This window comes from Neorhizobium tomejilense, assembly GCF_964254135.1.
Classification (GTDB): domain Bacteria; phylum Pseudomonadota; class Alphaproteobacteria; order Rhizobiales; family Rhizobiaceae; genus Neorhizobium; species Neorhizobium tomejilense.
Genome location: NZ_CAXUSO020000002.1, coordinates 1,531,014 through 1,645,652 on the forward strand (window position 1 = coordinate 1,531,014; position 114,639 = coordinate 1,645,652).

General features: G+C 59.2%; 105 protein-coding genes and 5 pseudogenes (2 of these 110 running past the window's edge). 45 read left to right on the forward strand and 65 right to left on the reverse strand.

All coding sequences use genetic code 11. The features are described 5' to 3' along the window. The 3 genes from ACSQ3G_RS30000 to ACSQ3G_RS30010 all read left to right on the forward strand — a co-directional run. Positions 1-865 carry the 3' portion of an MBL fold metallo-hydrolase gene (locus tag ACSQ3G_RS30000; protein WP_436112905.1) on the forward strand. The gene continues 26 nt to the left of window position 1, outside the view, so only the last 865 of its 891 coding nucleotides appear in the window; its start codon lies beyond the left edge, outside the window; it ends in the stop codon at positions 863-865. 37 nt (positions 866-902) lie between these two features. Further along, on the forward strand, positions 903-1,514 hold the full coding sequence (locus tag ACSQ3G_RS30005; RefSeq protein WP_436112906.1) for an NAD(P)-dependent oxidoreductase: 612 nt from the start codon (positions 903-905) through the stop codon (positions 1,512-1,514). Positions 1,515-1,786: 272 nt separating this feature from the next. Further along, a complete protein-coding gene (locus ACSQ3G_RS30010) occupies positions 1,787-2,113 on the forward strand; it encodes a MoaF-related domain-containing protein (protein WP_436112907.1) in 327 nt (108 codons plus the stop codon). A gap of 535 nt (positions 2,114-2,648) precedes the next feature. On the opposite strand, the gene ACSQ3G_RS30015 is transcribed toward ACSQ3G_RS30010, so the two are convergent. Continuing rightward, positions 2,649-3,569, reverse strand: a complete 921-nt coding sequence (locus ACSQ3G_RS30015) for a LysR family transcriptional regulator (protein ID WP_436112908.1) — start codon at positions 3,567-3,569, stop codon at positions 2,649-2,651. A 140-nt stretch (positions 3,570-3,709) separates the two neighbouring features. On the opposite strand from ACSQ3G_RS30015, the gene ACSQ3G_RS30020 reads away from it, so the two are divergent. The 7 genes from ACSQ3G_RS30020 (at position 3,710) to ACSQ3G_RS30050 (ending at position 11,415) form a co-directional block, all read left to right on the forward strand. Then, the gene (locus tag ACSQ3G_RS30020) at positions 3,710-4,906 is read left to right on the forward strand and encodes a cytochrome P450 (RefSeq protein WP_436112909.1); all 1,197 of its coding nucleotides are present in this window, start codon (positions 3,710-3,712) and stop codon (positions 4,904-4,906) included. 21 nt (positions 4,907-4,927) lie between these two features. Then, positions 4,928-5,248 (forward strand): 2Fe-2S iron-sulfur cluster-binding protein, encoded by a 321-nt coding sequence (locus ACSQ3G_RS30025; protein WP_436112910.1) that lies wholly within the window; start codon positions 4,928-4,930, stop codon positions 5,246-5,248. A 163-nt stretch (positions 5,249-5,411) separates the two neighbouring features. Beyond that, on the forward strand, positions 5,412-6,581 hold the full coding sequence (locus ACSQ3G_RS30030; protein ID WP_436112911.1) for an ABC transporter substrate-binding protein: 1,170 nt from the start codon (positions 5,412-5,414) through the stop codon (positions 6,579-6,581). A gap of 78 nt (positions 6,582-6,659) precedes the next feature. Beyond that, positions 6,660-7,700, forward strand: coding sequence for a branched-chain amino acid ABC transporter permease (locus ACSQ3G_RS30035; RefSeq protein ID WP_436112912.1), 1,041 nt, complete (start codon positions 6,660-6,662; stop codon positions 7,698-7,700). After that, on the forward strand, positions 7,697-9,448 hold the full coding sequence (locus ACSQ3G_RS30040; protein WP_436112913.1) for a branched-chain amino acid ABC transporter ATP-binding protein/permease: 1,752 nt from the start codon (positions 7,697-7,699) through the stop codon (positions 9,446-9,448). Before ACSQ3G_RS30035 ends, ACSQ3G_RS30040 begins: the two co-directional genes overlap by 4 nt. After that, positions 9,445-10,176 (forward strand): ABC transporter ATP-binding protein, encoded by a 732-nt coding sequence (locus ACSQ3G_RS30045; protein WP_436112914.1) that lies wholly within the window; start codon positions 9,445-9,447, stop codon positions 10,174-10,176. The genes ACSQ3G_RS30040 and ACSQ3G_RS30045 overlap by 4 nt, the downstream gene beginning before the upstream one ends. Positions 10,177-10,200: 24 nt before the next feature. Beyond that, complete coding sequence (locus tag ACSQ3G_RS30050; protein WP_436112915.1) at positions 10,201-11,415, forward strand: NAD(P)/FAD-dependent oxidoreductase; 1,215 nt, start codon at positions 10,201-10,203, stop codon at positions 11,413-11,415. A gap of 552 nt (positions 11,416-11,967) precedes the next feature. On the opposite strand, the gene ACSQ3G_RS30055 is transcribed toward ACSQ3G_RS30050, so the two are convergent. From ACSQ3G_RS30055 to ACSQ3G_RS30125, 15 genes are all read right to left on the reverse strand, one after another. After that, positions 11,968-12,831 carry an HpcH/HpaI aldolase/citrate lyase family protein gene (locus ACSQ3G_RS30055; RefSeq protein ID WP_436112916.1) on the reverse strand — a complete coding sequence of 288 codons (864 nt, stop codon included), beginning with the start codon at positions 12,829-12,831 and terminating at the stop codon, positions 11,968-11,970. Further along, the gene (locus ACSQ3G_RS30060) at positions 12,828-13,694 is read right to left on the reverse strand and encodes an HTD2 family dehydratase (RefSeq protein WP_436112917.1); all 867 of its coding nucleotides are present in this window, start codon (positions 13,692-13,694) and stop codon (positions 12,828-12,830) included. The genes ACSQ3G_RS30055 and ACSQ3G_RS30060 overlap by 4 nt, the downstream gene beginning before the upstream one ends. Positions 13,695-13,711: 17 nt before the next feature. Beyond that, complete coding sequence (locus tag ACSQ3G_RS30065; RefSeq protein ID WP_436112918.1) at positions 13,712-14,905, reverse strand: CaiB/BaiF CoA transferase family protein; 1,194 nt, start codon at positions 14,903-14,905, stop codon at positions 13,712-13,714. Further along, the gene (locus ACSQ3G_RS30070; protein WP_436112919.1) at positions 14,902-16,086 is read right to left on the reverse strand and encodes a CoA transferase; all 1,185 of its coding nucleotides are present in this window, start codon (positions 16,084-16,086) and stop codon (positions 14,902-14,904) included. The genes ACSQ3G_RS30065 and ACSQ3G_RS30070 overlap by 4 nt, the downstream gene beginning before the upstream one ends. A 16-nt stretch (positions 16,087-16,102) precedes the next feature. Further along, complete coding sequence (locus tag ACSQ3G_RS30075; protein ID WP_436112920.1) at positions 16,103-17,320, reverse strand: FAS1-like dehydratase domain-containing protein; 1,218 nt, start codon at positions 17,318-17,320, stop codon at positions 16,103-16,105. 196 nt (positions 17,321-17,516) lie between these two features. Next, on the reverse strand, positions 17,517-18,095 hold the full coding sequence (locus ACSQ3G_RS30080; RefSeq protein ID WP_436112921.1) for a cysteine hydrolase family protein: 579 nt from the start codon (positions 18,093-18,095) through the stop codon (positions 17,517-17,519). Between the two features lie 81 nt (positions 18,096-18,176). Further along, positions 18,177-18,827 (reverse strand): GntR family transcriptional regulator, encoded by a 651-nt coding sequence (locus ACSQ3G_RS30085; RefSeq protein ID WP_436112922.1) that lies wholly within the window; start codon positions 18,825-18,827, stop codon positions 18,177-18,179. A gap of 54 nt (positions 18,828-18,881) precedes the next feature. Beyond that, on the reverse strand, positions 18,882-19,703 hold the full coding sequence (locus tag ACSQ3G_RS30090) for an N-acyl homoserine lactonase family protein (RefSeq protein ID WP_436112923.1): 822 nt from the start codon (positions 19,701-19,703) through the stop codon (positions 18,882-18,884). Positions 19,704-19,707: 4 nt separating this feature from the next. Next, a complete protein-coding gene (locus tag ACSQ3G_RS30095; protein WP_436112924.1) occupies positions 19,708-20,505 on the reverse strand; it encodes an ABC transporter ATP-binding protein in 798 nt (265 codons plus the stop codon). Continuing rightward, positions 20,498-21,277: an ABC transporter ATP-binding protein gene (locus ACSQ3G_RS30100; protein WP_436112925.1), complete on the reverse strand. Its 780-nt coding sequence runs from the start codon at positions 21,275-21,277 to the stop codon at positions 20,498-20,500. Before ACSQ3G_RS30100 ends, ACSQ3G_RS30095 begins: the two co-directional genes overlap by 8 nt. Next, on the reverse strand, positions 21,274-22,260 hold the full coding sequence (locus ACSQ3G_RS30105) for a branched-chain amino acid ABC transporter permease (RefSeq protein ID WP_436112926.1): 987 nt from the start codon (positions 22,258-22,260) through the stop codon (positions 21,274-21,276). Before ACSQ3G_RS30105 ends, ACSQ3G_RS30100 begins: the two co-directional genes overlap by 4 nt. Next, entirely contained in the window at positions 22,253-23,152 is a 900-nt protein-coding gene (locus ACSQ3G_RS30110) for a branched-chain amino acid ABC transporter permease (protein ID WP_436112927.1), read from the reverse strand. Before ACSQ3G_RS30110 ends, ACSQ3G_RS30105 begins: the two co-directional genes overlap by 8 nt. Beyond that, positions 23,149-24,045, reverse strand: a complete 897-nt coding sequence (locus tag ACSQ3G_RS30115) for an NAD(P)-dependent oxidoreductase (protein ID WP_436112928.1) — start codon at positions 24,043-24,045, stop codon at positions 23,149-23,151. The genes ACSQ3G_RS30110 and ACSQ3G_RS30115 overlap by 4 nt, the downstream gene beginning before the upstream one ends. A gap of 4 nt (positions 24,046-24,049) precedes the next feature. Then, entirely contained in the window at positions 24,050-24,796 is a 747-nt protein-coding gene (locus ACSQ3G_RS30120) for an SDR family NAD(P)-dependent oxidoreductase (protein ID WP_436112929.1), read from the reverse strand. A gap of 69 nt (positions 24,797-24,865) precedes the next feature. After that, complete coding sequence (locus ACSQ3G_RS30125) at positions 24,866-26,080, reverse strand: ABC transporter substrate-binding protein (protein WP_436112930.1); 1,215 nt, start codon at positions 26,078-26,080, stop codon at positions 24,866-24,868. Positions 26,081-26,360: 280 nt separating this feature from the next. Between ACSQ3G_RS30125 and ACSQ3G_RS30130 the strand changes: the two genes are divergently transcribed. The 4 genes from ACSQ3G_RS30130 (at position 26,361) to ACSQ3G_RS30145 (ending at position 30,443) form a co-directional block, all read left to right on the forward strand. Then, positions 26,361-27,593: a CaiB/BaiF CoA transferase family protein gene (locus tag ACSQ3G_RS30130; protein ID WP_436112931.1), complete on the forward strand. Its 1,233-nt coding sequence runs from the start codon at positions 26,361-26,363 to the stop codon at positions 27,591-27,593. A gap of 155 nt (positions 27,594-27,748) precedes the next feature. Beyond that, positions 27,749-28,564 (forward strand): ABC transporter ATP-binding protein, encoded by an 816-nt coding sequence (locus ACSQ3G_RS30135; protein ID WP_436112932.1) that lies wholly within the window; start codon positions 27,749-27,751, stop codon positions 28,562-28,564. A gap of 2 nt (positions 28,565-28,566) precedes the next feature. Further along, on the forward strand, positions 28,567-29,358 hold the full coding sequence (locus ACSQ3G_RS30140) for an ABC transporter permease (RefSeq protein ID WP_436113236.1): 792 nt from the start codon (positions 28,567-28,569) through the stop codon (positions 29,356-29,358). Positions 29,359-29,513: 155 nt separating this feature from the next. Continuing rightward, positions 29,514-30,443, forward strand: coding sequence for an ABC transporter substrate-binding protein (locus ACSQ3G_RS30145; protein ID WP_436112933.1), 930 nt, complete (start codon positions 29,514-29,516; stop codon positions 30,441-30,443). A gap of 89 nt (positions 30,444-30,532) precedes the next feature. Here the strand turns inward: ACSQ3G_RS30145 and ACSQ3G_RS30150 are convergent, their stop codons facing one another. From ACSQ3G_RS30150 to ACSQ3G_RS30175, 6 genes are all read right to left on the reverse strand, one after another. Then, positions 30,533-30,937 carry a MarR family winged helix-turn-helix transcriptional regulator gene (locus tag ACSQ3G_RS30150; protein ID WP_436112934.1) on the reverse strand — a complete coding sequence of 135 codons (405 nt, stop codon included), beginning with the start codon at positions 30,935-30,937 and terminating at the stop codon, positions 30,533-30,535. 322 nt (positions 30,938-31,259) lie between these two features. After that, entirely contained in the window at positions 31,260-32,096 is an 837-nt protein-coding gene (kynA, locus tag ACSQ3G_RS30155; RefSeq protein ID WP_436112935.1) for a tryptophan 2,3-dioxygenase, read from the reverse strand. Next, positions 32,093-33,295: a kynureninase gene (kynU, locus tag ACSQ3G_RS30160; RefSeq protein ID WP_436112936.1), complete on the reverse strand. Its 1,203-nt coding sequence runs from the start codon at positions 33,293-33,295 to the stop codon at positions 32,093-32,095. The genes kynA and kynU overlap by 4 nt, the downstream gene beginning before the upstream one ends. 45 nt (positions 33,296-33,340) lie before the next feature. Continuing rightward, positions 33,341-34,489: an ABC transporter substrate-binding protein gene (locus ACSQ3G_RS30165; protein ID WP_436112937.1), complete on the reverse strand. Its 1,149-nt coding sequence runs from the start codon at positions 34,487-34,489 to the stop codon at positions 33,341-33,343. A gap of 31 nt (positions 34,490-34,520) precedes the next feature. Beyond that, positions 34,521-35,195 carry an amino acid ABC transporter permease gene (locus ACSQ3G_RS30170; RefSeq protein ID WP_436112938.1) on the reverse strand — a complete coding sequence of 225 codons (675 nt, stop codon included), beginning with the start codon at positions 35,193-35,195 and terminating at the stop codon, positions 34,521-34,523. A 174-nt stretch (positions 35,196-35,369) separates the two neighbouring features. Next, positions 35,370-36,158, reverse strand: a complete 789-nt coding sequence (locus ACSQ3G_RS30175) for an ABC transporter substrate-binding protein (protein ID WP_436112939.1) — start codon at positions 36,156-36,158, stop codon at positions 35,370-35,372. A 128-nt stretch (positions 36,159-36,286) separates the two neighbouring features. On the opposite strand from ACSQ3G_RS30175, the gene ACSQ3G_RS30180 reads away from it, so the two are divergent. The 6 genes from ACSQ3G_RS30180 (at position 36,287) to ACSQ3G_RS30205 (ending at position 41,717) form a co-directional block, all read left to right on the forward strand. Then, positions 36,287-37,069, forward strand: coding sequence for a GntR family transcriptional regulator (locus ACSQ3G_RS30180; protein ID WP_436112940.1), 783 nt, complete (start codon positions 36,287-36,289; stop codon positions 37,067-37,069). 25 nt (positions 37,070-37,094) lie between these two features. After that, complete coding sequence (locus tag ACSQ3G_RS30185; protein WP_436112941.1) at positions 37,095-37,472, forward strand: Rid family detoxifying hydrolase; 378 nt, start codon at positions 37,095-37,097, stop codon at positions 37,470-37,472. Positions 37,473-37,608: 136 nt separating this feature from the next. Further along, a complete protein-coding gene (locus ACSQ3G_RS30190; protein WP_436112942.1) occupies positions 37,609-38,358 on the forward strand; it encodes an amino acid ABC transporter ATP-binding protein in 750 nt (249 codons plus the stop codon). Positions 38,359-38,838: 480 nt separating this feature from the next. Beyond that, on the forward strand, positions 38,839-39,141 hold the full coding sequence (locus tag ACSQ3G_RS30195) for a MurR/RpiR family transcriptional regulator (protein ID WP_436112943.1): 303 nt from the start codon (positions 38,839-38,841) through the stop codon (positions 39,139-39,141). Beyond that, positions 39,096-39,542, forward strand: a complete 447-nt coding sequence (locus tag ACSQ3G_RS30200) for a MurR/RpiR family transcriptional regulator (protein ID WP_436112944.1) — start codon at positions 39,096-39,098, stop codon at positions 39,540-39,542. The genes ACSQ3G_RS30195 and ACSQ3G_RS30200 overlap by 46 nt, the downstream gene beginning before the upstream one ends. Before the next feature lie 603 nt (positions 39,543-40,145). Then, complete coding sequence (locus ACSQ3G_RS30205; protein WP_436112945.1) at positions 40,146-41,717, forward strand: BCCT family transporter; 1,572 nt, start codon at positions 40,146-40,148, stop codon at positions 41,715-41,717. Between the two features lie 779 nt (positions 41,718-42,496). Here the strand turns inward: ACSQ3G_RS30205 and ACSQ3G_RS30210 are convergent. Together ACSQ3G_RS30210 and ACSQ3G_RS30215 are read right to left on the reverse strand one after the other, a co-directional pair. Then, positions 42,497-44,125 carry a thiamine pyrophosphate-dependent enzyme gene (locus ACSQ3G_RS30210; RefSeq protein WP_436112946.1) on the reverse strand — a complete coding sequence of 543 codons (1,629 nt, stop codon included), beginning with the start codon at positions 44,123-44,125 and terminating at the stop codon, positions 42,497-42,499. A 31-nt stretch (positions 44,126-44,156) separates the two neighbouring features. Beyond that, on the reverse strand, positions 44,157-45,344 hold the full coding sequence (locus tag ACSQ3G_RS30215; RefSeq protein ID WP_436112947.1) for an amino acid aminotransferase: 1,188 nt from the start codon (positions 45,342-45,344) through the stop codon (positions 44,157-44,159). A 133-nt stretch (positions 45,345-45,477) separates the two neighbouring features. On the opposite strand from ACSQ3G_RS30215, the gene ACSQ3G_RS30220 reads away from it, so the two are divergent. Continuing rightward, on the forward strand, positions 45,478-45,966 hold the full coding sequence (locus ACSQ3G_RS30220) for an Lrp/AsnC family transcriptional regulator (protein WP_436112948.1): 489 nt from the start codon (positions 45,478-45,480) through the stop codon (positions 45,964-45,966). Between the two features lie 153 nt (positions 45,967-46,119). Here ACSQ3G_RS30220 and ACSQ3G_RS30225 read toward each other — a convergent pair whose 3' ends face one another. Genes ACSQ3G_RS30225 through ACSQ3G_RS30240 form a run of 4 tightly spaced genes read right to left on the reverse strand, consistent with a single transcriptional unit; the run spans position 46,120 to position 49,182 of the window. Next, a complete protein-coding gene (locus ACSQ3G_RS30225; protein WP_436112949.1) occupies positions 46,120-46,893 on the reverse strand; it encodes an MBL fold metallo-hydrolase in 774 nt (257 codons plus the stop codon). After that, positions 46,853-47,620: an amino acid ABC transporter ATP-binding protein gene (locus ACSQ3G_RS30230; protein WP_436112950.1), complete on the reverse strand. Its 768-nt coding sequence runs from the start codon at positions 47,618-47,620 to the stop codon at positions 46,853-46,855. Before ACSQ3G_RS30230 ends, ACSQ3G_RS30225 begins: the two co-directional genes overlap by 41 nt. A 41-nt stretch (positions 47,621-47,661) precedes the next feature. Then, a complete protein-coding gene (locus ACSQ3G_RS30235) occupies positions 47,662-48,339 on the reverse strand; it encodes an amino acid ABC transporter permease (RefSeq protein ID WP_436112951.1) in 678 nt (225 codons plus the stop codon). Positions 48,340-48,354: 15 nt separating this feature from the next. Beyond that, a complete protein-coding gene (locus ACSQ3G_RS30240) occupies positions 48,355-49,182 on the reverse strand; it encodes a transporter substrate-binding domain-containing protein (protein WP_436112952.1) in 828 nt (275 codons plus the stop codon). Between the two features lie 160 nt (positions 49,183-49,342). On the opposite strand from ACSQ3G_RS30240, the gene ACSQ3G_RS30245 reads away from it, so the two are divergent. After that, positions 49,343-50,266 (forward strand): LysR substrate-binding domain-containing protein, encoded by a 924-nt coding sequence (locus ACSQ3G_RS30245; RefSeq protein ID WP_436112953.1) that lies wholly within the window; start codon positions 49,343-49,345, stop codon positions 50,264-50,266. A 348-nt stretch (positions 50,267-50,614) separates the two neighbouring features. Here the strand turns inward: ACSQ3G_RS30245 and ACSQ3G_RS30250 are convergent, their stop codons facing one another. From ACSQ3G_RS30250 to ACSQ3G_RS30290, 9 genes are all read right to left on the reverse strand, one after another. Next, positions 50,615-51,400: a crotonase/enoyl-CoA hydratase family protein gene (locus ACSQ3G_RS30250; protein ID WP_436112954.1), complete on the reverse strand. Its 786-nt coding sequence runs from the start codon at positions 51,398-51,400 to the stop codon at positions 50,615-50,617. After that, complete coding sequence (locus ACSQ3G_RS30255; RefSeq protein WP_436112955.1) at positions 51,397-52,272, reverse strand: hydroxymethylglutaryl-CoA lyase; 876 nt, start codon at positions 52,270-52,272, stop codon at positions 51,397-51,399. Before ACSQ3G_RS30255 ends, ACSQ3G_RS30250 begins: the two co-directional genes overlap by 4 nt. Further along, the gene (locus tag ACSQ3G_RS30260) at positions 52,269-54,257 is read right to left on the reverse strand and encodes an acetyl/propionyl/methylcrotonyl-CoA carboxylase subunit alpha (RefSeq protein ID WP_436112956.1); all 1,989 of its coding nucleotides are present in this window, start codon (positions 54,255-54,257) and stop codon (positions 52,269-52,271) included. The genes ACSQ3G_RS30255 and ACSQ3G_RS30260 overlap by 4 nt, the downstream gene beginning before the upstream one ends. A 2-nt stretch (positions 54,258-54,259) precedes the next feature. Continuing rightward, the gene (locus ACSQ3G_RS30265) at positions 54,260-55,867 is read right to left on the reverse strand and encodes a carboxyl transferase domain-containing protein (RefSeq protein WP_436112957.1); all 1,608 of its coding nucleotides are present in this window, start codon (positions 55,865-55,867) and stop codon (positions 54,260-54,262) included. Positions 55,868-55,958: 91 nt separating this feature from the next. Continuing rightward, positions 55,959-57,248, reverse strand: a complete 1,290-nt coding sequence (locus ACSQ3G_RS30270; RefSeq protein WP_436112958.1) for a TRAP transporter large permease — start codon at positions 57,246-57,248, stop codon at positions 55,959-55,961. 78 nt (positions 57,249-57,326) lie between these two features. Next, on the reverse strand, positions 57,327-58,307 hold the full coding sequence (locus ACSQ3G_RS30275) for a TRAP transporter substrate-binding protein (protein ID WP_436112959.1): 981 nt from the start codon (positions 58,305-58,307) through the stop codon (positions 57,327-57,329). 54 nt (positions 58,308-58,361) lie between these two features. Further along, positions 58,362-58,856, reverse strand: coding sequence for a TRAP transporter small permease (locus ACSQ3G_RS30280; RefSeq protein WP_436112960.1), 495 nt, complete (start codon positions 58,854-58,856; stop codon positions 58,362-58,364). 32 nt (positions 58,857-58,888) lie between these two features. Then, the gene (locus ACSQ3G_RS30285; protein WP_436112961.1) at positions 58,889-60,025 is read right to left on the reverse strand and encodes an FAS1-like dehydratase domain-containing protein; all 1,137 of its coding nucleotides are present in this window, start codon (positions 60,023-60,025) and stop codon (positions 58,889-58,891) included. Positions 60,026-60,060: 35 nt separating this feature from the next. After that, on the reverse strand, positions 60,061-61,617 hold the full coding sequence (locus ACSQ3G_RS30290) for an acetate--CoA ligase (RefSeq protein WP_436112962.1): 1,557 nt from the start codon (positions 61,615-61,617) through the stop codon (positions 60,061-60,063). A 146-nt stretch (positions 61,618-61,763) separates the two neighbouring features. Here ACSQ3G_RS30290 and ACSQ3G_RS30295 point away from each other — a divergent pair, with 146 nt between their 5' ends. From ACSQ3G_RS30295 to ACSQ3G_RS30305, 3 genes are read left to right on the forward strand one after another with little or no spacing between them, the layout of a single operon-like run. Next, positions 61,764-62,549, forward strand: a complete 786-nt coding sequence (locus tag ACSQ3G_RS30295; RefSeq protein ID WP_436112963.1) for an IclR family transcriptional regulator — start codon at positions 61,764-61,766, stop codon at positions 62,547-62,549. 2 nt (positions 62,550-62,551) lie between these two features. After that, positions 62,552-62,968 (forward strand): PaaI family thioesterase, encoded by a 417-nt coding sequence (locus ACSQ3G_RS30300; RefSeq protein ID WP_436112964.1) that lies wholly within the window; start codon positions 62,552-62,554, stop codon positions 62,966-62,968. Position 62,969: 1 nt separating this feature from the next. Next, positions 62,970-64,178 carry a CaiB/BaiF CoA transferase family protein gene (locus ACSQ3G_RS30305; protein ID WP_436112965.1) on the forward strand — a complete coding sequence of 403 codons (1,209 nt, stop codon included), beginning with the start codon at positions 62,970-62,972 and terminating at the stop codon, positions 64,176-64,178. 74 nt (positions 64,179-64,252) lie between these two features. On the opposite strand, the gene ACSQ3G_RS30310 is transcribed toward ACSQ3G_RS30305, so the two are convergent. The 11 genes from ACSQ3G_RS30310 to ACSQ3G_RS30360 form a co-directional block, all read right to left on the reverse strand. Beyond that, a protein-coding gene (locus ACSQ3G_RS30310) for an IS630 family transposase (protein ID WP_105405491.1) occupies positions 64,253-65,201 on the reverse strand; the annotation gives its coding sequence in 2 pieces (ribosomal slippage) (positions 64,253-64,864 and positions 64,866-65,201; 948 coding nt in all). A 602-nt stretch (positions 65,202-65,803) separates the two neighbouring features. Continuing rightward, positions 65,804-66,097, reverse strand: a complete 294-nt coding sequence (locus tag ACSQ3G_RS30315; RefSeq protein ID WP_436112966.1) for a hypothetical protein — start codon at positions 66,095-66,097, stop codon at positions 65,804-65,806. A gap of 69 nt (positions 66,098-66,166) precedes the next feature. Then, on the reverse strand, positions 66,167-66,964 hold the full coding sequence (locus ACSQ3G_RS30320; protein WP_436113237.1) for an ABC transporter ATP-binding protein: 798 nt from the start codon (positions 66,962-66,964) through the stop codon (positions 66,167-66,169). 37 nt (positions 66,965-67,001) lie between these two features. After that, positions 67,002-67,997 carry an ABC transporter substrate-binding protein gene (locus ACSQ3G_RS30325; RefSeq protein ID WP_436112967.1) on the reverse strand — a complete coding sequence of 332 codons (996 nt, stop codon included), beginning with the start codon at positions 67,995-67,997 and terminating at the stop codon, positions 67,002-67,004. A gap of 28 nt (positions 67,998-68,025) precedes the next feature. Continuing rightward, on the reverse strand, positions 68,026-68,805 hold the full coding sequence (locus tag ACSQ3G_RS30330; protein WP_436113238.1) for an ABC transporter permease: 780 nt from the start codon (positions 68,803-68,805) through the stop codon (positions 68,026-68,028). 307 nt (positions 68,806-69,112) lie between these two features. After that, positions 69,113-70,237 (reverse strand): DUF4147 domain-containing protein, encoded by a 1,125-nt coding sequence (locus tag ACSQ3G_RS30335; RefSeq protein ID WP_436112968.1) that lies wholly within the window; start codon positions 70,235-70,237, stop codon positions 69,113-69,115. A gap of 16 nt (positions 70,238-70,253) precedes the next feature. Beyond that, complete coding sequence (locus ACSQ3G_RS30340; protein ID WP_436112969.1) at positions 70,254-71,687, reverse strand: NAD(P)(+) transhydrogenase (Re/Si-specific) subunit beta; 1,434 nt, start codon at positions 71,685-71,687, stop codon at positions 70,254-70,256. Positions 71,688-71,706: 19 nt separating this feature from the next. Further along, the gene (locus ACSQ3G_RS30345) at positions 71,707-73,278 is read right to left on the reverse strand and encodes a Re/Si-specific NAD(P)(+) transhydrogenase subunit alpha (protein WP_436112970.1); all 1,572 of its coding nucleotides are present in this window, start codon (positions 73,276-73,278) and stop codon (positions 71,707-71,709) included. Positions 73,279-73,295: 17 nt separating this feature from the next. Next, a complete protein-coding gene (locus ACSQ3G_RS30350) occupies positions 73,296-74,114 on the reverse strand; it encodes a sugar phosphate isomerase/epimerase family protein (RefSeq protein WP_436112971.1) in 819 nt (272 codons plus the stop codon). Between the two features lies 1 nt (position 74,115). After that, the gene (locus ACSQ3G_RS30355) at positions 74,116-75,273 is read right to left on the reverse strand and encodes a dihydrodipicolinate synthase family protein (protein ID WP_436112972.1); all 1,158 of its coding nucleotides are present in this window, start codon (positions 75,271-75,273) and stop codon (positions 74,116-74,118) included. Positions 75,274-75,275: 2 nt separating this feature from the next. Next, positions 75,276-76,430, reverse strand: a complete 1,155-nt coding sequence (locus ACSQ3G_RS30360) for a Gfo/Idh/MocA family protein (protein ID WP_436112973.1) — start codon at positions 76,428-76,430, stop codon at positions 75,276-75,278. 244 nt (positions 76,431-76,674) lie between these two features. Here ACSQ3G_RS30360 and ACSQ3G_RS30365 point away from each other — a divergent pair, with 244 nt between their 5' ends. The 3 genes from ACSQ3G_RS30365 to ACSQ3G_RS30375 all read left to right on the forward strand — a co-directional run bounded on the left by ACSQ3G_RS30365 (position 76,675) and on the right by ACSQ3G_RS30375 (position 79,082). Beyond that, positions 76,675-77,730, forward strand: a complete 1,056-nt coding sequence (locus ACSQ3G_RS30365; RefSeq protein ID WP_436112974.1) for an amidohydrolase family protein — start codon at positions 76,675-76,677, stop codon at positions 77,728-77,730. Between the two features lie 193 nt (positions 77,731-77,923). Continuing rightward, positions 77,924-78,604 carry a TetR family transcriptional regulator gene (locus ACSQ3G_RS30370; protein WP_436112975.1) on the forward strand — a complete coding sequence of 227 codons (681 nt, stop codon included), beginning with the start codon at positions 77,924-77,926 and terminating at the stop codon, positions 78,602-78,604. A 337-nt stretch (positions 78,605-78,941) separates the two neighbouring features. Then, positions 78,942-79,082 (forward strand): hypothetical protein, encoded by a 141-nt coding sequence (locus ACSQ3G_RS30375; protein WP_436112976.1) that lies wholly within the window; start codon positions 78,942-78,944, stop codon positions 79,080-79,082. A gap of 39 nt (positions 79,083-79,121) precedes the next feature. Here the strand turns inward: ACSQ3G_RS30375 and gntR are convergent, their stop codons facing one another. Further along, entirely contained in the window at positions 79,122-80,153 is a 1,032-nt protein-coding gene (gntR, locus tag ACSQ3G_RS30380) for an HTH-type transcriptional regulator GntR (protein WP_436112977.1), read from the reverse strand. 201 nt (positions 80,154-80,354) lie between these two features. Here gntR and ACSQ3G_RS30385 point away from each other — a divergent pair, with 201 nt between their 5' ends. From ACSQ3G_RS30385 to ACSQ3G_RS30395, 3 genes are read left to right on the forward strand one after another with little or no spacing between them, the layout of a single operon-like run. Continuing rightward, positions 80,355-80,888 (forward strand): TRAP transporter small permease, encoded by a 534-nt coding sequence (locus ACSQ3G_RS30385; RefSeq protein WP_046666103.1) that lies wholly within the window; start codon positions 80,355-80,357, stop codon positions 80,886-80,888. Then, on the forward strand, positions 80,888-82,165 hold the full coding sequence (locus tag ACSQ3G_RS30390; protein WP_105420242.1) for a TRAP transporter large permease: 1,278 nt from the start codon (positions 80,888-80,890) through the stop codon (positions 82,163-82,165). The genes ACSQ3G_RS30385 and ACSQ3G_RS30390 overlap by 1 nt, the downstream gene beginning before the upstream one ends. Before the next feature lie 30 nt (positions 82,166-82,195). Then, complete coding sequence (locus tag ACSQ3G_RS30395) at positions 82,196-83,203, forward strand: TRAP transporter substrate-binding protein (RefSeq protein ID WP_105403271.1); 1,008 nt, start codon at positions 82,196-82,198, stop codon at positions 83,201-83,203. Between the two features lie 484 nt (positions 83,204-83,687). Here ACSQ3G_RS30395 and ACSQ3G_RS30400 read toward each other — a convergent pair. Then, a protein-coding gene (locus ACSQ3G_RS30400) for an IS3 family transposase (RefSeq protein ID WP_436112978.1) occupies positions 83,688-84,787 on the reverse strand; the annotation gives its coding sequence in 2 pieces (ribosomal slippage) (positions 83,688-84,535 and positions 84,535-84,787; 1,101 coding nt in all). A 511-nt stretch (positions 84,788-85,298) separates the two neighbouring features. On the opposite strand from ACSQ3G_RS30400, the gene ACSQ3G_RS30405 reads away from it, so the two are divergent. Both ACSQ3G_RS30405 and ACSQ3G_RS30410 read left to right on the forward strand, forming a co-directional pair. Next, positions 85,299-85,565 carry a TolB family protein gene (locus ACSQ3G_RS30405; RefSeq protein WP_436112979.1) on the forward strand — a complete coding sequence of 89 codons (267 nt, stop codon included), beginning with the start codon at positions 85,299-85,301 and terminating at the stop codon, positions 85,563-85,565. A 72-nt stretch (positions 85,566-85,637) separates the two neighbouring features. After that, positions 85,638-86,249 (forward strand): hypothetical protein, encoded by a 612-nt coding sequence (locus ACSQ3G_RS30410; RefSeq protein ID WP_436112980.1) that lies wholly within the window; start codon positions 85,638-85,640, stop codon positions 86,247-86,249. Positions 86,250-86,380: 131 nt separating this feature from the next. Here the strand turns inward: ACSQ3G_RS30410 and ACSQ3G_RS30415 are convergent. Continuing rightward, a pseudogene (locus ACSQ3G_RS30415) lies at positions 86,381-87,316 on the reverse strand (gamma-glutamyltransferase family protein); the annotation flags it as partial. Between ACSQ3G_RS30415 and ACSQ3G_RS30420 the strand changes: the two are divergent. The 4 genes and pseudogenes from ACSQ3G_RS30420 to ACSQ3G_RS30435 form a co-directional block, all read left to right on the forward strand. Beyond that, a pseudogene (locus tag ACSQ3G_RS30420) lies at positions 87,316-87,864 on the forward strand (GntR family transcriptional regulator); the annotation flags it as partial. The pseudogenes ACSQ3G_RS30415 and ACSQ3G_RS30420 sit on opposite strands and share 1 nt — an antisense overlap. A gap of 20 nt (positions 87,865-87,884) precedes the next feature. Then, positions 87,885-88,610: an ABC transporter permease gene (locus ACSQ3G_RS30425; RefSeq protein ID WP_436112981.1), complete on the forward strand. Its 726-nt coding sequence runs from the start codon at positions 87,885-87,887 to the stop codon at positions 88,608-88,610. After that, entirely contained in the window at positions 88,610-89,332 is a 723-nt protein-coding gene (locus ACSQ3G_RS30430; protein WP_436112982.1) for an ABC transporter permease, read from the forward strand. The genes ACSQ3G_RS30425 and ACSQ3G_RS30430 overlap by 1 nt, the downstream gene beginning before the upstream one ends. After that, on the forward strand, positions 89,326-90,129 hold the full coding sequence (locus tag ACSQ3G_RS30435) for an ABC transporter ATP-binding protein (protein WP_436112983.1): 804 nt from the start codon (positions 89,326-89,328) through the stop codon (positions 90,127-90,129). Before ACSQ3G_RS30430 ends, ACSQ3G_RS30435 begins: the two co-directional genes overlap by 7 nt. A 592-nt stretch (positions 90,130-90,721) precedes the next feature. Here ACSQ3G_RS30435 and ACSQ3G_RS30440 read toward each other — a convergent pair. After that, positions 90,722-91,546 (reverse strand): MerR family transcriptional regulator, encoded by an 825-nt coding sequence (locus tag ACSQ3G_RS30440; protein ID WP_436112984.1) that lies wholly within the window; start codon positions 91,544-91,546, stop codon positions 90,722-90,724. A 157-nt stretch (positions 91,547-91,703) separates the two neighbouring features. Here ACSQ3G_RS30440 and ACSQ3G_RS30445 point away from each other — a divergent pair, with 157 nt between their 5' ends. The 3 genes and pseudogenes from ACSQ3G_RS30445 to ACSQ3G_RS30455 all read left to right on the forward strand — a co-directional run. After that, entirely contained in the window at positions 91,704-92,984 is a 1,281-nt protein-coding gene (locus ACSQ3G_RS30445) for a 4-aminobutyrate--2-oxoglutarate transaminase (protein ID WP_436112985.1), read from the forward strand. A gap of 3 nt (positions 92,985-92,987) precedes the next feature. Continuing rightward, entirely contained in the window at positions 92,988-94,466 is a 1,479-nt protein-coding gene (locus ACSQ3G_RS30450; protein ID WP_436112986.1) for an NAD-dependent succinate-semialdehyde dehydrogenase, read from the forward strand. 342 nt (positions 94,467-94,808) lie between these two features. Beyond that, positions 94,809-95,838: pseudogene (locus ACSQ3G_RS30455) on the forward strand (ISL3 family transposase); the annotation flags it as partial. Between the two features lie 50 nt (positions 95,839-95,888). Here ACSQ3G_RS30455 and ACSQ3G_RS30460 read toward each other — a convergent pair. Further along, a complete protein-coding gene (locus ACSQ3G_RS30460; protein WP_436112987.1) occupies positions 95,889-97,664 on the reverse strand; it encodes a sulfatase in 1,776 nt (591 codons plus the stop codon). A gap of 36 nt (positions 97,665-97,700) precedes the next feature. Next, positions 97,701-98,048: pseudogene (locus ACSQ3G_RS30465) on the reverse strand (formylglycine-generating enzyme family protein); the annotation flags it as partial. 20 nt (positions 98,049-98,068) lie between these two features. On the opposite strand from ACSQ3G_RS30465, the gene ACSQ3G_RS30470 reads away from it, so the two are divergent. Next, positions 98,069-98,227, forward strand: a complete 159-nt coding sequence (locus ACSQ3G_RS30470) for a hypothetical protein (RefSeq protein ID WP_436112989.1) — start codon at positions 98,069-98,071, stop codon at positions 98,225-98,227. 32 nt (positions 98,228-98,259) lie between these two features. On the opposite strand, the gene ACSQ3G_RS30475 is transcribed toward ACSQ3G_RS30470, so the two are convergent. From ACSQ3G_RS30475 to ACSQ3G_RS30495, 5 genes are read right to left on the reverse strand one after another with little or no spacing between them, the layout of a single operon-like run. After that, the gene (locus ACSQ3G_RS30475) at positions 98,260-98,910 is read right to left on the reverse strand and encodes a TetR/AcrR family transcriptional regulator (protein ID WP_436112990.1); all 651 of its coding nucleotides are present in this window, start codon (positions 98,908-98,910) and stop codon (positions 98,260-98,262) included. Positions 98,911-98,918: 8 nt separating this feature from the next. Next, positions 98,919-100,976, reverse strand: coding sequence for an ABC transporter ATP-binding protein (locus tag ACSQ3G_RS30480; RefSeq protein ID WP_436112991.1), 2,058 nt, complete (start codon positions 100,974-100,976; stop codon positions 98,919-98,921). Continuing rightward, positions 100,973-101,836: an ABC transporter permease gene (locus ACSQ3G_RS30485; RefSeq protein WP_436112992.1), complete on the reverse strand. Its 864-nt coding sequence runs from the start codon at positions 101,834-101,836 to the stop codon at positions 100,973-100,975. Before ACSQ3G_RS30485 ends, ACSQ3G_RS30480 begins: the two co-directional genes overlap by 4 nt. A 2-nt stretch (positions 101,837-101,838) precedes the next feature. Then, positions 101,839-102,813, reverse strand: a complete 975-nt coding sequence (locus ACSQ3G_RS30490) for an ABC transporter permease (protein ID WP_436112993.1) — start codon at positions 102,811-102,813, stop codon at positions 101,839-101,841. Next, complete coding sequence (locus ACSQ3G_RS30495) at positions 102,788-104,338, reverse strand: ABC transporter substrate-binding protein (protein WP_436112994.1); 1,551 nt, start codon at positions 104,336-104,338, stop codon at positions 102,788-102,790. The genes ACSQ3G_RS30490 and ACSQ3G_RS30495 overlap by 26 nt, the downstream gene beginning before the upstream one ends. Before the next feature lie 463 nt (positions 104,339-104,801). Between ACSQ3G_RS30495 and ACSQ3G_RS30500 the strand changes: the two genes are divergently transcribed. Next, a complete protein-coding gene (locus tag ACSQ3G_RS30500) occupies positions 104,802-105,719 on the forward strand; it encodes a LacI family DNA-binding transcriptional regulator (protein WP_436112995.1) in 918 nt (305 codons plus the stop codon). Positions 105,720-105,882: 163 nt separating this feature from the next. Continuing rightward, positions 105,883-107,673 (forward strand): chloride channel protein, encoded by a 1,791-nt coding sequence (locus ACSQ3G_RS30505; RefSeq protein ID WP_436112996.1) that lies wholly within the window; start codon positions 105,883-105,885, stop codon positions 107,671-107,673. Between the two features lie 269 nt (positions 107,674-107,942). On the opposite strand, the gene ACSQ3G_RS30510 is transcribed toward ACSQ3G_RS30505, so the two are convergent. From ACSQ3G_RS30510 to ACSQ3G_RS30525, 4 genes are all read right to left on the reverse strand, one after another. Continuing rightward, positions 107,943-108,743: a TIGR02186 family protein gene (locus ACSQ3G_RS30510; protein ID WP_436112997.1), complete on the reverse strand. Its 801-nt coding sequence runs from the start codon at positions 108,741-108,743 to the stop codon at positions 107,943-107,945. Then, entirely contained in the window at positions 108,743-109,663 is a 921-nt protein-coding gene (locus ACSQ3G_RS30515; RefSeq protein WP_436112998.1) for a sulfite exporter TauE/SafE family protein, read from the reverse strand. Before ACSQ3G_RS30515 ends, ACSQ3G_RS30510 begins: the two co-directional genes overlap by 1 nt. Positions 109,664-109,785: 122 nt before the next feature. After that, positions 109,786-111,282: a sulfatase family protein gene (locus tag ACSQ3G_RS30520; RefSeq protein ID WP_436112999.1), complete on the reverse strand. Its 1,497-nt coding sequence runs from the start codon at positions 111,280-111,282 to the stop codon at positions 109,786-109,788. A 36-nt stretch (positions 111,283-111,318) separates the two neighbouring features. After that, a complete protein-coding gene (locus tag ACSQ3G_RS30525; RefSeq protein ID WP_436113000.1) occupies positions 111,319-112,296 on the reverse strand; it encodes a LacI family DNA-binding transcriptional regulator in 978 nt (325 codons plus the stop codon). 176 nt (positions 112,297-112,472) lie between these two features. On the opposite strand from ACSQ3G_RS30525, the gene ACSQ3G_RS30530 reads away from it, so the two are divergent. Both ACSQ3G_RS30530 and ACSQ3G_RS30535 read left to right on the forward strand, forming a co-directional pair. Continuing rightward, positions 112,473-113,144, forward strand: coding sequence for an SDR family oxidoreductase (locus ACSQ3G_RS30530; protein ID WP_436113001.1), 672 nt, complete (start codon positions 112,473-112,475; stop codon positions 113,142-113,144). A gap of 20 nt (positions 113,145-113,164) precedes the next feature. Next, positions 113,165-113,689 (forward strand): annotated as a pseudogene (locus ACSQ3G_RS30535) (gluconokinase). Here ACSQ3G_RS30535 and ACSQ3G_RS30540 read toward each other — a convergent pair. Both ACSQ3G_RS30540 and ACSQ3G_RS30545 read right to left on the reverse strand, forming a co-directional pair. Continuing rightward, complete coding sequence (locus ACSQ3G_RS30540; protein ID WP_436113002.1) at positions 113,686-114,558, reverse strand: SMP-30/gluconolactonase/LRE family protein; 873 nt, start codon at positions 114,556-114,558, stop codon at positions 113,686-113,688. The pseudogene ACSQ3G_RS30535 and the gene ACSQ3G_RS30540 overlap by 4 nt on opposite strands. 68 nt (positions 114,559-114,626) lie before the next feature. Further along, positions 114,627-114,639, reverse strand: the 3' end of a protein-coding gene (locus ACSQ3G_RS30545) for a LacI family DNA-binding transcriptional regulator (protein ID WP_436113003.1). Its footprint extends 1,103 nt past the window's final position; the window shows 13 of its 1,116 coding nt (coding positions 1,104-1,116); the start codon falls outside the window, past its right edge; the stop codon is at positions 114,627-114,629.

The following is a 114,639-nucleotide window of genomic DNA, read 5'->3' on the forward strand; positions in this document are numbered from 1 at the left end:
GCTCTCCATCGCAGCCGCAACGTTCGCCTCTGCCCGGTTCGCCCGCGCCGCGGCGAGGCCGATCGAATGGACTTCTTTCCAGGCAGATGAGGCAGGCTTTCGCCGCGCACCCGTGCTGCTGACCGGCGCCAAGGAAGCCATCCTCATAGACGGCGGCTTTACGCTCTTGGATGGTCGCATACTCGCCGACGCCATCCGCAAGACCGGCAAGACCCTGACTACCATTTATGTAACCTGCAACGACCCGGACTATTATTTCGGCCTCCGTCCCGTCGTCGAGGCTTTCCCGGACGCAAAAGTCATCGCCAAGCCGGCGACCGTCGACGCGATCAAGGGCAATGTCGAGGGTAAGCTCGCAGTCTGGGGTCCGCAGTTGAAGGAGAACGGCCCGCAGGCGCTTGCCCATGTCGTCATCCCCACGGCCTCGGATGCAAGCTCGGTCGATCTCGAGGGCAACAGCATCGACATTATCGATGTACCTGACATGCATGACCGCCACTATCTCTGGGTGCCCGCACTCGAGGCCGTTTTCGGCGGCGTGCTTGTCTACTCAGGCATCCATGTCTGGGTTGCCGACGAGGCGACGCCGGAAAAGCGTGCCGCCTGGATCAAAGCGCTGGACGCCATTGCCGCACGTAACCCGAAAATCGTGCTTCCGGGCCATCAGGCCGAAGGCGCTCCTCAAGGGCTAGCGGCCGTCGAGTTCACCCGCGACTACCTCCGCGTATTTGATGAGGAAGCGGCCAAGGCCAAGGACAGCGCAGCGCTGATCGTCGCGATAACCAAGCGCTATCCGGACCTCAAGGATGCCGGCTCGTTGGAACTCGGCGCCAAGGTCGCAAAAGGCGAGATGAAATGGGGCTGAACGGTTCCACCAAAGTTAAACAAGAAAGGAATATTCGATGGCAATCATCGCTCTCATCGGCGCCTCCGGCAATGCCGGCTCGCGCATTCTAAAGGAACTCTCCGACCGCGGTCATACGGTGACGGCCATCGCCCGCAATCCCGAGAAAATCCCCGCACTTCCGGGCGTTACCGCGGTCAAGGGTGACGTTTTCGACAAGGCTTGCCTGGCAGAACTCATCAGCGGGCATGACGCCGTTATCAGCGCGGTCCATTTCACGGCAAGCGACCCTGAGATCTTGATCGACGCGGTGAGGAGTTCCGGCGTTAAACGCTACGTCGTCGTCGGCGGAGCCGGCAGCCTCGAAATCGCGCCGGGCATCCGGCTGGTCACGACGCCGAACTTTCCCGCCGCCTACAAGGCTGAAGCGTCGAAGGGCGCCGACTTCCTCGATCTCTTGAAGACGGTCGATGACCTCGATTGGACGTTTTTGTCGCCGTCCGCCATGTTCGTTCCCGGCGAGCGGACCGGCAAATTCCGCCTCGGCCGCGACCAACTCATCAACAATGAAAACGGTAGCAGCATTTCTTTCGAAGACTACGCGATCGCCCTCGTGGACGAAATCGAACGCCCCCAGCATGTGAAACAGCGCTTCACAGTCGGCTACTGACAGAGTGGTGTCGAGCAGGCGTGTCGCGTCGTCGTATCACTGACCAAACGAGATACATTCCGAGGCCGATCACCAATCTTGAAATATGAAGGCGTCCGCCAGGGAGCAAATGATGCTGATAATCATGGATCACTTGCTCCCTTATTGGCTGACGACCAAGACGATGCCTTCTTGCGAATGCCGCGACGAACACGGACCGCGTGCATAGCCTACATTGCGGCCTTGGAGCCGCTTGCAGAGCAGTGCCAAAAGATTCGACTGTGAGAAAACAGATGACTGACAAGACCTTTCCCGCCCTCGGCCATGTCTACAAAGCTGACTACGGCGACCTCGTTTTTCGCGTCGCCTTCGCCTCCGAGGGCAATTCACTTCGCTGGGCGCCGTTCGCCGCCACGGATTTCAACGCCGAAGCGAAGAGTGAAACCTACCGCGCCACGTTTATTCGCACTGGCGTGTTCATGGTGACGTGGAAAGAGGCCGACGGCATCACCGTAACTCATGTCGAAGACTTCGAGAATTCGGTCGTGCATGCCGCAATCACATTGGCCGATCGCAAGTTCTTGACTCTGAAAGGACATTGGACCCGATTGGCCGAATAAACTGAAATAAGAAGACGCTGCTCGGCCACTTCCATCCAATGCGGGATTCGCCTGGTAGCTACCTGGGCAACGAGGCTATCGACGCCCGGGATGCGGCGGCCAAGCACTGACTCGCGGGACCGCGATTTGGTCTCGATCGAGCTGGGCCGACTAGCGGTCTGGGCGCGAAATGGAACTCCAGGCCCTTGCGCCCGCGCCTGACATCTACTGAGGCCTTCTTGAGCGCGGCGGGCGAGTTGGCCGCCAGCTTGAGTCAGAAAAAGCTCCCTCCTTGCTCTCCGCCGACGAGTAGTTTTTCGCTGGTGCGGCTTCCACGTTCACTCAACGTGCAGTGTCTCGGAGGTGCCAGGCTCTTTGCCGTAACCATCGACTTGTACGAACATTGAGCCTGGTCAGCATCCCGCGAGGGCAATGTTTTAGTCGAGCCCGTGGCTGTCGCTCATGAACGTTGCGAAGCTTACCTCTGCCATCCGAGAACCCCACCAGCGATCAAAAGGATCCGCTGGCATTGCAATTGCGTCGCCGCGACCGTCGTCTACCCGGAAGGACGAGTTTGTCGTAGAACGCTGAGGCAGAAGTCCCGGAGCCTATCACCTCTGCGCGAAGACCTGAGATTCCGGGAGCGTGCCATCATCACCTTGTAGCGGACATTCAGTCTGGCGATGGGCTTGACCACAAGTGGCTTGCCCTCGTAGCTCAGATGGGTCGGCGGGTGATGCAAGAGGATCGCGTAGCCTAGCCCGTGGCCGACCATCGCACGCACGAGTTCGATGCTTCTGGCCCTCATTTGATATTTCGCCGTGGTGCCGAGCTGCCGGAGAATCTGCTGTGTATTGCTTAGCGCGGGCTCGACGTCGAACAGGACGTTGGTTTCATCCTCCAGATCCTTGAGTTCGACCTCGTCCTTATCCGCCAGCTTGTGATCCGCCGGTAGGACCACCCGCGGCTGCACCCAGTAGAGTTCGTCGCAGATCATGTCGGGTGTGGTGCTGTAGTCGTAGAGAATCGCGAGATCGCACTCACCGAGATGAAGACGTTCGGCAATCGCCTCTCCAGAGTCCTGGAAGAGGTCCAGTACGGCGCTGGGATGCTGACTCTGGAAGGCGGAAACGAGTCTGGGTAACAGAAAGGGCGCCAGCGTCATGTAGCAGCCGATCACCATCCGTCCCGAAAGACCCACCTGTCTATCCTTGACGGCCGTCTGCAGGTCCTCGGCAGACGACAAGGTTGCTCGGGCATAGGCAAGAAGGTCGCGGCCCTCCACCGTCAGCACAACGCCATGTGCCCGGCGCCTAACGAAAAGCTGAACGGAGAGCTGATTCTCCAGTTCGCCGATCGCTTCCGTCAGCGCGCCTTGCGAGATGTTGAGCCGATCGGCCGCCGCCGATATCGTGCGCTGCTCGGCTACGGCGAGGAAATAGCCAAGTTGCCGGAGGGTGAAACGCGGTATCGTCACGCGACCATTCCCTGGATTCTCCGATAAATTTGGTTGGAGATATCTGTTTTACAATTCATCTGCAACACGCAAGACTTGATGCATGGCTTTGAGAGGAGACCGCCGCGCGGGAGGTTTGCGCGCCATCTTGAGGAGATAAAATGAATATCCATCCCACAATTGCATCATCGGGCCAGACGCTCGGCGAACAGGTCCGGCTGACTGACCTGCACGTCGACCCATATCCGACATACCAACGCCTGCGTGCGGAGGAGCCGATTAGCTTCGTTCCAGCAGCCAACCGCTATTTGGTCACGCGGTACGAGGACATCGTCTATCTCGAACGCAATCCGGAGATCTTCAGCGCAGACGAGGCGAAATCATTGATGAAACGGGTGATGGGCCATAGCATGCTGCGCAAGGACGGCGTGGCCCATAAGCGCGAGCGGATGGCCGCGGAACCCGCCCTTCGGCCCGGCGTCGTGAAGAACCACTGGGTGCCGGTGTTCAAGGCTATTGTCAACGACCTCATCGACGACATTGTCGCCGACGGCCAGGGTGATCTTTTCCATTCCTTCGCCGCACCCTGCGCCTCGCGCTGTCTCGGCGCTCTGCTTGGGCTGCCCAACGTGCCTTGGCAGGATCTCGCCATGTGGTCCCAGGCCATGATGGACGGCACCGGAAATTATGCGGACGACCCGGAAGTCTGGCGCCGCTCGGAAGCAGCTTCGGCCGGCGTCGATGCTGCGCTTGCCGAAATGATACCACGTTTAAAAGAGAAGCCCGACAACAGCATCATCTCTGCGATGCTGCACGCGGTCGATCCGCTGACCCCGGAAGAGATTGCTCCCAACGTCAAGGTCATCATCGGCGGCGGCCTCAACGAACCACGCGACGCGATCCTCACTGGTGCCATCGGACTGCTCGAGAATCCGGAGCAACGCGCCGATGTCGAAGCTGATCCGACGCTCTGGCGATCAGTCTTCGAGGAGGCCGTTCGTTGGGTGTCACCGATCGGCATGTATCCGCGCCAGACGACTTGCAAGACCGAGATCGCCGGAGTCACGCTCCCTCAGGGAGCCCGCCTCGGTGTCGTGCTCGCTTCGGGCAACCGCGACGAATCCGTGTTCGACCACGCCGAACGGTTCGATATCAATCGCGAGAAAAGACCCCATATCGCATTTGGTGGCGGACCGCATTTCTGTCTCGGCACCTGGGCCGCGCGCGTTCAGGTCGGCGAAGTCGCGCTGCCGACGCTGTTTTCCCGTCTCAGGAATCTTCGGCTCAACGGCACGCCGCAATGGGCAGGCTGGGTTTTCCGCGGGCCGGTTCACCTGCCCGTCGCCTGGGACGACTGAGACCGGATAAAGGACATCGCCATGACTATCTTCACCTACCGTCTTCCTGACGGGTCAGAACGCATTGTCGATGCGAAAAAAGGCCTTAATGCCATGCAGGCGGCCATCCTCAATCAGGTGCCTGGCATCATCGGAGAGTGCGGCGGTTCGGCGATGTGCGCCACATGCCACGTCTATGTGGAGGAGGGCGCCGACACCCTGCCTCCCGTCAGCGACATCGAAAGCGACATGCTGGATTGTACTGCGAGCGACCGTGACAGCTGCTCGCGCCTGAGCTGTCAGATCGTCGCGGACGACGGCGATCAGACCGTCGTGCTTCGGCTTCCCGACCGGCAAGTTTGAGCCACGCCCGCTTCCGTCGTTGACACATCGGTAGAAAATGAACATGTTAAGTAAATGAAGCGAATGCTAGCCCCGCGGGGGAGATACTGGTGCTAGGCATTTCGCGAATTAAAAACGGGGCTACCGGCCTCACAATCCATGGACGCATTTCGGGAGGATTTTCATGCGTTTTTCGTGTTTCACCCATCGTGCCGGCGTGCTGGCATTCACGCTCCTTACTGCCACGGCCGCGTCGGCTGAAATCAAGATCGGGGCTATTCTATCGCTGACCGGACCAGCTGCCTCACTCGGTATTCCTGAGAAGAACACACTCGACATCCTGCCGAAGAAGATCGGCGACGAGGATGTCAGCTACATCATCCTCGATGATGCCAGCGATCCCTCGGCGGCGGTTCGCGCTGCCAAAAAGCTGATGGACGAGGGCAAGGTCGACATCATCCTCGGGCCTTCGATCACCCCGACGTCGCTTGCTGTCATCGAAGCGGTTGCCGTCAACCAGACGGCCATGATCTCCGCTGCGGGCTCAGCCGTGATCGCGAGCCCGGTCGAAGGCAACAAGAAATGGGCCTTTAAGATCACGCCGGAAGAGCCGACGATGGCCGCCTATGTATTCAAGCAGATCGAGAACGACAACGGCAAGAAGATCGCCTTTATCGGCTTCAACGACGCATTCGGCGACAGTTTCATCGGCGCTTTTAAGAAGGTCGCGGTAAAGAGGGGCCTGGAAGTGGTCGCCGACGAGCGCTTCAATTCGAAGGACACGAGCGTCACCGCGCAGGCGCTTGCCGTTCTGAGCGCGGCTCCCGATGCCGTCATCATCGGCGCGTCCGGCACTCCGGGCGTTGCACCCATACTCGAGCTACGCAATGTCGGCTTTGACGGCCCGATCTACATGAACCAGGGAATGGCTAATCCCGACGTGCTGCGCGTCGGCAAGGCTGGGCTCGAAGGCGTGATGTTTGCCGTTCCGCCTGCCCTCATCGCCGAACAACTGCCCGCAGACAATCCGATTAAGGCAGAGGCGCTGAAATACGTGACCGCCTACGAAGGCAAGTACGGTCCCGAGAGCCGATCGCTCTTCGGCGCGACGATCTGGGACGCGTTCCTGATTACCGCCAATGCCGTACCGTTTGCGCTGGAAAAGGCCAGACCCGGCACGCCTGAATTCCGCACGGCGCTGCGCGACGCTATCGAGGAAACCAAGGAGTTAGTCGGCTCACAGGGAGTGTTCAACCTGTCGAAGACGAACCACAATGGCACCGATCTCAGGGCCGAGACGCTTGTGCGGATCAAGAACGGCAAATGGGTTTATATCCCCCTCAAAGCCGAGTGAACCGAAATGGGGTGAGTTCGCCCCCTTTCACCTGTTCACGCGCTTTGCCGCATCCCTGAAACTCCGAGAGCTCCTCTTATGAATGCAACGGTTGCCGTTCTTCTCGCGCAGGACGCACTGATCAACGCCGCGATCTATGCCCTGCTTGCGCTGACGCTGGTGATGGTGTTCTCGGTCACACGGGTCATCCTCCTGCCGCAGGGTGAAATCGTCTCGCTTGCAGCACTCACCCTCGCTGCGATGGAAACCGGCGTGGTGCCCGGGACCATCTATCTGCTCTGCGCCGGCGGTGGCGCTTGCGCGCTTCTCGAGCTCTGGACCTTCGTTCGGACACGTCAGACCATGGCGCTCAGGAGCGCCGCCGGATATGTCCTCTACGCTGCCCTGGTGACGGCAGCGACGCTGCTTGTTGTGCCGGCCGCCTCGGCCGCCCCAATCAGGATCCTGCTGTCCATCCTCATCGTCGCACCGTTCGGGCTTTTCATGTATCGGATAGCCTTTCGGCCGCTTGCCCATGCCTCGGTCCTGGTGCTGCTGATCGTGGCGATGGCGATCCATTTCGTCATGCTCGGATTTGGTCTGATGGCGTTCGGGGCAGAAGGTGTGCGCACCGAACCGATCGTGTCGGGCACGCTGCGGATGGCGGGCTTCGTGCTGAAGACCCAGGCTCTTTTCGTCATCGCTGTCACGATCGTGCTGATCGGTATCATGGCCTGGTTCTTCGGTCGTACGCTGGCCGGAAAGGCGTTGCGTGCCACCGCGTACAACCGTACTGGCGCCCGCCTGGTCGGGATCCGCCCCCAATCGTCCGGCGGGCTGGCCTTCATCCTGGCCGGCGTGATCGGCACCGCCTCGGGCCTCCTTATCGCCCCGGTGACCACGGTCTATTTTGACACCGGATTCCTGATCGGGCTCAAGGGCTTTATCGCGGCGATCGTCGGCGGGCTCGGTTCTTATCCCCTCGCCGCTCTGGGTGCGGTGCTGATCGGCATCATTGAATCGTATTCGTCCTTCTGGGCCAGCGCCTTCAAGGACTCGATCGTCTTTGCCCTGATCATTCCGGTCCTGCTTTGGCGCAATATCGGCCATGCCCTGTTCAGTGAAGAGGAAGAAGAATGAGGCGAACCATCGTAATCGCTTTCCCGTTCGTCATCGCGCTGCTGCCGCTGGTATTGCCGGCCTACCAGTTGACTTTGATGAATTTCATCGGCTTGGCGAGCCTCGTTGCGATCGGACTGGTTCTGATCACGGGCATCGCAGGGCTTACGTCCTTCGGTCAAGCGGCTTTCGTCGGCTTGGGCGCCTATGCCACGGCCTGGGCCACGGTCAAGCTCGGCGTCTCGCCCTGGCTCTCCGTCTTCTTTAGCCTACTGGTTGCGGGTGCGGCGTCCCTGGTCATCGGCCTGCTGACGCTGAGGCTTTCCGGGCACTATCTGCCGCTGTCGACTATTGCTTGGAGTCTCAGCCTTTTCTTTCTCGTGGGCAATATTCCGGCCTTGGGCGGCCACAACGGTATTCCCGACATCCCGGGCCTTTCGGTCTTTGGCCAGCAGGTGACGGGTGCCGGCTATACGCTGCTAATCTGGGTCTTGGTTGGCGTCGCCTTCGTCAGCGTGGCAAATCTTCTCGACAGCCGGACCGGCCGCGCGGTTCGATGCCTCCGGGGCCGGGGCATCATGCTGGAAGCCTTTGGTGTCGACACCGCCCGCCTGAAGATCGCAATCTTCATCCATGCCGCCTTGCTCGCAAGCATGTCCGGTTGGCTCTATGCGCATCTGCTGCGTTTCATCGCCCCGACACCATTCGGACTCAATGCCAGCATTGAATACGTGTTCATGGCGGTGATCGGCGGCGTTTCAAGCCTCTGGGGCGCGATCCTCGGCTCTGCAATCCTGATCGCGATTCGCGATGGACTACAGGATCTCATTCCCGGCCTCGTCGGTTCGGGCGGAGCGGCTGAAAGCATCGTCTTCGGCGTCGTCATGGTGCTGATCCTGCAGAGAGCAAGCGGTGGGCTGATGCCGTTTCTTTCGCGCCTGGTGCCCGACACAGGACGTTTGGCGCCGGGCGTGGAGCAGCCCCTGCCACGCCGGACCATGCCCGCCGCCAGAACGCCGCTGCTCTCGGTCGCCGCCGCTACTCGCCGCTTCGGCGGACTGGTCGCCGTCAACTGCGTCTCGTTCGAACTCGCCGCAGGCGAAATTCTGGGCGTGATTGGTCCCAACGGCGCCGGAAAGTCCACACTCTTCAATCTGCTCACCGGGGTGCTGCCGGTCTCCGAGGGCGAGATCAGGCTGTCCGGCAAGACGATCAGCGGCAGTTCCTCGCGTCGCATCGCTTCCTTGGGCATCGCACGCAGCTTCCAACACCCGATGCTGCGCAGCACGATGACGGCAATCGAGAACGTCGCCGTCGGCGCCCATCTCAGAGGCTGCAAGGGAATGCTGCATTCGATTCTCCGACTCGATCGTGCCGAAGAGAGGATAATTCTCGCCGAGGCAGCGCGGCAGATGGAGCGCGTCGGCCTCGGTGGGGAACTGTTCGCGCCTGCCGGAAACCTGGCGCTCGGTCAACAGCGTCTGCTGGAGATTGCACGCGCGCTCGCAGCAGATCCTCAGATTCTCCTTCTCGATGAGCCTGCTGCGGGGTTGCGCTATCACGAGAAACAGAAACTGGCGGCCGTTCTCTCTCAGCTTCGTGCCGAGGGCGTGACTATACTTCTCGTCGAGCACGACATGGAATTCGTCATGAATCTCGTCGACCGTCTGGTGGTGATGAATTTCGGCCAGAAGATCGCGGATGGCACCGCGCCGCAGGTGCAGGCGAATGTCCAGGTCCAGGAAGCTTATCTTGGAGTCGCTGCATGACCGAACTCCTGGAAATCAGCGGCTTTTGCGCGGGTTACGGCAAAATAGAGGTTGTTCGCGATCTCACCCTAAAAGTACGAGAGGGATCTATCGTAACGGTCATCGGTCCGAATGGCGCCGGCAAGACCACCCTTCTCAACGGGCTGATGGGGCTGCTTCCCGCGCGGGGCGTGCTGCGATTTGCCGGCAGGGACGTTCTCAGGCTGCCGGTCGAAGATCGCCTCGGTGCTGGACTGTGTCTGGTGTCCGAAAAACGCGAGCTCTTTGGCGAGATGAGCGTGGAGGACAACCTGCTGCTGGGCGGCTACATCAGACGCAAGTTGCGGGACGGCAGCCAGAAGGAGGACATGGCGTCCGCCTTCCAGCTGTTCCCCCGCCTGAGGGAGAGAAAGCTGCAGATGGCGGCGACATTGTCGGGCGGCGAGCGGCAGATGCTGGCGATCGCGCGGGCGCTGATGTCCCGGCCGAAACTTCTCATGCTCGACGAGCCGAGCCTTGGTCTGGCACCGCTGGTCGTTCGGGAAGTACTAGAGACCGTGAGCCGGCTCCGGGACCGAGGCGTCTCTATCCTGATCATCGAGCAGAACGCGCGCGCAGCGCTCAACATCGCAGACTATGGCTATGTGCTGGAGTCGGGCGCGGTCGCGATGGAGGGGGGCGCGACGAAGCTGCAGGCCGATGATCATGTGACGTCGGCCTATCTCGGCGCAAAGTCGAAGGCGTCGTAACAATATCTTGAGCGGAAACACGGCATGAGGACAGTGATCATCGGTGGCAGCCACGCGTCGCTTTCGCTTGCGGCCCAGCTTCGTCACTTGTCGCCCAAGTCCGAAATCACCATCATCAGCGCTGATCCCGAAACGCCCTACCAGCGGCCACCGCTGTCCAAGGGCTACATGTCGGGCAAGGTCACCTTCGACCAGGTCGTGCTGCGGCCCGAGGACTGGTACGAGCCCAACCGCATCGAAATGCTGAAGAACACTCGCGCCGAGGCCGTGGACTGTTGCGAGAAAATCGTCGCCGTCACCGACGGCCGCAAGATCCCCTACAATAAGCTGGTCTTCGCCACGGGTGCCCGCCCGCGCCGCCTGCCGGCCACGATCGGCGGCCATCTGCCGAACGTCTATGTAATGCGCGATCACAGCGACGCGCTCGCGCTGATGGAGCAGATGAAGGAAGGCCAGAAGCTCGTCGTCATCGGCGGCGGCTATATCGGCCTCGAAGCCGCCTCGGAGGCCGTCAAGAAGGGCGTAACGGTCACCGTGATCGAGGCCGCCGACCGCATCCTCAAGCGCGTGGCCTGCGCCGAGACAGCCGATGACATTCGCACGCTGCACAAGGCCCACAAAGTCACCATCCTCGAAAACGCCCAAATCCACGAGATCCATGAAATGAACGGCCTGGCCGATGGTGTGATCCTCGCAGACCAGACCGTCATCCCGGCCGACTTCATCGTCACCGGCATCGGGGTCTATCCCGATATCGAACTGGCCAGCACGGCGGGCCTGACCTGCGACAACGGCGTCGTCGTCAACGAGCGGCTGGAGACCTCCGATCCCGCCATCTACGCCATCGGTGATTGCGCGATCTTTCCCTATCACGGCCGCATGATCCGGCTGGAATCTGTGCAGAATGCCAATGACATGGGTATTATCGTCGCCCACAACATCCTCGGCGAAGGCAGATCCTACAAACCGGTGCCATGGTTCTGGTCGGATCAGTTTGAGCTCAAGCTGCAGATCGCCGGTCTCAATACCGGGTTCGACCTCGTGGTGACCCGCAAAGGCATGCGCGAGGGCGCCAAGTCACATTTCTACTTTCGCGACGGCACCTTCCTCGCTGCCGACTGCCTCAACGATGGTGCCGCCTACATGATGGCCCGCAAGATCCTCGAAGGCGGCGAGATGCTGACACCGGCCCAGGTGGCGGATGAGAGCTTCAATCTGAAATCGCTAGCTAAACCGTAACCCCACTCATCAAATAGCAAGATTGGCGTTCAGTTTAGCTGCGTGAGATCGCCCTGTCGAAAGTATCGTCTTTAACCGGGCCGAGTACGTCCCGCGTCATTGTCATGCGAATCCCCTGCGAAACGGCCGGGCGTCGGCCCGGATAGACATCACTTCACCCCGCGGACTGCAGAATTCGATACCGACCCATTCATTTCGTCAACTGTAGAAGGCGGAATTGGCAACCTACGTATGTCCAAAACCCGTCGAAAACCTCGCGGAGGGGTCGGTCGAAAACCAGCATTGTGGGCGATGATAGGTTCGGTTCGATCATCGATCACTCTTCCCGAAAACCATGGCTGATCTGGTCGGAAACGGTTTCACAAAATATGAAAGCGCTGCCCGTTCGCCCGTCTGGGTAAGAGCCTCGGCGGGCATGCCCGGAACCAGCCTGAGGTCGCCAGGCTTTTGCAATTCCTCAGCGGGAACCGACAACTCTCGATGGGATTTATATTGTGAAGAATCCGCGCCTACATTGAGTATTGCGAGTTCACGCGAGTTTTCTGTTGGATTCTATCCCTCAGATCGTTCAAACGGAGGCGGTATCGGGGCTTTGTACTGGCTCAAGATGTATGTCGCCCTCTGGAACACAGGCCGATCAATCATTTTGCCCTCGAACTGAATTACATTGTTGCCCGCCGCCTCGACGGCCGCGAGTATGGCCTTGGCCCAAATGATCTCTTCGTCACTGGGGCCAAAAAAAGCATTGACGGTAGCGACCTGTTTTGGATGGATACACAGTTTCCCACCGAACCCGAACTCGCGGGCGTGCTTGACATCACTGACGAGGACTGCATCGTCGTCAAACGCGACGGTCACGCCGTCAATAGGCGATGGCAGGCAGGCGGCGCGCGATGCCATTGCAATCAGGAATCTTGCTTGGTCCAGGGCCGCACTGGCCACAGGCAGTCTGGCGTCGGTGCTGAAGTCGATATTGCCAAAAGCGATCCGCGAGACCCCCTTCATCCTCGCGATCTCGTTCACCTGCATGAGACCAGCCACAGTCTCGATCAGCGCGATCACCGGACGATCGATGAGATAGTGTAGAACGCGTTCCAGTGAAGCCACATCGGCCTTGGGAAGCATTATCTCCGCAACCGGAAAAGTGGCGGCGACAGCGAGGTCGGCGTCGAACCAGAAGCTATCGGCCCCGTTGATGCGCAAAACGGCGGAATTGCCGGCTTTGAACCAACGGCCTGCAGCATTTCGAGCGTCTTCTTTTTCACCTGGAGCGACTGCGTCCTCAAGGTCTATGATGATACGATGGGCTCCCGAATCCAACGCTTTTTGAAATCTCTCAGGGCGGTTACCTGGAACAAAAAGGTAGCTTCGGACATCCTGCGTGTATTTGTTTTCATCGGAAGCGCCGTTGGTCATTCGAACTCGGCCTCCGCCGTCATGGCAAGATTGCCCGCTGGCCCCTTCGCCCATAGCCGCAGCACGCGCGGGGCATCGCCCTCCAACCCCTCTACACAAAACGGCCGGTCCACGAACAGGGGAGAAACAGCGCGGAAATCAAAGCGAACCAGCCGACTGTCAGGTTTGGCCCGTTGAGCAAGTCCTTGAAGGAGACTCGAAATCAGAGGGCCATGGACGACGAGATCGGGGTACCCCTCTTCGACCTGCGCATAGGGCCTGTCGTAATGGATCCTGTGGCCATTGGAGGTGAGCGCCGAGTACCTGAAGAGCAGAACCGGATCGGGCGCTACGATCTCGGACCAAACTGCATCCTGCGGTGCGGGTGGCGCGACAGGTGCAGCCGAACCCGGTTGCGGCGGTTCGCGGTAGACGATGTCCTGCTCTTCGTCGATGCAGATACTCTCGCCAGCCATCACCCGATGTCGAACAGTCACGAAGACCAGCCGCCCAGCCTTGCCGGACTTGGATGTCACGCTCAGGATCTCGCTGACGCGCTCTGCCTTGCCTCCGATCGACAACGGCGTATGGTACCGCAAGCGGCCGCCTGCCCACATGCGTCGCGGGAGCCCGACGTCAGGCAGAAAGCCCCCTTTCTTGGGATGGCCATCGATCCCCAGTTCGCTGCGGCGGACGAAGGGATTGAAGAAGATCCAGTGCCATGCCGCCGGGAGGGCTTCACCTACGCCCGGCGCGGATTGCAGGTCGAGCGTGCTGGCAAGGGCTGCCACGCGATCAGGATGGATCAGGGCAGAGCGCCGCTCCGAGCGCCCCACATATTCCGAATAGTTCTCCGCAATTCCAATTGCCGGATCTGCTGACATCAAAACCTCCCTGACACTCAGAAGATGACTTCCCGATCGACGAGTTCATCGATTTCACGTTGCGACATCCTGAGAAGCTCGCCGTAGACGAAACCCTCGTGCTCGCCGAGTTTCGGCGTACCCCTGTCGATCGCCGGCGCTGCGCTCACAGAAAAGCGCCCGGGAAAACCGACTGCAGCCCGCTGGCCGCCCTCGTTGTCATCCACATCGACGATGGCACCTCGCTGTCGCAGATGGTCGTCATGGACGAGATCATAGGTGTTGAAGGATACATGGGCTGGAACGCCGACACTCTGGAGGGACTCGGCCGCCGCCTCGGCATTCTGCCGGACGCTCCATGCGGAAACTGCGCCATCGAGTTCGCGCCTGTTGGCATGACGTGCCTCCGCATTGCGGAACCGCGTATCCGATATCAAAGGCGAGAGCCCGGCAAATTCGACAAACGTCCGCCACTGTTCTTCACTGCCGACCGCTATGCTGAGCCACCGATCTGGCTTATCGGTTGGATAAAGGCCGTGGGGGGCCATCCGGTAGTCGTCATTGCCCAACCGTTCCACATGTCCGCCTGCCGACACAGCCATCAGGGAATCTCCTATGAGCGACGAGGCTACTTCGCGCGCGGCGATGTCGACGTGCGATCCCTGCCCGGTCCGGCGCTTTCGGTGAAGGGCGGCGACTGTCGCCAGTGCGGCATGCAACCCCACCGAATGATCCATGACATGCCGCATTTCCATCGGCGGACCGTCGCTGTAGCCCGACAGGAAACCGAGGCCGCCCCATGCCCCGAACAGGGGCGCATATCCTGCGAAGTGGGATTCCGGACCCGTCTGCCCCGACGAGGAGACGGACACCATCACGATGTCGGACTTCACTTCCTTCAAGGACGCATACCCGAGCCCGAGCCTGTTCATCACGCCTGCCCGGAAGCTTTCCGCCGCAACATCGGAGACAGCCACCAGCCGCTTCGCAAGTGCCACTCCCTGCGGATGCTTCATGTTCAGGCGGATCGAGAGCTTATTGGAAGCAACCTGATCGAAGCTCGCAGGCCCATTCCGCCCATAGACCGCGTGCGATTTTCGAAAGATGTCAGGACGGAGCGCGCTCTCGACCTTGATGCACTCGGCACCCAGTTGCGAAAGCATGTGCGTGCAGAAGGGTCCTGCGGCATGCACCGTAAAGTCCGCGATCCGCACGCCTTCGAGAGGTTTCATGCTCTCTCCTTCCATGAATCCATCTCCCGCTCTGCACATTTGCTTCCAGCATCGAACTTCGAAGACGTCTCGGGCAAAGAGGGCCACGATCGTGCAGGAAGGGGCTCGTTGTCGAAGCGAAATGGGGCCGACTGTATGCTGCACGTGCCACCGTCCCGGAGGTCTACGGCTGAGAACAAGTGGCGTGCGTGCTCGTGCTGACCGGAAAGGATCTGCTCCGGCCCGTTGTAGCGCGCCATCGGCACGCCGAGGCGCTGCGCCGCCGCGACAATCTCTTCGACGGGATGTCGTGCGGCCCATCTACGGATTTCTCCGTTGATGAAGTCCCCCCGCTGGCTGCGGACGACGGCGTCCTCGAGTGCAGCATCCCGCGCCCATTCGGGATATCCCATCAGTTCCACGAGACCGTGCCACTGGTGCTGTTCCAGGGTGAGGAGTTCGACGAAGCCATCACGGCATTCGATTACACCACCATAACGGAACGAGCGAGACAGCCTGTGTTCGAGTGATCCGTCACCAAAGCGCTGCACGGTGAATGCGCCGACCGCGAGATTGGCATCTTGAACGGCCACATCGACATATTGGCCCTTCCCGGTCCAGAGGGCGGCGAGCGCACTCAGGGCGCCGGCGACCCCGCCCTGCATCTCTGCGAAATGTCCTGCGATCTTCAATGGCGGGCGGTCCGGGAAGAGCGTTGCCGAAAGGCCATTGGGAAGAAGGAAACCTTCTCCCGCCGAATGGATGAGGTTGAGTTCGGTGCCGACCCAGTCGCGTTTAGGGCCATAGGAACCGAATGGCAGGACCGACAGGTGAATGAGCTCGGGCCACGAGTGGGACATCTCGTCCGGATCGAGCCCGAGCCGCTTCTTGTCGGACGTAGCTGTATCCTCGATCAGGATATGCGCCGCCTTGATCAGAGCCCTGAACTCCAGCTTGCCGTGATCCGTGTCGAGATCGAGGGCTACAGACCGCTTTCCTGCCGAAACGGATGCAAACAGGGCGCTTTCGTCGCTGTCCGCCCCGAGGAACGGAGGCTCCCGCCTGAGCGGAGAGCCTTCCGTCGGTTCGATCAGGATAACCTCGGCGCCCATCGCAGCCAGAAGGCGTCCGGCGTAAGCCGCCGCGACGCCGGTCGTGCACTCGACGCATCGAATTCCCGCAAGAGGCAGCGACGTTTCCATGATTGCGCCCCTGCCCTTACCGGACGACCGAAAGATCGAGGTCGAGACTACTGCCGTCGAAATGAACCGGAATGTTCGGATCGCGGCTTGGGAGAATGACGGTTGCCATGCCCGGTGTGGTGATCTCACCGCGCTGGTTCTCGCCCCAGATCTCGAGGTCTACCAGAGTGTGGCGATCCTTGATGTACTTGCGGGCCACCTTCCCCTTGCACCATGTAGAGTCACCCATGGTGTTGAAACGACGCATCTCGGTCCGGACACGCTTGAGGAAGGCCGCGTCGCCCATCCAGTTCGTCACCAGCGAGCACATCCAGGAAGAGCGTTGGGGGCCGTAATCGTAAACACCAGGAACGCCGACTTCCTTCGCCGTGGATTCGCGATGATGCCCGATGCCCGTATATTCGATCCCGCCGCCAGCTTCCGGATTGCGGAAGAAATGGCCGGGATGCTTCATCGCTGCCTTGAACACTACGCCGTGGGTGTGGCCGCGGCCGCAGCCAACGAGGAAGCCCATCGTGTCCATCAGGGACAGGGGGCCGCGAACGATCGGGTCGAGTTCTTCGCCTTCGGTCACGTCTTCCCAGTAGCGAACATTGGCACCGCGCATGCGAGATTCTTCGCGGACGATAGCCTCATCGATCTTCTCGAATTCCTCGGGCGTGTACTCGTGGGTTACGATGTCCTTGTACTTGCCAGCGTCACGGGCAGCCTTGCGCTCGTGGCGGGTGCAGGTGCCCAGTGCTCGTGCAACGATCTCGCCGCGCTGGTTGCTGTAGGTCGCCTCGACATATTGCAGCACGAGACGCCCGGAGAACTTGCTTTCCTTCTCCTCGACACCGACCACGCGTTCGATGGCGCTGATCCGGTCGCCGGGGCGGATGTGGCGAAACAACTCCCAGTCATTGCCGGCATAGAAGCCGTGAACGCCCGGAAGGCCCCAGCGCGTGCGGCCGACCCAGCCGAATGCCATGGGAAACATTGGATGCGCAATCTGTCCGCCATAACGCGAATTGCGGCCATATTCCTGCTCGCGATAGAGCGGGTTGAGATCGCCGATACCATTGCACCAGTTTCTGAGCGTGTCAGGCGTCGCGTCCTGAAGGTAGGGTCCCTCCGGCCGCAGTTGAAGACCGATCATGCTGCGGGCGGCTGCGACAGCCTCATCCGTGATGCGGCCCTCTGCAGGTGCGCCACCCACATCCTGCTTGGACTTGTCGATAACCTCAACGTTCATGTCATCCTCCAACTTATGTCGACGCTGCGCCAATCGAGTGGGCGCCACCGCCAATAATGCATTTTATATTATCGCGGTCAACATCGTTTAGAAGCGGAAACGCCTTAATTTGTTGATTCGACACACCATTTCATAGACGCAGGTACGCCTCCCGAAAAGAGCCGGGAGATGCCAAGGATGGATTTAATGCATTTTCCTACAGGGCGACGTCTACGGCGCGTGAAACCGTGGCAAAGCGGCGGACACCGGCCACCGCATATTCATGCTCCTCGTCGGTCGCCCCCGCACAGCAGTCTTCAAGCACCACGCATTCGAAATCTCTATCGTGTCCTTCACGGGCGGCGGCCTGTACCACGCCATTGGTTGATACACCCGCGAGAAGAAGCCGTTTCGCGCCTATGGCACTCAGCAAAGGCATCAGCTTCGTGCCATAGAAGGGGCTGACGCGATGTTTGATGATGTCGATGTCTCCGTCCCGCGGCGCGAACCCCCCGTAGATTTCTGTGCCCCACTGCCCCAGCTTGAAGAATCCATTGTCTCTTGCCTTTGAGAAGACGGGGGAATTCGGCGGGCATTCCCGATAATCCGGGGAAAAGCCCACCCTGACATAGCCGATCGGCACACCGGAGCTACGGGCGCGCTCTATTATCGACTTCGTGTTTTCGTATACGTTCCTCTCGTGGCATTTGACCACATAGGTCTTGGCACCCATCCCATCGGGATGGACGAGGTCGTTGATCATATCCATGACGAGCAGAATCGTGTCAGCGGCCATTGCAATACTCCTGGATTGACTTTCCGGTGATGGGATTGGTCAGGGCCGGGAGAGCGGGCGCTGGCGTACCGGCAGAGAGCCTTACGAGGTGTAGCCAGCCTTGAACTCGTCCCATCCGGCGCGGATGTGCATGCGCAACGCGGAGAGCATCGCCGCTTCGTCGCGGACGATGATGGCACTGAGCATCTCGCGATGCTCGGCCGACGCCCGCTCGATGCGGTTCTCGAGCTTGTTGATTAGGTCGAACGGGTAACGCGCCCAAAGAATTCGAACGAACTGCAGTGTCTGCGGCAGTTCCGACGCCATGTAGATCGTCTCGTGGAAACGGTAGTTGATGAGGCGAACCGCCTCCCGGTCTCCGTCCGCCGCCGCCTTTTCGATCTGCCGCTGCAGGTCGCGCAACTCCTCGACGGTCTGCGGCGTCAAGCGTTTGATGGCGGCGAGAGCGAGCTTCGATTCCAGCGTCACACGCAGGTCGACGATCTCGTCGGTGGCATCCATGTCGAACGGCGCGACGACCGCACCACGATGAGAATCGCCAAGTACGAAGCCCTCCGCTTCGAGAAGCTTTATCGCCTCCCGGACCGGGGTGATGCTCGTCCCAATCATCTGGGCCAGTTCCGCCTGCTTGAGCTTGGATCCACGCGCGAAACGGCCCGAGATGATCCCTTCCCTCAGGAAGTCGGCAACGAATTCTTCTTTCGTACGGTGTTTCACGCGCAGGCCTTTCATGACCGAGTCCCACTTCCGGATTACCTCGGAGATGGTGCACAATGCAATATCCAATCATGGAAGTGTCCTCCCGACCGTGGGCGGCAAGTCGACGCGATACACCGATCCAGGTGGGTAATCGTGCGAGGCCGGGTAGATCCGTGCTATACGGGGATCGTGAGCGGGGACGACATGGTCGTCGCTGTCGGCAAGTTCGCGGATGCGTTCGTGCCCGGCAATCATGTCGGAAAGATTGAAAGCGACGGCGAAGGGAATGCCCCGCTCGTATTCCTCGTAGTAGTGCAGTGCGTCGGAGGCCAGCACCACCCAACCCCGCGCTGTCCGGACGCGGACAATCTCCTGGCCCGCACAGTGGCCGCCCACCCAATGCACCGAGACGCCGTCCGCGATTTCCTGATCGCGGCCATGCAGGGTCAGACGCCCAGAATGTAGAAGGTGCACCAGACGCGAGATTTCGTCGGGTTCATAGGCGCGGCGGAACCATGCCCTCTGCATCCATCGTCCCGTAACATAACCCATCTCCTCTGCCTGCATGTGAAAATGCGCGTTCTCGAGCGCATCCAGATGACCGAGATGGTCATAGTGGGCGTGGGTAAGGATCACAGTAGTGACCGCTGCCGGATCGACCCCAAGCGAGCGCCAGATTGCGACTGGGCTATGCTCGATGTGATGGCCGTGCCGCGCGGCTTTCCCGGCGTCCATCCCGGTGTCCACGACGATTACCTGATCAGACGCCCGCAGGACCCAGCAATAAAAATCCAATGGCATCGTCTCGGCGGGACGTTTCTCAAGGATGAAATTGTCGCCCCGCGTGCGGTTCTGGTTGGTGCCGTAGCGGATCGCGTGGATCTCCCAGAGCGCGGTTGTCTCTGTCATGGCTCTAGTCTCCCGCAATTGTCTCGTCATCGACGTCGTGTAAGGCATGTGCCCTGGCAGCGTTGACCTCAGAGACCGATGTCGCGCCGAGATAGGCGTCGATAGCCTGCTGCCGGGCAGCGTCGTCTTTGAGTTCTTCGGCGCGACGGTATCCGACGATCCGGCCGCCCCTTAGGAAGTGTAGTTCGTCGCAGAGACGCATCGTCATTCTGAGGTTCTGTTCGACGAGAACGATGGCGAGATCGCCGTCGCCTCGAATCGCCCCCAGCCTTTCGAACACACGCCGGACGAGAAGCGGTGCAAGGCCGAGCGACGGCTCATCCAGAAGCAAAAGCCTCGGACCCGACATCAATCCGCGTCCGATCGCCAACATTTGCTGCTCTCCACCGCTCAGTCGCCATGCGCCTCCGTTCACCTTGTTGGCGATTTCGGGGAAAAGCTCGAGGATCGCATCCATTCGGGTTCGACGTTCGCCGGCGGAAGCCTGATAGCCCCCGAGCACGAGATTTTCCCGGACACTGAGATCGCCGACGATTTCGCGCCGCTCCGGAACATAGACGATGCCTCGCCTGACCCGCTCACGCGTCGGCAGGTTGCTGATTTCCTCACCCTCGAAGACGATCTGTCCCTTGGATTTGGTCAGCCCAGCCACCGCCTGCATGATGGAAGATTTGCCAGCCCCATTCGCGCCCAGGAGAGCCGTGACCTTAGCGGGCTCCACGTCGAAGCTGACATTTTCAACGGCCTGCGCTCCCGCGCCATAGAAGACCGAAAGGTTCTTGACGGAAAGGAGGCTAGTCATCGTCGCTCCCCAGATACACGGAAACCACCCTTTCATCGCTGCGCACAGCGTCGGGCGGTCCGCAAGTGATCACCTCACCGAAGTTGATCACGTAGATCCGATCGCAGAGCGACATGACGAGATCCATGTCGTGCTCGACGACAACCATAACCAGATCCGGAGAGGCAATGGTCCGCAATGTATGCGTCAGGTCCCGCGTCTCGGCATTGTTGAGCCCTGCGGCGGGTTCGTCGAGCAGCAAAACCGAGGGCTTTCCGACGATGGCCCGGGCAATCTCGACCAGCCGCTGCATGCCCGGAGGCAGTTGTTGCGGGAACAGATCTGCCGCATCGGCAAGCCCCAGATTGGACAACGCCCCAAGTGCGGCCTGTCTCATCTCGGCGGTTTCGCGGCGGCCGCGTGCCAAGGGCAAAAAAGCGCTGGCCCAGCCGGCGCGATAATTGCGGGCGAGCCCCATCATGGTGTTTTCGACGACCGTCAGGTCCGGACACAACGCCACCGTCTGAAAACTGCGCACGACACCGCGCGCCGCCCGCGCCGCCGGTGACAACCCATCGAGCGGACTGCCATCATACGTGATCGAGCCACCCTGAGGCTGGTATGCTCCCGTCAAGCAGTTGAACAGGCTGGTCTTGCCTGCGCCGTTTGGCCCGATCAGACCTGTGATTTCGCCTGATCTGAACTCGACATCCAGTCCTCGGATGACTTTGATCCCACCGAAAGATAGAGCAATCCGTTCCCCCTTGAGCGATCGGCTGCGCGCGTCCATCATTTCGCCTCCCGCCGTCTGGCGGCCAGTTCGGCGATCCTCGGCGAAAAATGCCCGATCAGTACGACGGCGACGAGTGCGACTCCGTAGAACACCGGGATCCAGGCGCCTGACCCCGACAGAAGCTGCGGGACGAGGGTGAGGAAGGCACCGCCGATCAGCGCTCGTGTCAGCGTCAGCCCGTAGAAGCTAACTACGGATCCGACGAGAAGGAAGATTGACGACCAAAACGTGTATCCCGTAGGCGAGACGGCGGAGCTTGCGAAGGCGAGCATTGCACCGGAGATTGCGGCGATCCCGCCGCTGATCCCCATGACGCTCACTCGCGCCCAGGCGCGACGGGTGCCGAAGGCCTCGGCAGCGGCCGGATGAGTCCGGGCGAGCAGCAGAGCGCGTCCCTGTCTCGAATGGCGGAGTTGGACGAGCGCGTAGACGACGGTAGCCAGAGCGATCAGCGTTACATAGTACCGTTGCGGTTCGATCGGCAGACCGGGAATAAGCGGCTTCGACACGTAGAGACCTTCGAAGCCTCCTGTCCATCGGTCTGCACAAATGATGATCTCCGGCAGGGCAAGGGCGAGTGCCATGGTCGAGACCGCAAGATAGATGCCGGAAAGGCGGCGGGACGGCCAGGCGAAGAGAATGCCGAACACGGTGCCAGCAACCACGGCGACCGGAAGAGAAATAACGAGCGGCACATCGAGATGCGATTCCAGTATCGCCACCGAATACGCGCCGATGGCGGCAAAGAAGCTGTGACCGATGGATACCTCTCCGCCGTAGCGGACAAGCAAGCTCACGGCGAGCACGCCGAGGCTGTTGGCGAAGCAGAGCCCGAGCGCATAATTCCAGGACCCGGAGATGACGAGCGGCAGGACCAGGAGCACCATCAGGACGACGAAGTCGATTCTGCCCTCGGTCATCATCGACCGAAGCGCTGTCGGACTGGACCGTTGCACGTGGAGAGTCATAGCGCTGTCAGACACGGGTGCCTCCTGCCCGGGCGAAGAGCCCATTCGGGAAAATGTTTAATGCAAGAAGGATGACGACGAGCAGGAACGTGTTGGTGAACTCCGGCGACACATAAAATGTGAACAGGTTCATGAGGATGCCGATGAGGATGCCTCCCACGAGCGCTCCGGGCAGACTGCCGAAACCTCCCAGCACTGCTGCAGCGAACGCCTGCAGCATGAAGGTCGCCACAGTGGTCGAACTGAGGAATGTCGTCGGCACAATCAGCAGGGCACCGACTACGCCTAGCACGGCCGAAACGATCCAGGCGAACAAGTGGATGGAGCGAAGGTTCAGCCCGCAGATTTCCGCGGCGATGGAATTGGCTGATATGGCCCGGAAAGCCACGCCGAGTTTGGTGTAATCGATCACCAGAAAGAGTGCGACGATCGTCACGACAGCGACCGCTAGAACGGTGAGATCATAGCCCGTGATGCGCAAGCCGAGGATCGAGGCGCTGAATCGCGGCAGCGGCAGATCGAGCGGTACAATGTCGGCTCCGAACACGAGAAGCGTGGCACCCTGGGCGATGAGGCCGATACCGAGCGTAGTGATCGTCGCGGTCAGTTCGGAGGCGACCATGATGGGCGCGATGATTGCGTAGCTGAGGAACGCGATGGCCACGACGATTAGCACGGAAAGAAGGACGGCGCTTCCCCATGACAGGCTCAGGAGTGTGCCGCTGGAGAAACCGTAGATCAGGAAGGCGGCCAGCCCGGCCACATTGCCGTGCGAGAAGTTCACGACACGCGAACTCTTGAAGATCATCACGAGACCGAGTGCGCCCAGCGCGTAGAGACAGCCGGTGACGATGCCCGACCACATGAGGGGAAAGAGATCGAGGGTAACGTCGTATAGCCCGCTCATGTCGACGCCTCCGCCATGCTGCCGTCCTCGACGAGGCGGATGACGCCTGGGAAGTATTCTCCACCAAGTCCCTTCTCCACCGCCATCTCGTAGTAGCGGCGCACCGTTTCCGCAGCCTTGAGAGGGACCCCAGTCTCGGCCGCGAGCTGGAATACGTAGTCGATGTCCTTGAGGACATATTCCGGCGGAAACGACCGTTCAGGGAAGTCCCGTGGAAGCATGGCCTTGCGACCGTGATTGCGCAACACGAAGCTGTCGCCGGACCCCTTCGAGACAGCATCGAGCAGGGTTTCGCCCTTCACCCCTGCCCGCTCGCCGAGCACGATCATCTCGGCAAGCGTCACAACATGTTCGAACACGAGCATGTTGTTGATCAACTTGAGCACCTGGCCCGCGCCGACATCGCCGCCATGGGTGACGTCGGTCGCCATGTAGTCGAGGATGGGCCTGATGCTGTCGAAGACCGGCTGAGTTGCTCCGACCATGATGCTGAGTTCGCCGCGCTGTGCCGCCTCGCGGGTGCGTGCGACCGGAGCGTCTGAGAACTTGATCCCTTGCGGATCGAGGGCCGTCGCGACCTCGCGCGCCAGCGCGACGGGCGTGGTCGAGAGATCTACGATCGTGGCGCCCGGTCTCGCGTGCAGGGCGATCTCGGCCGCGACGGCCTTCACCTGTGGGCCTCCGGGCAGCGAGAGTAGTACGAAGTCAGCAACCGCGGAAAGCGCCGCCACGGACGTGGCCCGTTCGCCCTTCGTGTCGTCGAGAATGGAGAACGCCTGTCCGTTCATGTCGTAGGCGATGACGCGACCTTGATGTTTGAGGGCGACGTTGCGGCACATGGGGCCTCCCATGACGCCGAGCCCGATGAAACCGATCGTGGATGTGTTTGTCATTGGTTCAATCCATCAGCATGCCGCCGTTCACATCGAGCACCGTTCCGGTGATCCAGTTCGATGCCGGCGAGCAGAGGAAAAGAATAGCCTGGGCGATGTCTTCCGGCTGACCGTACCTGCCGAGCGGAACATTGCCGTTTGCGGAGGGCGGCGCGCGCTGGGTGACAGTGTTCCACATCGGTGTCTCGACCGGACCCGGCGCGATAACGCTGGCATAGACCCCCTTCGCTGCCCCAGCCTTGGCGACCCATTTAATCAGACCGTGGACGGCGGATTTCGCAGCGACATAGGCAGGCCCGGACGCAACGCCGCCGATCTTCGCCGCGATAGAGCCAACCGCGACAATCTTGCCGCCGCCGTTCTCGGCCATGATCGGATAGATTTCCCGGACAGGGTTGACGACGCCCATGAGATTGACGTCGAGCATCGCGCGCCATTCATCGTCGGTCGATTCACTCAGCGATCGATGGGTGATCGTGCCCGCGCATAGGACCAGTACGTCGAGTTGGCCGTGACGTTGAATGATGTCGGCGATGATCGCCTTGGTCTGCGCGGATGAGGTGACGTCATATTTCGCGTACCGAATGGCAGGGTTTCCGAACTCTGCATGATCGGCGATATCAGTCGCAATCACCGTGGCGCCTGCTTCTGCGAGTGCGAGAGCTGTTGCCTTGCCAATTCCCCCGGTGGCGCCCGTTATGAGGGCGATGCGTCCGTCGAGACGAGCGGAGGTACTGATCGGTATGTTCATCAAAGGCTCCTTAAGGCATGTCGGTTCCTCCCGCCCAAAACGGGCGGGAGTGGCTCGAGGACGAGGAGCTTATTGAGCAGGCGCGTCGAAGACGGCCGGCGGATAGGGGCGGAATTCACGGATGAGCTCGAACTTGCCATCCCTCGCCTGGATGATGCCTTCCTTGCGCGTTCCGCGGTGATCCCCTGACTTGAACGATACGCCCTGCGCTCCTCCCACCGAGGCGTTGTTCAAGGTCTCAAGCGCCGCGATCAGATTTTCTCCGGTCAACGGCTTACCGCTATCCAACAACGCTTCGAAGCCCTTTGCAAACAGTGCTGCATTGCTCCAGCCGTTGAGGCCGAAAACGCCGACCGGATCGCTTGGATAGTGTTTCGCGACGGAATCGCGATAGGCCTTTACGTCCGGTTCGTTGCTGCTCACTGGCAGCAGCCAGGACGAGAAGTATGTTCCGTTCAGGAGATCCCCCGCCAGCTTGACCGTCGATGGATCTGCTGTGAAGAACGGCGCGAACCATTTCACCTTGAGAGCCTGAAGATCTGCGGCCTTGAGCGCCGCGGCGAGATTGGCGTTCGACCCGAACAGGATCACAGCCTCCGCACCGGAATTCGCAACGCGGCGGATATGGGGACTGAAGCTCGTCGTCTTAACATCGAAGGGCACCGAATCCGCGGGTTCCAGACCCAGTTCCTTCATGTAAAGGTCAAAGCCGCGCTTCGCCGATTTGCCCAGCTCGTCGTTCTCCCAGAGGAGCGCGATCTTCTTGAGACCGAGATCCTTCGCGGCATAGTCGACGTTCGCGGCCGCCGACCAGCCGTAGTCGGGCAGAAGCGGAAACACGTTCGGCTGTACGAAGAAGGCGCTAGCACCGCCGATCGGGCCGATCATCGGAACCTTCTTTTCTTTTGCATAGGGAATTGCGGCGACGTTGGTCGCGGTGCCGACCGGCGCCGCCAGCGCGAAGGCACCGTCCTCTTCGACCAGCTTGCGGCTGACTGCGACGCTGCGCGCGGGATCGTAACCGTCGTCGTAGGTGATGTAGTTGACTTTCCAACCCTTGATGCCGCCGTTCTCGTTGATGTGCTTGAAGTAAGCGTCGGCGGCATGAGTAAGCACCGAATAGAATGGAACAGGACCCGTTACCGGGGTGAATGCCCCGACTGTCACAATCTTCTTTTCTGTATCTATTCCCTTCGTCTGCGCGAGGGCTGTGGCGGACCCGACCAGCGCCATCGTAACGGCGCCCGCGGTAATTCCGACCAGTCTTGCGATATCTGGCAACATCTCGATCCTCCCATCGAATTCGACCATTATCATTTCAATCGGGACCGTATGTCAGAGACAAAACGGGGTCAACATAAAATGCATTATGCAGTGCAGCATTTCCTTGATGATCAAGATAAATCCCACTCGCCTCCGCCGAATTCTGGCTGTCCTGATGGCATTTATATGTGAAATAACACAGAGTTACGCGGTCACCCGCAGTCAAGCGATGGTTTATGAGATAAACGGCTTGTACGCGATATAAAATGCATTATCATCTCTCCGAACCTCGGAGGGTATTATGAACGGCGTATTGGCAGGCAGGACTGTACTCGAACTGGGAAGTATGATCGCAGCACCCTTCGCGACGCATATTCTTCAACAATTGGGCGCGAAGGTTATCAAGATCGAACCACCTGGAGGAGAGACCACGCGCAGGTTGGTGCGAGGTGGCCCGAGTGGGACTTACATCGCGTACAACAGAGGAAAGAGCAGCATCTGTCTCAATCTGCAGACGGAGGACGGGTCCCGCATTTTCAGTGATCTCGTTGCCGGAGCGGACATCGTTCTGCACAACCTTTCCCCGAGCGCGGCCCGCAAGATGAAGGTGACCTTCGAGGATTGCGAAGCCATCAGGCCCGGGATCGTCTTCTGCCACATCAAAGGCTATGGCCCCGGCCCGCAATCCGAGGAAATCGCATCGAATCCTATAGCGGAAGCCGCGACAGGGGTCATGTTCGCCAACCGCTCGACAGGAAAGCCATCGCGACTGGGGCCGTCTTACCACGACCAGTTCGCCGGGTGTTATGCAGTCATCGGCGTTCTGTCCGCTCTCCTCGATCCCGACGCATCAGCGGAGCGTCGGAACATCCAGCTCGGTCTATACGAAACCGGGCTTCATATCGCTGCCAGGGAACTTGTTGGCGTCCAGCTCAAATCCCAGATCACCGGGAATCCTGAGCAGGAACCATCTCCTGAATTCAGTATGCCCGGATATGGGGCGTACGAGACTTCCGACGATCGATGGATCTATTTGGTCATGCTCACGGACGAACACTGGCGAAAATTCTGCCTCGCCGCAAGGATCGAACTCGATCCCGAACTGGCCACGCTCCGACAACGGCGGAAGCACAGACCTGTTGTCGAGGACATCGTTGCGGGCGCGGTAAAGGATAAATCTTACGAGGCGCTCAGTGCCACGCTGGCAGCAGCCGGCGTAGGCTTTACGGAGGTGCTTTCGGGCGACAAGGTGCTTGATGTCGAGCAAGCACAGAATCCCCCCAAATACACGAAGGTTCCATTCGCGTCCTTCACGTTCGACGCGCCTGATTTTCCCGTGTCGGCAGCGGCCTCCCCGGAGGGACGCGAGGCGCCGCCTCCGTTGCTCGGGGAGCACACCGTAACGCTGCTCCGTCAATCCGGCTACTCCGAAGAGGCGATCGCCGAACTTCTCGCAGTTGGCGCCGTGAGCGACGCGAGCGACGACGGCGATCTATGGAACACCAAGATTGAGAGGCTCGCCGTCGCGCGTTGAAAACGCTGCGCTCCTGTCCGGGCGAGATCAATAGGCGTCCTGATCATCCCTCGGATGGCAGCCTCGGCAGGTGGCGGCGTGGTCACGCCACCTGCCGAACTATTCCAGGCGTGCCAGCAAGCTGGACGTAGAAGTCTGCTTTGGGAGGAGCAAGAATGAACATGACATCGGTCAACGTCACAGCGGCCAATTTCGTGGCTGCACAATTCAACAGCGTGGACAAGGTATTCGAGTCACGAGGACAGCGCTTCGAGGTTCTCAGGGGTTTCGACCTCACAGTTCGAGAGGGCGAGTTTTTGGCGGTCGTCGGCCCAAGCGGCAGCGGAAAATCGACACTTCTGAACCTACTTTCCGGGCTTGATGACGCAAGTGCCGGAACAGTGGTCTGTAACGGCAGGATCGTCGATGGGATCAATACCCATGTCGGATATATCACGCAGCAGGATAACCTTCTCCCGTGGCTGACGGTGCAGCAGAACATCTCTATCTCCCTCGAAATAAGAGGGGTCGCACCAGCCGAGCGGGCGGACCGAGTTGCCGCGATGATCGCCAAGGTGGGGCTCAAAGGATTTGAGCATCATCATCCTAGCAAGCTTTCGGGTGGGATGCGCAAGCGCGCGATGCTGGCGCGCACCCTCGTTTACGATCCGCAGATCATTCTGATGGACGAACCGTTCGGCCCACTCGACGCCCAGCTCAAGGTCGTGCTCCAAGCAGAGCTTCTCAAACTTTGGAGTGCAACCGGAAAGACGGTCGTGTTCGTGACGCACGACATCGTAGAGGCGATCACGCTCGCCGACCGGGTGGTGGTTCTTTCCCACAGGCCGTCCAGGATCAAGCTTGAGGAGCACATCACGATCGGACGCCCGCGCGAGGTCCACGACGTTCGCTTCACTCCCGGTTTCGAGGAGCATTACCGACGGCTCTGGGCCGCAATCGAAATTCACGGAGCCGGAGGGACACACCAGTGACCATGCCTGAAACCACCGTCGCCACATTGGTCCCTACTGTCGCCAAACGAAAGCTTGATCCCGTATGGCTGTACCGAGCCCTGTTTCTCGCAGGATTCCTTGGCCTCTGGCAGCTTGCGTCCGGACGACTTGTCGATCCCTTCTGGATTAGTAGCCCTTCGGATATCGGACTTACCCTGTTCCAATGGAGCAGTTCCGGCCTCCTGCAGCGTCATCTTTTCGTGACTTTCCAGGAAACGATTATAGGCTTCTGCATCGGATCAACGTTTGGCGTCATATCCGCGCTGATCGTTGGTTCCAACGATATGCTTCGCCGGACCGTCGATCCCTTTCTTACGGCCGTCTACGGCGTTCCGAAGGTCGCCCTGGCCCCGCTGTTCATCATGTGGTTTGGCATCGGGTTGGCACCCAAGATCGTCCTTGCAGCAGTCAGCGTCTTTTTCCTCGTGTTCTTCAGCACAATTAGCGGCATCGCCCAGGTCGATAGAAGGATGGTCGACGGGCTGCGGATAATGGGAGCGAGCCCGATCGTCGTTCAGCGAAAGGTGGTCTTCCCCGCGTCGCTGCCCTGGATCTTCACTGGCCTCAAGCTCGGCCTTCCCTACGGCTTCGTCGGCGCAGTCGCTGCTGAGATGATGGCGTCGAACGCGGGGATCGGCTTCCTCACTCAGGATGCTGCGGGACAGCTGAACTCGGCCGGAGTTTTCTCGGCACTCTTCGCCTTGATGGTTGTGACCTCCCTTCTCAACGAAGGGCTCGGGCACCTCGAGAAATGGATCTTCCGCTGGAAGTAGGGCGGAACTTGACAACCCGTAGCGGTTCAATCTGGGAGGATGACATGATCGATAGACGACACCTGTTTCGCATGATGGGGGCGGTGGGCCTCGGTGGCGCGATAGCACCGCAACTGGTCCTGCCCGGACGCGCCGCTGCCCAGGAAAAGGACCTTATGAAGCTCAATGTCGGGGTCGGCGGAATCACTTTTGCCTACCTGCCTCTTCTCGTGGCGAAGGCAGCCGGCTTTTTCGAAGAGGAAGGCCTGGACCTCACCTTCGTGAACGCAAACGGTGGGGCCAACGCCCTCGCCGCCGCCCTTGGCGGCAGCGTCGACATATGCGGCCTCGTGATGAGCGACATCATCCTGGCCTCGGCCAAAAAACAGAAACTGCACGCCTTCGCGCCTCTGATGTCACAGTATGCCAGCGATGCGATAATCAGCACTGCCGCGGCACAAAAGGCAGGCATCACCTCCGACATGCCTTTGACGGAGCGGATGGCGCGCCTCAGGGGAATGACGCTCGCAATCTCCAGCCGTGGTAGCGGCATCGATAAGCTCTGGCGCTATCTCATCGGCCTCGGCGGCCTGGATCCGGATAAGGACGTGACCCTGACTGTGGTCAAGCTCGATCAGATGTACCCGGCATTGATCTCCGGGCAAATCGACGGCTTCAACACGACGGCGCCTTCAAACAACCGCGCCGTTGAAGAAGGGCGGGCGATCTGGGTCGCCAGGCCCTCCCAGGGCGAAGTACCAGGCCTTGAGAACTTTCTCTACACGGTTCTGGGTGCCAAGCCCGAGTATCTCGCCGCCAATCCGGACGTCCCCAGGAAGCTGGTGAACGGTCTGGTCAAGGGCGCGAAGCTGATCCGTTCGGACGCCGCCAAGGCGGGTGCTCTCATGCAGAAGGAGTTCTTTGCCCAGACCGACGGTCAACTCGTCATTGACACCGTCAAGGATCAAGCGACGACGGTGGCATCTCCTCCGACCCTGTCTGAGGTGCAGTTCAAGCAGAATGTCGAGTTCATGCTCAAGTTCGGGCACGAGGTCGACAAGGTGGCGTTCTCGGACACCATCAACGGCAAATGGCTGACCAGCTAGAAGACCTCGAAACGCATCCCGCAGGCAAGGATCGGCGGGGTGCGTGACGCTGTTTGATCGACGCCCGGAGACTATACACCGGGGATACCTCAGCACTGGTCGAAGTCCGCCGACGGCTTGAGCTGGGAGACTGCCTCCAAATATTCCGAGATTACGTCGAGCTCTTGATCTGAAAACCTTTCGGTCACTTGTTGGTAGCTGCCGCGCAACTCGCCTAACAGGGCCAACGGGCCGCTCGCAGCAGCACGGTCGAGCTGGATCAGGACGCTCCGTCGGTCTTCACTGTTCGGGATCCTTTCGGTGAAACCTAGTCGTTCCAACCGATCGAACAGCGCTGTCCCGGAACCAGAGGTCAGACCGAGTGTCTTAGTAATCTCCTTGGGGCTCATGGGGACCGATGAAGAGGCAAGCAGCGAGATGCACCGCAGATCTGTCGGATGCATCTTGCCTTGGCGAGCCGCAGATTCCAGCGCCTCCTCGGCCTTATGAAGCATTCGGCCCAATGCTTGAGCCAACCGCTCTTGTCGTCTTTCTCGGTTCATTCCAGAGCCTTATCACGCCAAAACGTTTAATGTTTGGCTGATGACTGCCGGTTTGACATCCCCGCTTGATGTTGGAGACCATGGTAGCAACCACCTCCTAGCATGAGGATTGACTGATGGAGGCGAAAGCTGGCGGACGCTGAGCCAAGGATGCCCGCATCTTCGGCAGCTTTCACGCGAACGCTCGCCGCCAGGCCGCCGCCAGCAAACTTCGATATTTCCGGCAATTTAAGCTGGTGTTGATCCGTGCGGAACACAGGCGGATGGGAACCGCTTAGAGAACCGTCCGGACTTCCCACAACTCGGGAAACAACACGACATCCAGCATCTTGCGTAAATAGGATGCGCCACCGGTTCCACCGGTACCGCGTTTCAGGCCAATCACCCGTTCAACCGTCGTGACGTGATTAAAGCGCCAACGGCGAAAGTAATCTTCGAAATCGACGAGCTTTTCCCCGAGTTGATAAAGAGACCAATATCGCTCCGGCTCTTGGTAGATCTGACGCCATGCTTCGATCACCTTAGCATTAGAACTCCGCGTGGTGCGCCAGTCTCGGCGGTCGGCCTCATCGCCGAGGTCGAAGCCGTGGCGCGCGAGCAACATCAGAGACTCGTCGTAGAGGCTGGGTTCAGTCAGAATTGTTTCGAGCAGCGTGCTGATATCCTCGCGATGGCTATGCGGGCGCAGCATTGCCAGATTGCGGTTGCCGACAAGATACTCGATCGCCCGATATTGATACGACTGAAAGCCAGACGACTGGCCAAGGGCGCTGCGGAATTGAGTATATTCGCTGGGCGTCATCGTGCGGAGGACATCCCATGCGCTGTTAAGCTGCTCGAATATCCTCGACACCCGTGTCAGCATCTTGAACGCCAATTGCACTTCATCGGAGCGGATGCAAGCGAGCGTCGACCGGATCTCTATGATCGCGAGCTTCATCCAAAGTTCCGACACCTGGTGCTGCACGATGAACAGCATCTCGTCGTGTGCGGAGGAAAGCGGCACCTGGGCATCAAGTATACGCTCCAAATGCAGATAGTCGCTGTACGACATCCGCGACTCGAAAGCCATATGAGCCCCCTCGCTGGAGGGATCGTAAGATGTCGTCACGTTACTGCTGCCTTTTTCTGGTACCGAGGATCGAGCCACAACTGCTTGCGCATCACGTCTTCGAGGATGGCAACCGCACCCAAAACATCCTCATGACCGATATAAAGCGGCGTGAACCCGAACCGGATTGCCTCGGGAGCCCGGAAATCCCCGATCACGTCGCGATCGATCAATGCCTGCATGATTGCATAGCCTTCCGGATGACCGAACGACACCTGACTGCCCCGGGATTGCGGGTCACGTGGGGAAAGCAGGGTCAGATCGGGGCATCGTCGCTCGACTTCTTCGATAAAGCGTTCCGAAAGCTGGATGGACATGGCGCGGACGTCTTCCAACGCGATGCCGTCCCACACGTCCAGCGCCGCATCCAAGGCCGCCAGTGCGACGATCGGCGGAGTGCCGACCCTCATACGGTCTATACCCGCTCCGGGCCGATAGTCCTGCCGGAATTCGAACGGCGTTTCGTGACCCAACCAACCCGAGAGAGCCGGGCGTGCACGGTCGACCAGTCTGGGCGCTAGGTAGATGAAGGCTGGGGAACCGGGGCCGCCGTTTAAATACTTGTAGGTGCATCCGACTGCAAAATCCACGTCAGCGCAAGCCAGATGCACAGGAAGCGCCCCGGCAGAATGCGCTAGGTCCCAAATGACCAGCGCGCCGGCTTCATGCGCCTTGGCAGTCAGCCGGCGCATGTCGTGAAGGCGGCCCGTGCGATAATCGACCTCGGTCAGCATCACCACCGCGACATCCTGATTGATGGCGTCTTCGACCTCTTCCGGGGCAACGATCCGGAGCCGGTGTCCCTGGCCCAGCATTCCGATCAGGCCCTGGGCCATATAGATATCGGACGGGAAATTGCCACTATCTGTAAGGACGACCTTCCGCTCACCTTGCAGTTCGAGCGCGGACGCCAGAGCCTGATAGACCTTGATCGAAAGAGTGTCACCGGTCACGACAGTGCCGGCTGGGGCGCCCACCAGCTTGCCGATGCGGTCGCCGACCCGGCGGGGCATATCCATCCATCCAGAGGTATTCCAAGCTCGTATCAGCTGTGTGCCCCACTGCTGCTTCATGACATCGAGCACCCGCTCCGCCGAGCCGAAAGCCATTGGCCCGAGCGAGTTGCCGTCCAGATAGATAAGGCCTGGGGGAAGATCGAACTTCGTTCGGGTGGCGGCGAATTTTTCTGTTAAACCCATGTTCCAACTTTGCTCCTGGAGAACGCGTCGTGCTTCCAATGGATGCTATTCGACCCAGCCGCTTAGGGGCACGAAACGGCCGTTTCTGATCTCAGAGACCAGGCCGGCGCGTTGCGCGTGATGGTCGCTTTTCGACAGCGAAACCGGAGGAATGATGCCGCCCGATTGCCAGTGCGTTGTGGCTTCCATCGCCGCTATGAAAGTTTCGCGGGTAAGGTACCGCCCCGCCCGCTCGAGCGCATCCAAAATCAGCTTGCCGTATACATATCCGTACAACGTATATCGGTTCGGCTGACCACCCGGATGATGCCTGGCGAGTACCGCCCGGTAGTCCCGCATGCCAGGCTCTTCGCTAAACTCGGGGTCGGGAAAATGGCAGAGACCGATGGTGCCTTCCGCCGAGGCACCGCCACCGCCGAGATATTGCTCGTCGGCCAGCGGACCGGAGGCAATCATATGGCCCGACCAACCGGATTTTGCTTTCGCGACCATGGCAGCCTTCGCCTGGACCGGATACAGCGCCATGAACACCGCATCCGCGTCATGCGCAACCGACTCGAATTCCTGCGTCAGATCGGAAGGATCACGGGTTTTTACGGTGGCGGTCCCGCTGAGAGAATAACCGAACTCCGGGCCATGGTGCTCCATGAACTCCTGATACAGGTCGCCGTACTCGTTTTGATCGCGTATCAACGCTATACGTTTGAAACCACGTTCTTTTCCGGCATATTCACTGATTTTCCGTAGTTCGCCGATGTAGTGAGGAAGCGAGGTGAAGACGTAGCGGCTGTCTTGGCTGGCGAACAGGGTCGTATGGGGAAAGAGAAATGGTACGCGGTGGGTCTCCGCGAGGTCGGCGATTGACATCGCCTCCGGGCCGCCGAAATTGACGAGTGCAAATACATTGTCGAGAAGGACTAGCTTCTTCGCGTTCGCAACCGCCGCTTCGGCATCTCCGCCGCCCGATCGCGTGTATCCTTTCCAGACAATCCTGCGGCCATGAACAGGTCCGAGTTCGTTGCGCTCATCGAACGCCATGCGGAAGCCCCGGTTTTCCTCGTCAAGGGAGAAGGTGTTGGTAACGTCTTCCATTCCCATCAGGATCATGTCATCGGTGATACCTTTGGCGGGCATGTCCAAAGCCGGTTGTGATGACATCATCTCGTTTGAGCGGGTTTGGCTGTAAGCAGACACCTGATTCTCCTCGGTGTGGATAAGCGTGCTTCTAATGAACTCTCTCGGCCTTGAAGCGGCGCTCAAGAAGCGCGACGAGGCGGACCATTGGCCAGAGAAACAGAAGGTAGACGATCGCGGCGCCGATCAGCGGCGACGGGTTCGCATAGAAGGCTTGCGCGTCGGTTGCCGCTTTCAACAATTCCGGCAAGGCGACGGTTGACGCCAAAGCGGTTTCCTTGAACATTGAAACGCAGTTGCTTGTGATGGGCGGAATGACGATCCTGATCGCTTGCGGCAGCACCACCTTGCGCAACGTCAGAAGGAACGGAAGGCCGAGAGCGGAGGCAGCTTCGAATTGACCTTTCGGGACACTTTCGATGCCGGAGCGGAACACTTCTGCAGAATAGGCTCCGAACACGAACGAAAACGCGAGAATGGCGGAAGACCACGACGTCAACCTTATCCCCACAAACGGCAGGGCGTAATAGATCAGGATAAGGACAACCAGCGCAGGTATGGATCGAAAGATGTCGATGAATCCGATCGCGAGCAGACGCAACGGGATCGGCGCGTAAAGACGCAGCAGACTGATCACCAGGCCAAGTGGAATGCCGATAAGAATGCTGAGTATGCCCAGTAGCAAGGTATTGATGAAGCCGCGCATGAGGGCCGGAAGGCTTGCCGCGAGAACTTCAGGACTGAAGAAGGTTTCAAACAGGCCCACAACGGCTCCTCAGATCAGGTAGCGACGCAAGGGGTGGAACAGACACCCCAAAGTCCCGCAAGGTTCGATAGCGCGGCAGCCGGAAAATCATCTGACTGGCCTCGCACCGCTCTCGATACCAACTCGAGAGATGCGAGGCCGGAAAGGTTTGCTAGGTGATGCCCTGCAAAGGCGTCAGGGTGTGGGAAGCGGCACCACGTTCACGGTCGTCGAGTCCGGGGACGGGTCCTGGTTGAACCACTTCCTGTAAAGCGCCGCCATGGTGCCGTCCTTCTTGATTGCTCCAATGGCATCGTTGATAGGTCCCAGCATCGGATGATCCTTCGTCATCATCATTCCCAGCCGATCCGCCGACTTCATGCTGTACTTCACTTCGAGGTCGGGATTTTTTGCCAGTCCGAAACGCATGCTGTCATTCACCACGGCATCAACCCGGCCGGCGATCAGATCGAGCAGCATATCCTGCTTGGCGTTATATGACCTTATGTCTGTAATCCCGTATTGGGCTCTATTGGCATTGGCCCACTTCTCCCCGACAGTGCCGGAGATCACCCCGATGGTTTTACCCTTGAGGTCCGCGTCGGTTTTGATGGGGCTGTCTTTTCTGGCCGCGATATCGGTTGTCGGATCATAATAAGGCTGAGTGAAAGACTGCGATTTCAAACGCTCACTGGTGATGGTGATGGACGAAACCGCTACGTCGATGCGCTTCGAGGTGGTCGCAGCAAACAATGCCTGGAAGCCGTAGTCCGAAATTTCCAGCTTTGCCCCGACACGCTTGGCGATATCCGTGATGAGGTCGATTTCGAATCCCTCGAAGCTCCCATCGGCATTCTTGTATTCGAAGGGGGGGTTGGCCGGATAGGCGCCTACGTTCAAAACAGTCTGGGAATGCGCGGCAAGAGGCGTGAGAAGGAGGCTCATCGCCGATGCCGACAGCATGAGAAAACGTCTAGTGACCATAAGAAAACTCCCAGTATGCTACGGCCAAATGTCGCCGACTAGCGTCGTTAGCGTTCCACTGACGGACTTATTGTTTTTTGTGACCGTCATTGTCTTTTTGTACGCATAATCATACAATAGGTCAAGCGGTGAGTGCCGATTTCAAGCAAGGCTCGGAAATGACTAAACAAAAGCAGGCTGCGGTCCAACCGGACGTCACTCCGTTGAGAAGCGACGTGTTGCCAAGATACCGCCAGGTCGAAGCCATCCTCCGCGATCAGATCTGGCTTGGAGAACTCGGCCCCGGCGATCAGTTGCCGACCGAGGAGGAACTGTGTCGGCGGTTTGCCGTGAGTAGAGCCACGGTAAGACAGGCGCTGAAGATCCTGGAGCAGGAGAACCTCATTCACAAGGCAGTACCTCGGGGAACGTTTGTAAACCCGACCCTGGAGCAGGTTCGCCGAGGGTTGATCGACGTTACCCGCGCGGATCTACTCGACATGCGAGGCTTCGAGATCCAGGCGCCCCGGACGGGTTTCTATACGGCAAGGGGCGATGTCCAGACAGCGCTGAAGGTCGCGTCCGGCTCAAAGGTGTTCTTCTTTCTGCGGGTGTTCAACCTGAATGGCGAACCCGTCGGAGGCGAGCAGGTCTATCTGGCTGCAGACAACGAGAAGCTCCTCTCCGGCGACGACATGATTGCGCCGTCGATCTCGAAGCGTATCTCCCAGCGGCTGAACAGGTTGGTGGCGCGAACCGATATTCGCGTGAGCGCAATAACAGCAGATGCCCGGCACGCTATCCGCTTCGATACATTTTCCGGAGCGCCGTTGATTTCCGTGACGCGCACCTCATACGGCTCAGATGGCGATCCCTATGAATACGGCCACACGGTCCTTCGATGCGACCGGTGCCAGCTCATTCTCGATTAACTAAACTAGCAACAATAGGAGAGCTTTGATGGAAGTCATTAGCACCGACAACGCGCCGCAGGCGGTCGGACCTTATTCGCAGGCCATCGTTCAAGGTGACTTTATATTCGTTTCGGGCCAGCTTCCGTTCGATCCAAAGTCTGGCGCCTTTAACTCGGATGATCCGATCGAGCAGCTTGCTCAGTGCCTCGCCAACATCTCGGCGATAGCTGACGCGGCTGGAAGCTCGATTCAGAGAACCGTCAAGACGACCATCCTCGTTACCGACCTGAAGCGGTTTGACGAGCTGAACGCGGAATATGCCAAGATCTTCAAAACCCACAAACCCGCTCGCGCTTGTTACCAGGTGTCGGCCCTTCCCAAGGGTGCGCAGGTCGAAATCGAAGCGATCATCGCGCGCTGACGTCTTGAGTCGCCGCCAGTTCTTCTGGCAGCGGTCTCGCCGCGAAAACCCTGTACAAGCCCTTTCGCAAGGAGAGAACGTGATTTTGGGAACCGGACCAATTTTAGACTACCCGCATGACGCCCAACCCAAAAAAATGACCGTCTCGGCTACCGACGTTGCCGTCGAAATCATCGGCATGAACAAGTGGTACGGCGATTTCCACGTGCTGCGCGACATCAATCTGAAGGTGATGAAGGGCGAACGCATCGTCATCGCCGGCCCGTCCGGCTCCGGCAAATCGACGATGATCCGCTGCATCAATCGCCTTGAGGAACACCAGGCCGGCAACATCATCGTCGACGGCATCGAGCTTACCAACGACCTGAAGAAAATCGACGAAGTGCGCCGAGAAGTCGGCATGGTGTTCCAGCACTTCAACCTCTTCCCGCACCTGACGATCCTGGAAAACTGCACGCTCGCGCCGATCTGGGTCCGCAAGATGCCGAAGAAGCAGGCGGAAGAGATCGCCATGCATTATCTCGCCCGCGTCAAAATCCCGGAACAGGCCCATAAATATCCGGGCCAGCTTTCGGGCGGCCAGCAGCAGCGCGTGGCGATCGCCCGCTCGCTCTGCATGAAACCGAAGATCATGCTGTTCGACGAGCCGACCTCGGCGCTCGACCCGGAAATGGTCAAGGAAGTGCTGGATACGATGGTGAGCCTTGCGGAAGAAGGCATGACCATGCTGTGCGTCACCCATGAAATGGGCTTTGCCCGCCAGGTCGCCCACCGGGTGATCTTCATGGACCAGGGCCAGATCGTCGAACAGAACTCGCCGGCGGAATTCTTCGACAACCCGCAGCACGAGCGCACGAGGCTCTTCCTGAGCCAGATTCTGCATTAGCAGAAGGCCGGGACGTGCCGCCGGCTGCGCGTAGGACATCCGTCGCCACATCCTTTCCAATCTATCTGAATTGGAAACCGCTTATGTCGTCTTGGATTTAACCGGGTTCATCCTCAATTTCGGTGCTTTAGCACCAGCGTTCTCGCCCTCATCAGTTCTGGGCCGCCGTACATTGATCGCCTCAGCATCTTGAGGCGGTTGATCTAACGACGGTCCTGATGGATTTGACCGTCCACACGCGTACAAGAGATCAGGGCGGGCCTAACGTCCGCTTCAATCGCATGCAGACGAAGGCTACCCCGTGAGTCCACCACCCAAACCGACGACCCAGCAGCAGACACGCTACTGGAGGCACGCGTCTACGCGATTTATTCCATGCTCTCGCCGGCTGAAAAGCGGCTTGCCGACATCCTGCTGCAATACCAGATAGACCTGCCGAGCTAGAGCTATACGGCGGGCGAGCTTGCAGAAAAGGCGCAGGTGTCGAAAGCGACGGCGGCACGGCTGATCCGCTCGCTGGGCTATGCGACCTATCCCGATGCCAAGCGGCAGATCCGGGCCGACCAGCACGGGGGATCGCCCCGGGCAGGTCTGGAAGACCCCGATCGCGCGCCGTCAGGCAAAGTCTCGCTGAGCAGCACGGTCCAGATGGACCTCGACAATATTCGAACCACCGCCGAAAGCCTGTCCGAAGCCACGCTGAGCGAGGTAAGCCAGGCAATCGTCGGCGCCCCAGATTGCTGCCGACGATCATCAAGGAGGCGCGTGCCGCAGGAGCGATAACGGCGCTGATTACCGATCTCAGCGCCGCGGCAAGCGCCAAGGCCACCAACCATGTGCTGCGATGCCGCTGCCGGTCGCCCTCACCCTTCAATTCCCTCGTCGCCGCCGTCACCATCATCAATTATCTCGCCTGGAGCGTATCGACGGCGATGGGCGAGGCAAGCCTTGCCCGGTTCGAAAAGATCGACCGACTGGTGAAACTGCTCGACGACGTATCGCCCCCCAGACCAGTATCGGCCGGTGGGCCGGCAAAGGCGGGCTTCGGTCAGGAAAATTTTTCGAGCACGTGCAGACGCGTCGGCGATGCCCAGACGCCGGACTTGGATGTGGTCAGCCCGCACCTGACGAGCGTCTCGGCGAGACCGACGGCCGTCGAGACGCCATCGAGTTCACCCTTTTGAATCAGCGGGATAAATTATCGTTTGAACTTAGGTCGAGGGCAAAAAAAGCAACCGCGCACATAAAAACTCCGGACGCGCGGTGAGTGAGAGTGCCTGCCCTTTGGTCACGCAACAACATGTTCTCGTGCAAAGGCAACACCAGAGGGATGAAAGAAAGTTCCACACCAACGGCTCTGGGACAGCGTCTCGAGGGCTTGATCCGTCCTCCGATAGCTCGATAGAGCGGCCTCCAGCTGTAGCCAATCTCTCGCTCCTTGATTGCGCCAACCGCGTCAGAAATCTCAGCGCCGGGATGGCGGGTCACAACATTGTCGATCGCTCGATCGTCAGGGGACGAAATTGCTGTTTTAAAGCCAGGAAATTTGCCTACGAGAATTCGGTTTTGGACAAGCTCATGGTCGCAACTGACCCGAGTGCAAGCGAGTGATCTGTTAATCACCTAAGGAAAGCGGCCGTAGATCCGCACAAACACAAAGGCGCGTCCGGCGTCGCTACCTCAACAGCATTATCAGCCCACGACCTGGCCTCTCTCAAGAAGTCGGCCCCGTCGCGGTATCCGGAAATTCAAGGGAACGTCACTACATAAATCTGGAGGGATAAAGCATGTCGACTACAGACAGACTGCGAAGCGTCGATCCGGCGGTATTCTGGCCGGCCCTAGCAATAACGGCCGGGTTCATTTCATGGGGAGCATTGGCCCCGGATAGCCTCGCCTCGGTCACACAAGCCACGCTTTCGGCGATCATCAACGGTTTCGGATGGGGCTTTGTTGTCTCGACCGCGTTGTTCCTGGTCTTTGCCGGCTTCCTGGCGATCAGCCGTTTCGGCAAGATCAGGCTTGGGGCTGATGACGAGCTTCCGGAATTCCGGACGGTTTCGTGGGTATGCATGATGTTCAGCGTCGGCATGGGCATCGGCCTGATGTTCTGGGGCGTTGCCGAGCCGGTTTTCCATTTTGGCGCACCGCCTCACGGGCTGGCGGTCGCGCAATCCAAGGAAGCCGCTCTGCTTGCGATGAAATATTCCTATTTTCACTGGGCCCTGCACCCTTGGGCCATCTATGCGATTGTCGGTCTGGCGATCGCCTACTTTACCTACCGCAAGGGCTTGCCCATCCTGATTTCAAGCGCGTTCACCCCCCTGCTGGGCAAGGCGGTGAATGGACCGATCGGTAAAACGATTGATATTCTCGCCGTCATCGCCACACTGTTCGGCACGGCGACATCGCTTGGACTTGGTGCACAGCAGATCAACAGCGGTCTGAATTTCCTCTGGGGGACTGGTGAAGGCACCGGCATTGCCCTTGCGATCATCGCGGTGCTGTCGATGCTGTTTATCCTGTCGGCGGTGTCCGGGGTGGGCAGGGGCGTACAATTCCTGAGCAACATGAATATGGTGGTAGCCGCCGCGTTGCTGGTGTTCCTGGCTATCGTTGGACCGACCATCTTCATCCTCAACACCTTCACCGAAGCGCTCGGCGACTACCTGGCCGATCTCGTCACAATGTCGTTCCGCACCGCCGCCTTCAGCGACGGCAAGTGGCTGGGGAGTTGGACGATCTTCTACTGGGCCTGGTGGGTGTCCTGGGCGCCCTTCGTCGGCGTCTTTATCGCGCGCATCTCAAAAGGGCGCACCATCCGCGAATTTGTCATTGGCGTTCTGCTCATTCCGAGCGGCGTAACCTTCCTTTGGTTCACCATCATGGGTGGTACGGCGCTGCATTCGGAACTGATGGGGGTTGGTGGTCTTGTCGAGGCGGTCAACAATCAGGGTGCCGCAATCTCACTGTTTGCGCTACTCGAACAATATCCGGGAACGGCGGTCACTTCGTTCCTCGCGATATTCCTTGTTGCGATCTTCTTCATCTCGGGAGCGGATGCCGCCTCGATTGTGATGGGCATGTTGTCGTCTCACGGCGCACTTGAGCCTGCACGCGGCGTCATCGTCCTCTGGGGCGTCCTTGCCGGCGCGTCGGCCTGCGTGCTACTGGTGATGGGAGGTTTGCAAGGCCTGCAGACCGCGTCGATCATCGCGGCAGCACCCTTCCTCGTCGTTATGGTCGGGTTGTGCATCTCCCTGTGGATCGCGCTGTTGGACGACCTCGAAGGGCGCAGCAAACTGGCCCCACCCCTGCCCGAAGGCCCGCCTTTAGGCGAAGCACTCGCGGCTCAGTAGGTCACCGCGTTGTCACCCAAGCAACCAACCAATCGCACCCCAAACTGAGTTTCAGGTGCGATTGGCAGGAAGCCTCGGCGACAGGTGCGGGGAAAGGGTTGGCGCAGGCGGATCTTCTGGTCAAAAAATAGAGCATGTGCAGCGTTTCTCCTTTCACGCTGTATTTTCGTGCTCCCATCTCGGGGGGGGAAATAGCCGAGGCATTCCAGGCGGCTCGCAACTCATCGCGTCGCCCGGCATGGAAATGAATGCGGATTAGAAAAGAACCGAAGCTGCAGCGCTGCAGTTGCCCAAAAACACAACATGTCCAATATGCGCCTCCGTCCAACCGGGGCCAAACGATGCACGGTCGCCGCCGTTCCACCGGCGAGATCTCAGGACGGCTTATACTTAACCAGGCGTTACAGATGATAAATCATCTGCGTCTGCTCTTCCGGGAATGCTGCAAGGTTCCGACCGTCGACAGCCAAGAGCCGCGCTTCGTAGGGCTGCGCCCTGCCGCCTTCGGTTACTTTTGCGTTCGCCAGCGGCCTCGATGCGTTTGCGCGTCAGCGAACCGCATGGAAGAGCCCTTTCGCATCCGCGCTCCGGCCGCCCTGAAGGGAGCCGGCTCGGCAGCACCTCACATGTTGGCTTAACCTGTTGGAAAAACGGCTTTGAGGCGTAACGCCAATGGAACGCAGAGAACTACATTTGGCCGCGCCAAACCGGGTCGTCGCCATCTCAAAGACAGGCCCCGGATAGATGTCTGTCATTTTGAAATCCAGTTGGATGACTTCTTATGCAGTAGGCGGTGCGGGATGGATGAAGGGCCAGGGGCTTGCTTCGGATCCCTTCTCGATTGGCACTTCGATGAGAACGGGAGCGTTCAGCTCCAGAGCCTCGCTGACAGCCGATTTCAGTTCACCTGGGGACGACACGCGGTATGTTTTCACGCCAAAACTCTCGCCGAGTTTTACGAAATCAGGATTGGTGAGGTCTGAGCCAATGTACCGGCCGGAATAGGCTTGCTTCTGATCGCGCAATACGTTTCCGTAGGCATTGTTGTTGAACACGATTGCGACGACCGCGATGTTATGCTGCACGGCTGTGGCCAGCTCCTGCACACCGAACATGAAACCACCATCGCCCGACACTGAAACGACTGCCTTATCCGGATTGCCGACCTTGACTCCAAGCGCGGTATTGAAGCCGAATCCGAGGTTGTCCTGATAGCCACAAGTCACATACTGTCGGGGGCCGTAGACGGGGAAGGCAAACCGGGCGGTGAAGCCCATCTGACTGACTTCTTCGACAAAGAAACCATCGCGCGGCAGTGCCTCCCGGATCGCATTCAAATAATTGACCTGAGGCTGAACGGTTGAGAACCGTTCTTTCGCGTTGCGATTCCGGGCCGCGAACTCATCAGTTCGCGCCGCTCTGTCCGATGGTCCCACGGCTTTGGTCAAAGCTGCGGTGCCCGCCTTTGCGTCCGCGACAATTCCAACGTCCGGCTTCAACCGGACCATTTCCGTTGGATCGATATCGATGCGGATAACCTTGAGCCCCTTGGGAAGCCACTTCCACCGCATGAATTCGAGTTCAAGACGGCTACCGATACCGATGAGCACATCGGTATCTTTCCAGTAATCGAACGCAGCGACAAAATTCAGATAGTTGGGATGCTCGTCGCTTACGACGCCCTTTCCCGAACGATGGGACGTAACCGGCGCTTTAAGCGCTTTGGCCAATTCAGCAACTTCCGCACCCGCATCAACAGCGCCGCCGCCCACCATAATCAGAGGGTTCTTGGCGTTTGCCAGGATAGCAGCCGCAGCCTGAATACTGTCAGGATTGACTTGGGGATTCGCGGCGCGTCTGGTTTCAGGAAGATCGAGCTCCGGGCCTGTCATTCCAAAGACATCCCAAGGCGCCTCGACCGCTCCGGGTCCCTGACGTCCGGAGAGCATTTTTCCGATCACCTCGGCCATGACCGTTCCGGTCTGGGACTGATGATCAATGCGCTCTGCGACCTTCGTGATCCCACGCATGGTCGCCAGCTGGTCGGGCAGCTCGTGGAGCTGGCCACGGCCCTGGCCGATCAAGTGCGACATGATATTGCCCGTCAAACACAGGACCGGGGAATTCGCTCCATAGGCAGTGCATAGGGCGGCGCCGGAATTGAGCACACCTGGACCAGGCACAACCGTATAGGCGCCAATGCGTCCAGTGGACTTCGCGTAACCGTATGCCATGTATCCCGCGCCCTGCTCGTGGCGGGTATGGATGAAACGGATCTCGTTGCGCTTTTCATAAAGAGCATCGTTGAAGTCATACATGTGGGCGCCGGGAATGCCGAAGACAGTGTCAACACCGTTTTCGACGAGTGAACGAGCGATGGCCTGCCCTGTGGTCTCTTTGTTCTTCATAATGATTTCCAAACCTGGTTTTTGGGGATGCTCAGGCCGCCGAGCGGGTGCTCAGCGTGCCTTCTGCAGACAGAGCCTTGACGATCGCGCCCGCATCAGAAGGCTGCATCCCCGCCAAATTCATGCGACCGGAATCGGCCATGTAGATCCCGTGTTTGTGGCGCAATGCGACTGCCGTGTCTTTCGACATCGCCAGGTTCGAGAAGAGCCCTCGCTGGTTTGCGATAAAGCTCAGTTCCTGATGGGCAGCTGCAAGGGCGGCGCGGTTACCATTGACCCGAGCACACATTTCAACCAGCTCCTGCTTCCAGATTTGGGTAAGCTCCATGCTCTCCAGAATCACGCGTACGATGGCAGCGCCGTGGTCCGGGGGCATCGACCAGTTGACACGTGCCAACGACGCCATGTTGCCATCGGCGATTTTGAGCTGCTCCGCATTGCGGCTCACAAGGTAAAGGGCACCAACACGCTCGCGATAAAGACCAAAATTCTTGTCACACGAGTAGGCAACAAGCGCTTCGTCTACTGCCTCGAGGATAAGGCGGGTTGGCTCCGCGTCCGCTTCGAGGCCATCGCCCAGGCCTTGGTAGGCAAGATCGATAAAGGGAAGGAGCTTGCGCTCTACGAGAGTTGCTGCGATCTGCTTCCACTGGTCGATATCAAAATCAATGCCAGTTGGGTTGTGGCAGCAGCCGTGTAGCAGGATCACATCACCAGCCTCGGCCGCGTCGAGAGCCTCCAGAACACGATCGAAGTCAATTTGCTGCTTGGCAAGGTCGACGAAACGGTAGTCTTTGACGGTCAAGCGCGCCGACTCGACAATTGGAGCGTGATTGGGCCAACTGGGTGTACCAAGCCAGACCTTCGCACCGGGTCTGGCTGAGGCGATGAGTTCAGCGCCCAGTCGCAGAGCGCCGCTTCCACCTGGCGTCTGAATGCCTACAACCTTGCCGGCATCATGATTTGCGCCGAAAATAACCGGTCTCAGGAGATTGACGAAATTCAGATCCCCTTCCGGCCCGAGATAGCGCTTGCTGTCCTGGGTGTCGAGCAGCTGCTTTTCAGCGAGCTTGACGGCCCGCATAACCGGGGTCCGCCCTTGTTCATCTCTGTAGACGCCGACGCCGAGGTCGACTTTGTAGCCTCTGGGATCGGCCTGAAACGCCTTGATGAGCGCAAGTAGGCTGTCGGCTGGTTGCGCGGTGAGTTTCTCAAACATGTTGTCTACCTCCTAAGAACGTGGCCTAAGCGTACAGGCGCCTTAGTGAGGTAAGTTTGCAATTTTCAGCAGATATAGATATTATAGCGCATGAAAATCACCAATTTTCCGCAAACTATGCAGATATTTTGACATGACCTCAAAGTTACATACCCTAGATCAATTCGATATCCGTCTTCTCGCGGCTATTCAACGCAATGCTGAGCTGACACAAACTGAACTGTCGCAAGTCGTCAATCTGTCAGCAGCTCAATGCTCGCGGCGGCTTGACCGGCTGAGAAGCGAGGGTCTGATCCAGAACGTTGTAGCGATTTTGAACCCGGAACGACTCGGTTTTTCCGTTGTCGCGCACACGCTGGTTAGTCTTCGGTCCCACACAGAGGAAGGGAATGCTCAACTGCATCGTTTCATCGAAACAGCGCCTGAGATCCTGGAATGCTATTCCCAGACGGGCGATGCGGATTTCCTGATGAAGATCGTGGCCAGCGATCTTGACCACCTCAGCATCTTTTTGGAACGTATGATCAAGGTCACGGGTGGACTAGCGTCGGTCACCTCAAGCATCGTGCTGCGGACCATTAAGAAGAGCACGGAGCTGCCGTTGCAGATTATTCAGGCCTAGGGGATTACTACAACGACAGAAGCAGGCTGTCCGCTGCGAAGGCCGGGTCGAAGATATCGCCGGCGGCAGTATATTTCTTCCGGTGCGCTTCGAGTTTTGCGGTGTTGGTCATCGGCACACTTTCGAACTGAAGGAGCAGGCTGCACGTTGCCGCTAGGCCGACGCGGAGAGATAGGCATTGGCAATCATGTGCATGCGTTCGCGCGACATCGGTGCGCCGTGGCCGCCATAGGCAACGGAAATATCAAGATCCCGCAGGCGGCGCATACTCGTACGGTAAGCAGTTTTGTCGCAGCCAGGAAGGTCATCAACCAATGTGCCGTCATAGATCGCGTCGCCGCTGAAGAAGACGCCTGACACTTCGTCAAGCAACCCGATCGAGCCGGCCGAATGCCCCGGCAGGTGCAAGACCTTGTAGGAGGGACCGCCGATATCGATAGTGTCGTTCTCGGCAAGAACTCTGACGAGCGGAGCGCGGAGGATCGCGTAGTTGTCCTGCTCGAAGGACGGCTCTGGCTTTTGTTCCGCGCCTTGGGGCAACTCACGGAACAGATGTGCCAGCGTGACAGCATCCTCCATCCCCGCGAAGCCATCAGCCTCGGCGGCATGTCCCAGCCGATGTTCGAACTCGTGGAACGACCCGACATGGTCCGCGTGGACGTGCGTCGCCAATGCAATGACAGGCTTCCCGGTCTCGATACTCAGGAAGGGACGGAGCGGAGCAAGACCCATGCCGAAGTCAATGATTAGATCGGCGTCCTTGCCGACGACATGGAAGAGGTTTGCCCTGAAAAACCGGTGAACATGCGGCTCCCAGATACGACGGATCGTATTGGTGAGCTGTTCTTCACAAAACCAGTTTGTTCGATCAGTCATTTTTTGCCGTTCAATGAAGGAGATTGTTGAGAAAGCGTTTTGTGCGCCCATGCGAAGGCGAGCCGAACAGTCTGGCGGGCGCTCCCTTTTCAATGATCCTGCCGTCGTCCATGAAAACGACTTCGCTTGCGACTTGCCGCGCGAATCCCATCTCATGGGTGACGCAGATCATCGTCATTCCGTCCTCGGCGAGCCGAACCATGGTGTCCAGTACCTCCTTGACCATTTCCGGGTCGAGTGCGGATGTGGGCTCGTCGAACAACATGATGCGAGGTGTCATGCAAAGCGCACGGGCAATGGCAACGCGTTGCTGCTGACCACCGGAAAGTTCGCCCGGATACCGATGAGCCTTTTCGGGGATGCGCACGCGCTCGAGAAAGGCCATAGCAATGTCTACCGCTTCCGATTGTGGGCGCTTGCGAACCCAGCGCTGCGCCAGCGTACAATTTTCAAGAACGGTGAGATGCGGGAAGAGATTGAAGTGCTGGAATACCATGCCGACATCCCGCCGCACATGGTCTATTCTCGAAGTATCGTCGGTCAACTCGACACCGTTGACGACTATCCTGCCGCTCTGGTGAATTTCCAGACGATTGACGCATCGAATTAGTGTCGATTTTCCCGATCCGGATGGGCCGCATATAACCACGCGTTCCCCCTGCCCGACCGCCAGCGAGACATCGTGCAGAACATGATAGGTGCCGTAGGATTTGTTGACGTCCGACAGTTCAACGGCAGAGGGCCCGGGCGCGTCGGGCGACGGGAATGTCTCGATCATGGGCGTTCCTCGTTAGGCGTAAACGGAATGACGAACGGCTTCTAGCGGTGCCCTTTCGAGAGGGCGCGCTCGATGCGGAACTGAAGAATTGTTAAAACAGAGACCATAGCCATGTAGTAAAAGAGTGCCGCGCCATACCATTCGAGGAAGCGGAAGCTGGTTGCGATTGCAAACTGTGTGATCGTCATCAGCTCTTTTAGAGAGATCACGGTTGCAAGGGACGTGGACTTCAAAAGCGATATAAATTCGTTGACCAATGCAGGCATGGCAATCCGCAGAGCCTGGGGCAGCGTGATTAACAAGAAGATTTGCCATTTATGCAGACCGAGTGCGGCGGCACCCTCCTTTTGGCCTTTCCCTACGGCATCAAAAGCGCTCCGCAGTATCTCAGAGAGATAGGCGATCTGAATGAGAGCCAGGGCGATGAAGGCCGCAAAGAAAGGCGTGAACCAGCCCGCCCGAAAAATCGGCGATATTTGCGGAAGCCCGTTCCAGACGAAGAGCAGGATCAACAGGGCCGGAGCACCGCGGAACAGCCAGACGTAAGCGCCGACAAGAAAGCGCAATGATCTGTTCTTTGAACCGGCGGCGGAACCGAACGCCATCGCCAGCACCAGCGAAACGCCCATGACCAGCACGGATAGCACGACCGTCAGCATGGCCCCTTTCGCAAGGGGCCAACCGAAGAGTGCGGAGAGGAAGAGATTAAAATCGAACATCGCACCGCGTCCCACTCAGTCGTGAGCGACGTCGGTCGATGTTTCCGGCAAGCCCCACTTGACCAGCAAGGTCTTCATCTCGCCGCTTGCCTGCAGGGACTCGATCGCTTCCTTGACGAGCCTTCGGTCATTGACGCTCTTGCGCATGTAGATGCCGTATGTCACGCTTTCGTCATACGTATAGGCGATCCTCATCCTGCCGGGCATCTGCAGCAAACGGAACGCGGCCGTGGTGTCCTGCGTGATAGTACCTCCAGCCCGCCCAACAAGTATCTGTTCGATCACGCCCGAGGCGGACGGATAGGTTTGGACAACGGCCTCCGCCTTGCCGTCCTTGACGAACTTGGCGTTGAGATCGGCCATCGTTTTTTCATAAGTCGTGCCGGCCTCGATCGCTACGACCTTGCCGTTCATATCTTCCGGCGTCTTCGAGTTCACGTCGCTCTTGGGCACGAGCAGAACCACATGCGACGCGAAATAAGGCACACCGTCGTATTTCTCGAGCCGGGCCGGCGTGATCATGATACCGCTTGCGACCAAATCGCAACGGCTGCTATCGAGTGAGGGCAGCAGCCCCTTGAAGTCGCCGACAACAAATTCGGCCTTCGCGCCCCAGCGCTTAGCGATTGCATCGATGACATCGATTTCAAAGCCGACAAGATTGGTGTCGCCGGGATTTTTGTAATATTGCATCGGCGGGAAGTCCCCGGCTGTGCAGACCTTGAGCGTCCCGCTCGAAGCAAAGTCCGGCTTGGCGCCATCCGCCTGGGCATGTCCTGCCGCTCCCAAGGTAACGAGGCCGCAGGAAAACAATTTAGCTATCCATGTCAGTCGCTCATTCATATCTAAGTTCCCTCTTTTTGTGGTCTCTTCTGAGATCCTTCCTTCATTGCACCACGGAACATTTCAGCAGACAAACTAAATTTTCTGCGGTAACATTCGCAGAAAAACTAAACGAATATCTGTAACAAGAATGTACTCGGTGCCCCGGGGAGACGCACGAATGTCGTTGCCACCGCTAAACGCACTGCGCGTTTTCGAAAGCGTCGCCCGGCTGGGACACCTTGGTGCGGCGGCGGCTGAATTGCATGTAACGCCCGGCGCGATTAGCCAGCAGCTTCGCACCCTTCAGGACGCTCTTGATGTGCCCCTGTTCGAGAAACGCGGTCGACAACTCGTCCTCACCGAATATGGCGCGATCCTGCAACGCTCCGCTCGGCAAGCGATGAACGCCTTGACGATCGGAGTTCAGGAAGTTGCCGCCCAAAAATCGAATGACGCAGGCAAAAGTACGCTGACGATCTCTATTCCTCAGGTGCACGGAGTTGCCTGGCTGGCCACTAGGCTTTTCGACTTCATGGCGGAGAACCGAAACATCACCCTCAATGTGATAACTGCCAGCCGCGCCAGCGACGTGAACTGGCGCAGGGCAGACATTGCTGTTGTCTACGGCGCTCCGCCATGGTCGGGTTTCTGGTGGCATCTGCTTCATGGCATCCATATGACGCCAGTGTGCAGCCCGCAATTATTGCGCGGCCCTCACGCGATCCGACAAATCGGAGATCTTGCCTATCACCGCCTCCTGCACGAGGACGACGGTTCTCAATGGAAGAGATATCAGTCAGCAGCGGGCGTTACCCAGATTGGCTACTCCGAGGTGTATTTCGACGACTTTGGGATCGTGTTACAAGCGGCCCGCGATGGATACGGCGTTGCGCTGAGCGACGAGATCATATCTGCGCGCGATCTTGATGAAGGGCGGCTAGTCCAACCTTTGACCCTCACCGTACCCGCGCTTAAAAACTATTACTGCCTATGCACCGAATCGAAACGTGAACGATCGGACGTGAGTCATTTTGTCGACTGGCTGGTCGCGGAAGCAGGAAAAGCCACCGACCTGAGCAAGCGACGCGTCTTCTTGCCCTAGGATGTTACCGACTGCGGGCCTTCAATATGGAGGCAAAGCTCCTGCGCAGTACTTATCGGCTTAAGCGAATTCCTGGGCGGGCGTCGACGGGCGCGACGACAGGCGACGATATCAGCATCAGCATTTCGACATTGCTGGCATGGGCGAGACCCCGTCACCGATCACCTTGAGAGGTATCAAAGCGGAAAACCTGCAAATCTTTCCAGCAAAGAAGGTTCGCGGCGACCATTGTCAGCCGCTGATCCTGCTTTTGAGCGAATGACAAATGAGCGACTACAAAGGTTCCGAGACGCCTTAGCCGCAGACCAGGATCTGAGGCGCCAAAGATTGATCACGGTGCAACCAAAATCACCTTCGCCAAGACGGCGTCTCCTTGGCAAAGAAGGCCGCAATCCCCTCTTGAGCTTCATTTGTCTCCCAGCGGTCGGCCAGGGCAATTGCAGACATATCTGCAGCATCCGAAGCGTCAACGCCCGCAAGCGAACGACAAAGGCGCTTAGCCTCGCTGATCGCACCCGGCGCGCATTGGAGAAAGGCGAGAACCTCTTCCTCGACCGCGGCGTCTAGATCATCGGGCCGGCAAGCCCGGGAAAGCATCCCTGCGCGGACAAGAAAGGCCGCATCGAAAGGCTTGGAGTTGAAGAAGACCTGGCGCGCGAAAGCTTCCCCAAGGCGCCGGATAACAAAGGGGCCGATCGTGGCGGGGATGAGCCCAAGCCGGGTTTCCGTGAGGGCAAACCGGGTCTCGTCCTCCGCAACAACGACGTCGCAAACGGCGATCAGCCCCAATCCACCGCCATAGGCGGCGCCATGCACACGGCCGACGACGGGTTTCGGCAGCGCATTCCAGTGCCCAAGCATGCGGGCAAGATTGGTGGCCTCCGTCAACTTCCCAGCGCGATCTTTGTCTGCCTGGGCGCGCATCCAGCCAAGGTCGCCGCCCGCGCAAAAAGTCTTGCCCTGGCCGGCGATGATAACGACACGTAAGGCCGGATCCGTGGCCAATTCCTCGGCTGCCTGCGTGAGCTCGGCGATCATCATTGCGTTCATCGCATTGTGTTTGTCTGGGCGCGCCAGGGTCACCGTCGCCACGTTGCGGGCGTCCGTGCTGACACGGATGGTCTCATAGGTCATCGCTCTCTCCTCTCAATCCGCTTTGATGTGATGGCCGCGACATAGCATTCCGCGGCCTGCAGCGCCGCCCGGTTGATCCCCGTCTCGAAGCCGCGCGGTTCCAGAAAATCCAGGAGCGCGGAAGTCGACAGATTGCCCTTGGCACCGGGAGCGTAAGGGCAACCGCCAAGGCCGCCGACCGCACTATCAAAAGTACGCAGGCCCATATCCAAAGAAACAGCCACGTTATCGAGCGCCGTATTTTCGGTGTCGTGAAAATGTCCGGCGAGCTCGGTTGCCGGAATGCCGGCAAGAACGGCCTTCAACATTCGCGAGACGGTGGCCGGCCTCCCCGCCCCGATCGTGTCGCCAAGAGAAATTTCGTAGCAACCCATCTCGCGGAGCGCCAAGGCAATATCGCGCACCGCCTCCGGAGCCACTTCTCCGTCATAGGGGCATGCGACGACGCAGGAGACATAACCGCGCACCCGGATACCGGCCTTTCCGGCCGCCGCGAGCAGGGGCTCGAAGCGAACCAGGCTTTCTGCAATCGAGCAATTGATGTTCTTCCGGCTGAACCCTTCCGAGGCGGATGCGAAAACGGCGACCTCGTCCGCCCCTGCGGCCTGCGCCAGTTCGAACCCGTTCATGTTGGGGGTCAGTACCGCATAGCCTGTCCCCGGCCGGCGGATAATTCCTCTCATGACATCCAGCGCATCCGCCAGTTGAGGAACCCACTTGGGAGAAACGAAGCTCGTCGCCTCTATCTTCTCAAATCCGGCGCGGGACAGAAGGTCGATCAGTTCGATTTTCCTTGCAGTCGGAATGATCGGTATTTCGTTCTGCAACCCGTCCCTGGGGCCTACCTCGTAGATGCGGACATGTTCGCTCATGCCGCGTGTTCCTCCAGCACGATGAGCACAGAACCACCTTCGACCGCCTGACCGGCAGCGCATTTGACGGAGGCCACGCGCCCCGGGCGCGGAGCGACAAGGACCGTCTCCATCTTCATGGCTTCGATAATGCCGAGCTTTGCCCCACCTTCCACGACGTCTCCCTCCGAAACGGTGAGTGTGATGATCACACCTGTCATCGGCGCCGTCACGACGTTACCCGCATCCGCCGCTACGCCGTTGCCCGAACGCGCGTCCGGCATAAATATGTCGCGCACCATGTCTGACGTGCTGACGGAAATCAGAAGCCCCGCCTGGCGGCGCGCAAGAAATACCTTCGCCTCGACCCGAGACATGGTTGGTCCGAGACGGGCGGCAATATCATCGCCGTCGATTTCAACGGCCCCAAGGACCGCATCTTCACGTCCCCCGGACAGCCTCATCGAGCCGTGGCTGTGAAGCGTCAGGCGCCGATCGACGACCTCGCCGTCACAGACAAGGCGCAGGTCATGAAAAGCCTCATCCCAGAGGCGCCAGCCGAAACGTGGCGCCCGTAGGTCGATCCCCAATCCGGCAATGGCGGCAATGGCCAGATGGATCTCCGAAACCGGCGTGGTGGCGGTCAGGCCGTCCAGATCCCGTTCAATCAGGCCAGTGTCAAATTTTCCGTCGCCAAACCCTTTATGCGATGCCAACCTTGCCAAAAATCCGGCGTTCGTGGCGGTTCCGGCCACGTGGGTGCCTCGCAGGGCGAGGATAAGCCGATCGAGGGCGTCGCGGCGATCCGTTCCGTGGCTGATGATCTTGGCGATCATCGGATCATAGAAGGGACTGATATGGTCGCCCGAACATACGCCCGCGTCATTGCGGGCATGGCTGGAAAAGGCCAGATGCTCGACTTTGCCGGTGGCAGGAAGAAAGCCTCTGGCCGGGTCCTCGGCGTAAAGGCGAGCCTCGAACGAATGGCCGGAAATGGACAGCGCTTCCTGCGCCAGCGGCAGGGGCTGGCCCGCCGCGATGCGCAATTGCCACTCCACCAGATCGACACCCGTAATGGCCTCTGTCACGGGATGTTCGACCTGAAGGCGCGTGTTCATTTCCATGAACCAGAAGCCATCGGCACGCAGCGGTCCGGAGCCGTCCACGATGAATTCGATCGTGCCGGCGCCGGAATAGTTGACCGCCCTAGCCGCTTTTACAGCCGCATCCGTCATCGCGTCCCGAACCTCCGGGGTCATGCCGGGTGCCGGGGCCTCTTCCACCACTTTCTGGTGGCGCCGCTGCAGCGAACAATCCCGCTCGAAGAGATGGACGACATTGCCATGGTTGTCGCCGAACACCTGCACCTCGATATGTCTTGGGCAGAGGATATATTTTTCGATCAGCACCTGCGGATCGCCAAAAGATGCCTGACCTTCCCTGCGGGCGGAGGCGAGCGCCTCGCGGAAGTCCGCTGGGTCGTCAACCCGGCGCATCCCCTTGCCGCCGCCGCCGGCGCGCGCCTTGATCAACACGGGATAGCCAATTCGTTCCGCCTTCGCGGCGAGGAAATCTGGATCCTGCTTGGCACCCTGGTAACCGGGCACGATCGGCACGCCAGCCTCTGCCATTAGGTCTTTTGCGGCATCCTTCAGCCCCATGGCCCGAATCGACGCGGCGGACGGACCGATGAAAACCAGGCCGGCCGCTTCGACCGCCTCCACGAAACCGGGGTTCTCCGACAGAAACCCGTAGCCCGGGTGGACCGCCTCCGCGCCCGTTGCCAGCGCGGCGGCAATAAGCTTGTGTCCGGCGAGGTAGCTTTCCGAGGCCGGCGAGGCCCCGATATGCACTGCTTCGTCCGCCAGCGAAACATGTAGCGACTGCCTGTCGGCATCCGAATAGACGGCCACGGTTCGCACACCCATCCGGCGCGCTGTGCGGACCACGCGGCAAGCAATCTCACCCCGGTTTGCAATCAAAATCTTGGAAAATGGAGGGGTCATCATCACATCCTAAAAAGGCCGAATTTGGTTTCCTGGACGGGCGCGTTGAGCGTCGCCCGAAGCGACAGTGCGACCACGTCACGGGTCGTGCGCGGGTCGATGACACCGTCGTCCCAAAGGCGGGAGGACGCGTAGAGCGGGCGGGACTGGCGATCGAACATTTCGAGCGTCGGACGCTTGAATTCCTCCTCGTCCGCCGCTGACCATGAGCCACCCTTCGCCTCGATGCCAGCACGTTTCACATTAGCCAGAACCCCTGCTGCCTGCGCTCCACCCATTACCGAGATGCGGGCGTTGGGCCACATCCAGACGAAACGCGGGCCAAAAGCCCGACCACACATGCCGTAGTTGCCGGCGCCGTACGACCCGCCGATGATCACCGTAATTTTCGGCACCGACGCCGTGGAAACGGCGTTCACCAGTTTTGCTCCGTCCTTGGCGATGCCGCCGGCCTCGTATTTCGATCCGACCATGAAGCCGGTGATGTTCTGCAGGAAAAGAAGCGGGATCTTGCGCTGGCAGCACAGTTCGATGAAATGCGCGCCCTTGACGGCGCTCTCCGAGAACAGGACGCCGTTGTTGGCGAGAATGCCAACGGGGACGCCATCGACATGGGCAAAACCTGTCACCAGGGTCGTTCCGTATCGCGGCTTAAACTCGGCGAAATCCGAGCCATCGACGATCCGGGCGATGATTTCGCGCACATCGTAGGGCGTTTTATCGTTCGCCGGCACGATCCCCATGATTTCCTCCGCCGGATAAAGCGGGGATTGCGGCACCCTCAGGTCGATAATTGGACGGGGTTTGGATCCCAGATTGGCGACGATCTCGCGCGCCAGCGCCAAGGCGTGGCGATCGTCATCCGCCAGATAGTCCGCGACGCCCGATAGCCGCGTATGCGTGTCGCCTCCGCCAAGGGTCTCAGCATCGATCTCCTCCCCCGTCGCAACTTTTACCAGAGGGGGGCCGGCTAGAAAGATCGTGCCTTGTTCGCGAACGATGATCGTCTGATCGCTCATGGCAGGCACATAGGCACCGCCTGCCGTGCACGACCCCATGACCACGGCGATCTGTGCGATGCCTTTCGCGCTCATGCGCGCCTGATTGAAGAATATCCGACCGAAATGATCCCGATCTGGGAAAACCTCGTCCTGGTTGTTCAGGTTCGCTCCGCCGCTATCGACAAGATAGACACACGGAAGCTCGTTCTCCTCCGCAATCTCCTGGGCGCGCAAATGTTTCTTTACGGTGAGCGGGAAATAAGTTCCACCTTTCACCGTGGCATCGTTGCAGAGGATCATGCAATCGCGCCCTTCGACGCGGCCAATGCCCGCGATGGCGCCTGCGGAAGGCACTTCGTTATCGTAGTGCCCGCTTGCAGCGAAGAGCCCGACCTCAAGAAACGGAGAGCCGGGATCAAGAAGGGCCGCGACCCGCTCGCGTGGCAGCATTTTGCCGCGGGCCTTGTGGCGTGCACGAGCCGCTTCGGAGCCGCCCTGCATGATCCGTGCGGCTTCCAGTTCAACCGGCGCCAGCTGCGCTTCCATGGCAGACCGGTTTTCCTCAAACTCCGGCGCACCGGTCAGCACGTTGCTCGGCAATATCGTCATGCAATCTCTCCTGTCATTCGGGCACCAGCCTCTCGACCACCGAGCGGTTCCTTCCCGGCGCAGACATGGTGGTCAAAGGGGCGTTGTCGGTTCACTGCTGCATCAGGCTCGGAAGCCACAAGGTGATCTGCGGGAAGACGAGCAGCAAAAGCAGGATGAAGAGCTCAACGATGATAAACGGAACCAGTCCACGGAATATCCTGCCGAGGGGCACTCCCGTCTGCGCCGCGGCTACATAGGCGTTCAGACCGAGCGGTGGCGTCAGCAAGCCGATCTCGACCGTCTTCGTCACGACTATTCCGAACCACACCGGATTGAAGTCCAGCGCCATGGCGATCGGAAACATCAGCGGCATGGCCAGAGAGAGGATCGCCAGCTGATCCATGAACATGCCCATGACCAGCAGCGTGAGCATGATGATCGCCATGATCGTGCCACGCGAAAGTTCAGTCGTCGCGACGAACTCGAGCAGCGTGTGGGTGATCCGCGTGAACGCCAGATAGTTGGAGAAGATCGCCGAGCAGGCCACGATGGCGACGATCATCACGGTTGCGCGGATCGTGTTGGAAATTGACCTGTTCAAGCTTGCAAACGAAATGGAGCGCTGGGCGATCACGATGATGAGAGATCCCATCACCCCGAGCGCCGCGGCCTCGGAAGGGGATGCATGACCGCCATAGATCGCGCCGATCACAACGAGCAGCAGAGCCGTCATCGGCAAGACATGGCGGCTGGCCTTCACCGCCTTCTTCAGCTCGAAGGGAGGACCTTTCGGGGCCTGGTCCGTCGTGTGGGCAATGATCTTTATGACGACGGCGAGACCTACCGCGGTCAGAAGCCCGGGAATGATCCCGGCGATGAAAAGCTGCCCGATCGAAGTCTCCGTCAGCACTCCATAGACAACGAGCACGATCGAAGGCGGTATGACGACGGCAAGAGTGCCGCCGACAGAGACGACGGCCGCGGCCAGCCTGCGGGAATAGTTGTGGTTGCGCATCTCGGGGTAAGCAGAGGCTGCCATCGCCGCCGTCGAAGCAGTCGAACTGCCGACAAGCGCCGCAAGAATGACCGCCGCGCCCACGGTCGCCATTGCAAGACCGCCCTTGACGTGCCCAACCCAACCCTGGCACGCGACGATGGCGCGCCGGGTCACGTCCCCCGCGGTCAGTAGTTCGGCCATGAGGATGAACAGCGGGATCGCGACAAGGATGAATGAGGATGAGCTGTCGAAAAATGTCCGTTCCAGCACGGCAAGCGCTGGTCGCGATCCAAGTTGAACGGCAAGCCCGATGAAGCCGGCCAGCCCCATGGCGAATGCAATCGGCATCCTGAACACCATAAAAATGGCCAGCAGGACGAGTATGGCGAGAAAGGTCAGCATGTGGTGAACGCAAGCTCCTTTGAGGAGCAGTCGGTTCGAAGACCGACTGCTCTGACGGGTAGGGAAAAGCGGCTGCGTTTACTGGGCGGTGAGTTGCTTATAGGTGTCCAAGACCGCTTTAGCCTTCTCGCCGCCCATGCGGCCCGCCCAGTCAGTGGCAACAAGAGCCATGCTGTCATCGAGGCTCGCGAGCTCGGCATCGCTAAAGGTGTAGGTATTGATGCCGGCTGCCTTCCATTTTGCGATGAGAACGCTGGCGCTATTGTCTTGCGCCTTTGCGACATGAACAGCGGTCTCATTTCCGGTTGTCACCATCGCTTCCCGGATTTCGGTAGCAAGGCCGTCGAACAGATCGCTGCGAACCACCATGACGAAGCTGTAGCCACCGAAGGAGCCGTTGGTGGAAATGTGGCTCACCACCTCGTTCAGCTTGTATCCCGGCACCGAGGCCAGCGGAAACAGGATTGCATCAAGCCGCCCGGTTTCGACAGCGGTGTAAACTTCCGGTCCCGGGATCGAGATCCCGACGGCCCCCAGGCTGCGCGCGGTCATGGCCTGGGTCCCGCCCGAGGTGCGCACGTCGATCGCCTTCCATTGAGCGGGCATGCCCAGTCGCTTCTTGGACAGGACCTGGTAGGGAGGGAGAACGAAGCCGAACACCGGCGTTACGCCGTTCGCCAGAAGCTCATCGCGCAACGGTCCTTCCTTCAACATGGTTTGCAGCGCCTTGGTGCCCTGGACGGCCGAGTCATAGAAGCCAGGCAGATCCACCACCGAGTTCAGCGGTAAGGATTCCGAATGATAGCTGGGACCCAGAAGTGCGGCATCGAGAATACCGCTCTTGACGGCATCGAGCTGCGCCTTGGCCTTCGCCGCCTGTTCGGCGGGGAAATGGTTGAAGGTGATCTTGCCTCCGGTGGCCTTTTCGACTGCTGCCATCCATTTGGTCGTGCCCTCCACCGACACGATATGGCTGGTGGACTGGAAGTCGCTCAGGCTCAGCGTTTCCGCCTGCGCCACGGAAGCGACCAGCGCGAGCGTAACGGCCAAGCCGGCCATGGGCTGTTTCATATTCACGATTTTCATTTTCAGTCTCCTCCCTGAATTGATTTCTCAATGGATCGGTTTAGGTGTCTCACTTTGCAAAGCGTCATAGAGCAGCCGAAACGCCAGGACTCCGCAGCCCAGAGGCACCGCGGCATAGGCCCACCCGAGCGGCCAATCGACCACGCCGAACTGGGTCTGCCCCCGCATAAAGGCATTCAGCGCATTCCTTCCGGACATGTAGGTGACGGCGAAGAAGAAGGTGGACGGAAGTAGCAAGCACAGCTTGACGACAGCCTTTCCCCACAGCCCCGGAAGTTGTTCCGGCAAGAAATCCAGCGCGAGATGGCCGCCGTCACGAAAAACCCATGACAGGGACAAAGTCGCCAGGGCCGGCATCAGATAGAGCTCGGTCAACTCGAACTGAAACTGCACAGGTTCGCCAAGGATCAGTCGCAGCATAATGTCCGCATTGATGATGACAACGATGATCACGAGGCTGAGGCACCCCAGCAAATGCAGGGTGTCCTCGACTTTTCTTAGAATGATACCGATGACGTTCAACCTATCCTCCCAGCGGTTGGCCGTCGGATGCCTCAGCGTTTGGGCAACTCGACGATAACGGAGCCAAGAGCAGACAACTCTCCGTCCTGCTGCACCGCACGCTGCTGAATTTCCAGCAGATAGCGGCCGGCATCCTCGAATTTGCGGCTGACGGTGCCGTTGATCAGGATGATATCGCCTTCCGGATTATGCCGGCGGACCTGGCATTTCGCCTGCCGCAGGAAACCGTCGTCGCCCATCCAGTTGGTGACCTGGTGGGTCAGCCACGAAGTGCGCTCCGGACCGTAGTCGTAGGCACCGGGGGCACCGACTTCGAGCGCGAATTCTTCTTCCCAATGAACGCGTTCGGGGCAATCGGGAATGCCAAACCGGTTTTTGATGCCGGCCGACGGATGCTTCTGTTGCAGCTGCCAGGCAAGCTTGTTGGCACGGATGTAGAGGCCACCCCAGCCCTGGGCGTAGGCGATGAAGCCTGTAGCGGTCATGGGACCCTTGACCATGGTTGGCAGTTCGTGACCCTCGGCGACGTCGTCCCAATAGCGAGTCTCGGCGCCGCGGATCTCTTCGTTCTCGTAATACTCGTAGTATTGGTCCAGCTCTTGCTGGGTATAGACACGGCGGCCATTTTCCTTGGTCTTCGTGTATTTCGTTCCGTTCTCGCGGGCTTGATCGCGATCGGTGCGGAAGCACCAACTGTCCGCATCCGCCAGCAGATCGCCCGTCTTCGCATCGTAAAAGTCGACGTGATAGATCTGCTGTACGGCCCGGCCGGCAAACCGGGTGTCGTGCTCGATAAGGTCCTTGAGATAGGCCTCGGTGCGGAACTCGGCATTGCGCGGGATTACCTTATGCCAATTCCAGTTCGCGCCCGACCACATCGCATGCACGCCCGGAAGGCCCCCAACATAGCCCGAAATGATCCGGCTGGTAGCAAACAGGAAGCTCGGCAGCGCGATCACATCGCCGTACTTGGTGTTCTTTGCGTAATCGGGGTCGCACCACAGCGGATTGTCATCACCAATGCCGTGCGCATAGTGACGGATATTGTCTCGTGTGGCCTCATAGCACCACGGCTCGACAGTCTTTTCGATCTTTACGCCAATGCGCGTGCGAAGATCGTCGAGACCCTCCTGCGTGATTTTTGGAAACTTCCGGATCATTTCATTCATCATGTTCCTCCTTGAAATATGGGGTCGCGCAGCCGTCAGCCAGCGGCGGAAAATTTCTGGGCTTCCTGATCTCGCAGGATCTTTCGGTTCACCTTGCCTGCCGGGGTCTTCGGCAGCTCGGTTACAAATTCGATCTGGCGGGGGTATTCGTGACGAGCGAGCTTGGCGCGCACATGCTCCTGAATGCTCTCCGTGAGACCGGGCGTTTCACCCGTCTTTGGAATGATGAACGCCTTCACCACCTGTCCGCGCAGGCTGTCGGGGGTTCCGATCACACCGCATTCAGCCACGGCCGGATGGCTCAAAATCGCATCCTCGACCTCAACGGCGCCGATGGTCCAACCTGCCGAGATGATCACGTCGTCGGCCCGTCCACCGTGATAGAAATAGCCATCCTCGTCGACGCGACCGAGATCCTTTGTCGGGAACCACTGGCCGCCCTTCCTGACCATGAGTTCGCCGGTTTCCCCGGTAGCACAGCGAGAGCCATCCGGCCGTTGGACTTCCACCTCGACGCCAGGGACGGCCTTGCCCATAGCACCATCACGCACCTCGAGGTCGCTCGCTCCGGGATAGTTGGCTATGATGACGCCGATCTCGGTCGTGCCGTACATTGAGCGAACCTTCGTCCGGAACACCTGTTCGACATAGGCCGCAGTCTCGCTGTCGATCGGCTCGCCAGTGAAGGACAGTTTTTCGAAACTGTAGGTAAAATTCTCGGCTTCGCCAGAGTTTCGCATCATGCGGTAGTGGGTCGCTGCGGCGGTTAGATTGGTGATCTTAAAATCCTGCAGGGCCTTCAGGAGGCGCACCGGATCGAACCTGCCGGAGAAGGTCCCGGTGGAGACCCCCATGGCAAGCGGCGCGAACGTTCCGTGCCAGAGGCCGTGTCCCCAAGCTGGCGAAGACGGGCAGAAGAAGCGATCACCGGGCCGAATGCCGGTCGCATATAGGGCAGCAACCATAAGGGTGACGATGGACCGATGGTTGTGGTGCACGGCAGCCGGCAGGAGGCGGGTCGTCCCGGAGGTATATTGCAGCACTGCGAGATCGCCGCCGCTCGTGTCCCAATCGAATGCCGGCGGCAGGTCCTTCAAACTCTCAAGAAAGGCCTGATCAGCGATGATCACGTTCTTCGCTCCGCCCTCCTCTGCTTCCGGAGCCTTTTCAGCATTGGTGAAAAATATCTCCGGGTTGCAGTCTCCGTTGCGCAGCCTGATTCCCTCGGGTCCGAAAAGCGTGAACATCGGCACCGCGACCGCACCTACCTTGAGTGCGCCAAAGATCGCACAATAGAAAGGCAGAGAGGGCTCGATCATCACGGCGACGCGGTCACCTTTCTCGATGCCTTTTTCTTTGAGGAAATGCGCGATCTGCGATGAACGACGGGAGAGTTCCTCAAACGTAATGACCTCATCACCGCCGTCTGCATTTGCGATGCGCAGGGCAACATTGCTGCCATTCACGTGACGATCGACGCACTCGTGGGCGATGTTGAACCGATCGCGCGTGCCGTCAAACAGGTCCCATAGGGCCTCTTTCGTGTAGTGCTTCTGCGCATCCGCATAGGACGTGTAATCCGTCAGCGCCATATGGTTTCCTCCAAATCCCTTCACTCCGGGCAAATTTCAGCCACCCGTCGTGCTCGTTGACAACGGTAAGGGCACAGATATACCATTGTCAATACGCCATTATCGTTGTATATAGACAATAACGGCCACGTTTTGGAGTGCATGAAATGAGCGAAGACGAGACGACCCAAGCGAGCAAGAGGCAGGTACCCGCAGTCACCCGCGCGATCGCCATTCTCAGATATCTGGGGCGATCGAACGAGCCGGTAGGCGTCAATCCGATCGCCCGCGAGTTGGGTTTGGTGCCAAGCACCTGTCTTCATATCCTGCGGGTCCTGCAGGACGAGGGACTAGTCGAGTTCGATTTGAGAACTAAGCGTTATTCTATCGGCGTCGGGATCCTGCCTCTCGCGCGATCAGCCCTTCAAAAGAATACATTCTCGGTTATGATCCAGCCACGCCTTTCGGAATTATCGACTCGCTTCAATGTCACCGCCATCGCGACGCAACTGTCCGAACCGGGGCAAATGGTCGTGGTAGCCTTGTCTCAGTCTCCTCTGCCATTCCGCCTCCAGGTCGATCTGGGATCACGCTTTCCTCTATTGATCTCCGCGACGGGCCGGCTATTCGCAGCGTTCGGCGGCATGGGCAAAGACGCCCTCCAGCGCGAATTCTCGAAGCTGGTATGGGACCATCCACCGACTTTTGCGAAGTGGACCGAAGAGGTCGAACAAGCGCGCACGCGCGGATATGCTGTAGATCAGGGCACGTACATTTCCGGAGTGACGGTCGTTGCTGTTCCGATCTTTAATGCGCGAAAGCAAATGATCCGTTCGCTCGTCGCAATCGGCATCACCGAAAGGTTGGAGGATGCGGAGATCCCCAAGCTTGCGCGAGCGCTGACGGACGCGCGCAACGAAATCGAAAACGTGCAAATGACTGCTGGGAGTTGAATATGACCGACACGAGTGAGCAGAGAAATTGGAAGCCTTTGAACGCAGGCGCATTCATGGCAATGTTAGGTCCCTTGACTAAGGCTCGCGACGCGGACGGGTGCGTCGCTTATGCGCTGCAAACCAGGAGCGAGCACGCGAACGCGATCGGACTGGTCCACGGTGGCGTGATCACCACCCTTCTCGATCAGGCTATAGCGATGGTGGCCTGGGAGGCAGTGGACCGGGCACCAACTGTCACCGTTCAGCTGGAAACGCGCTTCGTCAGCGCAGCCCGGCCCGGTACGCTTCTGGAGGCGCGGGCAAAGATCCGGGACCGAGCCGGCTCCATGATCTTTCTTGACGCTGAAGTATTCGACAGAGAGCGCGTTGTCGCCTTGGCCACGGCAGTTATGAAAATTTCAAGAAAGGCGGCCTGACATGCCCGCTACGGTGCACAATAAGGGCCCCCTCGTCGGCATCAAAGTCCTTGATTTCTCCCGCATTCTTTCCGGGCCTTACGCCTCGATGGTTCTCGCCGATCTCGGGGCTGACGTCATCAAGATCGAGCCGATCGAAAAGGGCGATGAGACGCGTAATTTCCCGCCTTTCGTCGAGGGGATGAGCCATTACTACATAGCCCTGAACCGCAGCAAGAAAAGTGTTGCCGTGGATCTGAAGTCCACCGAGGGCTTGAAGATTGCCAGGGATCTTGCAGCGCAAAGCGACATAGTCGTCGAAAATTTCCGCCCGGGGGTCATGGAGAGGCTGGGGCTCGGCTACGAGACACTCAAGATCGAGAACCCGTCCCTGATTTACTGTTCGATCACCGGCTTTGGAAAGAACAGTCCGCACGCCAGCAAGCCGGCCTTCGACATCGTGGCCCAGGCCCTTTCGGGGGTCATGAGTGTCAACTGCGAACCGGGTCAGGCACCGAACAGACTTGGTTTACCCTTGGGCGATATGGCGGGAAGTATCTATTCGATCTTTGGCATCCTTGCAGCCCTGCACGATCGCCACCGGAGTGGCCGCGGGCAATTGGTGGAAATCGCCATGCTCGACAGCCTGATTGCCATGCAGGGCTATCTTTCACAGATCTATTTCGTGACCGGAGAGAGTCCAAAGCCCGTTGGCACGCAGCACCCAAGCATCGTCCCCTATGGATCATTTCCAACTTCGGACGGACACGTCATCGTGGCATGCCTAACCGAACGGTTCTGGCACAATTTTGCACGATGCCTCGACAGGCCGGATCTTATCGAGGACCCAAGGTTTGCCCTATACGAGGCGAGACTGAAGAATCGCGCTGAGCTCGAGCCGCTCATTCTCCACCGGATGGCGAGCGAGAGTACTGCCTTTTGGCTGGATCGCCTGACTGCCTTCGATGTCCCAAACGCGCCAATCCTATCCATTGGCGAAGCCCTAGAGCAGGACCACGTCGCGGCACATGGTCTCATCGAGACCGTAACCCATCCGAAGATCGGTAGCCTGCGCATGGTCCGCGGTCCGATACTCTTCGATGGGCAAGGGCCCTCGCCCGCTTCTCCGCCCTCCCTACTTGGCGAGGACACTTATGAAATCCTCTCGGAACTGCTTGGCTTCACGAGACAACAGATCGACGATCTCAAGGAACGTGCCGTGATCCTCTAATAGTGTTCTGAACAGGCCGCTTAGAGAATAACCCCGCCCCTGGATTCTGAAGGAGCAGAATCACATAGAGCGTTTCACCTTTTGACGGAAACGTAGCCTGCATTTTCGAGATAGTTGGCACATTCATCGGATTGGATCGCCTCGACCAGGTTACCAATGTGCCGCCAGGTTTCGTCGATGGTCCTCCTTTGCGCATTGCGCATCCAGTGCTTGATCTTTGAGAAGGCCTGCTCGATCGGATTGAGGTCTGGTGAGTAGGGCGGCAGGAACCAGAGCCGCGCGCCAGCGGCTTTGATCGCTTTACGGATAGCGGCCGACTTGTGACTGCCGAGATTGTCCATGATGACGATGTCACCTGGCTTGAGGACTGGTATCAACTGTTGCTCGACATAGGCGCGAAAGCACGTGCCATTGATCGGGCCATCGAAAACGCAGGGTGCTGTCAGTTGGCTGCTGCGCAATGCACCGATGAATGTCAGGGTGCGCCAGTGACCGTGCGGCGCAAACGCCCGCAGACGTCTGCCCTTCGGTCCCCAGCCTCGGATGGGCGTCATGTTGGTTTTGATCCAGGTCTCATCAATGAACACCAGCCGCTCAGGATCAAGATGATGCTGCAACGCCTTCCACCGCTCTCGCCGACGGGCGACGTCGGCGCGGGCTTGTTCAAGGGCGAACAGCGTTTTTTTTGAAGCGCAGCCCCTCGCTGCGGATGAACTCCCAAATCGTATTGTGTGAGACGGCAATGCCTCGTGAAGCCAATTCGGCCTTGAGGCCATGTAGCGTCAGGTGAGAGTTCTGACTGAGACGCTCGATAATGAAATCACGATGTGGTTCAAGAATGCGTTTGCGATGGCCGCCCATCTTGCCCGGACGAACCGATCCAGTTGCCCGATGGCGTTGCGACCACTTCACCACCGATGACGCCGCCACCTCAAAGCGCGCAGCAACGGTACGGACGCTTTCGCCGCTCAGCACGGCGGCGACAACACGCTCGCGAAGATCATTGGATAAAGGTGCCGTCATGAGATGCTGGCCTCCATCCAGCCAGCACCAATGAATCAGATCAAAACTGATTTGGGAATCGACCACGATTCAGAAAAAGGCGGAAACGCTCTAGGTCCCGAACCCGATCGAACGCTGTTACAACGCAAGCTGGCAGTGGACAGCCAATACCCTGGAGGCACTTCCTTTGATGAGAACTCCGCCGTTTCCGCTGAGCTACGAACGATTGCGAACACCAACGTGCTCAGAATTCGGGAACGGAGGCCACAATCGGATGACCGATCGCCCTCGCGCCGGCATTGACGTTGACGATCGGAGCATCCCAATCAGTTGCCGGCTATCGCGAAATGGACTTTACGCTGCCGATGCCGTATTGGGGGCCAACTCAACCGGGGTTCTCTGCCTACAGCTCTAATGCCGAAATAACCGACGATCCTGATGCTCGCTGAATGTCTTATTCGGGCATACCGGCACACATCGCCGCCTAGCGAGGGTTCGTCCTTAAACCGCAAGATCCCACATTTGACCTGAAGGCCGTAGAGTTTTCCGGAGTCGTCAGCTACGCCGAATCGAGCCACTACCGCTCGATGAGCCAAAGGTTGACGCGCTAATAAGCAAAGCCTTCAAATATTTAGCGCACACATCAGCGACAACGTAAGCAGACCCAAAATTCCGGTCAGCAGTACTGCGATCTTCGGGCTCTCGGCTGCCGCAAGGGCTATGCGGCGCGCCCGCAAGTCGGCCAGCGCAGCCTTCTCAGGAAGGAGTTCGTCGAAGAAGAACTCATGCTCGTAGCCTTCGATTATGAAGATGATGGAGACGCCCCTCTTCCACAACGCGTTCTTCGCCCGCGCGAGTGCCTCTTCGTACGTGAACTCCGACCAGTGCGCCGACCAGTCCATTTCCAGCATGTTCATAGGAACCTCCCATAACCCAGAGCGAGCATTTCTGCGGGGGCCTCAGTCGCAGCCGCCCGCAGCAAGTGTCTAGTGATCGTCGAGCGAACCCTGCGCGTAGAAGTGCTGTCTGATCGTTTTCGTGTATGAGGCGAACTGGGTTGACGCCATGACGCTCAGGTCACGGGGCCGCGGCAGATCGATGTCGTAGACCGCAGCAACCGATCCGGGACGCTCGCTCATCACGACCACCCTGTCCGATAGATAAACCGCTTCGGGAATGCTGTGTGTGATCAGCAGAACTGTCTTCTTGGACTCAAGCCAGATCCGCTGAAGCTCCACGTTCATCTTTTCGCGAGTCATCGCGTCAAGCGCGCCGAAAGGTTCATCCATAAGGAGCACCTGCGGGTCATGGAGCAGTGCGCGGCAAATCGATGCGCGCTGCTGCATGCCGCCCGAAAGCTGCCATGGATACTTGTTCTCGAAGCCCTGCAGGCCCGCCATCGCGATCAGGGCTTCGGCGCGCCTGCGCGCCTCCACCTTGTTCATGTTCCGCATCTCCGCCTGGAGGAGGATGTTGTCCATGATGTTTCGCCAGGCGAGAAGAACCGAGCTCTGGAACACAATGCCGACGTCGGTCTGCGGTCCGGAGATCTTCCGCCCGGCGAGCAGGAGTTCGCCGTCGGAGATGGGTGCTAGTCCGGCAACCAGTTTGAGAAGCGTGCTTTTACCGCAGCCCGAAGGACCGACGACCGACACGAACTCGCCTTCCTTGATCGACAGGTCGATCGGTTTGAGGGCTTCGAAGGAGCCGAACTTCTTCGTGACGCCGTTCAATTGGATGAGGGTCGACCTGTCCACCGGCCGGGGGAACTTATCTTTCATCATGTCCTCGGATGCGCGTAGCGATCTCATGTGCTGTACCTCACGGCAGGAAGGCGTCGATGTAGTACTTCCCGACATCCTTGTCCGATGCCTTGAGCGTACCGACCGCGATCATTGTGGCGATGGTCTCTTCTACCTGCGCGTTCGTCACGCGCAGCGGCCGCGAGCCTTCTGTTTCCTTGGCCTTGAATAGCGGAATGGCGGTCTTGAGACCGGTCATCAGGCTTTCCGGGGTGCCGGCGTTCGGATAGGCCTTGCGGACCGCTTCGACGGCTTCCTGTGGATGCTCCGACGCATATTCGAACGACTTGGTGGCGGCGCGCATGAACTTCTTCAGGAGCTCCGGCTTCTCGGCGATCGTCGCGGTGTTCACGATAAATGACGACCCGATGCTGTTGACCCCGAAGTCGGCGAACAGCATATTCGTGACCGGCTTTCCGGTCGCCGCCTCGATCTGCGTTCCCTGATCGGTCGCGAAGCCGAGCAGCGCATCGGCCTGGCCGGTGATAACGGCGTTCACCTTGGTCTTGGCGTCGCCGTTGACGGTCTTGAAGTCGCCGTTCTTGAGCTTGTTCTTTTCCAGGAAGAGCGGCCAGGACTGGGACGGTGAGTCCCCTGCCGTCATAGCGATGGTCAGTCCCTTCACCTTCTCGGGGCTGTCTATGCCCTTCTCCTTCAGGCTGATGACGGCGAAGGGGCTGCGCTGAAGCGCCGAGCCGATGGAGATAACCGGAGCGCCCTTGACGGCGAGAGCCATCATGGTCGTCAGATCGGCGAAGCCGATCTGCACATTGCCAGCAGCGACGGCCTGAACGGTCGGCCCGGAGCCGCGGCCTTCCTGGATCTCAATGTCGACGCCCTCCGCCTTGAAGAAGCCCTTCTCCTTACCGAGAACGAGTGGCGAATGCAGTCCCGTGACGTACCAGTTGAGCATCAACGTGGTTTTCTCGGCGTCTTGTGCAGCGGCCAAGTTCGGCTGCGAAAAGGCACTTGCGACGGCCACGGCCGCGCCGAAGACCAGGTTAGAGATTTTCATCAGACTTTCCTCCTCTTTGATGAATTCTTCAGTGCGCTCCGGCGGTCGCCAAGCGATTGGAAATGTGCCACGGCAGCATCAGCTTTTCGATGAGGTCGATGATCATGAAGAGCAGCACCCCCATGAGCGACAGGATGATCAGCGCGGAGAACATCAAAGGCAGGTCGAAATTGCCATTCGCCCGCTGGAGCACATAGCCGATTCCGGAATTGGAACCCACGAACTCACCGACGACCGCGCCGACGACCGCCAACGTGATGGAAACCTTCATGCTTGCAAAAATCGCCGGAAGCGCGTTCGGCAGGCTGATTTTGTAGAACATCTTCAGCCGGCTGCTGCCCATGGATTTTGCCAGATCGATCATGTCCGATTCGAGCGACTTAAAGCCGAGGACGGTAGAAACCACGATTGGGAAGAAGCCGAGTAGGAAGGCCACGATGACCTTCGGAAACAGCCCGAATCCGAACCAGACGACGAATAGCGGCGCGATGGCCACCTTCGGAATGCTCTGCGAGAAGACGAGCAGCGGATAGACATAGCTCTCGATGGTCTTGGAGTAGGCGATGAGCATCGCCAGCGGCACTCCGATCAGCACAGAAAGCAGGAAGCCGCCGACCGTCGCCTGCAGGGTGGGAACGGACTCCGCCAGCAACATCGGCCATTGAGCGTACATCTGCACCGCGACGTCGATCGGAGTGGGAATGAGATAGGCGGGAATGCCGAACAGACGAATGGTGAGATCCCAAACGACGACCAGAAAGAGGACCAGCAGCACCGGCCTCACGAACGGAGAGTTGAACGACCGCATCATGGCTTCCTCCGGGCTCCCGAATGTTCAATAAGACGCATCACGAAATTTCCTCCTCTAAGAACTTTGCAAAGTGGCCAGCCGGAAAGGTCGATGGGTTGCCGCCTTGGCAGGCCGAGGTCTTTTGCGCGACGAACTCCTCCGGCCCAGCTCGTGCCACCGCAGGAGGCTTTTGCTGGCCTGCTGTCCGATGAATTTCATTAATTCACCATCTAGGGAATTAATGAAATTCTTCGTCTCAAAAGTCAATAAGTCGGCCATCGATTTCCCTGATTCCGATGAAATTTGCGTGTGACGCCCATCCCAGTCACTCCCTGACCAGGATCGCGATGTCGGCTACGTTCGTACCAGTTGGCCCGGTCACGATGGCATCGCCTGTCTTTCGAAAAAAGGTTCCGGAATCGGCGCGACGAAGATGGTCCTCAGCGTCTTCGAACAATCCGAAAGTCCGCCCGTCGACCACGGCGCCGGCCGCTTCGGAAACTCCGTCGCTACCGTCTGTTCCGGAGACCAGCACGTGGAGGTCCGGCCGGCCCGCGATCGCCTTCGCAAATAGGAGCGCGAGCGCCTGGGCGCGACCTCCGATGCCGGGTTTTTCGGGTAGAGAAATGGTGGGCTCACCCCCGAAGATATAGACGCCAGGACCGCCACGGTTAGTCGTCTGCAGGCAAACATCGACTACAGTGTCGATAGGCGCGCTGAGTGTTTCAGAGTTGACGACCACATCGAGGCCGATGAGCCTGAAGCGTCTTGCCAGTTCTTCCCGAAGGAGGCGGTTCGACGCTACGATGGTCGCCTTGTAATCGCCGCAGTAGGTGCCGCGCTCTCCGATCCCGGCTCCGATCAGATCGATGCCATCCGAGGCGACGTCGGAAATCGCAAGGACGCGAACTTCGCGACCTGCGAAACGACTGAGGAGATTACCACCCTTGATGTCTGACATCGCAATGCGGCGGGCGTTGAGCTGCTCGATCGTGCTTCCGTCGGCGAGAGCGGCAGACGTCATGTCCCGAAGGTCTTGAAGCGACCTGCCGGGTACCAGCTTCTCCACCAGGGAGGAAGCGCCGCCGGACACCAGCATCAGCAGCCTGGCGTCTGAACCTGCGTTCCCGATCCACTCTGCGAGAGCCTCGCCGGCTCGCAGCGACTTATCGTCCGGGACCGGGTGGGCCGCCTCTAGGAACCGGACGTCTGATCCGGCAGGGACACCGTGCCCGTACTTGCTGACGATAAGCGCGGGTACCTCAAGGAACCGAGGCCGACAGCCTTCATACATGTCGACAGCCGCCTTTCCTACGGCCACGATCATCGTCGGCTGAAACTCCGTGTGTTCGTTCAGATCTCTGGAGACGGCACCCTTGCCGGTGACCGTTCCGAGACTGGCACGGAATACGTCCCGAAGCATATCGCTCCAGTTCCCGCTCGACATCATCTTGCGCCCCTTCACATCACGCCAACTTGGGCAAAAGCCCGCTCACGGAGTCTTTGGCATCGCCATAGAACATGCGGGTATTGTCCTTGTAGAACAGCGGGTTCTCGATGCCGGAATATCCGGTTCCCTGGCCACGCTTTGAGACGAAGACCTGCTTTGCCTTCCAGACCTCGAGAACCGGCATTCCGGCGATCGGTGAATTGGGATCCTCCTGGGCCGCCGGGTTGACGATGTCGTTGGAGCCGATGACGATGACCACGTCGGTATTGGCGAAATCCTCGTTGATCTCGTCCATTTCGAGCACGATGTCGTAAGGCACCTTGGCTTCGGCGAGCAGGACGTTCATATGGCCCGGCAGACGGCCGGCGACGGGATGGATGGCGAAGCGAACGGTCTTGCCGGCGGCGCGCAGCTTGCGGGTCAGTTCCGAGACGGCAGCCTGGGCCTGCGCCACCGCCATGCCGTAGCCGGGAACGATGACGACGCTGTCGGCTTCGTTGAGCGCCGCCGCCACGCCCTCCGCATCGATGGCGATCTGTTCACCGATGATCTCCATCTGCGGTCCGGTGGTGGCGCCGAAGCCGCCGAGGATGACAGAGACGAAGGAGCGGTTCATCGCCTTGCACATGATGTAGGAGAGGATCGCGCCCGAGGAGCCTACCAGCGCGCCGGTGACGATCAGAAGATCGTTGCCGAGCGTGAAGCCGATGGCCGCCGCGGCCCAGCCAGAATAGCTGTTGAGCATCGACACCACCACCGGCATGTCGGCGCCGCCGATGCCCATGATCAGGTGGTAGCCGATGAAGAACGCGAGCGCCGTCATCAGGATCAGGGTCCAGGCGCCTTCGTCATTCACATACATCACGAGTAGGATCAGCGAACCGATCGCCGCGCTGGCATTCAAAAAATGGCCGCCGGGCAGCTTCTTCGCCTTGCCGTCGATCTTTCCCGCCAGCTTGCCGAAGGCAACGACCGAGCCGGTGAAGGTAACCGCGCCGATGAAGACGCCAAGAAACACCTCGACCTTCATGATCGCCAGTTCGACCGACGTCTTATGGGCAAGAATGCCGGCGAAGCCGTCCAGCGCAGCACGAGCGGCCTGGTCCAGGCCAGCCACGCGAGCGGCCTCGATATGGGCGTTGAACCCTATGAACACGGCAGCAAGGCCGACAAAGGAATGCAGCGCCGCAACAAGCTGCGGCATCTCGGTCATCTGCACGCGTAACGCGACGAAATAACCGAGGATTGAGCCGCCGGCGATCATCAGCAGGATCACGAACCAATTGCCGACACCTGGACCGAAAACCGTGGCGACGATAGCGAGCGCCATGCCGGTGATGCCGTACCAGACGGCACGCTTGGCGCTTTCCTGGCCGGACAGACCGCCGAGGGACAGGATGAAGAGAACCGCGGCTGCAATATAGGCAGCCGATACGATACCGATAGTCATGTTGGATCCCCTCCCGGCTCTAAGACTTCTGGAACATGGCCAGCATGCGCCGCGTCACCAGGAAGCCGCCGACGATGTTGATGGTCGCTATGAATACGGAGAGCGCGGCGAGCGCCACCACGATCCGGTCGCTCGACCCCACCTGCAGCAGAGCGCCGAGGATGACGATGCCGGAGACCGCGTTGGTAACCGCCATCAGTGGCGTGTGCAGCGAATGGGAGACGTTCCAGATCACCTGGAAACCGATGAAACAGGCCAGCACGAAAACCACGAAGTGGCTCATGAAGCTCGGCGGAGCATAGGCACCCACGATCAGAAGCAGGGCGGTCGCAGCGGCAAGCAGGATCGCCTGGCTCCTCGTCTGAGCCTTGAAGGCCGCGGCTTCCCGCGCCCTCTTTTCCGCGAGGCTCTCCTCCTTCACCTTCTCCCGTGGCTTCTGGGCCGCGATCGCCATCACCTTGGGAGGCGGCGGCGGATAGGTGACCTCTCCCTTGAAGGTGACGGTCGCACCGCGAATGACGTCGTCCTCCATGTTGTGGACGACGACGCCGTTCTTTCCCGGTGTCAGGTCGGAGATCATGTGACGGATGTTGGTGGCGTAGAGCAGCGAGGACTGCGTCGCCATGCGGCTCGGGAAGTCCGTATACCCGACGATGATTACGCCGTTGTCGGAGACGATCCGCTGGTCGGCGACGGTCAGGTCGCAGTTTCCGCCTCGCTCCGCGGCCAGATCCACGACCACCGATCCCGGCTTCATCGCCGCCACCATGTCGGCGAGCCAGAGCTTGGGAGCGTCCCGTCCCGGAATGAGCGCCGTGGTGATGACGATGTCCATGTCCGGGGCAAGCTCGCGAAACCTGGTGAGTTGCTTCTCCCGGAACTCCGGCGAGGACGGAGCCGCGTAGCCTCCGGTGGTAGAGCCATCCTGGGCGTCCTCGAATTCGAGATAGACGAACTCGCCCCCCATGCTCTCGATCTGTTCGGCGACTTCTGGCCGGACATCGAATGCGAAGGTAACCGCTCCGAGAGATGTCGCTGTTCCGATTGCGGCGAGGCCTGCAACGCCCGCGCCGATCACAAGCACCTTCGCCGGAGGAACCTTGCCCGCGGCCGTGACCTGTCCGGTGAAGAAGCGTCCGAAATTGCTGCCTGCTTCGATGACTGCACGGTATCCGGCGATGTTGGCCATGGAAGAAAGCGCGTCCATCTTCTGTGCACGGGATATCCGAGGCACCATGTCCATCGCGATGACGTTCGCACCCGAGGCCCGGCAGGCCTCGAGAAGCTCCTGGTTCTGGCCAGGGTAGAAAAAAGAGACAAGGGTCTTGCCGGGCACAAGGCGTCGGACTTCGGCGGCCGCCGGCGGCCGCACCTTGACGATGACGTCAGCCGCCGCAAAAAGCGCCTCCGGATCGCCGACCACGCTCACGCCCGCGGCGCGATAGGCGTCATCCGAGAACCCCGCCGCAACCCCCGCACCGGCCTCGATAGCACAATCAAATCCCAGCTTGCGGAGCTGGCCCGCACTATCCGGCGTCATCGCCACGCGTGCCTCGCCAGCCGCAGTCTCCCTAGGAGCCCCGATCTTCATTCCTCTCTCCCGATGCTTCAGCAGTCGGCGGCCCGTTCGACGATTGTGCGCATCACTTCGTCGGCGTCTCGCTTCCACCAGTTGTTCGTGGAGAAGATCTCCACTTCGTTGAGGCCCTTGAACCCGTTGGCTTCGACCCGCTTGCGAAGGCGCGAAATGTCGATCACTCCGTCCCCCACCATGCCGCGGTCCAGCAGCAGATCAGTGGTCGGCACGAGCCAGTCGCAGATATGGAACGCCATCAGGCGCTGGAAGCCTGCCCTGTCGATCTGCTCCTCGATTTCCGGATCCCACCAGACGTGATAGACGTCGACGGCAACACCAATTCCCGGGCCAAGCCGATCGCAGATGTCGAGTGCCTGGCGCATCGTATTCACGCAGGCTCGGTCCGCAGCGTACATTGGATGAAGCGGCTCGATCGCGATCTTCACGCCACACGTTCTTGCGTATTCGAGCGACCTGGCGAGGCCTTCCTCGACGATCGCGCGCGCGGCCCCGATGTCCTTCGAGCCTGGAACGATGCCTCCGACGACCATGACAAGGCATTCCGCCCCGATGGTCGCCGCATCGTCGATCGCCTTTTTGTTGTCGTCGATCGCCTTCTGGTCGAGCGGATCCGCGATGGTGTACCAGCCGCCACGGCACAGACCTGATACGGACAGACCGGCGTCTCGGATGAGCCTTGCCGCTGTGTCCGCGCCGAGCTCGTCCAACTTGTCGCGCCATGGCGAGATGCCGCCGAATCCATGCCGGGCGCAGCCTTCGATGGCCTCGCGAAGGTTCCACTGCGATCGGACGGTCGCAGTATTAAGTGAAAGCTGTTGTGCTGTGGGCATTTCAGACTCCGATCCCGTAGGTTGCGAAGACACGGCCTGCGCGCCGGGCGGCACGATCCGGGTCGGCAAAGAGACCCGCCGCGCTGGCGAGCCGGACGATGTCGGCGAGATGCTGCGCCGAGCGCGTGCTCTGCTGGCCGCCAAGCATGGTGAAGTGATCCTGATGGCCATTGAGATAGGCCATGAACACGACGCCGGTCTTGTAGAAGCGGGTCGGAGCCTTGAAGATGTGACGCGACAACGGAACCGTCGGATCGAAGGCGGAGTTGTAGGCCACCATGTCGCCCCTGTTCAGAGCGCTGAGGGCCTGAGCCGCGGCGGTTGCGATCGGATCGAAAATGCCGAGGAGAGCGTGGCTGTAGCCCTGTTCGTCGCCCGCGATCAGTGCCGGGTAGTTGAAATCGTCACCGGTGTACATCCGCACGCCCTTCGGCAGCCGGCGGCGCATCGAGATCTCTTTCTCCGCGGAAAGGAGGGAGATCTTGATGCCGTCGACCTTGGATGCATTGTCGGCGATGACGCCGAGGCAGGTGTCCATGGCGGCCATATGGTCGCGGTCGCCCCAGTAGCCTTCAAGTGCCGGATCGAACATCTCGCCCAGCCAGTGGAGGATGGCGGGCTCCTTCAAGGAGCCAAGGATCCGCCCGTAGACCGTCCCGTAATCCTCCGGAGACTTCGCCACCTTGGCAAGGGCGCGAGACGCCATGAGGATGATCCGGCCGCCCGCCGCCTCGACGGCCTCGCATTGTTTCTCGTAAGCTATGATGACGTCGTCGAGGCTGAGGGCGTCCGAGGGCACCAGATGGTCTGTTCCGGCTCCGCAGGCAATCAGATGACCACCTGCCTTCGCCAGGGCGACGCTCCGCTGGATCAGCTCCAGCGAAGTGGGCCAGTCCATGCCCATGCCGCGCTGGGCGGTGTCCATTGCTTCGGCGACCCCGAAGCCCTTGGCCCAGAGGTGTTCGCGAAAAGCCAGCGTCCTGTCCCAGTCGACCGCGCAGTCGAGCCACGGATCGTTGTCCGCAAAGGGATCGACGACGACGTGAGCGGCGGCATAGGCGGTGCGATTCCATTCGCCGCTCTGGACAGCAGCAACCGCAGGGCCGATCTTGAAAGTCTCAAGACCACCATCTTTTGTAGGAAGGGTAACCGAAGCCATCGTCACAGCCCCAGGTCTTCCAGATCGATCCAGCGGCGCTCGCGGGCGCTCTGGTATCCGGCTTCGGCGAGCTGCACGCCCTTGGCGCCTTCGACGAAGGTGTAACGCCACTCAGAACCTTCCAGAACATGGCGCAGGAACTGCTCCCACTGAACCTTAAAACCGTTATCAAGCGGGACATTGTCTGGAACCTCCTCCCAGGATTCGTAGAAGTTGAGCGGCTGCGGTACGTCCGGGTTCCAGACAGGCTTCGGCGTGTTGACGCGGTGCTGGCTGTAGCACTTGTGGAGGCCGGCGACTGCCGAACCGTGTGTCCCGTCGATCTGGAAGGTAACGAGGTCGTCGCGACGGACGCGGGTGCACCAGCTGGAATTGATGTGCGCGACGATGTCGCCTTCAAGCATGAAGGTCGCATAGGCGGCGTCGTCTGCGGTCGCCTGATATTCCTTTCCACTCTCGTCCCACCGCTTGTCGATGTGGGTCGCAGTCGTGCAGCTCACCGACTTGACTGGCGCAACCACGTTGTCGAGGACATAGCGCCAGTGGCATAGCATGTCGGACACCATGCCGCCGCCGTCGGCAGCGCGGTAGTTCCAGCTCGGGCGCTGTGCGGGAAGGTAGTCGCCTTCGAACACCCAGTAGCCGAATTCGCCCTTTACGGAGAGGATCTTTCCGAAGAAGCCGCTGTCACGCAGACGCTTCAGCTTGACCAGTCCGGGGAGGTCGAGTTTGTCGTGAACGATACCGTTCTTGACGCCCTTTGCCTTTGCGTACTTGGCGATTTCGATGGCTTCCTCGAGTCCCTCGGAAATCGGCTTTTCGCAGTAGACGTGCTTGCCCGCGTCGATCGCCTTGCGAAGAAGCGTCGGACGAAGCTTGGTGGAAGCCGCGTCGAAGAAGATCTCGTTGTAGGGATCCGCCAGGGCGCCGTCGAGGTCAGTGGTCCAACGCTCGACGTTGTGGGTCTTGGCAAGGCGCTCGATCTTGGGGCCGTCGCGGCCGACGATAATGGGATCGGGGACGATCCGGCTGCCGTCGGAGAGTACGACGCCACCCTGATTTCTGATCGCGAGGACCGAACGTATGAGATGCTGGTTCATTCCCATACGGCCGGTCACGCCGTGCATTACGATGCCAATTTTCCTGTCACTAGCCATAGCTCGCCTCCCGTCTCGGCGGTCGCCCGCCCTTCGATAGTTGCCGTTAGAGATTTAATTCACCATCTGGAGAATTAATAGCTTTATTGCAGACGTCGCTCCCTTTGGCAAGTTGACAATTCATCATCCGGTGAATTATTTGGATCCTGCCGCCGCACGGGGCTTGATCGTTCAATCGTCACGGCGTGAGATCGCGCTCTGCTTAATGAAGCCGATCAGCGTGCATTCTGAACCGTAAGGAGAAATGACGATGGCCCCTGCATCTGACGCACCCGACATGTTGAACATGATCGATGGTTGGACGCACATCTTTCCGAAGGAGTACTTCGAGAAGATCAAATCAGTCTCGACCGCCGCCGGCCCTCTCAAGCGCTGGGTCACGTTGAAGCCCTTGTTCGATCTCGGCGAACGTTTCAGGCTGATGGACAGGTTCGCCTGCTATCAGCAGATTCTGACACCGTCGATGCCAGCCTTCGACGAGATCGCCGAAGGGCAGGAGGCCGCGGATCTCGCCCGGTTGATGAACGACGGATTGGCGAACCTGGCACAGACCTACCCGGACCGGTTTCCTTATTTCGTTGCAGGAATCGCCATGATGGACGAGGCGGCCGCAGTCTCCGAAATCGAACGGGCTGCTGCCCTTGGCGCCATTGGCTTCCAGCTTCCCACGCATGTGCGCGGCATGCCGCTGGATCACGAGCGGTTCTCCAGCATCTGGGACGCGCTTGCCGCCACAGGGCGCCCCGTCTGGCTTCATCCGATCAAAGGGCCAACGGCTGATTATCCGACGGAAGAGAAATCCAAGTTCGAGATCTGGTGGTGTTTTGGCTGGCCGTATGAAACGACGGTTGCGATGTCGCGGCTGGCGCTTTCGGGTCTCTTCGACCGCCACCCCCATCTACGGATCATCACCCATCATATGGGCGGCATGATACCGTTCTTCTCAGGCCGCATTGAGCAGGGCCTGGGGCTGGAAATGGGCGCAAGAACCCCTCCTTCGGATGCGCACCTCCTTCCAGGCGATCTGAAGCATCCGGTATCCAGATACTTCAAGGCGTTCTATGGCGACACTTCGTTGTCGGGAGCGGCTTGTGCGCTTCAGTGCGGCATCGACTTCTTCGGCCTTGACCATGTGGTCTTCGCCACCGATTTCCCGTTTGACGCCGAGGGGGGATCATATTTGATCCGCGAAACCCTCCGTTCGTTCCAATCGGCACGGATGTCGAAGGACGAGATACTCACTATCGGAAACCGCAACCTCCACAAGCTATCGAGGCCTTCCTTCGAGTCGCTGTTTTGATCAACCAAATCGGTCCGGGCGCCGGCTTTCGCTTCCCAGGAGACCGTCTCTGGTCGTCGCCGTGGGGCTTATTTATATTGCCATCAGTAGATGTACTTGGAGCGGTCGATCCCAAGGCGGATAGCCTCATATCTCCGAGGGCCACAACTGCATCTTTTATGCGAAAGGCTGACGCCCAATGGCGCGACGTAAATTGAACACATCAGCAACCGAGGATGAGATCCCTGCGGATGCCCTGACCAAGTTCCGGGATGCAGACCGCTCGAAGAGGCTCATCCTGGAGGTCGCGGGGGAAGAGTTCGCCGAGCACGGACTCGGAGGTGCGCGGATGGCCCGCATCGCCGAACGGGCAAACCTCGACAAGAAACTGATCTTCTACTACTTCGACAATAAGGAACGCCTCTACACCGAGGTGCTCGCCGACGCCTACGCTAAGATCCGAAGTGCGGAATCCAAGCTCCACCTCACTGAATTGGACCCTGCGGAAGCGGTTTGTCGCCTCGCTGAGTTCACCTGGAACTACTATGTCGAGAACCCCGAGTTCATCACGTTCCTCAACAGCGAGAACCTGCACCGGGCGCGACACGTACAGACCCTTCCAAACATCCAGAACCTCAATTCGCCGCTCGTCTCAATGCTAAGATCCATACTCAAGCGCGGCGAGGACGAAGGTACGTTCAAGCAGGGCATCGACCCTGTCCAGCTCTATATTTCGATCGCTGCCCTCTCGTATTTCTACCTCTCCAACAACTATACACTTTCGGCAATATTCGGGAGGAACCTTCTCTCGGATGACGCGCGAAAAGAACGGCTGGAACACATAAAGCAGATTGTTCTCAGCTATGTTACCCTCCCCTCGCCCGAGGTCGCCTAAACGTACATTGCGCTGCGGCGTAATCGGCGATGTCAAGGCGTTCCTGTTAGCTCGCGGTGATCAACCGGAATCCCGCCAGCTTTGAAAGGAATCGGTCTTCCGCCTTCTCGCCTTATCTGATCGCCCACGCGGTTTGGCTCTACATCCAACTCCCACTAAGCCCGCGACTGTCGAGGAAAGGCCGCTGGAGCGTGGTGTTGTCGTTTCGCATGAAACAATCCGGCGTTTGCTCCGGAAATCCGGCCTAGGTCATGCGGGGGCTTGAGACGCAAACGCCGAGCCCCGATTGCATCTGGTATCTGGACGAGGTGGTGGCGACGATCGGTGAACTGAGACCATGGTTGTGGCAATCGTCAACCAGGACGGCTATGGGCTCGACGAGATCGTCCGGTCGCGTCGCAACACCAAAGTAGCCAAACGCCTGCTGACCCGGCACGGGTTATTCGGCACAGTGATCGGCGACGGTAGAATTCGGTAGCAGCGACCCGGCCGCGCGTTCCCTGCATCCAAGTGTCCATCACTTCATCCAGCTTGTACTTTGGCGCGGTATAAGCTCGTAGCCAAGATCAACGACCGGAGGATCCACCTTCCGACCCTCGATTGTCGCAACCAGCATTTCTATCGCCGTGATCCCCATTCTTTCGCGATACGTTCTGACACTGGTAATTGATGGAGCTGCAACTGCGACCATCTCGAGATCATTGAAACCACATATACCCATTCGGTCGGGAACATGAATTTGCCGCCGCTGACATTCGAAGAGGACGCCCATAGCCAAATCGTCATTGTTGCAGAATATGGCATCCGCATTGGACGTCCGCGCCAAGAGCTCCGACAGCAATTCGCAGCCGAGGGTTACGGTCGACGGTTTTGGGGTGGTCACTATCAGTGTCGGATCAAATAATCCTTCTTTCCTCAAACACTGAGAATAGCCCTCCAATCGCCGCTGTGTTCGAGGGTCCATCTGCGCGCCAAGAAAAGCGATCCGCCGATAGCCGCGATCCAATAGATGCTGGACCGCAGCCCATGCGGCATCTCGATGTGAGAATCCCACCACCATATCGATCGGAGAATCTCCAGTCTCCATGATTTGAACAACAGGGCAGTCGGCAGTGAGGAGGAGGTCTCTCGCCGTTGCTGATTGGTCAATACCCGCAACGATGAGGCCCGCGGGCCGCTGATTCAAGAAAACCCGCAGCAGTCTTTCTTCCTCCAGTATGGAGTAGCGCGTGTTGCCCAACTGCAGGTCATAGGTGGAGCTGGGTCCAAGCGTCGCGTAAATCCCTCGAATGACTTCCGCAAAGACGCTGTTCGTTAGCGAAGGAATAAGCACCCCGATCACATTCGTCCGCGCCGAAGCCAATGCGCGCGCAGCCGGGTCAGGAAGATAGTCAAAGTCATCGACAGTCCGTTGAATTCGCTCCCGAAGCTCCTTGGAGACCATTTCCGGGGCGCGCAATGCCCGCGATACTGTGATTGCGCTAACACCGCTTGCTTTAGCGATATCAACTAACGTGATTTTCCGCTTTTTGTGGCTCTTTTTCCTCATGTGCACCTCCGGCTCTGGAGATAGCGCAAATCCAGCTTGTTGACAAATGATTGCGCAATCATTACCACAAGCAGATGAAGACGGGTGGGAGTGGGAACGGTCTTTGGCATCCGACCGCCAAATTTGGGTCGCGCAGCTCGCGGCATAGGAGAGCTCATATTGAAGTTGATCGCGTCCGGGCTGAGGTAACGGGAGGGGAACATGCAAAAGGCAATTGATCTTTTTTTCAAGGCGTTGGAAGTCCTATTGATCCTGCTGCTTTCAGCAATGGCGATCATGGTGTTTGCCAATGTGGTTCTTCGCTACGCCTTCAATTCCGGCATGTCCGTCTCTGAGGAACTTTCCCGCTATTTCTTCGTCTGGCTGAGCTTCGTCGGCGCAGTCGTCGCATTTCGCGAACATGGTCACCTCGGCGTCGAAAGCGTCGTGGCGCTTTTCGGCCGCAAGGGCCGGCTGGTCTGCATGATCCTTTCTAACCTCGTCATCCTCGCTTGCTCGATGATCTTTTTCTGGGGGACTTGGCAGCAGTTCGAGATCAACGCCAGCATGAGCGCGCCGGTGACCGGCATTTCGATGATCTGGGTCTACGGCATCGGCCTGTTTACCGGCGCCGGCTTGTCGCTGATCGCGCTGGAGCGGCTGTTCCGCTATGTCACCGGCCGCGCGACGGCGGAGGAGATCAGCATCTTTGCCGGTGAAAACCTGACGATCGAGCAGATGGCGGAGCGTACCTGATGACACTTATCGTATTCATCGTATCGCTTCTCGGCGCCATGGCGATTGGCGTGCCCGTCGCGTTCTCGCTGATGTTCTGCGGTGTCGTGCTCATGTGGTACATGGACATGTTCAACACCCAGATCATCGCCCAGAACATGATCGCCGGTGTCGACACCTTTACCCTGCTTGCCATTCCGTTCTTCATCCTGGCCGGCGAACTGATGAACTCCGGCGGCCTGTCGCGCCGGATCATCGACTTCGCGATTGCCTGCGTCGGCCATATCCGCGGCGGCCTCGGCATCGTCGCGATCATGGCAGCCGTCATCATGGCCAGCATTTCGGGCTCAGCCGCGGCCGATACGGCAGCCCTCGCCGCCATCCTTATCCCGATGATGGCGAAGGCTGGCTACAACGTACCCCGTTCCGGCGGCCTTATAGCGGCGGGCGGCATTATCGCGCCGATCATTCCGCCGTCCATGGCCTTCATCGTCTTCGGCGTCGCCGGCAACGTCTCGATCACCCAGCTTTTCCTCGCCGGTATTTTCCCTGGCATCCTGATGGGCCTGTCACTGATCATCGCCTGGCTCATCGTCGTGCGGAAGGACAATGTCCAGCCGCTGCCGAAGGCGTCGACCAGCGAACGCCTGCGCGTCACCGGCCGTGCCGCCTGGGCGCTCGGCATGCCGGTGATCATCCTCGGCGGCATCAAGGCCGGCATCATGACGCCGACCGAGGCCGCCGTCGTCGCCGCCGCCTACGCGCTCTTCGTCGGCATGGTCATCTATCGGGAGCTGAAGCCAAGCCACCTGCCGCACGTCATCCTGCAGGCCGCCAAGACCACCTCGGTCATCATGTTCCTGGTCGCGGCGGCGCTGGTCTCCTCGTGGCTGATCACCGCGGCCAACATCCCGGCCGAGATCGTCGGTTACATCGAGCCACTGATCGACCGCCCGATGCTGCTGATGTTCGCCATCATGATCCTGGTGCTGGTCGTCGGCACTGCGCTCGACCTGACGCCGACCATCCTGATCCTGACGCCGGTCCTCATGCCGATCGTCAAACAGGCTGGCATCGACCCGGTCTATTTCGGCGTGCTTTTCATCATGAACAACTCCATCGGCCTGATCACTCCGCCGGTCGGCGTGGTATTGAACGTGGTCAGCGGCGTAGCGCGCATTCCGCTTGGCAAGGTGACGGCCGGGGTCTGGCCGTTCCTGATCGCCGAAACCATCGTTCTGTTTCTTCTGGTCCTGTTCCCGGACCTCGTGCTCGTGCCTGCACGCTGGCTCCACTAACCCCGTCTCACACATCCATGGGAGGATAATATGAGAAAACTGCTACTCACAACTACTGCACTTGCCATCGCCTGCGCATCGGCCGCACCGGCCTTTGCCGAATTCAAGGCGCGCAACATCCGCGTTTCGAACGGCATCAACGCCGACCACCCGGTCGGCAACGGCATCGCCGCCATGCAGAAGTGCCTCGACGAGAAGTCCGGCGGCAAGATGAAGCTGACGGCCTTCTGGGGCGGCGCGCTCGGCGGCGACCTGCAGGCCACCCAGGCCCTGCGCTCCGGCGTCCAGGAAGCCGTGGTGACGTCGTCGTCGCCTCTGGTCGGCATCGTTCCGGCACTCGGCGTCTTCGACCTGCCCTTCCTGTTCGGCAATCCGCAGGAAGCCCACAAGGTGCTCGACGGCAAGTTCGGCGACATGATGAACCAGAAGCTGGATGCCGCCGGCCTTGTCAACCTCGCCTACTGGGAAAACGGCTTCCGTAACCTGTCGAACTCGGTTCGCCCCGTCACCAAATGGGAAGATTTCTCGGGGATGAAGGTTCGTGTCATGCAGAACAACATCTTCCTCGACACCTTCCAGAACCTCGGCGCCAACGCCACCCCAATGGCCTTCGGCGAAGTCTTCTCGGCGCTCGAAACCAAGGCGATCGACGCACAGGAAAATCCCTATGTGACGATCGATACCTCGAAGTTCTTCGAGGTCCAGAAATACGTCACCGAGACCAACCACGCCTACACGCCGTTCCTCTTCTTGTTCTCCAAGGCAATCTTCAACACCTATGCCCCGGACGAACAGGCTGCCCTTCGCGCCTGCGCGGTCGTCGGCCGGGATGTGGAACGCCAGGTGATCGGCGATCTCAACAAGAAGTCGCTTGAGAAGATCAAGGCGGCCGGCCTGCAGGTCAACACGCTTTCGCCGGAAGAGCAGCAGCGCATCCGCGAAAAGTCCGCGGTCGTCTATGAGAAGCACAAGGCTGTAATTGGCGCCGAGGTGGTCGATGGCATCGTCGCCGAGCTCAAGGAAGTCCGCAAGAAGTAAGCCGGGTGCTTCTTTCAGGACCAAAGGCCTGCGATTCGCAAGTGACCCCCGAAATCTGGTTGCCAACTTTCGGGGGTCACGAGATGATCACCTATTCGGCCTACGCCATCGATACGTCCATTCCGAACCGCACTTTGGGTTTGGATCAGATAGACCGCTTCAGGTAGCACGCGAAGCATTCGCCATGCGGAATTGATCTGGAGCACTGGGAACGGAAAATCGAGACTGCGCCATTTCAATTCGAGTTAGCCGTTTTCGCCGTTAGGCTTAGCGACATCGTTGCCTCGCAACAGTATAGCCCTTTCTCGTGGATTTCAGCGGACCGGATTGACCTTGCCCCGTTGAAATAATCCATTTTGAAGTAAGCTCTGGCCCATTGTGAAGTGCTCCCCGATTTTGGGCCAGCGGGAGCTGGAATTTCCGGGGTTATTGAAGTGCTCCCCGATTTTGGGCCAGCGGGAGCTGGAATTTCCGGGGTTATGGCTCAGCTTGGCGGGGGTGCCGATGAGCCGTTTATAAGCGAAATCGGCACCTTGTTGCCGATCGCGCTATGTGGCCGGAACTCGTTATAGTCTCTACGCCAATCCTCCATCTTCGAACGGGCGTCGTCAAGGCTCATGAACCAATGGGCGTTCAGGCACTCGGCGCGGAACTTGCCGTTGAAACTTTCGATGTAGCTGTTGTCGGTCGGCTTGCCAGGCCGGGAGAAGTCGAGCACCACGCCCTTATGGTAGGCCCACAGGTCGAGGTCGCGCGAGATGAATTCGCTGCCGTTATCGACACGGATCGATGCTGGATACCCGACCTGCCGGCATACCCGCTCAAGCGTCTGTACCACGTCTTCGCCTTTGTAGCTGAAGCGAGCGTCGACTGCCGGCGAGAAGCGAGAGAAGGTATCGACGACTGTCAAAACCCTGATCTTGCGGCCGGTAGCCAACTGGTCGTGAACAAAATCCATCGCCCAGACATGGTTGGAATGGGTCGGTTCCGTGCGGTCAGCCCGCAGCTTCGCTTTGACCCGTCGCTTGGGAACCTTGTTGCGGAGCTGGAGGTCCATCTCCTTGTAAAGGCGATAGATTCGTTTCGGATTGACAGGCCATCCGTCACGTCTGAGCAGGACATGAACACGCCGATAACCGTAGCGCACCCGTGTCTGGCAGATGTCCCTGATCTTCAGCTTCAACTCGGCCTGCTCGCCGCGCCTGGACTTGTAGACATACAGCGACCGATCGATCTTCAACACCGAACATGCGCGCCGGATCGAGACCTTCCAGTCCGCCGTGACCGTGTCGACAAGCTTGCGCTTGCGGGCAGGCCTCAGAGCTTTTTTGACAGCACGTCCTGGAGCATGGCCTTGTCCAATGACAGGTCGGCGACGATCCGCTTCAGCTTGGCATTCTCCTCTTCGAGCTGGCGAAGACGCTTCATCTCCGAGGGCATCAGGCCGGCGTACTTTTTGCGCCAGTTGTAAAACGTCGCGTCCGAAATTCCTGCCTTCCGGCAGACCTCGCCGATCGGCGTGCCATCCTGTGCCTGCTTCAACACGAATGCGATCTGCGCTTCCGAAAACTTCGAGGCCTTCATCGAATTCTCCTCTTCTTCCCATCAGGGATCATAAGTGGAAAATTCCAGTTCCAAATGGCCTAAATTATTGGGGGCACGTCAAAAAACCGCTGGAGCGAACTCAAAACTGGATAAAACTTGGGGGCAAGGTCAGGATTTCGCTCCACTCTACCCAGAAGCCCATCACCTTTGCTGTGTCTGGTGAGCGCTTCGGCAAACACCGAATCCTGGGCAGGATGAGTCGATGAGTTTGCCCTGATCGCGCGGCTAGAATGGCACCTAGAAAACCTAGCAAGTGGCCTTCGGCACCCGACCCCATCGGTGCCGCTGGAGCACTTTCGTCCCCGGCTGATCCCTACCGTCATCCGAACATAAACGAGCTCCCATACTTTCATCCGTGTGGCCGTCAGATCGCGATAGGCCTGGTGATAAATTGAGTCTTGACCCAGACGTTACGTCATAGTGCACTGCGGTTTGGAACCAACGCCCACGGTCGTTTCTGACGGCCTGTGCCTGATAGGAAGGTATTACAATGTCCGGTTCCAATCCCATTTCCGTAGAAGCGCTGTTCTCGGCACCGCACTTCTCACGCGCCCAGATCTCGCCCGATGGCTGTCAAATCGCCTACCTTTCGATTTGGTCCGGGCGCTTGAACATCTTCGTTCGTAAAATTGATGGAACGGACACAAACGCTCGCCGTCTGACAGCCGACGAACGCCGCGAGATTGAAGTCTTCTGTTGGACGCCGGACTCGGCCGCGATTCTCTATTTGCAGGATACTAACGGTGACGAGAACTGACACCTTTACCGCGTCGCCGTCGGCGTTGACCCAAGGTCGGTCAATCTGACGCCCTTTCCCGGCGTGCGGGTCATGGAGTTCTCATTTTCACCTGCCGATCCGGAAACCATCTACCTTCAGATGAATGCCCGTCACCCAGCGCTTATCGACCTACACAGTCTCAACATCCACACTGGCGATCTCGCAACACTCGCCGAGAATCCGGGCCGTTTCATACGTTGGCTAGTTACCCCGGGCGGGCCGCCTCATGCCATTGTCGTAAATTCCGAAAACGACTACGAACTCGCCCGATACGAAGACGGCCAGTTCGTTGCGATTGCAACATTCGATCGATACGACAATCCGCTCGGTCCTTTGCCGTGCGTCTCCACGCCCGACGGGAAGGCCTTGTGGATTGGGTCGAACCGGGGAACGGACCTGACGCGGCTTGGGCGAGTCGATCTTCGCTTCGATCGCCTCGGTGCCGAAACTGACGAGACCGAAATTGCCGCACTCGTTGATGCCTACATTCTGCATCTCGGCGATTGGATGAAAGAGTTCAACGCGGTAGTCCGTCAGTTTGCCGAAAGGGAAACCACCCTGACAATCTGGGCGCACGCCGTCGAAGCAACCACACCGCAACAGGGCCGGGTGCTGACGGAAATTGGGCAAAGGTTAGTGCCAATCAATGGCAGGACGAAATAGGCTGGACGGTAACGTCTTGCAGGCTTCGTTCGGTCGGGATCGTTCGTCCGTCAGGCAGGTAGTTGGTCAGCGTTCGGAGGACGCCCATCGTCGAGCTTGGCCAATCGACGATGGCTGGCGTCCTACCGCGATCAATATCCCAAGGCGCAGCCGTCCTTGCGATGATCCGACGCGCCGTGAAGAGTTCCCTGTTCCCAATCGATCCATATGGCCTGGGCACCGCCAATGGCCCAGTTCGGCGGCTGCACTTTGAAGCCCCTGGCCGTGAAATAGTCGCCGGCAGACTGGCGAAGGCTTTCTTCCATCTCGACCGTTGCCGTCCCCGGCAGCGGAAAGAGGCGCGGGAGATCGATGGCGCTCTGAATGTCGAGGCCATAATCGATCAGCTTGGAGAGGAACTGGGCATGCCCCATCGCCTGGTAATGGCCGCCCATGACACCAAAGGACATCATCGTTCGCCCGCCCTTCGTCACCATGCCCGGGATGATCGTGTGCATCGGTCGCTTGCCGGGGCCCATGGCGTTGGGATGCCCTTCTTCCAGTACGAAACTTTGGCCTCTGTTATGAAAAAGCACGCCCGATTTCGGCGCCATCAAGCCGCTTCCGTAGGGGTGGAATATCGAATTGATGAAACTCGCGGCATTGCGATTTTTGTCGACGACTGAAATGTAAACCGTGTCGGAGTGTTCGACGCCGCCGAGGATGGTCTTGGCATCCACTGGGGCCTTGCGGTCAATCTTTGCGGCAAGTTCATCGGCAAGCTCATCGGACAGGAGAAAGTCGACAGGAGTTTCGGATGTGGAAGCATCTGCGAGCCATCTGTCGCGTGCAGCATAAGCCAGTCTCGTCGCCTCGACCTCTACGATGAGGTTTTCAGGATCGAGTGGATTTCCGGCTGGTGCGAAGCGCTCCAGTACCTTCAGGATCAGAAGCGCGATTATGCCTTGACCGTTCGGTGGACATTCATGGACGTCCCAGCCCCGATAACTGGCGCTGATCGGCTTCACATACTCGCCGCCCGCGGTGGCGAAGTCGTCGCTCGTATGAAGGCCGCCATGCGCGGCAAGATGCGTTGATGAAGCTCGAGGAAGAGGGGCTGGTCGTCGGGCAGCGAAACCTCGGTTACACGGTCACCGATCTTGATATTACGGGTTTCTGCAATCTCCTCGTCGTACGCGAGGCGCTCGACGTCTGCGCCGCGAAGCTCGCATGCGAGAAGGCGACGGACGAGGATCTTGCGCGCCTTCGTGACGTCATCGAACAGATGGCGGTCCTCAAAGTTTCCGACAACCGAACGCCATCGGACGCTGCGCAAAACCTGCAGCTCGGGCTTTATATCCACCGGGTCATCGCCGAGGCAACAAAGAACGACGCGCTGATGCGCGCGACGGATCAGATCTACCAGCAGCTGCGCCTTGCCCTTTGGCTGGAGGTCCTCTGGGTCGATCTGGAGCACACGGACTTTGACGAGCACAAGGCGATCGCCGACGCAATATTGGCTCGCGATCCCGAAGAAGCCGCCAAGGCGGCGAGCGCTCATGTGCAGAGCTCACTGAAGAACATGTCGAAACTCGAACGTATTTGGCATCACCGACGCGCTGTCGGTTCGGGCTGAGACGCCGCGCGGGAAAGTCTATGGAAGCCATCGAGAAGTACTTGGTACTTGTGAGTTTTGGTCAGGGCGGCTGGGGCAGCCTGTTGCTGACCGCATTGCTTATGACGGTCGCCGTTTCGGTCTGCGGTTTTCTGGCAGGCACCATGATCGGCTCGCTTGTTGCGACCATGAAGCTGTCCCGGCATCTCGCGGTGCGCTGGGCAGGCGACTGCTACACGACGGTTTTGCGCGGCGTGCCGGATCTTCTCGTCATTTATCTCTTTTATTTCGGCGGCAGCGCCATCCTCGGTCATCTGGGGGGAATGGTCGGGTATGACGGTTATATTGGCATGCCCGCGTTTTTGACCGGAACGATCGCGCTCGGCGTCGTTTCCGCTGCCTATCAGGCCGAGGTCTTGCGTGGCGCCTATCGGTCCGTGTCGCGCGGCGAACTCGAAGCTGCCACCGCGATAGGCATGCGACCATGGCTGAAGTTCCGCAGGATCATTGCCCCTCTCGTCCTTCGCTACGCCGTGCCGGGTCTTGGCAACACATGGCAGCTGGTGCTGAAAGAATCTGCGCTGATATCCGTCACCGGCCTCGTTGAAATCCTGCGTCAGTCGCAGATCGCTGCCGGCTCCACCCGCAAGCCCTTTGAGTTCTACCTCACTGCCATCGTTCTCTATCTCGTCATCACCTGGATCTCCTCCATTCTTTTTCGTCGGCTGGAGACGCGAAGCTTGCGCGGAATTCGGAGGGCATTGTGATGGATTTCGACTTCCTCGCGCAGACGTTCCAAACCCTGATCGGCGGTCTCCCCCTGACCTTGAGCATGGCCGCCATATCCATCACCGCCGGGACACTTCTTGCCATCTCGATTGCGTTGACGTCCGTTTTGGGTGGAACGGCCGGGCGCGCAATCGCCGGCGCCTACGTGTTCGTGTTTCGCGGCTCTCCGCTGCTCGTTCAGATGTTTCTCATCTACTACGGCCTGGGGCAATTCCGGCCGTCCCTGCAGGCGCTCGGTATATGGACGATATTTCGGGAACCCTACTGGTGCGCCGTCATCGCCTTGACCCTCAACACGGCCGCCTATTCGGGCGAAATTTTCCGCGGTGCGCTTCAATCGGTGTCAGCGCAGCAGGTGGAAGCCGCCCGGGCGTGCGGCATGTCCGGCGTTCTCCTGTTTCGACGGATCATTTTCCCGATCGCATTGCGCCAGGCACTGCCGGCCTACGGCAACGAGATCGTCCTGATGGTAAAGGCGACGGCTCTCGCATCGGTTATCACGATCATGGAAATCACCGGCCTGGCGGGGAAGCTGATCGCCGACAGTTTCCGGGCGTTCGAAGTGTTCATTGTCGCGAGCGCCGTCTATCTGCTGATCAATTTCGTGCTGACGCGCATCCTCGTCGGCCTGGAATGTTGGCTTTCGCCGCATTTGCGCCTTCCGCCACTGCCTCCGAGACCTAGGGAAACTGCATGCTGAGCAGAGGGATGAATTTGGCTACCGAGAACACGAAGACGCCGACGGTTTCGGTAAAAAACCTGCACAAATGTTTCGGCCCGCTGGAAGTGCTGAAGGGCGTTTCCCTGGAGGCGCGCGAGGGCGATGTCATTTCCATTCTGGGGTCGTCAGGATCGGGCAAGTCGACGATGCTCCGCTGCATCAATATGCTGGAGGTGCCCGATAGCGGCGAAATCTCGATCGCCGGGGAAGCCTATCTTATGAAAAAAGGGCGGCACAAAGCAGAACCTGCCGATCGCCGCCAGGTCGATCGCATCCGCCAGCATGTCGGCATGGTATTCCAGAACTTCAATCTCTGGTCTCACATGACGATCCTGGAAAACGTGATCGAAGCGCCGGTCCATGTGCAGAGGCGCAGTCGTGCCGAATGTATCGAAGAGGCTGAGGCCCTGCTTGCCCGGGTTGGTATCGCCGACAAACGGCATTTTTATCCCTCGCATCTATCCGGCGGGCAACAGCAGCGTGCTGCAATTGCCCGCGCACTCGCCCAGCGCCCGAAGGTTATGCTGTTTGACGAGCCGACGTCGGCGCTTGATCCGGAGCTGGTCGGAGAGGTCCTCAAGGTCATGCGATCGCTGGCCGAGGAGGGACGAACGATGCTGGTCGTCACCCATGAAATGGCGTTCGCCCGCGGCGTCTCGAATAAAGTTGTTTTTCTTCACAAGGGAGCCGTGGAAGAGGAAGGCTCTCCCGCGGAGCTTTTTCAGTCTCCGAAATCACCTAGGTTTCAGCAGTTTCTCGCAAGTGTCCGGCAATAAAAGCGTTCTCTAAGTCGTCAGGCGCACCGACAGGCCCCGATGCCGAAAACGATTAGAATTGTGCGGCTATCGCACCTCCGAACTAAATTTGTGAGCGGCGGTATCGCATGCTGTTGGCGATGTCTGAACTCGCATCTGATAGGCGGATCCCGCCTTACAACGAACGACGGAGCAAGGCCAAGTCGCCTGAAGTTGCGGGCAAGGCGGAATTGCGGCCGCTTGCCCAGGAAATGGCGCCACAGTCCGGACGGAGGCAGCCGCCAGCTTTTCTCAAACAACGCTGTTGGCGAGGATTTGCTGATGACGATTCACGACGGCCGCTGGCCTTCTCCCGCGCTGCGCGACCATCCCGCTTTCCCTCTCGGCCGCCGATGCCGACCGGGCTTTTGTGAATGGCGAGACGCAGCTGCTGGAGCGGGATTAAGCGCCGGCGCAGCGGTTCTGCCATGTGTTCGGTTGAGGGACCTAAAAGGAAGACGGAGGCGAAGGTAGCTTCCAGCCCATCCGACCCAAGTGACAGAGCAACGTCCGGGCCCGCACACATTTCGGCGGCCGGCCCCATCCGCCAGGGTTGTTTGGCAGCACGAAGCACTCAGAACGTCGGCGGCGTATTGACCCAGATCAGAACTGTCTCGCCGTCATTGCTGTTGCGCCAACTGTGTGGGCGACGGCTCTCGAAATAAAAGGAGTCGCCTTCTCTGAGCTCGAAGAACTGGTCGCCGTCGAGAATAAGCTCCATCCTGCCCACGAGCACATGGAGAAATTCCTCGCCCGCATGGCTATAGGCCCCTTCGCTCGAAGCGCCGGGCGCGAGTTGGAAGCGATGACATTCCATTTGCCGGCGATCGATGGTTAGATTTTGGACGGTCACGCCTGACGACGTCGGCGGCCATGCCGTCCAGTCGCCGTTTCGCACCAGTGACTCGCGTGCGATTGTTTCGGCCTGCCCGGTCAGCACGGCAATGGTGGTGCCGTAGAATCCGGCGAGGTCATGCAGCGCCTTGACCGAGAGCCCTTGCGAGGTTCGCTCGAAGGTAGAGAGCAGCGAGGATGCGATGCCGGTCTTGGCGGCCACTTTCTCCAGCGTGCACCCCATCTCGCGACGAAGATGGCGCAGCTTGGCACCGATCGTCCTACCACCTGACGAGGATTCGATCTCGGTTGGCGCTTCCCCCGTCCCGTCCTGTTCCTCCGACTTCAGCGTCTCTCGGATTGCCGCGGGATTAAGGCCCTTGTCTAGTCTTAGCCAGCTGATCCGCTTCAGGCGTTCGACATGGCTTGAGTCATAAAGGCGCTGCCCGGAATCGGTACGAACGGGGTCGACGAGGCCCTGGCTTTCCCACAGCCGAAGCGTCGACGGCGAGACGCCTGCCATGCGGGCGGCTTCTGCGATCTTAAAGCGAACCCTGTCATCCATCATGCGACTTCTGCCTGGTTTTGGCGTTCCGGATTTTCATGAAAGTCATATTGTAACTCTACAGAAAAAATGCAAATATTATTTTCGAGGCCGTTGGAGGAGCGCTCTTCACTCCAGCAGGTAGATCATCCGTCAAACTCATTCTCAGGGGACTTCCATGTTGAATTCTGACATTGCGGCTCGCCGTACCGACGCGATATCGCGTGGCGTCGGCGTTACCACGCAGGTTTATGCCGAACGGGCCGAGAATGCCGAACTCTGGGATGTCGAGGGCCGCCGCTATATCGATTTCGCGGCCGGCATCGCTGTCGTCAATACCGGTCATCGCCACCCGAAAGTGATCGCTGCGGTGAAAACCCAACTCGATCAGTTCACCCACACCTGCCACCAGGTCGTACCCTACGAGAACTATGTGACGCTCGCCGAACGCCTCAATAAGGCAGTGCCGGGCAATTTCGCCAAGAAGACGATCTTCGTCACCACCGGCGCGGAAGCCGTCGAGAACGCCGTCAAGATTGCGCGTGCCGCCACCAATCGCTCTGCAATCATCGCCTTTACCGGCGCCTTCCATGGCCGCACCTTCATGGGCATGACGCTGACGGGCAAGGTCGTTCCCTACAAGACCGGTTTCGGCGCCATGATGCCCGACGTCTTCCACGTGCCTTTTCCGATCGAAATGCATGGCCAGACGATGGAGGATTCGCTCGCCGTGCTCGATAAGCTGTTCAAGGCCGATGTGGATCCCAACCGCGTCGCGGCTTTCATCATCGAGCCGGTACAGGGCGAAGGCGGCTTCTATGAGGTGCCGCGCGCCTTCATGACCAAGCTGCGAGAAATCGCCGACAAGCACGGCATCCTCCTGATCGCCGACGAGGTGCAGACCGGCTTTGCCCGCACCGGAAAGCTTTTCGCCATGGAGCATTTCGGCGTCGTCGCCGACATCACCACCATGGCCAAGGGCCTTGGCGGCGGCTTCCCGATCGCTGCGGTCACCGGCCGCGCCGAGATCATGGATGCGCCCGGCCCCGGCGGCCTCGGCGGTACCTATGGCGGCAACCCGATCGGCATCGCGGCCGGCAATGCCGTGCTCGACGTGATTGAGGAGGAAGGCCTCAACGAACGTGCTGAATCACTCGGTAACCGGCTGAAGCAGCGCCTGCATTCGCTGATATCGGAAGTGCCGCAGATCGCCGATATCCGAGGCCCCGGCTTCATGAACGCCGTGGAATTCAATATTCCCGGCACCAAGGCGCCCAATGCGAATTTTGCCAATGCGGTGCGCGCCAAGGCGCTCGACAAGGGCCTGATCCTGCTGACCTGTGGCGTCTACGGCAATGTTATTCGCTTCCTGTCGCCAATCACCATCCAGGACAATATCTTTGCCGAGGCGATGGATATTCTCGAGGACACCCTGCGCGAATGCGCCAAGGAGGCCTGAACTATGGCGATTTCAGACGCACTGCTTTCCAAGCTGAAGGATTCTTCGCTCGCAACCGACAGGGCCCTGGTAGCAGGCGAATGGATTGCCAACAGCGATAGCGGCAAGACCTTCAACGTCACCAACCCGGCCAATGGCGACGTGATCGCTGTCATGCCCGACATGAACCGCGCCGAGACGGCCCGTGCGATCGACGCCGCTTACAAGGCCCAGAAGGAATGGGCGAAGAAAACAGGCAAGGAGCGCGCGGCGGTCCTTCGCAAGCTCTATGACCTGATGGTCGCCAATGCCGACGACCTGGCCACGATCCTGACCATGGAAATGGGCAAGCCGCTGGCCGAGGCCAAGGGCGAAGTCCTCTACGGCGCATCCTATGTCGAATGGTTCGGCGAGGAAGCCAAGCGCGTCTATGGCGACACGATCCCCGGCCACCAGCCGGACAAGCGGATCATCGTCATCAAGCAGCCGATCGGTGTGGTTGCCGCGATCACCCCTTGGAATTTCCCGAACGCCATGCTGGCTCGAAAATTCGCACCCGCTGTGGCCGCCGGCTGCGCAATGATCTCCAAGCCCGCCGCCGAGACCCCGCTTTCGGCGCTGTCGCTGGCCCTGCTCGCCGAGCGTGCGGGCCTGCCAGCCGGTGTGTTCAACGTCGTGCTTTCCAAGGATTCGCCGTCGATCGGCAAGGAATTCACCGAGAACGACAAGGTTCGCAAACTGACCTTCACCGGCTCGACCAATGTCGGCAAGATCCTGATGCGCCAAGGTGCCGAGCAGATCATGAAGCTCGGCCTCGAACTCGGCGGCAACGCGCCCTTCATCGTTTTCGACGATGCCGATCTCGATGCGGCGGTCGAAGGGGCGATGATCTCCAAATACCGCAACAACGGCCAAACCTGCGTTTGCGCGAACCGCCTTTATGTCCAATCTGGTGTCTATGATGCGTTCGCCAAAAAGCTGGCAGAGAAGGTCGGTGCGATGAAGGTGGGCGATGGTTTCGAGCCCGGCGTGAATGCCGGGCCCTTGATCACCGACAAAGCGGTCGAGAAGGTAAAGGAGCATATTGCGGACGCGCTCGAAAAGGGTGCCAAAGTGGCCATCGGCGGCAAGCCGGATGCCCGTGGCGGTCTTTTCTTCCAGCCGACCATCCTGACCGGCGTCACCACGGACATGAAGGTCGCGCGCGAAGAGACCTTCGGGCCTGTCGCGCCGCTCTTTAAGTTCGAGACCGAGGAGCAGGTGATCGAGATGGCCAACAATACTGAATTCGGCCTCGCCTCCTATTTCTATTCGAAGGATGTTTCGAAGATTTTCCGAGTGGCGGAAGGGCTCGAATACGGCATGGTCGGCATTAATACCGGCCTGATCTCTACGGAGGTGGCGCCATTCGGCGGCATCAAGCAATCGGGCCAGGGCCGCGAAGGCTCGAAATACGGCATCGAGGACTATATCGAGATCAAGTATCTGTGCCTGAGCATCTGACACAGCCAAAGTGCATCTGAAATGGACCGCGGAGACATTTCCGCGGCCCATTCTATTTAAGGATGATGTCGATGACGATGTGAGTGACGGCAAGTTCGCAGCAATAGCAAGCAAGCTGTCGGCCCCATTGGCTCGCCGGACATCGTATGGACCTGGACTGACGGAAACCTGCAAACTCAAGGGTTTCGATGGGTCGCCCCATCTGCCGCAACGGGGACGCTGGCTTTCGAGCCAACGGGGTCTCCACTATCCGCAGATCCCGCAAACCGACCCAAGCATTGTCGCAGGAGCCGCGGCGGATTAGTCCGCCGGGTTCACTGGGGCGCGGAGGTTCGTGTCGGTTGGTTGCAAGAACGTCCTACGATCGAGGTCGTTAGTCGAGATCGCTGCGGGTTCTATGCCCAGGCAGCGCGGAAGAGCGCACCGCGGGGCAATCAGGTGGCCGACCGTTTTCATCTGGTCCAAAATCTCAGGGAGGCAATCAAGGAACAGATGAGCGCTTATGGTCACGCCCATGTTAGACCCATTCTCTCCGAAGACGCTATCGCTAGTGCCAGGTCACAACACCGCCGCGCCCGCTTGGCGCACAGACAATCTCGTCAGGAATATTCCACACGCTTCAAGCTTTGCGGCAGCAGGGCCTCACCTACAGCGAGATTGCAAGGCGAACCGGGTACGAGCGCCGCAGCATCGCGAATTGGCTTGCTTCCAATGCACCTCGAGACGGAAATCGGGCAGTATTGAATCCGACATCGCCACTGTATTTTGAAACTTTTCTGGCCGAATGCTGGAAAAATGGAAACCGCGTTGGGCACCATCTATTTTACGATCTCAAGAACCGCGGTTACACGGGCAGCCGCTCCAATCTGGAGCGCCTGTTGAAGGTGTGGCGTGAAGTCGAAAACCTGAAGAGCCGCTTCCGGATATGGATGTTTCAGAACCTGTCCGAGATCCTGACACCGGCCATATGATCTCGTCTGTGGTTGCCGCAGCTCTGTGCATAAAACCGTCTGGGCGGCTGACAGATCGTCAGGCTGGAAAGGTCAACGCTTTGAAGCAGGGATCGACAGCCTTCGCCATAGTGCGTGGCCTCGCCATGCGCTTCAACGGCATCTTGCGCAGCAGGAGCTCGGAGGCACTGCATGAATGGATCGCCGATGCCATTGACACGGAGCTCACGGCGATCATGCGCTTCGCCAGCGTTTTGCGCCGGGACATTGATGCCGTCAAAAATGCAATCGAACTCCCCTGGAGCAACGGCCAAGCCGAAGGGCAGATCAACCGCATCAAGATGCTGAAGCGAGCGATGTACGGCCGCGCCGGGCCAGAACTGATGAGGGCGAGAATGCTGCCGCTGAATCACAGAAATTGAGGATGAACCCGATGAGCCGCCAAACGACACAAATACGCCAAGAGAAGCAATCATGACAAAGCTCCAGCGCTCGACCATTCGGCAGGGATGGCATCAAAAACTCGGAGCATGTCTGAAGTGACGTTCGGCATCACGAACGAAAGCTGCCATGGCGTCAGATGGCCGAAACGATCGAGCACTGTAGATGACAAGTCCAATCCAAAAATCGTCCTGAACGCCGACGAGAGCCGGGCGTCCTTAACAACCTCGTTTAGCGTTAATCTGACGCAAAGGTGGTAGCTTGGACTGTCATCGTTGCGCTGTGACAGCCGCTCGCCATTCTTGACCTGCGCCCATTGCCGGTCGATCAGCAGATGCTCGGGACCGACGGCGCCCACCAGGGGCAGGCCAAGTCGCTCGAACTGCGAGACCGGCGCGTGATTGGCGCGCAGGGCTGCGACGAGGAGGTCCGCCATGCGCGTTTCGACCTCCTCATCGCGAAGAGGTTTCTGTTGTTCGGGATCGGCTTGGAGATCGAAGAGCAGCGTTCCAAATACATATGGATTGCCAAGCGCCTTTGCTGGAAGCCGCATGACCTGCACCTGCTTGGTGAACGGAAAAGGGTCTGCCAGCGACAGTTCTTTCAGTTCTCCCGGTGCGAAACGGTGGTCCATATGGGTCGGCATCAGCGTATATTGCTCGAGCGGCTGGTTTTCGGGGGTCACGCAGGCCCGCATATAGACGTAACGCCCGTCGGTAATGCAGACATGCCCGCCATGACTGCCGAACAGGCCGGCTTCACGGACCTGCTCGTCGGTAGAAATGACGCCGGACAGCGGCCTGCCCTGCATATCCTCCGTCGGGATTGCCCCGAAGAAATCGAGAAGCGTCGGACCGAAATCGATCGTCTGGACCAGGCTCGAGCGCCGCTCGTCCTTCACATGCAGGCGCGGATCCCAGATGAACAGCGGCGTGTGGATGTTTTCCTCATACCAGGGCTGCACGTTCTTGCCCCACCAGCCGCGCTCGCCGAGCAGCAGTCCGTGGTCGGTGCAGACGATCAACATCGTATCGTCCCACAGTTCATATTCGTCCATCGCATCCAGCACGCGGCCGAGGCTGTCGTCGCACATGCTGAGCAGCGCTGCATATTCCATCCGCGCATGTTCGACTTCCTCCGGCTTCTCAGTCACGGCCCGGTAGTCCGGCCAGTCGAAATGCGGGCCGTCGTAGTTGTGCGGATACCGTTCCTTGTGGCGGTCGTAGCTGAAGAAGGGTTCGTGCGGATCGAAACACTCGACCTGCAGGAACCAGCGATCCTCGGCGTGATTAGTTTTGATGAACTCGACGCCGGCTTCGAAGGTCTTCGTTTGCGGATGATCGGCGATGTCGGTCATGTACTGGCGGTTTACCCAGTCCTGCCGCCAGAGACTGCCGGACCGCCAGCTAGCAGTCTCAGGGATCGGCGGGTCGCCGACATGGCCTTTCCAACGATCTCCCTCCTGGCCGCGGCAGAATTCGTAGCTGCTGTAGCGATTGTGATAGGTGGCGCCGCCATCCTCCCAATAGTGCTGATGATCGGTGACGAGATGAGTATAGACCCCGCTGGTCCGCAACATTTCCGGCATCGAATCGTCGAAGGGCTCCAGCGGCCCCCAGGAGCGGTGCAGGAAATTGTATCGGCCGGTATGGAGTTCGCGGCGGGCCGGCATGCAGGGCATGCTGCCGCCATAACAATTGTCGAAGGTGACAGTGCGCTCCTGCAGGCGGCGGAAATTGGGAAGGTGATTCCAGTCGGCACCATAGGCAGGCAGGAACCGGCGATTGAGGGTGTCGAACATGATCATGATCGCTTTCAAATCGGTAAGTCCTGTCCTTATGCGCTATGAAGATCGGCGGGAAACGGTTCGAAAGCCAAGATTGCAGCTCGAGGAGCCTGGCGTACTGGAACTGCGCGCCGCCATCCGGTAATGGTGCCAGTAAGAGACGTGGCAGAGATAGGAGCCGCCGCGGATGACCCGCCGCTCTCCGTTTGCCGGGCCTTCCGGATCGCCGGATGGCGAGTGGGAATCCCGCTCGAGCCGCTCCGCGTACCATTCCCAGACCTTGCCAGCCATCTGCTAGAGACCGAAACCGTTCGGTGCGTAGCTTTCCACCGGAGCGGTCGCCAGCCAGCCGTCGGCGGCGGTGTTGCGGGTCGGAAAGGTGCCTTGCCAGAGATTGGCATGATGCCGGCCCCGAGCGACACCTCGTGGACAAGCTTCTCGCCATCCGCTGCATAACCTTCACCGAAAGGATCGCCCATCAGGAAAGTACCGCCAGGCGGCTCCGCTTCCCGGTGGATCGGGCGCGCACCGGACGTCTGCGGCTTTATCCCGGCCGGCACGACCTCGCCTTCCCGCTCGTGTGAAGCGGCGCAGCAGCAGGCGAGAACGGCATCGGTCATCGGCGTTTTTCCTGGCTCGGCTCGTCCAGCGAAATGTGCATATCCGGGTCTCGCATATAGGGGCGGAGGATGTTGAAGAACTGGATCATTGATGCCTCGCGGCTGACAGCCGTCGGATCCAGAAGCCACTGGAGTCGCACGCCGTCAGCTACCGCAATGATCCAACGTGCAAATGTTTCGAGGGTCATTCCGGCTGGAAGCTTACTCTGATCGAAAACCGCCGCCAACTCACTGGTCATGGAGGCCGCCACCTCTCGATACCGCTCGACAAACCAGTCGTGGGCCGGATGGTCCTGAACGATGCTTTCGGCCGATAGAATCGCAAAAAGCTGTACAAGAATTGGTGTTCGTTCGTTGGTGTGAAGCGTTCGTAGAAATGTGCTTAAATAGTCGAAGCCCCGCTCCAAACTTTCCGATTTGGCCTTCTGGTTTCGCTCCTCGCGCTCCTGCAGCACGGCCAGAAGCAATGCGGCCTTCGACGGAAAATGATGCAGCATGCCGGCCTGCGTCATGCCGACGTCGGCGGCAATATCGGCAATGCTGGCGGAGTTGAAGCCTCGCTCGGAGAAAAGCCGCAGCGCCGAATCCAGGATCGCCCGCCGCCTGCTGTCTCCCCTTGGGCTTTTGCGCGTCGCTTTCTTCTCCATGCCCGACCTCATCTCCCCGTCCGGATCTGCAAAGGCGTACCCGCAAAATGACAGGCAGCCTTCTGTCCGCTACCAGTTTCCTGGAGGCTTGGCGAACTGGTGGAACAGATTTCCCGCTCCGGAAAATAGGCGGGGCCGATCGGACAGCGGGTGCGGAAACGGCAGCCGCTCGGCGGGTTGGCCGGGCTGGGCATATCGCCGGCAAGCACGATCTTCTCCTGCGGCGCATCGAGCACCGGTTCCGGCGTCGAGGAAATCAGCGCCGCCGTATAGGGATGCTGCGGAGAGCCGTAGACCTGCTCGGCCGTGCCGATCTCGACGATCTTGCCGAGATACATCACCGCGACATTATCGCTGATATGGCGCACCACCGAAAGGTCGTGGGCGATGAACAGGTAACCGAGCCCCAGTTCGTCGCGCAGTTCCTCCAGGAGGTTGATGATCTGCGCCTGGATCGAGACGTCGAGCGCCGAGACCGGCTCGTCGCAGATCAGAAGTTTCGGCTCGGTGGCGAGCGCTCGCGCAATGCCGACGCGCTGGCGCTGACCGCCGGAAAGCTCGTAAGGGTAACGTTCGAGGAAATCCTCGTTCAACCCGACCCGCTGCAGCAATTCGACCGAGCGCTGCCGCGCTTTCTCGCCGTGGACGCCGGCGACGCCCAGCGCTTCGCCGAGCGACTGGGCGATACTGCGGCGCGGATTGAGCGAAGCGAACGGATCCTGGAAGACATACTGGATGGTTCGGGTGATCGTGTCGCGATCCTCCTGAACCATCGCACTGACATCGCGGCCGGCGACAGTGATCCGGCCTTCGGCAACGGGATTGATGCCGACGATGGTGCGCGACAGCGTGGACTTGCCGCAACCGGATTCACCGACAAGACCGAGCGTTTCTCCGGGCCGGATTTCAAGCGATACGCCGTCCACCGCAAAGATCGGCTTGGCCTTGGAAAAGAACGAACCCGAACCGCGGTTGACGTCCGTCTTGAGGTTCTCGACCCGCAGGACAGGCTCGGCCGAAACGGTCCGCCGGGCCTTGCGCACAAGACCTTCCTCTTCCGGCACGATGGGCATGCCAGTGGCCGCGCTCACCCAGCAGGCGGCGGAATGGCCGGGCACCAGAACCTCCAGCTTCGGCACGTCCGTGCGGCATCGGTCGATCGCGAAGCGGCAGCGCGGGTGGAAGGCGCAGCCGGAGGGAAGCCGCGCCGGTGTCGGCGGCGAGCCGGGAATGGCACGCAACTGGCTACCGGTATCGCTGTCGATGCGCGGTACGGAATGCAGCAGCGCCGCTGTATAGGGATGGCGCGGTGCGGAGAAGACATCGGCTACCGTGCCGCACTCCACCACCCGACCGCCATACATGACGACGAGATCGTCGCAGAGTTCCGCCACCACGCCCATGTCGTGGGTGATCATGATGATCGACAGGCCGAGCTCGTCCTTGAGATCGCAGAGAAGCCGCAGGATCTGCGCCTGGATCGTCACGTCGAGCGCGGTGGTCGGTTCGTCGGCGATCAGCAGCGAAGGTTTGTTGGCAAGCGCGATGGCGATCACCACGCGCTGGCGCATGCCGCCGGAAAACTGGTGCGGATACTGGTCGAAATTGCGTTCCACGTCTGGAATGCCGACCTGTCGCAGCAATTCGAAGGCCCGCTCGCTCGCCGCCGCTCGGCCTGCGCCATGGACGACAAGCGCCTCGGCGATCTGTTCACCGACAGTCATCACCGGGTTCAGCGCCGCCTGCGGGTCTTGAAAGATCATGGCGATATCCTTGCCGCGGATCTTGCGCATCTCGGTTTCCGGCATGCCGACGAGATTACGGCCGTTGAACATCACCTTGCCGGTATCGATCCGGCCGGGATGGCGCAGCATGCCGAGGACCGAGCGTACTGTGACCGACTTGCCGGAACCGGATTCGCCGACGATGCCGAGAACCCGTCGCGGTTTCACCTCGAAGGAGACGTTGTCGATGATGCCGATATTCGTATGCCGGCCGGCGAAGGAGGCGGACAGGCCCTCGACATTCAACAGCGGCGCAACGGACTGGACTGAAATGTCGGTCATTTGCGGTTCACCGTGGCGTTCAAGGCGTCGGCCAGCATGCTGAAGGCAAGCGCGACGAGGATGAGGATGACGGTCGGACCGAGCACATAAGTCGGCGCACGGCTGATATAGCGCATGCCGTTGTTGAGCAGCGTTCCGAGTGACGGTTCCGGCGGCTGCAATCCAAGCCCGACGATGCTGAGCGCCGCCTCGATGAAGATCGCCGAAACGACAAAGACGGCGCCTTGTACGATGATCGGGTCGATGGCGTTCGGCAAGATGTGGCGGACCATGATCTGCCATTTACCGACGCCCAGCGTGCGAGCCGCGATGACGTATTCCCGCTGTTGCTGGGCGAGCAGCGTGGCGCGGGCAAGGCGTCCGAAGCTTGGCAGACCGGAAATGACGATCGCAACCAACAGCGCCGTCCAACCGGCGCCGAGCACCAGCACGACGCAGATGCCGAGGATGAGCCCCGGAAAGCCCACGATGATATCGAGGCAACGCTGCACGAAATTGCCGAGTCTTGGCGAAACTGCCCCGATCAACCCAAGCAGCGTGCCTGCCACCATGCTGACAGGCACCGCACAATAAACCAGCGTCAGGTCCGACCTTAGCCCGTAGATGCTGCGCACGAAAAGATCGCGGCCGAGTTCGTCGGTGCCGAAGAAATGCACGAGCGACGGCCCCCGCAACGATTCCCGCGACTGGATGTCGTAGCCGCCTGGAAAGATAAGCGGAGCCAGAAAGGCAAGCGCCGAGATGAGAATGATCACCGTCAGCGCCGCAATGCCGCGCGTCGTGGTGAACGCCTCCATGTAGCGGGCGATCGACGGATTGAACCAGTGGCGATGGATAGGCTTCGCTTGCGGTGCGGCCATGGTCAACTCTCCAGCCGGATGCGCGGATCGAGCGCGGCGATGGCGATCTCGGACAAAAGCTGTATCAGCACCGCAATCAGCACCGCGCCGAGGATCAGCGCCTGCAGCACCAGATAGTCGCGGTTCTGGACACTGGAGACCGCAAGCTGGCCCAGCCCGTTGCGGGCGAATATCGCCTCGATGACGATCGCGCCGCCGAGCAGTTCGCCGGCTCTAAGTCCGATCGCGACGATCGCAGGGCCGAGGCTGTTGCGCAGCAGGTGCCGGCGCATCAGTCGGCCCGGCGGCACGCCCTTTGCCTTGGCAAGATCGATGAAGTCTTCACCGCGCACCGAATTGATCGCTGTGTTCAAAAGCCTGGCGACAACCGCCGCCTGCGGCAGCGCGAGCGCGAAGGCCGGCAGGATGAGGAACTGCAGCCCCTTCAACGGGTCGCGCAGCAGGCCGATCTCACCGCTGACAGGCAGGATCGGGAAGGCAATGCCGAGCAGCAGGATCAAAAGCAGGCCGGTCAAGAAGGGCGGCGTCGCGAGGCAGACAGTGTTGAGAATGTCGAGCCCTGCCCTGGTGGACTGGTGGCGCAACGTTGCCGACAGGATGCCGAGCGTGAAGCCGATGGCGATCATCAGCACCAGCGCCAGCGTGGCAAGCTCGATCGTGCTTTCCAGGCGGCTGAGGATCAGCGTCGAGACCGGCCGGCGCATGGCGAAGGACCGTCCCAGATCGCCATGCAGCAGGTTCCAGATCCAGCTGAAATATTGTTCGTAGAGCGGCCCGTTGAGGCCGATCTGTTCGCGTATCGCAGCAAGCTGTTCCGGGCTCGCATCTGATCCCGCCAGCGCCACGGCTGGATCGCCCGGCGCCAGTCGCGGCAGGATGAAGGCAATGAGCGAACTCGCGATCGCCACCATCGCCACTGAAGGGAATTTCTTGAGGAGGAAGGTCAGCATCTCACTCGGCCAGATAAGCCTCGCCATAAAGCATCTGCGAACGAAGAGTCGTCTTGACGCCCTTCAGCGTACCCGAGAGGATCGTCTGGCCCGGCGTCTGCAGCAGGGAGAGGCTAAACGCCTCGTCGAGCATATACTCCGAAAGCGCCTTCACTGCTTTGTCGGTGGCGTCCGGCGAATTGGCCGCCGTTACCGCATTGCGCAGGGTGACATACTGGTCGGTCCACAAGCCGGACGGGTTGCCCTGGCGGAGCGATGGAAGCGAAGAAAGCAGCGTCGCCGTGCTGAAACCGACCTGGCCATGGATCAGCAGGAAGGCCGGGCCTAGATCGCCTGCAACCTGCCGTTTGTCGAAATCCGCAACGTCGAGGACCACTGCTTCCGGCGCAAGCCCGATTTCCTTGAGATTATTCTGAACGATCTCGAAAATACTCCGATTCGCCGGGATGGAGGGCACGATGATCGGCACCTTGGCGCCCGTGGCGCCAGCCTTCTCGATCAGCGCCTTGGCCTTCGCCGGATCATAGCTGTAGCGGTTCGCCTGCTCCTCACCATAACCCGGCGAGCCGACACCCCAGAAGAGATCGGTCGGAGTACCGATACCGCCAAATACCTGTTCGTTGATACGCTGGCGGTCGATCGCATAACCGAGTGCCTGGCGCACTTCCTTCTTGTCGAACGGCGGCTTGGTAACATTGACGCCAAACGGATAGATAGCACCGCCGGAATTCAGGAACTGGTATTGCGGGTTGCCCTCGAACTCGACGAGGTCGTTCTGCGAAAGTCCCGTCGCCATGCCGGAACGGCCGCTGCGCAGCGCCGAAACCGATGCGGTGCTATCGGTGATGATCGCGAATTCGATCGAGTCGAGATAGGGCAGGTTCTTGTCGCGGTAACCGGTATAGCGCTCCAGCATGATCGAGGCGCCCGGCGTCCATTTGGCGAACTTGAACGGGCCGGTGCCGATCACCTGGGAACCGTCCTCGCGCTTGGCATAGGTTTCCTTGTCGATGACATTGGCCTCTTCGAACAGGTCGAAGATGTTGGCGAGCGGCTTCTTGAACTTGATCGTCAGCGTCGTCGGACTGGTGACGTCGATGCTCTGGAATTCCTTGGCGATGAAGCCGACCTGAGCGGCCGTTTCCGGCAGGGCCATGGACTCCAGTGTGAATTTCACATCGTCGGACGTCATCTTGCGGCCGGTATGGAATGTCACGTCGTCGCGCAGCACGATATCCATCGAAAGTCCATCGGCGGCCACTTTCCAGGACTTGGCGAGCAGAGGTTTGACTTCGAAGGTCTTGGGGTCGGTCTGGGTCAGCGTTTCGAAGACGTTCTTCACCCAAGGCGAATTGCCGGCACGCAGTGTCAGGATGTTGCGTGGCTGGGCGTCCGCCGTCTGCGAGACCGTAATTGAACCGCCACGAACCGGCTTGCTATCCTGGGCTTTCGCCGGAACGGTGGCACAGAGACCAAAGGCCAGAACGGTCGAGAAAATCATCCCGCCGATGGGGCGGGCATGGCGAATTGCAGGCAAAATCCTGTTGGTCATCAATCTTCCTCCCGAGTGCGACCGAACAGGCGCGACGCGCCTGCCTCCTCCGGTCATCAAGCGCGTAATTATACCGAGCGCTCGCTAGATTTAGCGTCGCTGGGTTTTCCCCGTTTGTCAAGCTCGCCATGTGCCATTTGAGCAGCCTCAGTACATCTCCACTTTTGGGGGAGGCGAAAAACGAACCCGATGCGGCGAACAACAGTCAGCAATGCATACGTGCCCCCGTCGGTCCATCGCCGGAAACTCGGTCACCAACGACATTCCTTCATCGAGAGAACCAGGTCACCGATATGTTTCCCAATCACGGCACGGGTAAACATATCGCCAAAAAGCGTATCCTGGCTCTCACCGGTCAGGTCGGCATGAGCCGGTGCAGCTGGCATAGTTGGCCCCCTTGCTACGTCCTCCCTAACAACATCTATGCGGCTGCATTGGCGGCCCCATACGGGCGCCAAAGACGGTGCGGATCGAGCTTCGCAACCGTATCAACGCGGCCATGGACGAGTTGAACTATGTGCCGAACCGGCTTGCCGGTGGGCTTTCCGGCACGCGGTCGGACATTGTAGGCGTCGTCGTGACCTCACTCTACTATTCGGAATTCGCCAGCATCATAGATGCCTTGCAATCGGCACTTCTCGAGCATGACCTGCAGGTGATGCTCGCCAATACCCGCTATGATGCGGACCAGGAACTGCGGCTGGTCCGTTCGCTCCTCAGCTGGCGACCGGCCGCGGTTGCCATCATCGGCGTGGATCACCCACCCAAGGTGGTGGAATTGCTCAAGGCTTCCGGCGTTCCGATCATCGAGATGTGGGATACCGGCGGCGCGGTGATCGACACCGCTGTCGGGTTCGACCATGCCCGAGTCGGATTCGCCCAAGCTCAGCATCTGATAGAGCAAGGTTACCGACGCATCGCCTTTGTCGGCAGTGTCCGTGATAACGACAAGCGCGCCCAGAAACGCCTAAGCGGCGTGCAGGCTGCGGCGGCCGAAGCCGGCCTTCCCGACATCGTAAGGCACACGACCCAGCAGAACGGCAGTCCAGAACTGGGGGAACGGCTTGCCGCCGACCTTCTGAAGAACCATACGGAGATCGACGCAATTGTCTGCAACAGCAACGTCGTCGCTTTCGGCGTGCTGAATGAGGCGAGACGGCTCGGCAGGAGAATACCGGAAGATATCGGCGTGATTGCTTTCGGGGACAACGAGGCGGCCAGTTGCATGACGCCCTCGCTGACCACAATCCGGCCCGACCGCGAACGCATCGGCAAAGCCACGGCCGATGCCATCATTGCTAGGATCGATGGTGCGCCGCCGAGAGCGACGACAGTCGAGTGGAGCTTGATGGTGCGCGAGAGCACGCAGCGTCCACGTTGATGTGTCACGTAGTCTCGCTGATAACTTTTGGAAATCGGTAAGCGCCTCAACGCTATTATACAAGAATCTGATCGCGAGCTACCGGAAGACGCAGGACCAAGTTTGCCGCGGGCAAGCCTGGTCCGCGTTCCCCGGCAAAGTCCACAACGCAGTAGCGCATAAAATGCAGACCGCTATCTTAGCCAGCTTGATTCACGCATCAAAGGTTCGCTTCAAGCTTTTCAAACGGAAGGTTTTCGCCAGGGGCAGCGAGTTCGGTCTGATCGCTTGCGCGGCGTTGATCGGCATCGCATCAGGTGTTGCGGTATGTGGCATGAGCTGGATCTCGAAGGCCCTTCACAGCATGATTTTCGGCATATCCCATAACGAGTGGCTGAGCTCTTCAACGATTGACGACAAGCTGCTGCTGCTCTGCGCGCCGATCGCCGGAGGAATAGTTATGGGCTTGGTGTTCCTCGTTCTGCGTAAGCGGCGCAATCGCCCAATCGTCGATCCGATTGAAGCCAACGCGCTCTACGGCGGCCGCATATCGCTGACCGACAGTGTCATCGTTGCTGGTCAGAACCTGATTTCCAATGGGTTTGGAGCTTCGGTGGGTTTGGAAGCGGGCTATACCCAACTCTCATCAGGAATCGCGTCTAAGCTCGGACATCGGCTTAATTTTCGAAGGGAAGATCTACGCGTCCTGGTCGGCTGCGGCGCGGCCGGCGCCATTGCGGCAGCCTTCAACGCACCGCTGACAGGCTCATTTTATGCGTTCGAACTTATTATCGGTACCTACAGTACCGTTGCCCTCGCACCGGTGGTGGTTGCCGCCATTCTTGCGACCATTGTCGCACGAACTCTGGCTGGAGACACGTTTCTTATCGAAATTGGCGACATAGGAGTCATTGCACCACGAGATTTTTTGCCCGCCATCCTGCTTGGCGCATGCTGTGCTGGTATCGGCATCTTGATCATGAAGGGTGTCGCCTTAACCGAGCAGCTTGCGCGCAAGAGTTCGATCCATGCTGCTATCCGCCCGGCGCTAGGAGGCACCGTTGTGGGCCTCTTGGCTATGGTCACCCCGCAGGTGCTGTCCGCCGGCCATGGCGCACTTCATCTCAATTTGGAAACCGAGAGCAGCGTCGTCGCGCTTGCTTTCATTTTCGTCCTTAAGGCGACTGCTTCTGCCGTATCGATCGGCTCCGGGTTTCGCGGTGGCCTTTTCTTCGCATCCCTTTTCATGGGCGCGCTGCTCGGCAAAATCTTTGCCGTCCCGATGGATCTGACCATCGGCGGCTCCCTTACGCCGACTGTCCACGCCGTTGTGGGCATGAGTTCACTCGCGGTGGCTTTGATCGGTGGCCCGCTGACGATGACATTTCTCGCTTTGGAAATCACCGGCGACTTTCCGATTACCGCCCTGGTGCTCGCTGCCGTGATCACGTCGTCACTCGTTGTAAGGACGACCTTCGGTTACTCCTTCGCCACCTGGCGCTTTCATCTTCGCGGCGAGAGCATCCGCAGTGCCCACGATATCGGCTGGATACGCAATTTGACAGTCGATAAGCTGATGCGCCCGGACGTGAAGAAGGCAAAGGCAGGTATTTCATTGCAGGAGTTTCGCGCAGCGTTTCCGCTTGGCTCCACGCAAAGAGCCATTCTGGTCGATGACGACGACCGGTACATCGGCATAATACTCGTTCCGGAAGTTTACCGCGATGTAACGTCCGGCGAGGAGGCCGGGACACTGGAGAAATTTATTCGATATCGCAACGAGTTTCTCCAGCCGCAGATGAACGCAAGACAGGCGGCAACGATCTTCGAGAAAACCCGCAGTGAGGCGCTTGTCGTCGTCAACAATATCATCGAGCGTCGAATAATTGGCCAATTGAGTGAAGCCCATACGCTGCGCCGGTATAGCGAGGAACTTGATCGCCGCCGCCGGGAGGCAGTTGGGGAGACGCTTTGAGGACTTTCTTCAACGTCAAAAAGGCATAAGGGAGGGTGCTGAAATGAAAATACTCAGATGCATTTGCTCTTGCTTCAGAAATTATGATCGACAGGATGTGGATGTCACCGAAACGACATCTCTGAGCGAGTTGAAGCCGCAACACGGTTCGCTCGGAGGGGACCTTCCTCATCTTCGGGAGACGGGAAAAATGTCACGCACCAAAGATAATTTTGATCGTCTCACCACCAAAGATCTGTTCCCTATGTGGTAAAGAGGAATAGGCCTCGTCAATCTTTTCTGAAGAGTAATGAGGCCATCCAGCCGGTCAGCAGCGCCGTGAGAACAGCCGACAGGCCATAGATCAACGGTTGCCGCACAGCTGCGTCGGCAATCCCTTGTTCAAAACCGGCCTTGCGGATCCGAATTGGTTTCGTTCGAGAAACGATTAGGTTTTTGTCGCGGTATAACTGCGCGCGGACGACGTAGACTCCAGGAGGGGTGTTGGCAGGAAGCAAACTTCGCGATTTGAAGAGACTTGAACCCAGAAACTCCACCCCACCCGCTACTGTCTGAAATGCTCCAGAGGCCTTGTTTAATTGCAGGAAAGCCTGCTGATATTCATCGGTAGAGCCGACGCCACCGGCGTCGTAACGAGACATCAATGGCAGTTGATCCGAACCAAGGCCGATCTGGGCAGCGCGGCTATCGAGTCCAAGATCAGCCACCCCGTCTGTGGTCGATAATGAATAGACTGAAGGCACAGCGCTGAAATCGACGCTTTTCGTATTGATCCAGACGCCCAGAACACGTTCTTTCTTGCGAACCGTCAGGTTGCGCTTGGGGCCTTCCAGCGCGACGACCAGATTATAGCGTTTTTGCTGAAGGAGGTTCTGATCATATCCAAGAATTGCTCCGAAAATGGTAATCTCAGCGCCACGGAAGTCAGAGGCAATCATGATCTCATTGGTGGATGTACCAATCTCAAGGGCTTCTCTGCCAATGACAGGCGCTGGTTCACCGGATTGAGCGGCAGCGGAAAACGCGAGCGACACAAAAGCGACTGCGGCCAATAGAGTTGCCTGTACCATCAGAAGCCTGCCGTTGGGACGACGGAGTAGATATTGGACGGGGCCAGCAGAAGGTCGACCAGCAACCGCACTCCGACGGCCAGCACCAATAGGGCCAACAACGCGCGAAGCTGCTCACCGCGTAGTTTCTGGCCTACGCGGACGCCGTATTGCGCGCCCAGCACTCCGGCGATCATCAAGACCGACGCAAGCACAATATCGACGGACCGATTTGTGACGGCCTGGATGACGACGGTATAGGCTGACACAAAGATGATCTGGAACAGGGAGGTACCAACCACGACATTGGTTGGAACCCGAAGCAGGTAGATCATGGCTGGAACCAGGATGAAGCCGCCCCCGACACCCATGACCGAGGTGAGTATCCCAATAACAAAGCCTAGCGCGGCTACCGGGATCGCGCTCAGATAAAGTTTTGACCGCCGGAATCTGACCTTCAACGGCAGGCGATGGATCCAGTTATGCTGCCGCACTCTGATTTTCGACGGAACAGGATTTCGAGATGACCTCAGTGCCTGAACGCTTTCGATCAGCATCAGGGATCCGACGGTGCCAAGCAGCACGACATAGAGAAGAGAAATGGCCAGATCCAACTGACCGAGTCGGCGAAGGAGCGCGAAAATAAAACTCCCCAAGGTCGCGCCAAACAGACCGGCAACCAGAAGGATGGATCCCATCTTTAAATCGACCGTACCACGGCGGAAATGGGTCAAGGCGCCGGACACCGACGACGCCACGACCTGGTTTGCACCGGTCGCAACCGCAACGACCGGTGGAATGTTGTAGAAGATCAGCAGGGGAGTGATCAAAAAACCGCCTCCAACCCCGAACATCCCGGAAAGGAAACCAACGGCACCTCCCATGCCCAATATGATGAGAATGTTGACCGAGAGTTCGGCGATAGGAAGATAGATCGTCACCTTTGCCGGCGCCCGTTCGCTACGATTTGAAATTCGGTTGCAGCCTCGTCCGCCTTGCAGGCGGGCACGTGGGCCAGATGGTCATCTTACACCCCTCCCTTTCAAGGAGGGGCCACTCACCGTCAATCGCCGTCCTGATGGGCATCGTTGATCGGAGTGCGCCCTGAATTGGATCCCAGCTTCACGCTCGCGAGCGTCCAGCCTTGAGTCTTCAGCGTGCCCCTGATGCGCCATTTCAGAATTTCGGCGATAAGCTCCTGTTTGGTCCCCTGGTGAGCCGGATCATTCCAGAGATTGTTCATTTCTTTGGGATCGAATTCCATGTCGAACAATTGCCCCTCGTCGCTGTCGACGAAATGGACGAGTTTGTAGCGCTGGCTGCGGATCATCGTCATGAACTCGGTGCCGCTAAAGATGCGATCGCCGGCATGCTCTGAAAAGACAAATTTTCTCGGTTCGCATTCCTCGCCTTTCAAGTAGGACAGCAGCGATTGCGCCTCCATCCAGTTGGGTACCGGCAGGCCGACAAGCTCAAGAACAGTCGGCGCAAAATCGAAGAGCGAGACGAGATCGTCGACCACCCTCCCCTGCGCGACCCGGCCTGGCGACCACACGATTGCCGGAACACGGACGCTCTGCTCATACATCGACCATTTCTGGCTGTGGCCGTGGTCGTTCAGGCTGTCTCCATGATCGGAGGTGAATATGAAGATCGTATCCTCCAGCACCCCGCGTCGCTCGACGGCTTCAATGAGCTTGGCCATCTGAGCGTCGATCATGGAGACGTTCGCGAAGTAGTGCTGCCGTTGCCGACGCAACTGCTCCTTTGACGGATGGGGCAGATGGACGACCGCGTCGTGATCGACCGCAAGGTGCTGCTCGCGAAGTTTCTTCAAAGCGGCCGGCTGCCCGGCATTGTCCTCATCGCTGAGGATGGCCTCCGGCAGGTCTGCATCCGCATAAAGATCGAGATATTCCTGGGTCGGATCATAGGGCGGATGCGGACCGGGTATGCCAACCTGCAGGAAGAACGGCTCTGTTCCCTTATAGGAATCGAGCCACATCTGCGCAAACTCAGGAACAAAATTGTCGGAGTGAAGCTCCTCTGGCAGTTCCCAGACGAAGGCGCCGAGCGAGGAGCGGTAATCTTCCCGCCGGCGATAGGTTACACGACTCGGTTTTTCGAAACCGCGGGCCCAGATCGCCTTATCCCAATGGTCGAGGAAGAATGGCAGGCGGGCCGTGGCGCGGTCCTTGTTCTCGACGACGTGCCTTTCATGAAAGCCGAAGGAATCTTCGAAAGGCGAAGTATGCATCTTGCCGATGTTGACACAGCGATAGCCGGATTCCGCGAGCTGTTGAACCCAGCTGAATGCCCAAGGCTCATCGTTACGGAACACGCCGTTTGTATGCGGATAGACACCGGTGAAAAGGCTCGCACGCGACGGCGCGCAGGACGGCGAAGTGACATAGGTCTGGCGAAAGTAAGTGCCTTCTCTTACCATTCGGTCGAGCGTCGGGGTCTTCATATAGGGGAAACCACCGGCCGCAATCGTGTCGAAGCGCTGCTGGTCCGTGATGACGAAGATTATATTCGGGCGTTTTTGCGACTTGGTCACCCATTCCTCCAACGATTGACGGCGTCCTTGGCTCACCTAGCCGGACGCGCGGATGATGTGCTCGAAACCGAGATTGATTGAAACCGGCGCGCCTTCGCCCCGGAACCTTTGCAGCAGAAGCTCGCCGGCTTGCCGGCCGATCTCGCGATCGGGGGGACGTACAGAGCTTAACGATGGTGACGCTTCGGCCGAGAAATCAAAGTCCCCGTAGCCGCAGAGCTTCAGTTCGTCCGGGATGCGAATGCCCCGGCGACCGGCTTCAAAAAGTGCGCCGAGGCAAAGCATGTCGTTGGAGAAGAAGATCGCTTGAGGACGCTGCGGCCGGCTCATCAGGTCGGCAAATGCCGCCGCTCCCGCTTTGGATGAGGCACGCTCCTGAAGGAGAAATTCCTCAAGGTGAAGTCCTTCGTCGCGCGCGACGTCCCGAAAACCTTGACCTCGATCTTCGGCGCGATGATCGCCCGGCAGCGCCACAAGCGCAAGACCGAGATGCCGGATACCGGATGAAGCGAAATGCCTTGCAACTCGTCGGCCGACGTCGCGGTGGGAGAAGCCGATATTGCTGTCGATGGCGCCTTCCAGGAATTCGCCGACCTCCACGACCGGCAGGCCGTCTTCCACCAACAGTCTCAGGGTGCCTCGCGAGTGATGCCGACCCACAAGCACGATACCCGCCGGCGACCAAGAGAGAAGCGATTTGACGAGGTCTTCCTCGCGATCCGGGGAGTAATCGCTGGATGCAACCATTGCCTGATAGCCCTGGCGGTTGAGAACACCACTAAGCTCTTCGAGCATTAATGCGAAAACGGAATTGTTGAGCGTCGGAACTACCACTGCCACTGTGCGACTGCGTTTTGCGGCGAGGCTGCCCGCCATCACATTCGGCACATAGGCAAGTGCTTGCGCAGCATCAGAAATCCGTTGCCGGATCTTTCCCGAAACCGCGTGCGGCTCGCGATAGGAGCGCGACACGGTCGTCAGAGAGACGCCTGCCATGCGCGCGACATCGGCCATTTTGGGACGGCGGGATAAGGGTGGCTTCACAACGACGCCCGATGTAATTTTGGAAACGCTTCCATCTCTCGTTTCTAAATAGATTTCGCTGAATAGTCAACGCAATTTCCATCTTGACGCGTTGCATGAAAACGCTACCATCGGCGTGCAGAATTTGAATGAAAGTCGGACAGCTGATGGCGACAGTGCTGATTACTGGCTGCGATCGCGGCCTTGGACAGGAATTCGCATTACAATATGCGAGCAAGGGTAATCATGTTATCGCCACCTGCCTTGACCCCGATCAGCTAGCCGGCCGCCAGACGTTCGGTTCGAATGTCGATCTTGTCAGGTTGGACGTGACCGATGAAGCCGCCGTCGTGCGGCTCGCTGACACACTCGAAGGCACCACGATCGATGTACTCGTCAACAATGCCGGCATTCCCGGCCCACATCCGGTGCTCGACGAGACCGACATGGTGCTCTGGCGCAAGATGCTGGAGGTAAACCTGATCGCGCCTTTTGTTGTTTCAAGGGCATTTGCCGGGCATGTCGCGAGTAGCGAGCAGAAGGTCATCGCGTTCATCTCCAGCCGTATGGGCTCAATCTCCCTTAATAATACCGGAAGATCATATGCTTACCGCTCCAGTAAGGCGGGTCTCAACATGATCATGAAAAGCCTGGCGATCGATCTCGGGCCTCGGCAGATCTGCGTCATCGGTCTGCATCCCGGCAAAGTCGTGGGCGCCGACGTAGCCGGTCTCTCGGCTAAAGAAAGTGTTGAGCGCATGCGCGGCGTGATCGAGGAGTGCGGACCGCATCAGACTGGCGCCTTTTACAATTACAATGGCCAAATTCTTCCCTGGTGATCGCATTCGGGAGAGGCAAGATGCCCGGACAACAGATCCATGCAATCGTCGTCATGGGCGTCAGCGGATGCGGAAAGTCGTCGGTTGGAAAGCGGCTCGCCCAGTTGCTCGCCTGCGAGGTCGTTGAAGGGGATGAATTGCACCCTCTGTCCAACGTTCAGAAAATGTCCGAAGGTGTACCGCTGACGGATGAAGATCGATGGCCTTGGCTGGACTTGGTTTGAAACAAGATCACCCACGTGGTCAACGAAAGGCAATCCATCGTTGTCTCCTGCTCCGCACTTCGGCGTGACTACCGACAGCATCTCAGGCGCGGTCAGGAACAACGTCTCGCATTCATTTTCCTGGATGGGACATCGGAGCTCCTCAAAGCCCGCATGACCGCGCGAGAAGGGCATTTCATGCCGCCTTCTCTGTTGGCAACCCAGCTTGCCACGCTGGAAAACCCGTCGGGCGAAGACGGTGTTATGACCGTCTCTATCGATAACGAGGTCGAGCAAATCGCGCTTGAGGCTGCTGCGAGAATTCAGGCCAGAAGCTTCTAAGAACGTTCGTCAAACAGGGTCGCCGGCAGCCCCGAGACCGGGACCGGCATGCTGAACAGACTTCCCGAATGGGGGAATTTAACGAGTTCCGCTTCGGACCGTCCCACGCGCGCAGTCGTGACGTAAAGGGTTCTTAGATCCCCACCCCCAAAAGCGATCATTGTCGGACAGCGCGCAGGCAAAAAATGTTCTTCCATCATCGTCCCGTCCGGATCATAGCGCCGTATCCTGCCGCCATTGAAGAGCGCTATCCAATAACATCCCTCGGAATCGACTGCCGCACCATCCGGCCGACCTTCATCACTCTCTGTCCGAAGAAATACCGCGCTCGGTCCAATTCTACCTGTCGACGGATCGTAGGGACATTTCCAGACCGTGCTCTTTGGCGAGTCGGCATAATACAGCGTCTGTCCATCCGGCGAAAACGCGATTCCGTTCGACACGGTGATGCCTGGTACCAGCACTCGAAGATCGCTATCGCTATAATGGTAGAGGTTCGCCAGGCCGCCTACACGCTTCTCGTCGATTGTGCCGAGGACCATGCGGCCCGCAGGGTCGATCTTGCCGTCGTTGAAACGACTTGACGCGTTGTCTTCCGGATTGTCGGCCAGTTTCCGTTCTAGTTTGCCATTGCGATCCAGCAGCCAAAGTCCGCTTCTCAGGCCGGCGACAAAACCGCCGCCCGGTCGCAAGCCTATGCAGCCAATATCCTCCGGAACGGAAGCTGCGACGTGAACGCCGGACGCGGGTTCGAAGGAATGCAGTCTCCTTCCGCTGATATCGATAAAATAAAGAACGCCGTCCTGACGCGACCAAACCGGAGATTCTCCGAGTTCCGCCCTGATATCGAGCGCGACTTCGAAACCCATGCCACTCTCCCCATGCCCATCACCATCCACCAGGGACAACCCCGGACGCCAAACTATCGTCCACAGCATCAACCACTTCCG

Coding starts and splice junctions, on each gene's coding strand:
- ACSQ3G_RS30450 (WP_436112986.1), top strand. CDS start 92,988: ATGGCGATTTCAGACGCACTGCTTTCCAAGCTGAAGGATTCTTCGCTC.
- ACSQ3G_RS30230 (WP_436112950.1), bottom strand. CDS start 47,620: ATGATCGAGACATTCCCGTCGCCCGACGCGCCCGGGCCCTCTGCCGTT.
- ACSQ3G_RS30290 (WP_436112962.1), bottom strand. CDS start 61,617: ATGGCGCTGACGGATTACACGTCCTATGCGGATGCGCAGAAGCACTAC.
- ACSQ3G_RS30275 (WP_436112959.1), bottom strand. CDS start 58,307: ATGGCCGGCTTGGCCGTTACGCTCGCGCTGGTCGCTTCCGTGGCGCAG.
- ACSQ3G_RS30060 (WP_436112917.1), bottom strand. CDS start 13,694: ATGTCAGCAGATCCGGCAATTGGAATTGCGGAGAACTATTCGGAATAT.
- ACSQ3G_RS30350 (WP_436112971.1), bottom strand. CDS start 74,114: ATGCCCACAGCACAACAGCTTTCACTTAATACTGCGACCGTCCGATCG.
- ACSQ3G_RS30390 (WP_105420242.1), top strand. CDS start 80,888: ATGACACTTATCGTATTCATCGTATCGCTTCTCGGCGCCATGGCGATT.
- ACSQ3G_RS30045 (WP_436112914.1), top strand. CDS start 9,445: ATGACCGAACTCCTGGAAATCAGCGGCTTTTGCGCGGGTTACGGCAAA.
- ACSQ3G_RS30385 (WP_046666103.1), top strand. CDS start 80,355: ATGCAAAAGGCAATTGATCTTTTTTTCAAGGCGTTGGAAGTCCTATTG.
- ACSQ3G_RS30120 (WP_436112929.1), bottom strand. CDS start 24,796: ATGAACATACCGATCAGTACCTCCGCTCGTCTCGACGGACGCATCGCC.
- ACSQ3G_RS30055 (WP_436112916.1), bottom strand. CDS start 12,831: ATGACCAACGGCGCTTCCGATGAAAACAAATACACGCAGGATGTCCGA.
- ACSQ3G_RS30285 (WP_436112961.1), bottom strand. CDS start 60,025: ATGAATGAAATGATCCGGAAGTTTCCAAAAATCACGCAGGAGGGTCTC.
- ACSQ3G_RS30145 (WP_436112933.1), top strand. CDS start 29,514: ATGAAGCTCAATGTCGGGGTCGGCGGAATCACTTTTGCCTACCTGCCT.
- ACSQ3G_RS30315 (WP_436112966.1), bottom strand. CDS start 66,097: ATGAACATGCTGGAAATGGACTGGTCGGCGCACTGGTCGGAGTTCACG.
- ACSQ3G_RS30225 (WP_436112949.1), bottom strand. CDS start 46,893: ATGGGCGCACAAAACGCTTTCTCAACAATCTCCTTCATTGAACGGCAA.
- ACSQ3G_RS30085 (WP_436112922.1), bottom strand. CDS start 18,827: ATGAAAGGCCTGCGCGTGAAACACCGTACGAAAGAAGAATTCGTTGCC.
- ACSQ3G_RS30255 (WP_436112955.1), bottom strand. CDS start 52,272: ATGAGCGAACATGTCCGCATCTACGAGGTAGGCCCCAGGGACGGGTTG.
- ACSQ3G_RS30100 (WP_436112925.1), bottom strand. CDS start 21,277: ATGATGGACGCGCGCAGCCGATCGCTCAAGGGGGAACGGATTGCTCTA.
- ACSQ3G_RS30505 (WP_436112996.1), top strand. CDS start 105,883: ATGCAGACCGCTATCTTAGCCAGCTTGATTCACGCATCAAAGGTTCGC.
- ACSQ3G_RS30035 (WP_436112912.1), top strand. CDS start 6,660: ATGAATGCAACGGTTGCCGTTCTTCTCGCGCAGGACGCACTGATCAAC.
- ACSQ3G_RS30115 (WP_436112928.1), bottom strand. CDS start 24,045: ATGACAAACACATCCACGATCGGTTTCATCGGGCTCGGCGTCATGGGA.
- ACSQ3G_RS30440 (WP_436112984.1), bottom strand. CDS start 91,546: ATGGATGACAGGGTTCGCTTTAAGATCGCAGAAGCCGCCCGCATGGCA.
- ACSQ3G_RS30330 (WP_436113238.1), bottom strand. CDS start 68,805: ATGCGGTCGTTCAACTCTCCGTTCGTGAGGCCGGTGCTGCTGGTCCTC.
- ACSQ3G_RS30510 (WP_436112997.1), bottom strand. CDS start 108,743: ATGGTACAGGCAACTCTATTGGCCGCAGTCGCTTTTGTGTCGCTCGCG.
- ACSQ3G_RS30135 (WP_436112932.1), top strand. CDS start 27,749: ATGAACATGACATCGGTCAACGTCACAGCGGCCAATTTCGTGGCTGCA.
- ACSQ3G_RS30485 (WP_436112992.1), bottom strand. CDS start 101,836: ATGGCCGCACCGCAAGCGAAGCCTATCCATCGCCACTGGTTCAATCCG.
- ACSQ3G_RS30080 (WP_436112921.1), bottom strand. CDS start 18,095: ATGGCCGCTGACACGATTCTGCTCGTCATGGATATGATCAACGACCTC.
- ACSQ3G_RS30075 (WP_436112920.1), bottom strand. CDS start 17,320: ATGAACGTTGAGGTTATCGACAAGTCCAAGCAGGATGTGGGTGGCGCA.
- ACSQ3G_RS30095 (WP_436112924.1), bottom strand. CDS start 20,505: ATGACTAGCCTCCTTTCCGTCAAGAACCTTTCGGTCTTCTATGGCGCG.
- ACSQ3G_RS30245 (WP_436112953.1), top strand. CDS start 49,343: ATGTCGTTGCCACCGCTAAACGCACTGCGCGTTTTCGAAAGCGTCGCC.
- ACSQ3G_RS30300 (WP_436112964.1), top strand. CDS start 62,552: ATGACCGACACGAGTGAGCAGAGAAATTGGAAGCCTTTGAACGCAGGC.
- ACSQ3G_RS30320 (WP_436113237.1), bottom strand. CDS start 66,964: ATGATGAAAGATAAGTTCCCCCGGCCGGTGGACAGGTCGACCCTCATC.
- ACSQ3G_RS30110 (WP_436112927.1), bottom strand. CDS start 23,152: ATGAGCGGGCTATACGACGTTACCCTCGATCTCTTTCCCCTCATGTGG.
- ACSQ3G_RS30445 (WP_436112985.1), top strand. CDS start 91,704: ATGTTGAATTCTGACATTGCGGCTCGCCGTACCGACGCGATATCGCGT.
- ACSQ3G_RS30375 (WP_436112976.1), top strand. CDS start 78,942: ATGGTTGTGGCAATCGTCAACCAGGACGGCTATGGGCTCGACGAGATC.
- ACSQ3G_RS30250 (WP_436112954.1), bottom strand. CDS start 51,400: ATGACCTATGAGACCATCCGTGTCAGCACGGACGCCCGCAACGTGGCG.
- ACSQ3G_RS30460 (WP_436112987.1), bottom strand. CDS start 97,664: ATGATCATGTTCGACACCCTCAATCGCCGGTTCCTGCCTGCCTATGGT.
- ACSQ3G_RS30425 (WP_436112981.1), top strand. CDS start 87,885: ATGGAAGCCATCGAGAAGTACTTGGTACTTGTGAGTTTTGGTCAGGGC.
- ACSQ3G_RS30150 (WP_436112934.1), bottom strand. CDS start 30,937: ATGCTTCATAAGGCCGAGGAGGCGCTGGAATCTGCGGCTCGCCAAGGC.
- ACSQ3G_RS30525 (WP_436113000.1), bottom strand. CDS start 112,296: ATGGCCGATGTCGCGCGCATGGCAGGCGTCTCTCTGACGACCGTGTCG.
- ACSQ3G_RS30220 (WP_436112948.1), top strand. CDS start 45,478: ATGACCTCAAAGTTACATACCCTAGATCAATTCGATATCCGTCTTCTC.
- ACSQ3G_RS30490 (WP_436112993.1), bottom strand. CDS start 102,813: ATGGCGAGGCTTATCTGGCCGAGTGAGATGCTGACCTTCCTCCTCAAG.
- ACSQ3G_RS30240 (WP_436112952.1), bottom strand. CDS start 49,182: ATGAATGAGCGACTGACATGGATAGCTAAATTGTTTTCCTGCGGCCTC.
- ACSQ3G_RS30435 (WP_436112983.1), top strand. CDS start 89,326: ATGCTGAGCAGAGGGATGAATTTGGCTACCGAGAACACGAAGACGCCG.
- ACSQ3G_RS30040 (WP_436112913.1), top strand. CDS start 7,697: ATGAGGCGAACCATCGTAATCGCTTTCCCGTTCGTCATCGCGCTGCTG.
- ACSQ3G_RS30175 (WP_436112939.1), bottom strand. CDS start 36,158: ATGGTCACTAGACGTTTTCTCATGCTGTCGGCATCGGCGATGAGCCTC.
- ACSQ3G_RS30190 (WP_436112942.1), top strand. CDS start 37,609: ATGACCGTCTCGGCTACCGACGTTGCCGTCGAAATCATCGGCATGAAC.
- ACSQ3G_RS30325 (WP_436112967.1), bottom strand. CDS start 67,997: ATGAAAATCTCTAACCTGGTCTTCGGCGCGGCCGTGGCCGTCGCAAGT.
- ACSQ3G_RS30215 (WP_436112947.1), bottom strand. CDS start 45,344: ATGTTTGAGAAACTCACCGCGCAACCAGCCGACAGCCTACTTGCGCTC.
- ACSQ3G_RS30260 (WP_436112956.1), bottom strand. CDS start 54,257: ATGACCCCTCCATTTTCCAAGATTTTGATTGCAAACCGGGGTGAGATT.
- ACSQ3G_RS30305 (WP_436112965.1), top strand. CDS start 62,970: ATGCCCGCTACGGTGCACAATAAGGGCCCCCTCGTCGGCATCAAAGTC.
- ACSQ3G_RS30030 (WP_436112911.1), top strand. CDS start 5,412: ATGCGTTTTTCGTGTTTCACCCATCGTGCCGGCGTGCTGGCATTCACG.
- ACSQ3G_RS30410 (WP_436112980.1), top strand. CDS start 85,638: ATGGAGTTCTCATTTTCACCTGCCGATCCGGAAACCATCTACCTTCAG.
- ACSQ3G_RS30480 (WP_436112991.1), bottom strand. CDS start 100,976: ATGACCGACATTTCAGTCCAGTCCGTTGCGCCGCTGTTGAATGTCGAG.
- ACSQ3G_RS30530 (WP_436113001.1), top strand. CDS start 112,473: ATGGCGACAGTGCTGATTACTGGCTGCGATCGCGGCCTTGGACAGGAA.
- gntR (WP_436112977.1), bottom strand. CDS start 80,153: ATGAGGAAAAAGAGCCACAAAAAGCGGAAAATCACGTTAGTTGATATC.
- ACSQ3G_RS30065 (WP_436112918.1), bottom strand. CDS start 14,905: ATGAAACCTCTCGAAGGCGTGCGGATCGCGGACTTTACGGTGCATGCC.
- ACSQ3G_RS30295 (WP_436112963.1), top strand. CDS start 61,764: ATGAGCGAAGACGAGACGACCCAAGCGAGCAAGAGGCAGGTACCCGCA.
- ACSQ3G_RS30210 (WP_436112946.1), bottom strand. CDS start 44,125: ATGAAGAACAAAGAGACCACAGGGCAGGCCATCGCTCGTTCACTCGTC.
- ACSQ3G_RS30345 (WP_436112970.1), bottom strand. CDS start 73,278: ATGAAGATCGGGGCTCCTAGGGAGACTGCGGCTGGCGAGGCACGCGTG.
- ACSQ3G_RS30495 (WP_436112994.1), bottom strand. CDS start 104,338: ATGACCAACAGGATTTTGCCTGCAATTCGCCATGCCCGCCCCATCGGC.
- ACSQ3G_RS30395 (WP_105403271.1), top strand. CDS start 82,196: ATGAGAAAACTGCTACTCACAACTACTGCACTTGCCATCGCCTGCGCA.
- ACSQ3G_RS30140 (WP_436113236.1), top strand. CDS start 28,567: ATGCCTGAAACCACCGTCGCCACATTGGTCCCTACTGTCGCCAAACGA.
- ACSQ3G_RS30355 (WP_436112972.1), bottom strand. CDS start 75,273: ATGGCTTCGGTTACCCTTCCTACAAAAGATGGTGGTCTTGAGACTTTC.
- ACSQ3G_RS30270 (WP_436112958.1), bottom strand. CDS start 57,248: ATGCTGACCTTTCTCGCCATACTCGTCCTGCTGGCCATTTTTATGGTG.
- ACSQ3G_RS30475 (WP_436112990.1), bottom strand. CDS start 98,910: ATGGAGAAGAAAGCGACGCGCAAAAGCCCAAGGGGAGACAGCAGGCGG.
- ACSQ3G_RS30430 (WP_436112982.1), top strand. CDS start 88,610: ATGGATTTCGACTTCCTCGCGCAGACGTTCCAAACCCTGATCGGCGGT.
- kynU (WP_436112936.1), bottom strand. CDS start 33,295: ATGGGTTTAACAGAAAAATTCGCCGCCACCCGAACGAAGTTCGATCTT.
- ACSQ3G_RS30050 (WP_436112915.1), top strand. CDS start 10,201: ATGAGGACAGTGATCATCGGTGGCAGCCACGCGTCGCTTTCGCTTGCG.
- ACSQ3G_RS30360 (WP_436112973.1), bottom strand. CDS start 76,430: ATGGCTAGTGACAGGAAAATTGGCATCGTAATGCACGGCGTGACCGGC.
- ACSQ3G_RS30365 (WP_436112974.1), top strand. CDS start 76,675: ATGACGATGGCCCCTGCATCTGACGCACCCGACATGTTGAACATGATC.
- ACSQ3G_RS30335 (WP_436112968.1), bottom strand. CDS start 70,237: ATGATGTCGAGCGGGAACTGGAGCGATATGCTTCGGGACGTATTCCGT.
- ACSQ3G_RS30125 (WP_436112930.1), bottom strand. CDS start 26,080: ATGTTGCCAGATATCGCAAGACTGGTCGGAATTACCGCGGGCGCCGTT.
- ACSQ3G_RS30130 (WP_436112931.1), top strand. CDS start 26,361: ATGAACGGCGTATTGGCAGGCAGGACTGTACTCGAACTGGGAAGTATG.
- ACSQ3G_RS30025 (WP_436112910.1), top strand. CDS start 4,928: ATGACTATCTTCACCTACCGTCTTCCTGACGGGTCAGAACGCATTGTC.
- ACSQ3G_RS30090 (WP_436112923.1), bottom strand. CDS start 19,703: ATGACAGAGACAACCGCGCTCTGGGAGATCCACGCGATCCGCTACGGC.
- ACSQ3G_RS30405 (WP_436112979.1), top strand. CDS start 85,299: ATGTCCGGTTCCAATCCCATTTCCGTAGAAGCGCTGTTCTCGGCACCG.
- ACSQ3G_RS30540 (WP_436113002.1), bottom strand. CDS start 114,558: ATGGGTTTCGAAGTCGCGCTCGATATCAGGGCGGAACTCGGAGAATCT.
- ACSQ3G_RS30235 (WP_436112951.1), bottom strand. CDS start 48,339: ATGTTCGATTTTAATCTCTTCCTCTCCGCACTCTTCGGTTGGCCCCTT.
- ACSQ3G_RS30340 (WP_436112969.1), bottom strand. CDS start 71,687: ATGACTATCGGTATCGTATCGGCTGCCTATATTGCAGCCGCGGTTCTC.
- ACSQ3G_RS30205 (WP_436112945.1), top strand. CDS start 40,146: ATGTCGACTACAGACAGACTGCGAAGCGTCGATCCGGCGGTATTCTGG.
- ACSQ3G_RS30005 (WP_436112906.1), top strand. CDS start 903: ATGGCAATCATCGCTCTCATCGGCGCCTCCGGCAATGCCGGCTCGCGC.
- ACSQ3G_RS30020 (WP_436112909.1), top strand. CDS start 3,710: ATGAATATCCATCCCACAATTGCATCATCGGGCCAGACGCTCGGCGAA.
- ACSQ3G_RS30070 (WP_436112919.1), bottom strand. CDS start 16,086: ATGGAAACGTCGCTGCCTCTTGCGGGAATTCGATGCGTCGAGTGCACG.
- ACSQ3G_RS30265 (WP_436112957.1), bottom strand. CDS start 55,867: ATGACGATATTGCCGAGCAACGTGCTGACCGGTGCGCCGGAGTTTGAG.
- ACSQ3G_RS30010 (WP_436112907.1), top strand. CDS start 1,787: ATGACTGACAAGACCTTTCCCGCCCTCGGCCATGTCTACAAAGCTGAC.